The 108587-nt window shown below is 68.7% G+C and carries 116 protein-coding genes and 1 pseudogene (2 of these 117 only partly in view); 72 read left to right on the top strand and 45 right to left on the bottom strand.

Going from position 1 to position 108587, the window contains the following annotated elements:
* From ACW7GZ_RS05755 to ACW7GZ_RS05725, 7 genes are all read right to left on the bottom strand, one after another.
* Positions 1–575 carry the 5' portion of a carboxyl transferase domain-containing protein gene (locus ACW7GZ_RS05755; RefSeq protein WP_457008325.1) on the bottom strand. The gene continues 1033 nt to the left of window position 1, outside the view, so 575 of the gene's 1608 nt are visible here — the first part of the coding sequence; its start codon is at positions 573–575; its stop codon lies off the left edge, out of view.
* A gap of 90 nt (positions 576–665) precedes the next feature.
* The gene (locus ACW7GZ_RS05750) at positions 666–1058 is read right to left on the bottom strand and encodes a hypothetical protein (RefSeq protein WP_457003328.1); all 393 of its coding nucleotides are present in this window, start codon (positions 1056–1058) and stop codon (positions 666–668) included.
* A gap of 123 nt (positions 1059–1181) precedes the next feature.
* A complete protein-coding gene (locus ACW7GZ_RS05745) occupies positions 1182–1523 on the bottom strand; it encodes a hypothetical protein (RefSeq protein WP_457003330.1) in 342 nt (113 codons plus the stop codon).
* A 136-nt stretch (positions 1524–1659) separates the two neighbouring features.
* A complete protein-coding gene (locus tag ACW7GZ_RS05740) occupies positions 1660–2835 on the bottom strand; it encodes a thiolase family protein (protein ID WP_457008323.1) in 1176 nt (391 codons plus the stop codon).
* 123 nt (positions 2836–2958) lie between these two features.
* The gene (locus tag ACW7GZ_RS05735) at positions 2959–4116 is read right to left on the bottom strand and encodes an isovaleryl-CoA dehydrogenase (RefSeq protein WP_457008321.1); all 1158 of its coding nucleotides are present in this window, start codon (positions 4114–4116) and stop codon (positions 2959–2961) included.
* A gap of 105 nt (positions 4117–4221) precedes the next feature.
* On the bottom strand, positions 4222–5325 hold the full coding sequence (locus ACW7GZ_RS05730) for a Glu/Leu/Phe/Val dehydrogenase dimerization domain-containing protein (protein ID WP_457003337.1): 1104 nt from the start codon (positions 5323–5325) through the stop codon (positions 4222–4224).
* 239 nt (positions 5326–5564) lie between these two features.
* Complete coding sequence (locus tag ACW7GZ_RS05725; RefSeq protein WP_457008318.1) at positions 5565–7190, bottom strand: phospholipase D family protein; 1626 nt, start codon at positions 7188–7190, stop codon at positions 5565–5567.
* A 152-nt stretch (positions 7191–7342) separates the two neighbouring features.
* Here ACW7GZ_RS05725 and ACW7GZ_RS05720 point away from each other — a divergent pair, with 152 nt between their 5' ends.
* Positions 7343–9487 carry a C1 family peptidase gene (locus tag ACW7GZ_RS05720; RefSeq protein WP_457008316.1) on the top strand — a complete coding sequence of 715 codons (2145 nt, stop codon included), beginning with the start codon at positions 7343–7345 and terminating at the stop codon, positions 9485–9487.
* A gap of 49 nt (positions 9488–9536) precedes the next feature.
* Here the strand turns inward: ACW7GZ_RS05720 and ACW7GZ_RS05715 are convergent, their stop codons facing one another.
* The gene (locus ACW7GZ_RS05715) at positions 9537–10904 is read right to left on the bottom strand and encodes a serine hydrolase domain-containing protein (protein ID WP_457008314.1); all 1368 of its coding nucleotides are present in this window, start codon (positions 10902–10904) and stop codon (positions 9537–9539) included.
* 138 nt (positions 10905–11042) lie between these two features.
* On the opposite strand from ACW7GZ_RS05715, the gene ACW7GZ_RS05710 reads away from it, so the two are divergent.
* Positions 11043–14594 (top strand): methylmalonyl-CoA mutase family protein, encoded by a 3552-nt coding sequence (locus tag ACW7GZ_RS05710; RefSeq protein ID WP_457008312.1) that lies wholly within the window; start codon positions 11043–11045, stop codon positions 14592–14594.
* A gap of 35 nt (positions 14595–14629) precedes the next feature.
* Here the strand turns inward: ACW7GZ_RS05710 and ACW7GZ_RS05705 are convergent, their stop codons facing one another.
* Complete coding sequence (locus ACW7GZ_RS05705; protein WP_457008311.1) at positions 14630–15589, bottom strand: HNH endonuclease; 960 nt, start codon at positions 15587–15589, stop codon at positions 14630–14632.
* A 261-nt stretch (positions 15590–15850) separates the two neighbouring features.
* Between ACW7GZ_RS05705 and ACW7GZ_RS05700 the strand changes: the two genes are divergently transcribed.
* Positions 15851–16234 (top strand): hypothetical protein, encoded by a 384-nt coding sequence (locus tag ACW7GZ_RS05700; protein WP_457003351.1) that lies wholly within the window; start codon positions 15851–15853, stop codon positions 16232–16234.
* 139 nt (positions 16235–16373) lie between these two features.
* On the opposite strand, the gene ACW7GZ_RS05695 is transcribed toward ACW7GZ_RS05700, so the two are convergent.
* From ACW7GZ_RS05695 to ACW7GZ_RS05680, 4 genes are all read right to left on the bottom strand, one after another.
* The gene (locus tag ACW7GZ_RS05695) at positions 16374–17750 is read right to left on the bottom strand and encodes a tetratricopeptide repeat protein (protein ID WP_457008309.1); all 1377 of its coding nucleotides are present in this window, start codon (positions 17748–17750) and stop codon (positions 16374–16376) included.
* 204 nt (positions 17751–17954) lie between these two features.
* Positions 17955–18317 carry a hypothetical protein gene (locus tag ACW7GZ_RS05690; RefSeq protein WP_457008307.1) on the bottom strand — a complete coding sequence of 121 codons (363 nt, stop codon included), beginning with the start codon at positions 18315–18317 and terminating at the stop codon, positions 17955–17957.
* On the bottom strand, positions 18275–18724 hold the full coding sequence (locus tag ACW7GZ_RS05685; protein WP_457008305.1) for a Fic/DOC family N-terminal domain-containing protein: 450 nt from the start codon (positions 18722–18724) through the stop codon (positions 18275–18277). The genes ACW7GZ_RS05690 and ACW7GZ_RS05685 overlap by 43 nt, the downstream gene beginning before the upstream one ends.
* Before the next feature lie 107 nt (positions 18725–18831).
* Positions 18832–19995 (bottom strand): threonine aldolase family protein, encoded by a 1164-nt coding sequence (locus ACW7GZ_RS05680; protein ID WP_457008303.1) that lies wholly within the window; start codon positions 19993–19995, stop codon positions 18832–18834.
* A 252-nt stretch (positions 19996–20247) separates the two neighbouring features.
* On the opposite strand from ACW7GZ_RS05680, the gene ACW7GZ_RS05675 reads away from it, so the two are divergent.
* The 6 genes from ACW7GZ_RS05675 to ACW7GZ_RS05650 all read left to right on the top strand — a co-directional run bounded on the left by ACW7GZ_RS05675 (position 20248) and on the right by ACW7GZ_RS05650 (position 24781).
* The gene (locus tag ACW7GZ_RS05675; RefSeq protein ID WP_457008301.1) at positions 20248–20838 is read left to right on the top strand and encodes an NADPH-dependent FMN reductase; all 591 of its coding nucleotides are present in this window, start codon (positions 20248–20250) and stop codon (positions 20836–20838) included.
* Positions 20839–20960: 122 nt separating this feature from the next.
* Positions 20961–21869 (top strand): restriction endonuclease, encoded by a 909-nt coding sequence (locus tag ACW7GZ_RS05670; RefSeq protein WP_457008299.1) that lies wholly within the window; start codon positions 20961–20963, stop codon positions 21867–21869.
* A 65-nt stretch (positions 21870–21934) separates the two neighbouring features.
* Positions 21935–22414 carry a hypothetical protein gene (locus ACW7GZ_RS05665; RefSeq protein ID WP_457008297.1) on the top strand — a complete coding sequence of 160 codons (480 nt, stop codon included), beginning with the start codon at positions 21935–21937 and terminating at the stop codon, positions 22412–22414.
* 201 nt (positions 22415–22615) lie between these two features.
* A complete protein-coding gene (locus tag ACW7GZ_RS05660) occupies positions 22616–22891 on the top strand; it encodes a hypothetical protein (protein ID WP_457003366.1) in 276 nt (91 codons plus the stop codon).
* 167 nt (positions 22892–23058) lie between these two features.
* Positions 23059–23763, top strand: a complete 705-nt coding sequence (locus tag ACW7GZ_RS05655) for a class I SAM-dependent methyltransferase (protein WP_457008295.1) — start codon at positions 23059–23061, stop codon at positions 23761–23763.
* A gap of 178 nt (positions 23764–23941) precedes the next feature.
* The gene (locus ACW7GZ_RS05650) at positions 23942–24781 is read left to right on the top strand and encodes an amidohydrolase family protein (RefSeq protein ID WP_457008293.1); all 840 of its coding nucleotides are present in this window, start codon (positions 23942–23944) and stop codon (positions 24779–24781) included.
* Positions 24782–24899: 118 nt separating this feature from the next.
* Here the strand turns inward: ACW7GZ_RS05650 and ACW7GZ_RS05645 are convergent, their stop codons facing one another.
* Positions 24900–26909 carry a hypothetical protein gene (locus tag ACW7GZ_RS05645; protein ID WP_457003372.1) on the bottom strand — a complete coding sequence of 670 codons (2010 nt, stop codon included), beginning with the start codon at positions 26907–26909 and terminating at the stop codon, positions 24900–24902.
* Between the two features lie 144 nt (positions 26910–27053).
* On the opposite strand from ACW7GZ_RS05645, the gene ACW7GZ_RS05640 reads away from it, so the two are divergent.
* From ACW7GZ_RS05640 to ACW7GZ_RS05610, 7 genes are all read left to right on the top strand, one after another.
* Positions 27054–27581, top strand: coding sequence for a hypothetical protein (locus ACW7GZ_RS05640; protein ID WP_457003374.1), 528 nt, complete (start codon positions 27054–27056; stop codon positions 27579–27581).
* A gap of 186 nt (positions 27582–27767) precedes the next feature.
* Entirely contained in the window at positions 27768–28208 is a 441-nt protein-coding gene (locus ACW7GZ_RS05635) for a hypothetical protein (protein ID WP_457008292.1), read from the top strand.
* A gap of 25 nt (positions 28209–28233) precedes the next feature.
* A complete protein-coding gene (locus ACW7GZ_RS05630) occupies positions 28234–29187 on the top strand; it encodes a glutaminase (RefSeq protein WP_457003377.1) in 954 nt (317 codons plus the stop codon).
* 89 nt (positions 29188–29276) lie between these two features.
* Positions 29277–29468: a hypothetical protein gene (locus tag ACW7GZ_RS05625; protein WP_457008290.1), complete on the top strand. Its 192-nt coding sequence runs from the start codon at positions 29277–29279 to the stop codon at positions 29466–29468.
* Between the two features lie 111 nt (positions 29469–29579).
* A complete protein-coding gene (locus ACW7GZ_RS05620) occupies positions 29580–30611 on the top strand; it encodes a helix-turn-helix domain-containing protein (protein WP_457003381.1) in 1032 nt (343 codons plus the stop codon).
* A gap of 143 nt (positions 30612–30754) precedes the next feature.
* A complete protein-coding gene (locus ACW7GZ_RS05615) occupies positions 30755–31180 on the top strand; it encodes a hypothetical protein (RefSeq protein WP_457003383.1) in 426 nt (141 codons plus the stop codon).
* Positions 31181–31408: 228 nt separating this feature from the next.
* Positions 31409–32830, top strand: a complete 1422-nt coding sequence (locus tag ACW7GZ_RS05610) for a hypothetical protein (RefSeq protein ID WP_457008288.1) — start codon at positions 31409–31411, stop codon at positions 32828–32830.
* A 90-nt stretch (positions 32831–32920) separates the two neighbouring features.
* On the opposite strand, the gene fabR is transcribed toward ACW7GZ_RS05610, so the two are convergent.
* Entirely contained in the window at positions 32921–33592 is a 672-nt protein-coding gene (gene fabR, locus ACW7GZ_RS05605; protein WP_457008286.1) for an HTH-type transcriptional repressor FabR, read from the bottom strand.
* A gap of 70 nt (positions 33593–33662) precedes the next feature.
* The gene (locus tag ACW7GZ_RS05600; protein WP_457008284.1) at positions 33663–35210 is read right to left on the bottom strand and encodes a hypothetical protein; all 1548 of its coding nucleotides are present in this window, start codon (positions 35208–35210) and stop codon (positions 33663–33665) included.
* 230 nt (positions 35211–35440) lie between these two features.
* Here ACW7GZ_RS05600 and ACW7GZ_RS05595 point away from each other — a divergent pair, with 230 nt between their 5' ends.
* Positions 35441–35818 (top strand): YajD family HNH nuclease, encoded by a 378-nt coding sequence (locus ACW7GZ_RS05595; RefSeq protein ID WP_457003390.1) that lies wholly within the window; start codon positions 35441–35443, stop codon positions 35816–35818.
* A gap of 17 nt (positions 35819–35835) precedes the next feature.
* Here the strand turns inward: ACW7GZ_RS05595 and rlmF are convergent, their stop codons facing one another.
* Entirely contained in the window at positions 35836–36813 is a 978-nt protein-coding gene (rlmF, locus tag ACW7GZ_RS05590) for a 23S rRNA (adenine(1618)-N(6))-methyltransferase RlmF (RefSeq protein WP_457003392.1), read from the bottom strand.
* Between the two features lie 172 nt (positions 36814–36985).
* On the opposite strand from rlmF, the gene ACW7GZ_RS05585 reads away from it, so the two are divergent.
* The 5 genes from ACW7GZ_RS05585 (at position 36986) to ACW7GZ_RS05565 (ending at position 39148) form a co-directional block, all read left to right on the top strand.
* Positions 36986–37399, top strand: coding sequence for a hypothetical protein (locus tag ACW7GZ_RS05585; RefSeq protein WP_457008282.1), 414 nt, complete (start codon positions 36986–36988; stop codon positions 37397–37399).
* A gap of 57 nt (positions 37400–37456) precedes the next feature.
* Positions 37457–37624 carry a PHB depolymerase family esterase gene (locus ACW7GZ_RS05580; RefSeq protein WP_457008280.1) on the top strand — a complete coding sequence of 56 codons (168 nt, stop codon included), beginning with the start codon at positions 37457–37459 and terminating at the stop codon, positions 37622–37624.
* Positions 37596–37865, top strand: coding sequence for a hypothetical protein (locus tag ACW7GZ_RS05575; protein ID WP_457008278.1), 270 nt, complete (start codon positions 37596–37598; stop codon positions 37863–37865). Before ACW7GZ_RS05580 ends, ACW7GZ_RS05575 begins: the two co-directional genes overlap by 29 nt.
* 81 nt (positions 37866–37946) lie before the next feature.
* Positions 37947–38624: a DUF5666 domain-containing protein gene (locus ACW7GZ_RS05570; RefSeq protein ID WP_457008276.1), complete on the top strand. Its 678-nt coding sequence runs from the start codon at positions 37947–37949 to the stop codon at positions 38622–38624.
* A 53-nt stretch (positions 38625–38677) separates the two neighbouring features.
* On the top strand, positions 38678–39148 hold the full coding sequence (locus ACW7GZ_RS05565) for a DUF1456 family protein (RefSeq protein ID WP_457008274.1): 471 nt from the start codon (positions 38678–38680) through the stop codon (positions 39146–39148).
* 155 nt (positions 39149–39303) lie between these two features.
* Here the strand turns inward: ACW7GZ_RS05565 and trmY are convergent, their stop codons facing one another.
* The 3 genes from trmY to ACW7GZ_RS05550 form a co-directional block, all read right to left on the bottom strand.
* A complete protein-coding gene (gene trmY, locus ACW7GZ_RS05560; RefSeq protein ID WP_457003401.1) occupies positions 39304–39897 on the bottom strand; it encodes a tRNA (pseudouridine(54)-N(1))-methyltransferase TrmY in 594 nt (197 codons plus the stop codon).
* 18 nt (positions 39898–39915) lie between these two features.
* Positions 39916–40854: a PLP-dependent cysteine synthase family protein gene (locus ACW7GZ_RS05555; RefSeq protein WP_457003403.1), complete on the bottom strand. Its 939-nt coding sequence runs from the start codon at positions 40852–40854 to the stop codon at positions 39916–39918.
* A gap of 206 nt (positions 40855–41060) precedes the next feature.
* A complete protein-coding gene (locus ACW7GZ_RS05550; RefSeq protein ID WP_457008272.1) occupies positions 41061–41783 on the bottom strand; it encodes an rRNA pseudouridine synthase in 723 nt (240 codons plus the stop codon).
* A 159-nt stretch (positions 41784–41942) separates the two neighbouring features.
* Here ACW7GZ_RS05550 and ACW7GZ_RS05545 point away from each other — a divergent pair, with 159 nt between their 5' ends.
* The 5 genes from ACW7GZ_RS05545 (at position 41943) to ACW7GZ_RS05525 (ending at position 45400) form a co-directional block, all read left to right on the top strand.
* Positions 41943–42287 (top strand): biotin--protein ligase, encoded by a 345-nt coding sequence (locus ACW7GZ_RS05545; RefSeq protein WP_457008270.1) that lies wholly within the window; start codon positions 41943–41945, stop codon positions 42285–42287.
* Positions 42284–43072, top strand: a complete 789-nt coding sequence (locus tag ACW7GZ_RS05540; RefSeq protein ID WP_457003409.1) for a lipoate--protein ligase family protein — start codon at positions 42284–42286, stop codon at positions 43070–43072. The genes ACW7GZ_RS05545 and ACW7GZ_RS05540 overlap by 4 nt, the downstream gene beginning before the upstream one ends.
* A gap of 397 nt (positions 43073–43469) precedes the next feature.
* On the top strand, positions 43470–44093 hold the full coding sequence (locus tag ACW7GZ_RS05535) for a YbhB/YbcL family Raf kinase inhibitor-like protein (protein ID WP_457003410.1): 624 nt from the start codon (positions 43470–43472) through the stop codon (positions 44091–44093).
* Between the two features lie 89 nt (positions 44094–44182).
* Positions 44183–45019, top strand: coding sequence for a hypothetical protein (locus ACW7GZ_RS05530; protein WP_457003412.1), 837 nt, complete (start codon positions 44183–44185; stop codon positions 45017–45019).
* A 93-nt stretch (positions 45020–45112) separates the two neighbouring features.
* The gene (locus ACW7GZ_RS05525) at positions 45113–45400 is read left to right on the top strand and encodes a hypothetical protein (protein ID WP_343275879.1); all 288 of its coding nucleotides are present in this window, start codon (positions 45113–45115) and stop codon (positions 45398–45400) included.
* 13 nt (positions 45401–45413) lie between these two features.
* Here ACW7GZ_RS05525 and ACW7GZ_RS05520 read toward each other — a convergent pair whose 3' ends face one another.
* Positions 45414–46730, bottom strand: coding sequence for a M14 family zinc carboxypeptidase (locus ACW7GZ_RS05520; RefSeq protein ID WP_457008268.1), 1317 nt, complete (start codon positions 46728–46730; stop codon positions 45414–45416).
* A gap of 315 nt (positions 46731–47045) precedes the next feature.
* Here ACW7GZ_RS05520 and ACW7GZ_RS05515 point away from each other — a divergent pair, with 315 nt between their 5' ends.
* The 3 genes from ACW7GZ_RS05515 to ACW7GZ_RS05505 are packed head-to-tail and all read left to right on the top strand — an operon-like array spanning position 47046 to position 49367.
* Complete coding sequence (locus tag ACW7GZ_RS05515; protein WP_457008266.1) at positions 47046–47789, top strand: outer membrane protein; 744 nt, start codon at positions 47046–47048, stop codon at positions 47787–47789.
* Positions 47790–47826: 37 nt separating this feature from the next.
* Positions 47827–48711, top strand: coding sequence for a guanitoxin biosynthesis heme-dependent pre-guanitoxin N-hydroxylase GntA (gene gntA / locus ACW7GZ_RS05510; protein ID WP_457008264.1), 885 nt, complete (start codon positions 47827–47829; stop codon positions 48709–48711).
* The gene (locus ACW7GZ_RS05505; protein ID WP_457003421.1) at positions 48708–49367 is read left to right on the top strand and encodes a DUF1989 domain-containing protein; all 660 of its coding nucleotides are present in this window, start codon (positions 48708–48710) and stop codon (positions 49365–49367) included. Before gntA ends, ACW7GZ_RS05505 begins: the two co-directional genes overlap by 4 nt.
* On the opposite strand, the gene ACW7GZ_RS05500 is transcribed toward ACW7GZ_RS05505, so the two are convergent.
* Positions 49304–50464, bottom strand: coding sequence for a DUF3667 domain-containing protein (locus ACW7GZ_RS05500; protein ID WP_457008262.1), 1161 nt, complete (start codon positions 50462–50464; stop codon positions 49304–49306). The genes ACW7GZ_RS05505 and ACW7GZ_RS05500 overlap by 64 nt on opposite strands.
* 104 nt (positions 50465–50568) lie before the next feature.
* Between ACW7GZ_RS05500 and ACW7GZ_RS05495 the strand changes: the two genes are divergently transcribed.
* The 5 genes from ACW7GZ_RS05495 to ACW7GZ_RS05475 all read left to right on the top strand — a co-directional run bounded on the left by ACW7GZ_RS05495 (position 50569) and on the right by ACW7GZ_RS05475 (position 55143).
* Positions 50569–50937, top strand: coding sequence for a hypothetical protein (locus ACW7GZ_RS05495; RefSeq protein ID WP_457008260.1), 369 nt, complete (start codon positions 50569–50571; stop codon positions 50935–50937).
* Between the two features lie 16 nt (positions 50938–50953).
* On the top strand, positions 50954–51997 hold the full coding sequence (locus ACW7GZ_RS05490) for a S66 peptidase family protein (RefSeq protein ID WP_457003426.1): 1044 nt from the start codon (positions 50954–50956) through the stop codon (positions 51995–51997).
* Between the two features lie 16 nt (positions 51998–52013).
* Positions 52014–52901, top strand: a complete 888-nt coding sequence (locus ACW7GZ_RS05485) for a pseudouridine synthase (protein ID WP_457008258.1) — start codon at positions 52014–52016, stop codon at positions 52899–52901.
* Between the two features lie 11 nt (positions 52902–52912).
* Positions 52913–53473 carry a DUF3228 family protein gene (locus ACW7GZ_RS05480; RefSeq protein WP_457003429.1) on the top strand — a complete coding sequence of 187 codons (561 nt, stop codon included), beginning with the start codon at positions 52913–52915 and terminating at the stop codon, positions 53471–53473.
* Positions 53474–53568: 95 nt separating this feature from the next.
* On the top strand, positions 53569–55143 hold the full coding sequence (locus tag ACW7GZ_RS05475) for an N-acyl-D-amino-acid deacylase family protein (RefSeq protein WP_457008256.1): 1575 nt from the start codon (positions 53569–53571) through the stop codon (positions 55141–55143).
* Here ACW7GZ_RS05475 and ACW7GZ_RS05470 read toward each other — a convergent pair.
* Positions 55140–55763 carry a hypothetical protein gene (locus ACW7GZ_RS05470; protein ID WP_457003434.1) on the bottom strand — a complete coding sequence of 208 codons (624 nt, stop codon included), beginning with the start codon at positions 55761–55763 and terminating at the stop codon, positions 55140–55142. The genes ACW7GZ_RS05475 and ACW7GZ_RS05470 overlap by 4 nt on opposite strands.
* Positions 55764–55978: 215 nt before the next feature.
* On the opposite strand from ACW7GZ_RS05470, the gene ACW7GZ_RS05465 reads away from it, so the two are divergent.
* From ACW7GZ_RS05465 to ACW7GZ_RS05455, 3 genes are all read left to right on the top strand, one after another.
* The gene (locus tag ACW7GZ_RS05465; protein ID WP_457008254.1) at positions 55979–56596 is read left to right on the top strand and encodes a phosphoesterase; all 618 of its coding nucleotides are present in this window, start codon (positions 55979–55981) and stop codon (positions 56594–56596) included.
* Positions 56597–56678: 82 nt separating this feature from the next.
* Positions 56679–57146, top strand: a complete 468-nt coding sequence (locus tag ACW7GZ_RS05460) for an RDD family protein (protein WP_457003437.1) — start codon at positions 56679–56681, stop codon at positions 57144–57146.
* Between the two features lie 33 nt (positions 57147–57179).
* On the top strand, positions 57180–57854 hold the full coding sequence (locus ACW7GZ_RS05455) for a DUF6404 family protein (protein ID WP_457008252.1): 675 nt from the start codon (positions 57180–57182) through the stop codon (positions 57852–57854).
* An 86-nt stretch (positions 57855–57940) separates the two neighbouring features.
* On the opposite strand, the gene ACW7GZ_RS05450 is transcribed toward ACW7GZ_RS05455, so the two are convergent.
* The 3 genes from ACW7GZ_RS05450 to ACW7GZ_RS05440 are packed head-to-tail and all read right to left on the bottom strand — an operon-like array spanning position 57941 to position 61037.
* Entirely contained in the window at positions 57941–59002 is a 1062-nt protein-coding gene (locus ACW7GZ_RS05450; RefSeq protein ID WP_457008250.1) for an ATP-grasp domain-containing protein, read from the bottom strand.
* On the bottom strand, positions 58999–60240 hold the full coding sequence (locus ACW7GZ_RS05445) for a flavohemoglobin expression-modulating QEGLA motif protein (protein WP_457008248.1): 1242 nt from the start codon (positions 60238–60240) through the stop codon (positions 58999–59001). The genes ACW7GZ_RS05450 and ACW7GZ_RS05445 overlap by 4 nt, the downstream gene beginning before the upstream one ends.
* Positions 60237–61037, bottom strand: coding sequence for an N-formylglutamate amidohydrolase (locus ACW7GZ_RS05440; RefSeq protein ID WP_457008246.1), 801 nt, complete (start codon positions 61035–61037; stop codon positions 60237–60239). Before ACW7GZ_RS05440 ends, ACW7GZ_RS05445 begins: the two co-directional genes overlap by 4 nt.
* A 127-nt stretch (positions 61038–61164) precedes the next feature.
* On the opposite strand from ACW7GZ_RS05440, the gene ACW7GZ_RS05435 reads away from it, so the two are divergent.
* The 4 genes from ACW7GZ_RS05435 to ACW7GZ_RS05420 all read left to right on the top strand — a co-directional run bounded on the left by ACW7GZ_RS05435 (position 61165) and on the right by ACW7GZ_RS05420 (position 65880).
* Positions 61165–61806, top strand: coding sequence for a DUF2799 domain-containing protein (locus ACW7GZ_RS05435; RefSeq protein ID WP_457008244.1), 642 nt, complete (start codon positions 61165–61167; stop codon positions 61804–61806).
* Positions 61807–61886: 80 nt separating this feature from the next.
* Complete coding sequence (locus ACW7GZ_RS05430; protein WP_457003449.1) at positions 61887–62105, top strand: hypothetical protein; 219 nt, start codon at positions 61887–61889, stop codon at positions 62103–62105.
* Positions 62106–62141: 36 nt separating this feature from the next.
* Positions 62142–64655 (top strand): diguanylate cyclase, encoded by a 2514-nt coding sequence (locus ACW7GZ_RS05425; protein WP_457008243.1) that lies wholly within the window; start codon positions 62142–62144, stop codon positions 64653–64655.
* A 325-nt stretch (positions 64656–64980) separates the two neighbouring features.
* Entirely contained in the window at positions 64981–65880 is a 900-nt protein-coding gene (locus ACW7GZ_RS05420) for an acyltransferase (protein WP_457003453.1), read from the top strand.
* A gap of 7 nt (positions 65881–65887) precedes the next feature.
* Here the strand turns inward: ACW7GZ_RS05420 and ACW7GZ_RS05415 are convergent, their stop codons facing one another.
* Positions 65888–66031, bottom strand: coding sequence for a hypothetical protein (locus ACW7GZ_RS05415; protein ID WP_457003455.1), 144 nt, complete (start codon positions 66029–66031; stop codon positions 65888–65890).
* A gap of 43 nt (positions 66032–66074) precedes the next feature.
* The gene (locus ACW7GZ_RS05410) at positions 66075–66413 is read right to left on the bottom strand and encodes a YkgJ family cysteine cluster protein (protein WP_457003457.1); all 339 of its coding nucleotides are present in this window, start codon (positions 66411–66413) and stop codon (positions 66075–66077) included.
* Positions 66414–66555: 142 nt separating this feature from the next.
* Here ACW7GZ_RS05410 and ACW7GZ_RS05405 point away from each other — a divergent pair, with 142 nt between their 5' ends.
* The 7 genes from ACW7GZ_RS05405 (at position 66556) to ACW7GZ_RS05375 (ending at position 71402) form a co-directional block, all read left to right on the top strand.
* Positions 66556–67143, top strand: a complete 588-nt coding sequence (locus ACW7GZ_RS05405) for a lipocalin family protein (RefSeq protein WP_457008241.1) — start codon at positions 66556–66558, stop codon at positions 67141–67143.
* 147 nt (positions 67144–67290) lie between these two features.
* The gene (locus ACW7GZ_RS05400) at positions 67291–67530 is read left to right on the top strand and encodes a hypothetical protein (RefSeq protein ID WP_457003461.1); all 240 of its coding nucleotides are present in this window, start codon (positions 67291–67293) and stop codon (positions 67528–67530) included.
* 43 nt (positions 67531–67573) lie between these two features.
* Positions 67574–68125: a YaeQ family protein gene (locus tag ACW7GZ_RS05395; RefSeq protein WP_457003462.1), complete on the top strand. Its 552-nt coding sequence runs from the start codon at positions 67574–67576 to the stop codon at positions 68123–68125.
* Positions 68126–68203: 78 nt separating this feature from the next.
* Positions 68204–68734: a hypothetical protein gene (locus ACW7GZ_RS05390; RefSeq protein ID WP_457003464.1), complete on the top strand. Its 531-nt coding sequence runs from the start codon at positions 68204–68206 to the stop codon at positions 68732–68734.
* A gap of 163 nt (positions 68735–68897) precedes the next feature.
* Positions 68898–69749 carry a DODA-type extradiol aromatic ring-opening family dioxygenase gene (locus tag ACW7GZ_RS05385; protein WP_457008239.1) on the top strand — a complete coding sequence of 284 codons (852 nt, stop codon included), beginning with the start codon at positions 68898–68900 and terminating at the stop codon, positions 69747–69749.
* Between the two features lie 37 nt (positions 69750–69786).
* A complete protein-coding gene (locus ACW7GZ_RS05380; RefSeq protein ID WP_457003976.1) occupies positions 69787–70731 on the top strand; it encodes an aldo/keto reductase in 945 nt (314 codons plus the stop codon).
* A gap of 143 nt (positions 70732–70874) precedes the next feature.
* The gene (locus ACW7GZ_RS05375) at positions 70875–71402 is read left to right on the top strand and encodes a cytochrome b (protein ID WP_457003468.1); all 528 of its coding nucleotides are present in this window, start codon (positions 70875–70877) and stop codon (positions 71400–71402) included.
* A 51-nt stretch (positions 71403–71453) separates the two neighbouring features.
* Here ACW7GZ_RS05375 and ACW7GZ_RS05370 read toward each other — a convergent pair whose 3' ends face one another.
* From ACW7GZ_RS05370 to ACW7GZ_RS05355, 4 genes are all read right to left on the bottom strand, one after another.
* Positions 71454–72176: a DUF1428 domain-containing protein gene (locus ACW7GZ_RS05370; protein ID WP_457008237.1), complete on the bottom strand. Its 723-nt coding sequence runs from the start codon at positions 72174–72176 to the stop codon at positions 71454–71456.
* Between the two features lie 125 nt (positions 72177–72301).
* Positions 72302–73369, bottom strand: coding sequence for an alpha/beta hydrolase (locus ACW7GZ_RS05365; protein WP_457008235.1), 1068 nt, complete (start codon positions 73367–73369; stop codon positions 72302–72304).
* 166 nt (positions 73370–73535) lie between these two features.
* Positions 73536–74222, bottom strand: coding sequence for an azurin (gene azu / locus ACW7GZ_RS05360; protein ID WP_457008233.1), 687 nt, complete (start codon positions 74220–74222; stop codon positions 73536–73538).
* Positions 74223–74271: 49 nt separating this feature from the next.
* Entirely contained in the window at positions 74272–74544 is a 273-nt protein-coding gene (locus tag ACW7GZ_RS05355; protein WP_457008231.1) for a DUF6522 family protein, read from the bottom strand.
* 138 nt (positions 74545–74682) lie between these two features.
* Here ACW7GZ_RS05355 and sstT point away from each other — a divergent pair, with 138 nt between their 5' ends.
* A complete protein-coding gene (gene sstT / locus ACW7GZ_RS05350) occupies positions 74683–75969 on the top strand; it encodes a serine/threonine transporter SstT (RefSeq protein WP_457008229.1) in 1287 nt (428 codons plus the stop codon).
* Between the two features lie 66 nt (positions 75970–76035).
* On the opposite strand, the gene ACW7GZ_RS05345 is transcribed toward sstT, so the two are convergent.
* From ACW7GZ_RS05345 to ACW7GZ_RS05320, 6 genes are all read right to left on the bottom strand, one after another.
* On the bottom strand, positions 76036–76344 hold the full coding sequence (locus ACW7GZ_RS05345; RefSeq protein WP_457003478.1) for a hypothetical protein: 309 nt from the start codon (positions 76342–76344) through the stop codon (positions 76036–76038).
* A 246-nt stretch (positions 76345–76590) separates the two neighbouring features.
* Entirely contained in the window at positions 76591–77241 is a 651-nt protein-coding gene (locus ACW7GZ_RS05340) for a class I SAM-dependent methyltransferase (protein WP_457003480.1), read from the bottom strand.
* Between the two features lie 136 nt (positions 77242–77377).
* Positions 77378–79057, bottom strand: a complete 1680-nt coding sequence (locus ACW7GZ_RS05335) for an EAL domain-containing protein (protein ID WP_457008227.1) — start codon at positions 79055–79057, stop codon at positions 77378–77380.
* Between the two features lie 325 nt (positions 79058–79382).
* A complete protein-coding gene (locus tag ACW7GZ_RS05330) occupies positions 79383–79934 on the bottom strand; it encodes a peroxiredoxin (RefSeq protein ID WP_457003484.1) in 552 nt (183 codons plus the stop codon).
* Positions 79935–79976: 42 nt separating this feature from the next.
* Positions 79977–80531 carry an NADPH-dependent FMN reductase gene (locus ACW7GZ_RS05325; RefSeq protein WP_457003486.1) on the bottom strand — a complete coding sequence of 185 codons (555 nt, stop codon included), beginning with the start codon at positions 80529–80531 and terminating at the stop codon, positions 79977–79979.
* Between the two features lie 143 nt (positions 80532–80674).
* A complete protein-coding gene (locus ACW7GZ_RS05320; RefSeq protein ID WP_457008225.1) occupies positions 80675–81286 on the bottom strand; it encodes a mechanosensitive ion channel domain-containing protein in 612 nt (203 codons plus the stop codon).
* Between the two features lie 192 nt (positions 81287–81478).
* On the opposite strand from ACW7GZ_RS05320, the gene ACW7GZ_RS05315 reads away from it, so the two are divergent.
* The 6 genes from ACW7GZ_RS05315 (at position 81479) to ACW7GZ_RS05290 (ending at position 87995) form a co-directional block, all read left to right on the top strand.
* Complete coding sequence (locus ACW7GZ_RS05315) at positions 81479–83608, top strand: M13 family metallopeptidase (RefSeq protein WP_457008223.1); 2130 nt, start codon at positions 81479–81481, stop codon at positions 83606–83608.
* A 524-nt stretch (positions 83609–84132) separates the two neighbouring features.
* On the top strand, positions 84133–84414 hold the full coding sequence (locus ACW7GZ_RS05310) for a hypothetical protein (protein ID WP_457003492.1): 282 nt from the start codon (positions 84133–84135) through the stop codon (positions 84412–84414).
* Between the two features lie 67 nt (positions 84415–84481).
* Positions 84482–85744: a 5-demethoxyubiquinol-8 5-hydroxylase UbiM gene (gene ubiM, locus ACW7GZ_RS05305; protein WP_457003493.1), complete on the top strand. Its 1263-nt coding sequence runs from the start codon at positions 84482–84484 to the stop codon at positions 85742–85744.
* A 117-nt stretch (positions 85745–85861) separates the two neighbouring features.
* A complete protein-coding gene (locus tag ACW7GZ_RS05300) occupies positions 85862–86206 on the top strand; it encodes a zinc ribbon domain-containing protein YjdM (protein WP_457003495.1) in 345 nt (114 codons plus the stop codon).
* A gap of 5 nt (positions 86207–86211) precedes the next feature.
* Positions 86212–87525, top strand: a complete 1314-nt coding sequence (locus tag ACW7GZ_RS05295; RefSeq protein WP_457003497.1) for a TIGR03862 family flavoprotein — start codon at positions 86212–86214, stop codon at positions 87523–87525.
* A gap of 2 nt (positions 87526–87527) precedes the next feature.
* Positions 87528–87995, top strand: a complete 468-nt coding sequence (locus ACW7GZ_RS05290; RefSeq protein ID WP_457003499.1) for a hypothetical protein — start codon at positions 87528–87530, stop codon at positions 87993–87995.
* A 25-nt stretch (positions 87996–88020) separates the two neighbouring features.
* Here the strand turns inward: ACW7GZ_RS05290 and ACW7GZ_RS05285 are convergent, their stop codons facing one another.
* Both ACW7GZ_RS05285 and ACW7GZ_RS05280 read right to left on the bottom strand, forming a co-directional pair.
* On the bottom strand, positions 88021–88239 hold the full coding sequence (locus ACW7GZ_RS05285; RefSeq protein ID WP_457003501.1) for a hypothetical protein: 219 nt from the start codon (positions 88237–88239) through the stop codon (positions 88021–88023).
* Between the two features lie 232 nt (positions 88240–88471).
* The gene (locus ACW7GZ_RS05280; protein ID WP_457008221.1) at positions 88472–89884 is read right to left on the bottom strand and encodes a mechanosensitive ion channel domain-containing protein; all 1413 of its coding nucleotides are present in this window, start codon (positions 89882–89884) and stop codon (positions 88472–88474) included.
* A gap of 152 nt (positions 89885–90036) precedes the next feature.
* On the opposite strand from ACW7GZ_RS05280, the gene ACW7GZ_RS05275 reads away from it, so the two are divergent.
* Positions 90037–90300, top strand: a complete 264-nt coding sequence (locus tag ACW7GZ_RS05275) for a DksA/TraR family C4-type zinc finger protein (RefSeq protein ID WP_457003504.1) — start codon at positions 90037–90039, stop codon at positions 90298–90300.
* 10 nt (positions 90301–90310) lie between these two features.
* Here the strand turns inward: ACW7GZ_RS05275 and ACW7GZ_RS05270 are convergent, their stop codons facing one another.
* Positions 90311–90631: a hypothetical protein gene (locus tag ACW7GZ_RS05270; protein WP_457003505.1), complete on the bottom strand. Its 321-nt coding sequence runs from the start codon at positions 90629–90631 to the stop codon at positions 90311–90313.
* A gap of 129 nt (positions 90632–90760) precedes the next feature.
* Between ACW7GZ_RS05270 and ACW7GZ_RS05265 the strand changes: the two genes are divergently transcribed.
* From ACW7GZ_RS05265 to ACW7GZ_RS05240, 6 genes are all read left to right on the top strand, one after another.
* Positions 90761–91588: a hypothetical protein gene (locus ACW7GZ_RS05265; RefSeq protein WP_457008219.1), complete on the top strand. Its 828-nt coding sequence runs from the start codon at positions 90761–90763 to the stop codon at positions 91586–91588.
* A gap of 105 nt (positions 91589–91693) precedes the next feature.
* Entirely contained in the window at positions 91694–92545 is an 852-nt protein-coding gene (locus tag ACW7GZ_RS05260) for a spermine/spermidine synthase domain-containing protein (protein WP_457008217.1), read from the top strand.
* Positions 92533–93153, top strand: a complete 621-nt coding sequence (locus ACW7GZ_RS05255) for an HD domain-containing protein (RefSeq protein WP_457003510.1) — start codon at positions 92533–92535, stop codon at positions 93151–93153. Before ACW7GZ_RS05260 ends, ACW7GZ_RS05255 begins: the two co-directional genes overlap by 13 nt.
* An 86-nt stretch (positions 93154–93239) precedes the next feature.
* Complete coding sequence (locus ACW7GZ_RS05250; protein ID WP_457003512.1) at positions 93240–93614, top strand: DUF6164 family protein; 375 nt, start codon at positions 93240–93242, stop codon at positions 93612–93614.
* The gene (locus tag ACW7GZ_RS05245) at positions 93611–94510 is read left to right on the top strand and encodes a hypothetical protein (protein ID WP_457008215.1); all 900 of its coding nucleotides are present in this window, start codon (positions 93611–93613) and stop codon (positions 94508–94510) included. Before ACW7GZ_RS05250 ends, ACW7GZ_RS05245 begins: the two co-directional genes overlap by 4 nt.
* Before the next feature lie 51 nt (positions 94511–94561).
* Entirely contained in the window at positions 94562–95194 is a 633-nt protein-coding gene (locus ACW7GZ_RS05240; protein WP_457008214.1) for a hypothetical protein, read from the top strand.
* Positions 95195–95224: 30 nt separating this feature from the next.
* Here the strand turns inward: ACW7GZ_RS05240 and ACW7GZ_RS05235 are convergent, their stop codons facing one another.
* Complete coding sequence (locus ACW7GZ_RS05235) at positions 95225–96406, bottom strand: NAD(P)/FAD-dependent oxidoreductase (RefSeq protein ID WP_457003517.1); 1182 nt, start codon at positions 96404–96406, stop codon at positions 95225–95227.
* Positions 96407–96762: 356 nt separating this feature from the next.
* On the opposite strand from ACW7GZ_RS05235, the gene ACW7GZ_RS05230 reads away from it, so the two are divergent.
* Entirely contained in the window at positions 96763–96939 is a 177-nt protein-coding gene (locus tag ACW7GZ_RS05230; RefSeq protein ID WP_343275823.1) for a hypothetical protein, read from the top strand.
* A gap of 168 nt (positions 96940–97107) precedes the next feature.
* Here the strand turns inward: ACW7GZ_RS05230 and ACW7GZ_RS05225 are convergent, their stop codons facing one another.
* The 3 genes from ACW7GZ_RS05225 to ACW7GZ_RS05215 form a co-directional block, all read right to left on the bottom strand.
* Positions 97108–98925, bottom strand: a complete 1818-nt coding sequence (locus ACW7GZ_RS05225) for a DEAD/DEAH box helicase (RefSeq protein ID WP_457003519.1) — start codon at positions 98923–98925, stop codon at positions 97108–97110.
* Positions 98926–98996: 71 nt separating this feature from the next.
* Positions 98997–99842: an archaetidylserine decarboxylase gene (asd, locus tag ACW7GZ_RS05220; RefSeq protein ID WP_457003520.1), complete on the bottom strand. Its 846-nt coding sequence runs from the start codon at positions 99840–99842 to the stop codon at positions 98997–98999.
* Positions 99839–100486: an SCO family protein gene (locus ACW7GZ_RS05215; RefSeq protein WP_457003521.1), complete on the bottom strand. Its 648-nt coding sequence runs from the start codon at positions 100484–100486 to the stop codon at positions 99839–99841. Before ACW7GZ_RS05215 ends, asd begins: the two co-directional genes overlap by 4 nt.
* A 107-nt stretch (positions 100487–100593) precedes the next feature.
* Here ACW7GZ_RS05215 and prmB point away from each other — a divergent pair.
* From prmB to ACW7GZ_RS05175, 8 genes and pseudogenes are all read left to right on the top strand, one after another.
* Positions 100594–101508 (top strand): annotated as a pseudogene (prmB, locus tag ACW7GZ_RS05210) (50S ribosomal protein L3 N(5)-glutamine methyltransferase); the annotation flags it as partial.
* A 136-nt stretch (positions 101509–101644) separates the two neighbouring features.
* Positions 101645–102754 carry a chorismate synthase gene (aroC, locus tag ACW7GZ_RS05205; RefSeq protein WP_457008619.1) on the top strand — a complete coding sequence of 370 codons (1110 nt, stop codon included), beginning with the start codon at positions 101645–101647 and terminating at the stop codon, positions 102752–102754.
* Positions 102747–103727 carry a 2-hydroxyacid dehydrogenase gene (locus ACW7GZ_RS05200; RefSeq protein ID WP_457008212.1) on the top strand — a complete coding sequence of 327 codons (981 nt, stop codon included), beginning with the start codon at positions 102747–102749 and terminating at the stop codon, positions 103725–103727. The genes aroC and ACW7GZ_RS05200 overlap by 8 nt, the downstream gene beginning before the upstream one ends.
* A gap of 9 nt (positions 103728–103736) precedes the next feature.
* Complete coding sequence (locus tag ACW7GZ_RS05195) at positions 103737–104486, top strand: sulfurtransferase (protein WP_457008210.1); 750 nt, start codon at positions 103737–103739, stop codon at positions 104484–104486.
* 142 nt (positions 104487–104628) lie between these two features.
* Positions 104629–105645 (top strand): aspartate-semialdehyde dehydrogenase, encoded by a 1017-nt coding sequence (locus ACW7GZ_RS05190; protein ID WP_457003527.1) that lies wholly within the window; start codon positions 104629–104631, stop codon positions 105643–105645.
* A gap of 85 nt (positions 105646–105730) precedes the next feature.
* On the top strand, positions 105731–107644 hold the full coding sequence (locus ACW7GZ_RS05185) for a type IV pilus assembly protein FimV (RefSeq protein WP_457008208.1): 1914 nt from the start codon (positions 105731–105733) through the stop codon (positions 107642–107644).
* Between the two features lie 51 nt (positions 107645–107695).
* Complete coding sequence (gene truA, locus ACW7GZ_RS05180) at positions 107696–108523, top strand: tRNA pseudouridine(38-40) synthase TruA (protein ID WP_457008206.1); 828 nt, start codon at positions 107696–107698, stop codon at positions 108521–108523.
* Position 108524: 1 nt separating this feature from the next.
* Positions 108525–108587: the start of a phosphoribosylanthranilate isomerase gene (locus ACW7GZ_RS05175; RefSeq protein ID WP_457003532.1), read on the top strand. Its footprint extends 630 nt past the window's final position; the window shows 63 of its 693 coding nt (coding positions 1–63); it begins with the start codon at positions 108525–108527; its stop codon lies off the right edge, out of view.

Below are 108587 nucleotides of genomic sequence, written 5' to 3'. Positions count from 1 at the left end.
CCGCCGGCGGTGCACGAGCCCATCACCACCGCCACCTGCGGGATGTTCTCGGCGCTCATCCGCGCCTGGTTGTAGAAGATGCGGCCGAAGTGCTCGCGGTCGGGGAACACCTCGTCCTGCAGCGGCAGGAAGGCGCCGCCGGAGTCGACCAGGTAGACGCAGGGAAGCTGGTTCTCGCGCGCGATTTCCTGCGCGCGCAGGTGCTTCTTCACCGTCATCGGGAAATAAGTGCCGCCCTTGACCGTGGCGTCGTTGGCCACGACCACGACTTCCTGGCCCATCACGCGGCCGATGCCGCAGACCATGCCGGCCGCGGGCGCGGCGTCGTCGTACATGCCTTCGGCGGCAAGCGGTGCGATCTCGAGGAAGGGCGAGCCCGGGTCAAGCAGGGCGGCGATGCGTTCGCGCGCCGGCAGCTTGCCGCGGGCGACGTGTTTCTGAAGTGCCTTCTCGCCACCGCCGTCAGCGGCACGCGCGAGCCGGCGGTCGAGTTCGGCGACCAGGGCGCGGTGGTAGGCGACGGTGTCCTGGAACTCCTGCGAGCGCGGATCCAGGCTGGAATCGAGTACGGGCATGCGGTGGCCGGCGAACTGTGGGAAGCCGCCAAGCATACCGGGAGTGGCGACAGGCCCGCCGGAGCGGGCCTGCCGGGCATTGCGCGTGGATCAGTTGCGGATGTCGTCCGCGGCGTTGTCGGCGGCCTCGGAGGTGTTCTCCAGGGCGTCGGCGGTCGCTTCGCGCGAAGCGGCCTCGGCCTCGGCGGCGGCGGCACGCGCCTCTTCGGTCATGTTGCGCGCGGCGGCTTCGGCGTCGGCGGCGGCCTCGTCGGCGGCGGCCTCGGCTTCGGCGGCGGCTTCGCCGGTCGCGGCGGCGGCGGCGTCCCAACCTTCGGAAGCGGCATCGCCTGCGGCGGACACGGCGTCACGGGTGGCGTCGCCGGCGCGTTCCACGGCGGCTTCGGCTTCGTTGGCCTCCTGCTGCGCGGTGGCGGTTTCGTTCTGGCACGCGGCCAGGACCAGCGTGCAGGCGGCAACGAGAAGTGCGGTCTTCATCTTCATGATTGGTATGTCCTTGTCATCGAAGGGACCGGCGTCGCAGCCGGTGTTGGATACGGAAAAGCCGCTGGAATCCAGCGGCTCTCCGATCTTGCATGGTGCCTTGGAACAGTGGAGCAGCCGGTATTACTGGCCGTCCACGGCCTCGTCGGCAGCTTCTTCAGTGGCTTCGGCAGCTTCGTCGGCGGCGTCGGCGGCGGCGCCGGCAACGTCGGCAGCGGCGTCGGCAACCTCACCGTCGACCGCAACAGCGGCGTCGGCAGCGGCGTCGGCGGCGGCGTCGGCAGCAGCGGCGGCGCTTTCGGCAGCGGCGTCGGCGGCAGTGGTACCGGCCAGGGCGGCGTCTGCGGCAGCCTGGTCAGCGGCCTCGGCGGCGTCGGCGGCAGCGTTGGCAGCCTGGTCGGTGTTCGAGCAGGCGGCCAGACCCAGGCCCAGCGTCAGCGCGATCAGCAGCTTGTTGATGCTCATTGGATACATTCCTCGTCGTGAAATTGGCGAACGCACACAAGTGCGCCGGATAGCATGATGACAAGCCTCAAACGACTGTCAAGCGATAGTTTGAATCCGGACTTGTAAAGAGCGCGTTAACGGCCATGGCCGGTGTTCAGGCCAGCTCGACCGCGATCGCCGTGGCCTCGCCGCCGCCGATGCACAGCGCTGCCACGCCGCGCTTGCCGCCGCGGGCCTTCAGGGCGTGCAGGAGGGTCACCACCAGGCGGGCGCCGCTGGCTCCGATCGGGTGGCCCAGCGCGACCGCGCCGCCGTTGACGTTCAAGCGCTCGTGGGGAATGCCCAGCTCCTGCATCGGCGCCATGGCCACCACCGAAAAGGCTTCGTTGATCTCGAACAGGTCCACGTCTTCGACCTTCCAGCCCGCCTTGTCCAGCACGTTGGCGATCGCCTGGATCGGTGCGGTGGTGAACCACTCCGGGGCCTGGGCATGGGTGGCGTGGGCGACAATGCGGGCCAGCGGCTGCAGGCCGCGGCTTGCGGCCTCGTCGGCCGACATCAGCACCGTGGCGGCGGCGCCGTCGGAGATCTTCGATGATGAGGCCGCGGTCAGCACGCCCTCCTTGCCGAAGGCTGCGCGGAGGCCGGGGATCTTCTCGAGGTTGACCTTGCCGGGCTCCTCGTCGGTGTCGGCCACGACCTCGCCCTTGCGGGTCTTGACCGTCACCGGGGCGATCTCGTCCTTGAACGCGCCGTCGGCGATGGCCTTCTGCGCGCGGCGCGCGCTCTCGGCCGAGAACGCGTCGACGGCCTCGCGCGTGTAGCCGTACTTGACGCAGGTGGCGTCGCCGAACACGCCCATGGCCTGGCCGTCGTCGGGGTTGGTCAGGCCGTCGTGGGCCATGTGGTCGAGGAACTGCGCGGTGCCGTAGCGGATGCCGGTGCGCGAACCGTTGAGCAGGTGCGGCGCGTTGGTCATCGACTCCATGCCGCCGGCCACGACGACCTTTGCGGAGCCGGCCTTGATGATGTCGGTGGCGAGCATGATCGCCTTCATGCCCGAGCCGCAGACCTTGTTGATGGTGGTTGCGCCGGCGGCGTCCGGGATGCCGGCCGCACGCGATGCCTGGCGCGCGGGCGCCTGGCCGAGGCCGGCAGGCAGCACGCAGCCCATGATCACTTCGTCGACCTGGTCGGCAGCCACGCCGCCGTGGCCGAGCGCGCCTTCGATCGCCGCGGCGCCGAGGGTGGGCGTGGGGACGCCGGTGAACTGGCCAAGCATGGACCCGATGGCGGTGCGCTTGGCACCCACGATGACGACGTCGGTCATGGGAAGACTCCAGAGAGGATGTGTGCGGCCATTATCGCACTGCAACATGGCCCCGCCATTGCCCATTGGTCCGGAGCCGCGCCTCTTCCTCCGTGGGAGCCGCTCCCACAATGGAGCACGGTCTCAGTCGCGGCCTTCGAAGAGCTCCCGGCCGATCAGCATCCGGCGGATCTCGTTGGTGCCGGCGCCGATGGCGTACAGCTTGGCATCGCGCAGGATGCGGCCGGTCGGGTATTCGTTGATGTAACCGTTTCCACCCAGGGCCTGGATGCCTTCCAGCGCCACTTGTACCGCGGCTTCGGAAGCGTGCAGCAGGCAGCTGGCCGGGTCGATGCGCGAGCGGTGGCCGGCGTCGTAGTCGCGGGCGACCTGGTAGGCATAAGCGCGGCTGGACTGCAGCGCGGTGTACATGTCGGCGATCTTGGCCTGCATGATGCCGAAGGTGCCGATGGCCACGTCGAACTGCTTGCGCTCGCGCACGTAGGGCAGGGCGGCATCAAGCGCGGCCTGCATCAGGCCGATCGGCCCGCCGCTGAGCACCAGGCGCTCGGTGTCCAGGCCGGACATCAGCACCTTGACGCCCTGGTTGACCTCGCCCAGCACGTTTTCGGCCGGTATTTCGCAGTTTTCGAACACCAGCTCACAGGTGTTGGAACCGCGCATGCCCAGCTTGTCCAGCTTCTGCGCGGTGCTGAAGCCCTTCATGCCCTTTTCGACGATGAAGGCGGTCATGCCGCGGCTGCCGGCCTCCTTGCCCGCGGTGCGCATGTAGACGATCAGCACATCGGCCTCGGGGCCGTTGGTGATCCACATCTTGTTGCCGTTGGCGATCCAGGCGCCGTCGCGCAGCTCGGCGCGGCAGGCCATCGAGCCGACCACGTCGGAGCCGGCGCCCGGCTCGCTCATCGCCAGCGCGCCCTTCCATTCGCCGCTGCACAGCTTCGGCAGGTACTTCGCGCGCTGCGCTTCGCTGCCGTTGTGGTGCAGGTTGTTGACGCACAGGTTCGAGTGCGCGCCGTAGCTCAGGCCGATCGAGCCCGAGGCGCGCGAGATCTCCTCCATCGCCACCAGATGGGCCAGGTAGCCCATTTCGCTGCCGCCGTATTCGCCCGGCACGGTCAGGCCCAGCAGGCCCATCTCGCCGAGCTTCGGCCACAGCTCCTGCGGGAAGGCGTTGTCGTGGTCGACCTTCTCCGCAATCGGGGCGATTTCCGCCTCGGCGAAGCGGCGCACGGCGTCGCGCAGTGCGTCAAGTTCCTCACCCAGCGGGAAGGTGCGCATGTCGGTCACTCCATATGTTGCGACCGGCGCGTCCTGCGCGCGGCGCGGTGTGCTGAAACAACGACGGGGCACCAGGCCCCGTCGTCTTGTCGAAACCGCAGCTGCTTACGCGCCGCCGCGGATGCGGCCGTGGAAGCGCGGCGTGGTGCGACCCATCGGCAGCTTGAGCTTGCCCATGACATCGATGCGCTCTTCGGCCATGCGGTCGGCGGCCTTGTAGGTCGGGATGCCGTCGCGCTTGGCGATCTCGAAGATGCGCGACACGTTGTGATAGATCGAACGCATCTGGCGCATCGCGCGCTCGCGGTTGTAGCCGGTCATTTCCAGCGCCACGTTCATCACGCCGCCCGCGTTCACCGCGTAGTCCGGCGCGTACAGGATGCCGCGCTTCTCGACTTCGTCGCCGATCGCGTTGTTGGCCAGCTGGTTGTTGGCCGAGCCGCAGATGATCTTGGCCTTCAGGCGCGGCAGGGTCTCTTCGTTGACGGTGCCGCCCAGCGCGCAGGGCGAGTACACATCGGCGTCGACGTCGTAGATCTCGTCCAGGCCCACGGCCTCGCAGCCGTATTCGTTCACGGCCTTGTCGACCAGCGCCTGGTTGATGTCGGTGACGAAGATCTTCGCGCCGCGCTCCTTGAGCAGCTTCACGTACTCCATGCCGACGTGGCCGAGGCCCTGCACGGCGTGGCTGTACTTGCCGACTTCCTCGTCGCCGAACTTCGCGTTCAGCGCGGCCATCAGGCCCTGCAGCGTGCCGTAGGCGGTGAACGGCGAGGGATCGCCCGAACCACCGTGCACCTGGTGCACGCCGGTGACGAACTCGGTCTCGCGGTACACGTATTCCATGTCGTTGACGTCGATGCCGACGTCTTCGGCGGTGATGTAGCGCCCGCCCAGCGACTGCACGGCCTGGCCGAAGGCGCGGAACAGCGCTTCGGACTTGTCGGTGGCCGGGTTGCCGATGATCACGGCCTTGCCGCCGCCGATATCGAGGCCGGCGACCGCGTTCTTGTAGGTCATGCCGCGCGACAGGCGCAGCACGTCGTTGAGCGCGTCGGCCTCGGTCTTGTAGGGCCACATGCGGGTGCCGCCCAGCGCCGGCCCGAGCACGGTGTTGTGGATCGCGATGATGGCCTTCAGGCCCGCGTCCTTGTTGTGGCAGAACACGACCTGCTCGTGGCCGTAGGTATCGAGGTGCTCGAAGATCATTCCGGACTCCGCAGCCGGCGCGCGCTGCCGCGCTGGACGCGGGCGACTGCCGGTGGTTAGGGGTAAATGGCTGGTTTTCCAGTCGCCGGGCCGCAGGACACACAGGCAGGGGGCGACAGGCGCGGCATTCTACGCCGCCGCCGCCGCATTTGCCCGCGCCACGGCGGCGGAATCGGATGCCGCGGTGCAGCATCCGGGCACGGCCGGGGTTGACGGTGGGGTTGGGATTTCAATCGCAGCTATAGCTGCGACTCCACCGGCAGCCAGCGAAACACCGTGGCCTGGATCCGCCGCCAGCGGCTGGCCTCGGGTTCGTTGCGCAGCAGCCGTGGCTCCGGCCCGGCGGCATCCAGCCAATACAGATCGCCCGCGTCGTCCAGGCCCACCTTCCAGCTCAGCCCCGGTCCGGCCAGGTGCAGGTATTCCGCACGCAGCGCGGCCGCGAGGCCGGGGTCGTCGAAAAACACGCCCATCTCGGTATTCAGGTAGGCCGAGCGCGGGTCGAGGTTGTACGAGCCGATGAAGCCCCGGCTGCCATCGACCAGGAACGCCTTGGTGTGCAGGCTGGCGCCGCTGCTGCCCGCGGGCCCGGTGCGCGGGCGCACGTTGACGGCGCCGTCGCCGTCGCTGCCGTCGCCGCGGGCATCGCCGCCTCCACCGGGGCCGGCCACCGCGTCCGGGCGCAGCTCGTACAGGTGTACGCCGCCGGCCAGCAGCCGCTTGCGATAGCCGGAATAACCTCCGTGCACGGCGGCCACGTCGTTGGCGGCCAGCGAATTGGTGACCACGCCCACGTGCATGCCGCCGGCCGCCAGTCCGGTCAGGAGGTCGGCGGTGTCGTCGCCGGGCACGAAATAGGGCGAGACCAGCAGCGCCGCCTCGCGCGTGTCGCGCAGCGCCGCGTCGACCAGGTCGACCAGCCAGCCCGAGGTGTCGTCGCCCCGGCGCTTGACCGGCGGATCGGACACGATGTGGATGCGGTCGCTCCAGAACGGCGACAGCGCCTGGCCCAGGTAGGCGCGGACGCTGGGCGAGGCCTCCACGCGCTGCAGGTAGCGCTGCGCCTCCGCGGTGCGGGCCTCGGTACCGATCAGGCCGAGCATGTCGCGGATGTCCTGCATGCCCAGCCGGCCGAGGTCCGACAGCGGCACCACTGCCTCGCTGTTCCAGAACCCGTCGAAGATCCGGCTCGCCTGCGCCACCTCCGGCCCGAACAGCAGCAGGTCGAGGTCGTGGAAGTTGCTGGCCGCCGATGCGCTGAAATATTCCAGGCCGATATTGCGCCCGCCCACGATCGCCACCCGGCCATCGGCAATCCAGGCCTTGTTGTGCATGCGGTGGTTGAGGCTGAAGCCGCGCTGCAGCAGCTCCAGCAGGCGCGCGATGCCATCGCGGTTGCGGAAGGGGTTGTACAGCCGCACCTCGATGTTGGGGTGCCCGTCCAGCACCAGCAGCGGCGTGTCCTTGCCGCCGGCGTTGATGTCGTCCAGGAGCAGGCGCACGCGCACGCCGCGCTCGGCGGCAAGCCAGGCCTCGCGTGCCAGCAGGCGGCCGGTGAGGTCGTCGTGCCAGATGTAGTACTGCAGGTCCAGGCTGCGCCCGGCCTGGCGCGCCGACATCGCGCGCGCGGCAAAGGCGTCGATGCCGTCGATGAGCATCAGCGCGCCGGTCTCGCCCGGGTTGCGCGCCAGCAGCGGCACCAGCTCGCGGTCGAGCGCGGTGTGGTCGGCCGCCAGCGGAAGCGCGTATGAAGGCGCGCCCGTGTTGGGCGGGGTCAGGTGATCGGCCAGCAGCAGGCCGCTGCCGACCAGCGCCAGCGCCGAGAACGCGCCCCACAGCACGATGCGCCGCGCGCGGCTGATCATCCGTTGACCTCCTGCATGCCCGTAATCCCCCGTGGATGCCGTCGGCCTGCCGCCCTATTGTAGGAGCAGCTATATAGCTGCTCCTACTGGGGGAGTGGCCCTCGGGGGCCTGGGGGCGCGTTGTTTTCGGGAACCGATGGAGGATCTACAGCATGGCTGCGACCAATACCGACACCGCAACCAAGGCCGCGACCAAGGCCGCGCCCCGCGCTCCGCCGCCGCCGGCGATCGCCGGCTTCGACACCGGCACCCGCCGGCTGTTCGACGCCCGGCCGGACACCGCGGACTTCCGCGACCGCATGTTCGAGCCGACCCTGGTCGACGTGCCGACCGCCGCGCCGCTGGACGACTTCATCGCCCAGGGGGTGCCGGTGCTCGACCAGGGCGACGACGGCGCCTGCACCGCCTTCGGCCTGGCCACCGTCGCCCACGCGCTGCTGCGCCGCCGCCGCCCCCAGGCCGATCCCGGCATCGTCAGCACCCGCATGTTCTATGACATGGCCCGCCGCTACGACGAATGGGAGGGCGAAGGCTATTCCGGCTCCAGCTGCCGCGGCGCGATGAAGGCCTGGCACCGCCATGGTGTCTGCGCCGAAGACCTCTGGCCCTGGACCCCGGGCCTGCACGTCGAGCCGTATACCGACGAACGCGCGCGCGACGCCCTGCGCAACCCGCTGGGCGCCTATGCGCGCGTCAACCACCGCGACCTGGTCGCGATGCACGCCGCCTTCGCCGAGACCGGCGTGCTGTACGCATCGGCCGCCGTGCACGAAGGCTGGCACGCGCCGCCCGACAGCGGCCGCATCGCCTGGGCGCGGCAGCCGGTGGTGGGCTGGCACGCGTTCGCCGTGGTCGGCTACGACCGCAGCGGCTTCTGGATCCAGAATTCCTGGGGCACCAGCTGGGGCCACGCCGGCTACGGCCACGTCAGCTACGACGAGTGGCTGGAGCGCGGCAGCGACGTCTGGGTGGCGCGGCTGGCGGTGCCGGTAGAGCTCGACCGCGCGAGTTCCGCCGCGGTCAGCAACTCGCCGCTGGGCCGGCAGTCGGTGGGTTATTCCCAGCCCGACCTGCGCCCGCACATCATCAGCCTGGGCAACAACGGCGCGCTGCGCTGCGAAGGCCGCTTCGCCTGCACCCAGGACGACGTGCGCAACATCGTGCGCCGCGACATGCGCGCGGCCACCGCCGGCTGGAAGAAGAAGCGCGTGCTGCTGTACGCCCACGGCGGCCTGGTGCCCGAGGACGCCGCCATCCAGCGCGTGGCCGATTACCGCGAAGCCATGCTGCGCGAGGAGATCTACCCGCTGTGCTTCGTCTGGAAGACCGATCTCTGGACCACGCTCGGCAACATCCTGAAAGACGCCGCGCGCCCGCGCAGCGAAGGCCTGTTCGACACGGCCCGCGACCTGCTGTTCGACCGCCTCGACGACACCATCGAGCCGCTGGCGCGCGCCATCGGCGGCAAGGCGGTGTGGGACGAGATGAAGGAGAACGCGCTGCTGGCCACCACCGCCGTGCGCCTGCAGGCCGGCGGCGGCACCATCGAGCACGGTGGCGCGGCGCAGGTCGCGCGCCTGCTCGACGAATGGCGGCGCGAAGATCCCTCGGTGGAGATCCACGTCGCAGCCCACAGCGCCGGCAGCATCCTGATGGCGCCGCTGGTGCAGCTGTTCACGCGCCCCGGCCAGGTCATCGGTGGCCCCGCGCGCGGCATGCTCGGCATGGGCGGGCGGTTGGCCAGCCTCACCCTGTGGGCGCCGGCGGTCGACATGGACACCTTCATCCAGGCCTATGTCCCGGCGATCTCATCACGCGCGGTGGCGCGGGCGTCGCTCTTCACCCTCACCGACAGCGCCGAGCAGGACGACCACTGCCTGCGCATCTACAACAAGTCGCTGCTGTACCTGGTGGCGCGCGCGTTCGAGAAGCAGCCGCGCAGCTGGATCGACAGCCGCCTGCGCCAGGGCACGCCGATCGCCGGCATGGCGCGCTTCATCGAGGCCGCGACACCCGCCGACCAGGCCTGGGGCCACGAGCGCGTGGGCGAGCTGATCGCGCGCGGGCGGCTGGCGTGGGTGCAGGCGCCGAACGACCGGCCGCTGGGGGATGCCGGTGCATCGCGCGCCACCACGCACGGCGGTTTCGATGATGATCCGGCGACGGTGCAGGCCTTGATCGCGTTCATCCTCGGCCGGGTGGCGGGGGATGCGGATGTGGACGTGAAGCGCACGGCGGGTGCGCTGGAAGGGCATCGCAATCGGGTGCTGGAGGGGTTGGTGGAGGTGGGTTCGTAGGCGGGGCGGGGTTGGGTGCAGTCAGGGGCGCTCTGGCCGGCGCCGGCGGCTACCGAGCGTCGGGCGCGTCCTGCGCCCGCGCTGTCGCGGCTTTGCCCAGCGGCATCGCGTAGACACGGTCGTGCTCGTCGTGGGCGATCGCCGGCAGGTGCAGGTCAGCGCCCATGGCCTGGGCAAGCTCATTGAGCGTGTCGCCGGCCAGCGCCTGCCCCAGCGCGATCACATCGCGGGAGAAGCGTGCGTAGCCGCTGTCGGCCGGGTGCGTGCCCTTGGCTTCGCGGCTGCGGATCTGCCGAACCGCGACCAGGCGTTGCTCCGGCACCACCACGATGTACTGGCCCAGGTAGCCATTGGCCTCGTACGCCACCACCGGGCCCAGGGTCTCGTCGAACAGGTCCGCCCGCTTCAGGTCGCGCGCGGCGATACCGGGCATGTAGCGATCGGCGTAGTCGTCCCCAAGCGCGGCCTGCAGGGCGTCAGTCACGCTGCCGAAGATGCGGCCGTCGAGCGTTTCCAGGGCCGTGATGAGTCCGGCATCCACGCCTTTCGCGGCCATGCGATCGGCGGCGTCGTCGCGCAGGGTGACGCGCTCCCATTCCGGCAGGCGCCACCACAACAGGCCCACGCGCTGGGAGTGGGCGGACGGTGCGAACAGGTCGTCCACGAATCCTTCCGGCAGCAGTCGCGTGCCATCGGCAAGTCGGCCGCCATCGAGCAGCAGCTGGCCGAGCCTCGCCGCATCGCGCGCGCTCAGGGGCAGGCCGGCCATGACATGCGGGTTGCCTGCGTCGTCGCGGTGCCACTCGCCGGCCTGGATGCCCAAAGGCGCGAACAGGCGCGATCCCAGGTACTGGTCCATCGGCTGCCCGGAAGCGCGGTGGATCACCCCGGCAAGCAGGTTGGTGGCCTTGTTGTTGTAGGCGAACGCCTCGCCTGGCGCGGTGGTGAGCTCGGCAGCGAGCGCAAGCTGCACCACGTCCGGCGCGGGATAGATCTCGGCGCCGGCGTTGGGGCTGTTCTGCAGGCCCGAGGTGTGGTCGAGCAGCATGCGCACGGTGATGTCGGCCTTGCGGCCCTGGCGCCACTCCGGATACCAGGTGGACACCGGCGCATCGAGCGAGTCCAGATGGCCATCGGCCAGCAGCAGGCCGATGCCCAGCGCCACCACCGACTTGGTGGCCGACATCAGCTCGATCGGCCCGCGCTCGCCTTCGCCGTACTGCTCGAGCAGGACGTCGCCATCGCGCATCACCAGCAGCGCATCGCTGTGGCTGTCGCGCCCGGCGCGTTCGATGGCGGCGAGCGCCTCGGTGGCTTCCACGGACAGGGGCTCGGGCGGGGCGGCGGACGCCGGAAAGGCGGCCGTGACGAGCGCGCCGGCTACGGCAAGGGAGCGCAGGAGCGACGTGAGGGTCATCGGCATGTTCCGGACGGGAGCAGGCGCCACTCTAGGCAGACGGGGCAGGCCGTTTCCCGGGCCGATCGTCACGCGGAAGCGCCTGCGAGGGCGCGGGTTACAATCGAATGAATCCGTTTTCGCCCCTGGAACTGCCTCATGAGCGTCCCCGCCAGCCACCCGATCGCCACCGCCCGCGCCGAAGCCGCACCGCTGCGCTTTGTCACCGCCGCCAGCCTGTTCGACGGCCACGACGCCGCGATCAACATCATGCGGCGCCTGATCCAGTCACAGGGCGCGGAGGTGATCCACCTCGGCCACAACCGCTCGGTGGAAGACGTGGTGCGCGCCGCGCTGCAGGAGGATGCCGACGCCATCGCACTGTCCAGCTACCAGGGCGGCCACGTCGAATACATGAAGTACATGGTCGACATGCTGCGCGAGCACGGCGCCGGCCATATCCGCGTGGTCGCCGGCGGCGGCGGCACCATCACTCCGGAAGAGATTCGCGAGCTGCAGGACTACGGCGTCGAGCGCATCTACCACCCCAACGACGGCATGAAGCTGGGCCTGGTGGAGATGATCGAAGACGTGGTGGCGCGGGTCACCGCCGCCCGCGAGCAGCGCGGCCAGGCGCACCTGCCGCCGGCGGATGACGTCATCGCCCGCATCGGCCCGTCGCACGCGGACCCGGACCAGGTCGCCATCGGCCACGCGCTGTCGGCGATCGAGGCTGGCACCTACAGCGAGTCCGAATTGACCGCCCTGCGCAAGCAGTGGGCCGTCGGCACGCACGCGCCGGTGATCGGCATCACCGGCACCGGCGGTGCCGGCAAGTCGTCGGTGACGGATGAGCTGCTGAACCGGTTCCTGGCCAGCTTCCCCGAGCTGCGCATCGCTGTGGTCTCGGTGGACCCGACCCGCCGCCGCACCGGCGGCGCGCTGCTCGGCGACCGCATCCGCATGAACTCCTTGCGGTCCCATCGCGTGTACATGCGCTCGATGGCCACGCGCCGGCAGAACGTGGCCACCAACGCCGTGCTCAAGGACTGCATCGCCTATCTGCGCGGCCTGGGCTTTGGCCTGGTGATCGTGGAGACCGCCGGCATCGGCCAGTCGGACTCGGAGATCGTCGACATGGTCGACTTCCCGATGTACGTCATGACCAGCGACTACGGTGCCGCCAGCCAGCTCGAGAAGATCGACATGATCGACTTCGCCGAGCTGATCGTGCTCAACAAGTACGACAAGCGCGGCGCCGAAGACGCCCTGCGCGACATCCGCAAGCAGTGGAAGCGCAACCGCGTGGCGTTCAAGACCGCCGACGAAGACGTACCGGTCTATCCCACCATCGCCAGCCAGTTCAACGACCCCGGCATCAGCTGGATGTTCGCCAACCTGTGCCGCCTGCTGCGCGAGAAGCTGTCGCTGCCGGCCGAACGCTGGACCCCGAACCTCGACACAACGCTGAAAGAGCCGCGCGCCACCGTGCTGATTCCCGGCGCCCGCGTGCGCTACCTGGCCGAAATCGCCGAGCAGGGCAGGGCCATCAACGCCAGCATCGAGAAGCAGGCCGAAGCCGCGGATCGTGCGCAGGCGTTCTGGCAGTCGCTGCACGAGCTCGGCGATGAAAGGCTGCCGAACGCGCTGGACCTTTACGCCGCCGCCGACGTGGCGCCCGAAGGCGCGAGTGACCGCAGCCTCCTGACGCTGCGCCAGCGCTACAACGACGCGCTGCAGTCACTCACGCCGGATTCGTTGAACCTGCTGCGCGCCTGGCCGCAGCGGCTGAAGTCGATCACCGACGAGGTCACCGAATACGAAGTACGCGGCAAGGCGATCCGCGTCGAGAATTACCGCGAGTCCCTGAGCCACCAGAAGATCCCCAAGATCGCCGCGCCCACCTACAAGTCCTGGGGCGAGCTGCTGACCTTCCTCGGCAAGGAAAACCTGCCGGGCTCCTATCCGTACACCGGTGGCGTCTACCCGTACCGCCGCACCGGCGAGGATCCGATCCGCATGTTCGCCGGCGAAGGTACGCCCGAGCGCACCAACCGCCGCTTCCATTACCTCTCCGTCGGCCAGCCCGCCGCGCGCCTCTCCACCGCGTTCGACTCGGTCACGCTGTACGGCGAGGACCCCGCGCCGCGTCCGGACATCTACGGCAAGATCGGCAATTCCGGCGTCAACGTGCCCACGCTCGACGACATGAAGAAGCTGTACTCCGGCTTCGACCTGTGCGCGCCCACCACCAGCGTGTCGATGACCATCAACGGCCCCGCGCCGATGATCCTGGCGATGTTCATGAACTGCGCCGTCGACCAGCAGGTGGAAAAGCATCTGAAGGCCGACCCCGCGCGCTGGGCCGCCGCCGAACAGAAACTCGCCAAGGTGTTTGAAGGCAAGGAGCGCCCGCGCTACCACGGCGAGCTGCCGCCCACCAACGACGGCCTGGGACTTGGCCTGCTGGGCGTGACCGGCAACGAGATGGTGGATGCCGAGACCTACGCCCGCATCAAGGCCGAGACGCTCAAAACCGTGCGCGGCACCGTGCAGGCCGACATCCTGAAAGAGGACCAGGCGCAGAACACCTGCATCTTCAGCACCGAGTTCGCCCTGCGCATGATGGGCGACATCCAGCAGTACTTCGTCGACAACGGCGTGCGCAACTTCTACTCGGTGTCTATCTCCGGTTATCACATCGCCGAAGCCGGCGCGAACCCGATCAGCCAGCTCGCCTTTACGCTCAGCAACGGCTTCACCATCGTCGAGTACTACCTGGCGCGCGGCATGAAGATCGACGACTTCGCGCCCAACCTGTCGTTCTTCTTCTCCAACGGCATGGACCCCGAGTACACCGTGATCGGCCGCGTGGCCCGCCGCATCTGGGCGCGCGCCATGCGCGAGCGCTACGGCGCCAACGAACGCAGCCAGATGATGAAGTACCACATCCAGACCAGCGGCCGCAGCCTGCACGCGCAGGAGATCCAGTTCAACGATATCCGCACCACGCTGCAGGCGCTGTACGCGCTGTTCGACAACTGCAACAGCCTGCACACCAACGCCTACGACGAAGCCATCACCACGCCCACCGAAGAGAGCGTGCGCCGGGCCGTGGCCATCCAGATGATCATCAACAAGGAGCTGGGGCTCAACTTCAACGAGAACCCCTGGCAGGGCAGCTTTGCCGTCGACTACCTGACCGGCATGGTGGAAGAGGCCGTGTACAAGGAGTTCGAAGCCATCAGCGAGCGCGGCGGCGTGCTGGGCGCCATGGACACCATGTACCAGCGCGGCAAGATCCAGGAAGAGAGCCTGTACTACGAACACAAGAAGCACGACGGCAGCCTGCCGCTGGTGGGCGTGAACACGTTCCTGCCGAAGGAGCACGCCGGCGAGATCGCCACCGAGATCGAACTGATCCGCTCGACGGAAGAAGAGAAGGGTCAGCAGATCGCCAACGTGGAGTTGTGGCAGCAGGGGCGCAACGCCCTGGCGCCGGCCGGCGAAACGTCACATGCGCATCAGGCGGCGGCGGATGAAGAGCCGGAGGTGGTGCATGACGGCCATGGCCTCGCGTACCTTCAGAACACGGCGCGGGAGAGGCGCAATGTGTTCGAGGCGCTGATGGAAGCGGTGAAGACGCATAGCCTGGGGCAGATCAGCCATGCGCTGTATGACGTGGGTGGGGAGTATCGGCGGAATATGTAGCCCAAAGCGCGGTAGCCACCGCATCAATCCACTAACTAGTACCCTTCCGACGATAGTAGGTTCGACAGAGCGTCGTGCGGTTCCTTGAAGTTCTTCTCAAACACCGCATTCCGGTGATAGTCGAGATAGGACCTTTGTTCGCCGCTGAAACCGCCGCAGCGGCGACCTTTGTTCAGGTCCAGTCCGATGCGCTCAATCACCTCTTTGGGAAGGTGATCTGAACGCACAAGCGCGCCACTGTCCTCGAAGGTGATCCAGCCCCGGTCGAAAAGCAGATCTGCGTGCGGGGTTAGCAGCAGCCCATTGGCACCATCCACACGTTCGTCCCCGCTTGTGCATTTCGACCAGGGCTTGATGTGGCTCGCGCGGAGAAAGCGAAGGTCTGCAACGCCAGTAAGACGGCATCGCTTTTCAACGTCCAAAAGCCGTCGTTTGAAAAGTGATTGCTTCACTCTGATCGCGCTCAGCTGGACGGAGACGGTTGCCGAGAGGTCGATGCCAGTTCGGGATTGCTCCGCCACAACGTCCAGGAATGGGCTGAAATCCGCCTCTACGGGTTTCAGTTTGAAAACGATGGCTTTGCGCGGAGGACCCCGGGTCGCCGGGACGTTGTCTTCCACGTAGGTATGGATGCAACGAAATTCGCCGAGGAATCGGTAGGGCTGTCCTTTCCCGAGGCTCTGGAAGGTGAGCAGCCTTTGGTTCTTCTCCACATGCTGACGGGTCGCGCGGTTGCCGCGCGTATCCTGCATATCTCCCTCTTGGCCCTCGCCGTAGTAGTGGAGAATGTTCTCGCCCGATTCGTCCTCCCAGTGGTCGCGGTACCCATGTTGGGCGCCCGCCTCGCCGGTGAACAGGATGACAAACGGTGAGTTTGCAGGCGTTGAGATTCCGCCCTGCATCTGCCCGCCAAGGCGGCCATGGATCTCCTGTTGGCGGTTGTAGAGAGCGCCAACTTCATAAGGCAGGTCTAAGAGCGGTTGAAGCCGTTGCATGGCGCTGCGAAGGTCCTACTGCTGATTTGAATCGGTAGGTGTTTCGCGCAGGGGGCGCTGGGCATGGCAAATGCCGCCTTGCGCTTCGTGCTCGCGCGTCTGCTTGTGGTTGATCCACCAATACCCCATGGCGCTCCCCTTTTGCCGCCGCGCCAGGGTACACCGATCGGCGGATAGAAAAAGGCCCGGGGCCGAGCCCCGGGTCGCACGTTCTGCGACCGCACCTGCCCAAGCTTGCCCGTTCTGACAAAGGGGATGGAAATGAGCGGTGTCATCGGGACAGCGAGTTTCAGCATCTTCGAATACATGTACCGCGACGCCGGCAACTTCAAGACGCACGGACGGCTGCTGCTGGCCGGGGCCAGCGATGAGGCAGAGGCCGCCATCCGCGGCTGCCTGGAGTGGGGCGACCAGTTCGTCGCGGAGCAGGTGCGGGTGCCGTCGCTGTGCGGTGAGCACTGGGAGGCGGTGGGCGAGGGGCCGTCGGAGCTCGACCATGCCTTCCATGAGTTCGTTGGGCTGCGGGCGATCCACGCGGGAGAGGCGAAGCCGCCGCCGTGGGGCTCGCTCGAGGTGCTGGTGGCGCGGATGCGCATCGCCGCCGGCCGCTGGGACGCCTCCCTTTCGCCGAACTGTGAGTTGTAGCGGGATTACACGTTGTCCTGTCGCTTTTCCCGCACGCATCCGGGCGGTGCTGCGCATTTCATAAGGCATTGCGTGCCTAGGAGACTGGAGCTTCGCTCAGTGTGGTGGCTTCGTGTGTCACGCGAGGCTTGCCCCGTGTTTAGGCGTCCGTAGCTTCTTCTTCATCTTCTTCTTCTGGTCCGCGCCACCACACATGTCCGTCCTCACGCGATGGGGGCTCGACTTCACGAGTCTCGATGCCCTGGATGTAGCGGTTCCGGCCCGACGCGGCCCAGTCTCCAAGCAGCTTCTCCACCGATTTCCGGCTCTGCGAGGCGATACCGAGGTTCCGGTCGGGCTGCCAGTCCTTCTCGTCGTCTCTGTCGTGTCGATGCGGGGCACCGTAGCTGCAGCGCATGCAGTAATGGCGCACGGTTTCCGTCCAGTCCTCCGTGTACCCGATGCCGGGAGCAGTGGCTTCCAGCAGCGGGCGCAGCTCCTGACTGCTTTCACAGTTGACGAACGCCACGAATGTCTGGAAATCAGACGGGATCAGGCGAGAGAGTTCATTGAACACGGGGACCTGGTGTTGTCCATCGAAACGATGGCCGGTGGTCGCGCCGTCGTGCAATACGATGTCGCCGAAGCGGTGGCCGCTCTCCTGGAGCGGCACGTTCAGCAGCCGCGCGCGCGCCGGGTCGATCCGGCGGGCAAACACGGTTTCTCCGCCGTGCCATGGATTGAGCCGGACCACGGCGATGCCGTAGTCGTCTTCGATGGGCCCTACGCCCTCGGGAACATTGATGCCGCACGCAGCCCAGAGCTTTCGCGCCTCGGGCCAGTCGCCAAGGCCTGTGGCTGCGATCGCTGCGTTCCAGAGCGGCGCTTGGTTCGCCTCATCGGCCAGTTCGATCGAACGCAGGTTGTGCCTGAGCGATATCGCCCAATCCAGCATGTACTTGTGTGCGAGCCCGCGCATGTAGTGGTAGTGGACGTCGCTGGGCTCAAGCTGCAGCAGGGCGTCGAAGTCGCGCGATGCGTCGACCAGCGCTCCGCGGTCCATCGCCGCGTAGGCGCGTTCGTGCAGCGCCTTGAAGTCATCATCCGTCATGCTATCGCCGCGTACGCGCCACTGAGGCGATTGCTGTCCTTCATCGACATCGTCCACTCCCCTGATCCTGCGGGAAGGATACCGCCCTTCGATGGGGCGTCCGCTGGCGGCACTGTCCGCCTGTCCGTAGCGCGCGGCCACTTTCCATCCGCCGGCACGTTGTCCAAGCCGAGCGCTGCTGCCCCCGCGCCGCACCGATGCCAACGTCATCGTCGGCACCTGGAACATCCAGAAGTTCGGCGGCTTCCATCCCGACTGGTCGGAGAACCCCGACAGCCCCAAGCGCAACTTGCGGGCGCTGGCCCTCATCGCCGAGGTGGTCCGCTGCTTCGACGTGATCGCGCTGCAGGAGGTGCTGCGCGACACCACCGCGCTGCACCATCTGATGACGCACTTCCTCGGGCCGCACTGGGCGGTGCTGCTCACCGACGTCCCCGCCGACCGCCTGCCCGAGCTGCGGCGCATCGCCCGCTTCACCGCGCAGGAGAAGCCAGGTCTCACCGCGCATCAGCGACCACCTGCCGCTGTGGGTGGAGTTCGCGACCGACCGCAGCGAGGAGGGCATGGCGCGGGTGCTGGGGGTGGATATCGATGGGCCGAAGCCGTTTGGAGGTGTGGCGGATTGAGGGCCTACTCGCGCTCCAACCGCGCAAGCACCTCCGCCGCATGGAACACCCGGTTCCTGCGCTGTGTCGGTTCCCTCAGGATCTTCCGCTCCACCAGCTGGTTGATGGCGCGGCTGGCGGCCACGAACGAGATGCCGTGCGCATCGGCCACCTTGTTGACGGTGACGACCGGGTGGCCCAGCAGGTACGTCGGCAGCTGGTGCGCGGTGGCATCGGCTCGCAGTCCGCTGAGTCGGCCCGCCCAGTCTGCCCGGATCAATTCGAGGTCGTTGGCGATCGTGATCGCGCTGTCGCAGGACTCGAGCACGGCGCGGCCGAGCAGCCTCAGCCAGGGAGTCCAGTCCCAGCGCAGCTGGATGTCCGCCAAGGCATCGTAGTACGCGCGCCGCCCCGGCGGACGGCGCCGAGGCCGAGATCCAGTGCCTGTACGTAGCGTTCCGTCACCGTGGTGTCGGCGGGCAGCCCGTCGCTGGAGTGCGTGGCCTCGTACTCGAACAGCTCCTGCAGCTGCGTGCGCGTGCCTTCGATCTGCGAGCTCTGCACCGCTTCGCGACGGGCCAGGGTGCGCGTGATCATGTCCACGTTGGGCAGGTGGCGGACGGTGGCCTTCAGCCGTTCCAGCGCCAGCATCGCTTCTGAAAGCTCCCGGCCGACCGCGGCCCCCTCGGGCAACCGGCGCGGGGTGGGCGGGGCGACCAGCGCGTGGCAGTGCGGGAGGTCGTCGCACTTGACCAGGTGGGGATGCAGCTTTGGGGCGAAGTCGGATCTGCGCATGAGGGTGGGCCAATGTTTAATAGGCCAAGGCGTTATTAAACTATATGCGGGCATCGTTCAACAACGATACCGCTTGTTCAACCTTGTGAGGCGCATTCCCGCTCTGATCAATCTGTCCGACCACCAGCTGCTTCGATGAACTTCCCAGCCAGGTATTCCGCTGATACCCGCAGCAGCGACGCATTGACCTCCATGGCAAACCTGCCGGTGTCCGGATGGCCGCGCGACAGGACGACACGCTGCGTTGCGAGACGTTCGCGGAGGAGGTCCGGCGCGAGCCCCGTCACTGTCATGAAGAACCGGCTGGTGCCGTGGGGGAGCTTTTCGAACGAGAACCGGCGGTCCTCCTGCAGCAGTGCGATCAGCCGGTCAGCGATCTGCCAGGACGTGGCGTAGTCCTCCAGGTAGCCGTCGATGAACCGCAGGGCCACCGCGGCCGCCGGCCAGGCATGGGGCAGGGCGCCGCCGAACATGCGCCTCTGGTGGTACAGCCCCTCGATGAAGCCGGCATCCCCTGCGAGGATCGCGCCGGAGGCGGCGTTGAAGTGCTTCCACAGCGAGACGTAAACCGTGTCGAACAGCGCGCTGTAGTCGTGGAGACTCCTGCCCGAGTGGAGTGGCAGGTTGAACATCCGCGCCCCGTCCAGGTGCAGGCGGATGCCGCGCTCGCGGGCGAGGCTGCTGACGCGGCGGAGTTCATCGAAGTCGGCCATTTCGTGATGGCGCCGACGCACCGGCGACTCGATCGCGATGACGCCGACGCGGGTCTCGACCCGTCCGGTGTCGGAGCGCGCCAGCCAGCGCTCCACGTCCTCGATGGGGAGGGTGCTGCCTCCTTCGGCCAGGGGCACGAGGTTCAGCCCGCTCAGGGTCTGCGCGCAGTCGCCGCTGTCGTTGTAGAGGTGGCTTTCCGCCTGCACGAGCACGCGACGATCGTCCCCGGCGAGCTTGCGCACCGCGAGGTGGTTCGCCAGCGTTCCGGTGGGCAGGTAGATCGCGTCTTCCTTGCCGAGCAGCCGGGCGAACTTGCGCTCCAGTTCACGGATGACGCCGCCCTGGGAGTAGTAGTCGGGTTTGAAGCCGTCCTCCGCCACGACCTCGCCCAACAGTGCTGCGTACTCGGCGGGGCTGAGCCCAAGCCCGTCGGACGCGAAGTTCACGCGCTTGAACAATGTCGCGGTGGCGTTTGCCGTGGCGGGTGTGCCGAGTACGGCGAACATCGGCGACGCGGCGGCAGCTCCACTCACGCCAAGGAAGCGGCGACGATCCATGTGTAGTCCTCAGGGCAGGGCGTGGCGGCAGCGACGCCTCCCATGAAGCATAACCAACGCCGTGGTCACCTCACCGGCAACGTTGCCGTGTTCTCGCGTGATTCAAACGGGCCACGGCGCTGCGCTATCTGATGACGTCGGCAGCATCGACTTCGCCGGGAGCCATTTGCGGGGGTGTTGGACTGAAGGCGCGCCCGGGCGTCGCGCATCAGGCATGCTTTGGGACGCTTTCACTACCGCCAAGGCAAGCTCATGTCCGAACGCATCCTGGTGTTCTACGGCTCCTACCGCAGCGACCGCATGGGCATCCGCCTGGCTCACTACTGCGTGCGCACGCTGCAGGCACGCGGCATCGACGCCGAGCTGATCGACGCCAAGGTGGTGGGTCTGCCGATGCTCGACCGCATGTACAAGGAGTATCCGAAGGGCCAGGCGCCGGAGGCGATGGAGGCGCTGGCCGGCAAGATTCGCGGCGCCGACGGCTTCGTGTTCGTCACTGGCGAATACAACTGGGGCATGCAGCCAGGCCTGAAGAACCTGACCGATCATTTCCTGGAGGAGTGGTTCTGGCGTCCCGCCGGCGTGGTCAGCTATTCGGCCGGGCGTCTGGCCGGTGCGCGCGCGAACGTCGCCTGGCACGGCACCTTGTCGGAAATGGGCATGGTGGTGATCTCAAGCACCGTGGAAGTCGGACCGATTGCAAAGACCCTGGACGATCAAGGGCAACCAGTCGATGCGGCCGGCAAGTCGCTTGAAAGGAGCTTTGCCCGCTTCGCGGATGACCTGGCGTGGTGGACCGAGGCCGCGCGGCTGCAGAGGGAGCGCAGGGCGACACCCTATTGAGCAGGAAACCACGGTGCCGGACATCACTGGCGTGACTTGGAGCGCGCGGGAGATTCCGACTCTGCTGGCCCTCTCATTGGCACGTTGCCTGCTTCCCGCTAAGGGAAGACCGGGGGGGAAGCATGGACATCGGGCTGAAGCGCGTCAAAGCGCGCCGCAAGGATGCTCTGGCAGGGGAAGCATGGGAGCGGATCGAACAGCTGTTGGCGGACTATTACCGCGGCCAGGGCTACGCGGTCGATCACTGCGGAACGGGGGCGCGGCGCACGCGCTTCGACGGTGGGGTGGACCTCCGGCTGCGCCGGGACGCGGACATCATTGTTGTCCAGTGCAAGCATTGGAACGCGTACAAGGTGCCGCACAACGAGGTCCACCAGCTGCTCGGCATCATGGTGAACGAGCAGGCCACTGGCGCGATCCTGGTGACCAGTGGCGAATTCACAAAGGCCGCCATCGAGGCAGCAAGCCGCCACGGTCACGTCCAGCTGATCGACGGCGACGACTTGCGCGAGATGTTGGGGCCGCTTTACGGAGATGGCCGAGGCGCGCCCGGACAGGAACGGGGGCAGCTCGATGGATGGCGGGCTTCGCCCGCCACATTTGGTTCCTACGCCGCCGAGCGGTTGATCTCGGCCGCCGAGGATCGGGTCCGGCACGGCGGAAAGGGACGTGGAAGGTCAATTGTTGCCGCCAGTGCATGGGCGGGGCTGGGGGCGATCCTGATCAAATTCGTTCTGGCATTGGCGCTCATTTACTTCGGGACCATGTATCTGCAGCGGGCGGTTCGGAACATGGCGCCGGCGTCGCACGCTGCCACAAGCCGTTCTGCACCGCAGGAATCAGCTCCGCCAAGAGCGGACAGGCAAAGGATGCAGCAGCGGGAGGCGCAAGCGGCGATTGTTCATCAGCCGGCTCCGCGGGATGTTCAAGAGTGGCGTCGGCGCAATGCCGAGTCCATGGAGATACTTGGCGAAACCACGCCCGAGCTGCCGGTGGATCCACGGCGGCGGCGTGTGCATGGCACGCCATAGCGACGTGATTGATTTTGTTGCTTCTGCCTCTACGCGGGCTCTTTCAATTCTCAATGGGGAAAATCATGCGATATCTTGCTATTGCCACCGTGACGACGGCCGCGCTTGCCCTGTCTGCCTGTGCGACATACCAGCCGGGCGACGCCAGTCGTTCCGATCACCTGAAGCGTTTCGAGCCCGTGGCCGGCAAGACCAGCCTGTACGTGTGCCGCGAGTCGGCGCTGCTGGTAGCGCGCGGCGTGAAGACTGTGGTGTTTGTCAACAACACCCCGATCGGCACCTTGAAGACGAACAGCTTCGTGCATGCCGAGCTCGAGCCGGGACAGCAGGGCGTGCTCCTGCGTCATGACGGAATGAGCTCGGGCAGCGGCGGCTTCATGACCATCAACACCGAGCCGGGCGAAGTCCGCTACTTGTGGGTCGGGGTGACAGGCAACGGCTGGGGCGTTTTGACCGTCGACGACTTCGACAGCCTTGATGAGGCGCAGAAGTGCGTGCGCGATGCCGAGTATTCGGTCCTCGGGCAGGAGCCGGATGACGATTGATTGCCCGAGCTAGCCCGACGCGGAGTGTAAGGAGGCCGGAGCGTTATTAAACTAGATGCCGGCATCGATCCAGTGTGTTGGTATCGGAAGCCGGAAACGGGATCCGGGTCATGCTTGTCATCGATATTTCATGCGTTGTGCACGGTTCGCGCCATTGGCGCTGGATTAGGGTGGGGCTCCCAACCAAGCAAGGAGAGTGCGATGAACAAGTGGACCCTTTCTGCGGCGGTCGTCCTGATGGCCGCCGGCTACAGCGCGGACGCGATGGCTGCGCGGCACTACATCCAGGTGATCGGCGAGTCTTACGGTCGCAGCGCCGAAGAGGCGGTCGACAACGCGTGGCGCGACGCCGACAGGAAGTGCTACCTGAGCTGGGGCCAGTCCGACCAGGACATCACCGTCCTCGATGAATGGATCGACCCGGCGACCGGCTATCCGCATGCCCGGGTCTCGCTGGGCTGCACGCAGGACGACTGACCGTCACCGGGGAGGGCGGGCATCGGCCCGCCTTGCCCCCGCGCCTGCACCCGGCCTCACCGCGAGATCTCGAACACCGCCGACACCCCGTTCCCCGACTGGAGAATAGCCCAGCCCGCCCCCCGGTCGGTTCCGGCTGTAGCCTGCGGGCGGTTAACATCGCCTGCATGGATGCTACCCAGATCGTCGAACTGTTCGACCAGCAGGCGCCGGGCTACGACCAGCAGTGGTCGCGCACCGCCGCCATCCGCGACTGCCTCTACTTCCTGCTCGATCCCATGCTCGCCGGGCTGCCTGCCGATGCACGGGTGCTGTGCGTGGGCGTGGGCACGGGCGTGGAAATGGCGCACCTGGCGCGGGCGTTCCCGAAGTGGACCTTTACCGCGCTGGAGCCATCGGGTCGGATGCTCGAGGCCTGCCGTGCGCGCGCCGCGGAGGAAGGGTTTGCCGATCGCTGCCACTTCCACGAAGGCTTCGTCGACTCGCTGCCGGCCGGGGCGGACTACGACGCCGCCACCTGTTTCCTGGTGTCGCAGTTCCTTGTCGACCGCGTGCAGCGCGTGCGCTTCTTCGCCGACATCGCCGCCCGCCTGCGCACCGGCGGCCTGCTGGCGAGTTCGGACCTCGCCTCCGACGTGGCTTCGCCCGCTTACGGGGTGCTGCTGCCGGCCTGGCTGCGGATGATGTCCGCGGCGGAGGTGCCGGCAGAGGCCATCGAACGCGTCCGCGTCGCCTACACCCGGGACGTGGCGGTCCTGCCGCCGGCGGAGGTGGCATCCATCATCGCTTCCGGCGGCTTCGACACGCCGGTCCAGTTCTTCCAGGCCGGGCTGATCCATGCCTGGGTCTCGCGGCGCGGCGCGGTCGCCTGATCGCTGCTTCTGCTTCGCCAGCCAACCCGGCGAGGCTTGAGTCGATATGCCGGCCCACTGATTGCAGACGCTGGGAAGCGGCTACCTGTGGGCAATTCGCTGTAGGTCTTGGCGCGAATCAGTGAAATCAGGGGCGCCGGCCCTGCGGTATCGTCCCGTGACCATCCCGGAGAAACCCATGCCAAGAGTGCTGCTGTTCTTGCTGATACTGCTGACTGGTGGCGCGGCCGCGTCAGGCCCCGTCTTCGACGTACACGTGCACCTTCGCAATGGCCAAGCGTCGCTCCAAGAATACCTGGCGGGCGTCGAGGCGTCCGGAGTGGAGCTGGCCGGCCTCGGTGCGATGTGGTTCGGCGGACCCCACCAGGCCCGCCAGGGCGATCTGGATGCGATCCGCGCCGGCAACGACAGCGTCATCGCACTGGCCAAGGCGCATGCGCAGGTGGTGCCCATCGCCACCGTCCATCCCTACGACGAAGCCGCGGCGATCGCCGAGCTGGAGCGCGTCGCCGCCGCAGGCGTACGGGTGCTGAAGCTGCACGCGCACACGCAGGACTTCGACGTCTCCGATCCCAGGGTTGAGACGTTGGTGCGGCGGGCCGGGGAGCTGGACATGGTCGTGCTGACGGACAACGCCAACATCCTGCCCGGCGACAGCGAAAAGCTGTTCAACCTGGTGCTGCGGGTCCCGGGCACGAAGTTCATCCTCGCCCACATCGGCGGGATGAACTTCCGCTACTGGAACATCGTGGCGCTGGCGCGGACCGCCGACGGGTTCGCGATGGACAACCTGTATTTCGACATCTCCGGGCCGGTGCTGCTGGCGCCGGGCTCGCCGATCGAGGACGAGTTCGTCTGGACCCTGCGCAACGTGGGCATCGACCACGTGCTGCTGGGCTCCGACTATCCGCAGATGGGCCTGGGCGCGGCGGTGGATGCGCTGGAGCGGCTGGATCTGACCAGCGCGGAGAAGGAGCAGGTTCGTCACGGCAACGCGGCCCGCCTGTTCGGGCTGTGAACCGCAACCTGCCATCGACGCCGCCGCCGGCGACGTCCTCCACTGTCAGTAGGCAACTCCAGGTCCGAAAACGGCCAGCGCATGGGCTCGCGCCGCGCCGTTCGAGCCGCGGTCACAGCTACCTCGCCAGAACCGCGCGCCTGTCGGCCGCGGGTCGCGGAGTCACCACGCCGTCGCCCGGCATGTCTTCCGGCATCTCCCTGCGCTCGTGGAACTGCGGCCGCGACACGACGGTGGGAGGGAGTGCGTTGCCGGAGCTATCGGTACCGCCGTAGTAGTACATCTCTTCGATGCCATGGATGCGGTCGCCGACCCGCGCGAGCGGCCGGAAGTAGCGCACCATCTGCGGTTGGCACTCGTCGGACGGCGCCTGGCAGTTCGAGCTGGAGTACCGGGTGGAATACAGGCGGCCCCCCGCGGTCGTCCAGCGCTCAAGCGATCCGGTGTAGCCGGCCTCCCATTGCACGGAGCTGCCCGAAGCATCGCGCAGGATGCGCACCTCGCTCGCCTCGCTGTCGATATGCGGCGTGGTGAGGCGATCGTAGGAGGCATAGCCCCATGCGCCTGGCACGTTGGCCGCGTTGTAGCTGTCCGTCACGCCAACGCGGATCATCGGGCTGTAGCCGGCAAGGCTCGCGTGGCCGGTCTCGCGTTCGGCATCGGCGACATGGACCACGCCCAGCGCCGTGCGGTCACCGCCATCGAGCACCCAGTAGCGCGTGCGTTCGTCACCGGCCTGGACGTGCATGGCGCCATCGGTCCCCATCGTCCACGAGAACGGCATCCGCCCGTGGGCCTGGACGGGCTGCAGGTGGAAGTCGACCTTGTTGCCCAGTTCGACGACCTCGCCGCTGCCATCGCGCGAGAAGCGGTGCACGGCATAGCCGCAGTCGCCCAGCGGAACACCGTTGTGCTCGCCCGCGGTGCTGCAGAACATGGGCAGGGCCCGGTCGCCAAGGAAGCGGCGTGCGTTGGTCAGGACGCCGGTGTCGGCCAGGTCGAAGGCCGGCATGAAGCTTGCCCAGCGTTCGACGTAGCCCGGCATGTCGGGACAATCGGGGAAGCTGACCTCGCTCTCGCCGACCCGGCGCCAGATCTCCAGGCCTTCGCTCGCCCACTGGCGCTGCAGGACATCCCTGGTTGCTTTCCAGTGTCGATCAGTCCTTTCACCCGTGGTGGGGCATATGTAATTCGGGTTGACCAGGGCGATCTCGCCGTCAGGCACCATCACCAGGGCATTGTCGTCCACGGTGCCCACGTGCGAGACGCCAAAACTGCCCGAGGCGGCGTGCATCCGGAACGCGTTGCCTTCGCGCTCGAGCACGACGGCGGTGGTTGCTGTCGGCCTGCCGACGTCCAGCGCCGGCCCCAGCAGCGCGAAGCGCTCGGGCAGGTCGGGGCCGCTCACCGCCGCGGTCGGCAGCGACTCCAGCGCGGTCGCCGGGTCATCGATCAGCATGAAGTGCGTGCCGTACAGAAACTCCACGAAGGCGGGCCGGTCGCGCAGGAGGGCGAGTCCGGTGCCGTGGGTGGGCGGAAGCTGCGAGGGGTCCGCGGCCAGGCGGGCCAGGGCGGTCGTCGCATTGGTCAGGTCATTCCCGACCTGGCGCGCCGCCCTGCGGAACTCCGCATCATTGCGCGGCGGATGGCCGAGCACGATGTCGGCGGCGTGCTGCAGGGCGGTGCTGAACGCGGAGATGCGCGTGCATTCGCACTCGTCCCGCGTGAGCCTGCCATCGGCGCCTGCCATGCGGACCAGCCGGGCGTACGAGCCCAGCGGCGAGATGAAGTGGATGCCAGGCTGGGCATATTCGAGCGTGACCATGCCCGACGGCGATGCCGGCACGTCGACGACAAAGCCGTCGGCTGTCGCCGCGACCTGTCCTACGACCTGTCCGTCGACATGCACTGTCAGCGTTCCGCTCTCTCCGGCCGCCACGCCAACCACGTCCCCGTCGATGCGGATGACAGGCGTCACCGGCGGACGCCTCCGGAGCGTTTGCGGAAGCGTTGCCTGCTGCGTCGCCGGCTGCGTCGCGGGCGGCGGCGCCTCGGTCTTCGCGCGTCCCATCGAGGTTCCGACCACGATGACACCGGCCAGCCCCAGCCATACGATCGATCTCAACATGGAAGTCCCCTGACGATGATGGCGTCCCGCGCCGGTGGGCATCATACCGCTCTGACACATCGTGGACGGCACAGCTGCCGTCACGTTCCCGGAATGAATGGCGCGATAGCTTCCCATGCCCCAGGTACTGAAGCGGAACGCCCGATGTCAGACGTGCAGCGATTGATCGGCGTGGGCAAGGCGTCGCGCAGTGCCCTGCTTGCCGCGGTGTTCGCAGTGCTCATGGCCGGCTGTTCCGGAGCCGACACCACGGCCAGCCAGCCGACGCCCCTGCCTGGCGACGCGACGGTCGGGGGCGATGGCTCCGACATCGTGCTGACCCCGCTTTCGGCTGCGGAGATCGAAGAGGCCGCGCTTGCCGGTGAACTTGGCTGCAGCTTCTTCATCGAAGGCGAGCCGCTGCTGTTGGCGAAGGGCAACGTGGCTTCTGACGCGCCGAGCCGCGGCGTGGTGAAGGTTGGCAGCTACGTGGAGGCCGTGGCCGCGCCCGGTGGCTACGACGCCATGATCGAAGGTGCGAGCTTCAGCGGCGCGGGCAAGACCGTGCGCATCACGCCCACGGGCCCTGCGACGGCCGGCGGCGAGTCGCCACCCAGGCCCGCCACGCTGACCTATGACCGCGCCGACGGCGCCCGTCGCGACTTCGACGGCCAGTGGCAGTGCGGTCCCTGAAGCCAGCACGAGGGTCGCGACCAGGCCCGGGTCGCCGGGCCTGCTTCATGGTCCCGCCCTGTTGCCGGGCTTGACCGCTACAGGCACGGCGAGCCCGGGGGCGACGCGGCGCGAGGCGGTCATCCACTCGCTGTCATTGCCGGCCAACGCCGCACGCATGCACGTGAAGCGGATCGGCAGCGCCCGTTGTTCCAGGAGCAGGCGACGCTCAACCTGTTCGCCGCGCGCATGGTGCACCTGGGCGCGATGTCCGAGCTACCGTACCCGGAAGTCGGCCAGGCCCTCGAGCGCCTGCCCGAGCCGGAGGAGGGCGGGATGCAGTGGTTGCGGCCATACAACCTGGTCGGTGTCGTCCTGGCCTCCGTGGCGCCGCCGACCTATGCGAACTACATCGCGCGGACATCAGATCTCGAAGGCGAACGGCGCGCCGTGCTGCTGGCCGCGAACCTGCGCGGCGCCGGCATCCAGCGCGACGACATGGCGGCCGCCGTGCGCGACGCGTCATTGCGCAGTCCCTGTGACGAAGCGCCCTTCGAATGGGATGCCGACGGCAGGGCAGTGGTATTCCGCGGACTTGGGTCACGCGTGTCCACGCGGCATGCGGCCTGGCGCGTTGCCGTACATTAGTTGATCCGCACCCACCGGACACCGTATGCGCAAGCTTCCACCGAATCCCGACGAGCTCGGTCGCCTCGACCTGGACGACATCCTCGGCACCATCAACGAGGAGGTGCGGAAACGCTTTGGCGAGGGTGAGGTGGCGGACTACATCGCGCCGCTGGCCGACGTGCCGAAGGACCGCTTCGGCATGGCGCTGGCGATGCTCGATGGCCAGGTCCACGAGGTGGGCGATGCCCGCGAGCGCTTCTCGATCCAGAGCATTTCCAAGGTGTACACGCTGACGCTGGCGCTGGAAGCGATCGGCGACGAGCTGTGGACACGGGTGGACCGTGAGCCCTCCGGTGATCCCTACAACTCGCTGATCCAGCTGGAACTCGAAAAGGGCATCCCGCGCAATCCGTTCATGAACGCCGGCGCCCTGGTGACCGCGGACGTGGTCCTGTCGAGCTTCAAGGATGCGGAGCGCACGCTGCTGGAATTCATGCGGGCGCGCTCGGGCAATCCGCAAGTCGGTACGGACGAGGTGGTCGCGAAGTCGGAGCGCGAGAGCGGCTACCGCAACGTGGCGATGGCCAACTTCATCCGCAGCTACGACAACCTGCACAACAGCGTGCAGGACGTGCTGGATTTCTACTACCTGCAGTGTTCGCTGTGCATGGACTGCGTGGACCTGGCGCGCAGCGTGCAGTTCCTGGTCGATGGCGGCCGCTGCGGGGCGTCGGGCGAGCAGGTGACCACGTCCGAAGGCGCCACGCGCATCAACTCGGTGATGATGACGGCGGGCACGTACGACGCCGCCGGGGATTTCGCCTTCTATGTCGGCCTGCCCGCGAAGAGTGGGGTCGGCGGCGGCATCGTCGCCGTGGTGCCACGCGTGATGGGCCTGTGCGTGTGGTCGCCTGGTCTGGACGAGAAGGGCAATTCACTGCTTGGGCGCTATGCGCTGCATCGCTTCACGCGTATGACAGGACTGTCGATGTTCTGAAACCGGAAACGGAAGGGGTCGTCCAGCCGGCGTCTCGCGCGATGAGACCGTCATGCTGCAGGCTGCTCCGTTCCGAAAAGGAAGCACTGATGTCCTTGCGCATCCCGATCTTCATGGCGTTGTTCGCCCTTGCAATGCTGTCGCCGCCCGCAGCTGCATTTGACAGCTATGCGTTCCCCCGCGGCGTCGTGGTCAAGGGCGACAGCACGGCCGCACTGATCCAGCGCGGCGGTCGCCCCGATCGGGTCGTGACGCTGGAGAATCATCGCGTGCTGGCATAAGCATGACGGTCCGCTAGGCTGTCGCGACGCCCACCGGCGCTTCCCGCGACCGACTTCAAGGACCGGCACAATGAAGCAATCCCTTGTGCAGACCGTCCTGGCAGGACTGCGATGCTGCAGATGATGGTGGGCTTCTCGCTCGGCATGGCGCTGCTGCTCGCCGCCGCATTCGCCAGTGGCTACCGGGACGTGCCGTTGCCCTGGCAGTCGAGGGTGGCCGGGTTCGTGATGTTGGCAGGACTCGCGCTGACCCAGTGGGGACACGTGGACATGGTCGCGCAGGCGGGTATGGCGCTGCCTGCGCGCCGCTACGTGGTCGTCCTGTTCGTGCAGTCGCTGGGGTTCTACTGGCTGCTGCTGGGTGTGCTGCGACCTGACGGCGCCTGGCATCGCATCGAATGGGCACAGCCGGTGCTGGTGTTGGCGGTCGCGCTCGTGGTGCCGCTTGCCTGGGCCATCCCGGCGGCGCTGCTGATGGGCGCCGCCGCCGCGCTGCACCTGTCCTCGCTCGTCTACCGCCTGCGCGCGCTGCGGCGCTGGTTCGCGCTGGAGCTGAAGGTGCTGGGGCTGTTCGCGGTGATGGCGGTGGTGGTCGCGGCGGCGGGCGTGCTGGCGCCCTGGGGGCTGGGCTGGGATATCTACGCCCGCACGTACGCGACGCTGATCGCCCTCGGCTTCGGCCTGGTCGGCTGGCTGCTGCTGGCGGTGCCGGACGTGGTGCCCAAGGCGCGCGAGGCGGTGGCGGTGGCCTACGCCCAGTCCACGCTCGCCCGCGTGGACCGCGAGGCGATGGCCGCGCGGCTGCGGCAGGTGTTCGAGCAGGACCAGGTGCACCGCGCCGAGGCGCTCAGCCTGGCTGCCGTGGCCGACCTGCTAGGCCTGAGCCCGCACCAGCTGTCGGAACTGGTCAACACCGAGTTCGGCATGGGCTTCCCCCGGCTCGTGCGCAGGTACCGGGTGGAGACCGCGCAACGCATGCTGGTGGAGGAGCCGCGTGCGTCGGTGCTGTCGGTGGGCATGGCCTCGGGCTTCAACTCGCAATCGAGCTTCTACGTGGCGTTCAAGGAGCAGGTGGGCGAGGTGCCGGGCGCGTACCGGCAACGGATGCTGGCGGGCGGGGGCGCGCGCGGCGTTCCGGATTGATCATCCGGGACAGTGGCAAGTCATTGATCCTGCGTGGTTCCGGCGGCTCTTTCCGGATGATCTGCTCCGGAATGATCTTTCAGGAGGCCCGGAGACGGGTGCCCGGTTGAAGCTGGCGTCGTTCCAGACCCGGAGCGACACCCATGCTTGAACTCGGAGACTTCGTCATGACCCACCTTGCCTACGGCCTCTACCTCACCCTCTCCATCGGAATGACCATCTGGGTGGCGCGCGCGCTGTCCACCAACGGAGAGGTCTTCCTGGTCCGTTGCTTCGGCCAGGACACGGAGTTGGCCGCCTCCACCAATCGCCTGCTGGTCATCGGCTTCTACCTGGTCAACCTGGGCTTCATCAGCTATCGGCTGGGCGACTGGCAGGTCGACACCGTGGCCCTGATTCCCGAAGTCGGCTCCCGCGTGGGCATCAGCGTGCTGGTGCTGGGAGTGATGCACTTCTTCAACATGGTCCTGATCGCGCGCTTCGGCCGGGCGGTGAAGGCGTGGGCGCGGGATGGCGGCGCCGATGCCGACGCCAGGCTGGACGCCGGCCTGCAGCGGGTCTCCGAGTAGCGAAACCTCGGAGACCGTCGTCGGCGGTGTGTGCAAGGTGACCGCGCCGCGTGCCTGCTGCAGTGCAAAATGCACACTTGTGCAGTTTGTGTACAGTCGTTCATGAGCTTCCCGTGAGTCCCCCCGTGGGACGCCAGTCCGGGGACATGTGTCGGGAGCTCGAAGTCGAGTTGCTGCTTGGTTGTCCGCGTTCCAGTGGTCCAACAACACACTCTTGGGGAAACACACATGAATCGCATTGGCAGGATCGCAGTCTGCATCACGCTGGCCACGGGCATGGCCCTGGCCGGTGCCGCCGGCGCCGGCAACGTCGGCAGCGGCGGCATCGACACCGCGTCTTCCCGGGGGAACGTCAAGTTCTTCCTGGCCGATCCGGAGTTGGGCCTGGTTGGCGTCTACAACGTCAACGGCACCGAGCTGTATTTCGAAGCGCGCAGGTCGCTGGACGAGAAGACCGGTGCGCCCGGCGCATTGAGCGTTCGCGTCATCGACGCCGAGGCGCGCACCCTGGCGTTGGGCGGCGAGCCGTACGCGAAGCACTGGGTGCCGCAGGCGGGCGAGTTCACGGACAAGGAGGGTTCCGCCCATATGCAGCTGTTGTCCGGGCTGGGCGAGGCCCTGGGGACATCCGACCTGCATGCCTCGTTGTCAGCCGAGCGGTCGGCGCTTGCCGCGTTGGCCAGGCAGGCCGCCGGTGCATCGGACCTCCCGCTGCGCGTCACCGTCGATGCCACGACATACGCCGCGCCCGATGCGGCGCAGGTGTCCGATTTCTACCTGCAGTCGGCCAGGGACGTGAAGCTTGATCGCCAGAAGGACGGCGTGCTGGTGGCAAGCCTTGGCAACGGCATCGAGCTGCAGGCTTCGCAGCAGTTCGTCGCCGACGAACCCGACGCCGAGGGCCGCATGGGTCGCTTCGATACCTACTCGATGGTGACGGCGGGCGATGGCTACGTCATGGCGACGGAGCTGGGCGGCGACGCGATTCCCGAGGACTGGTCGAAGGCCATGGAGCTCGATAACCGCCGCGAGCACAATGCGTTGGCCGCGGACTTCGGCCGCGCGGCATCGGCCTTGAATGCGCTGGCCTACGGCGCCATGAGCGAAGGCACGGCGCTCAGCGAGGACGACGAACAGGCCTCGATGCAGCGCCTGGCGCAGGGGCTGGCCACGCATCTGCTGCCGGTGCGTGACGAGGCGACAGACAGGGATGTCGCGCGCGCGGCCGGCGGCCGCTACCAGACCTACATCCAGGTGTGGCGCAAGCCCTTCGTCGTCATCGCCGAGCATTCGGGCACCCGGGTGGGCAAGTGGCGCTACAACAGCGCGACGTCCAGCGTGAAGACCCACCAGGGCTGGACCAGCTACTGCAACCACGGCACCTGCGCAGCGTCCAGCCCCATGACCCACAAATGCACGTTCACCGGGCCGCGCCTGACGTACTACCGCGTGCCCTCGCGTCGATCCGATGCTGGCGGGCACACGTGTTCCACGGGGTATTGGGCAGTCGCGATGGGCGGGCGCCACAACTGCCATGACGATTCATCGGTCCAGATCAGGGCGGTGCGGGGGCAGGCCTATTCGGTCAGTTCCGGCCGCTGCAATGACTGGTCGAGCTGGACGTACGCGCCGACCTGCAGCGCGCAGTAAGCAGCGCGGCACTCCCGGCCGCGATTGCGCCGGGATATCGCGGCGGGACGACAGCGCCGGACGAGGGTCCGGCGCTGTTGCGTCGGGGGATCAACCGATAGTCGCGGAAGCGCCGGTGCTGGCGCTGGCGCTGGCGTGCATCCCGCGCGCACCGATGACGATCATCTTGACCATCGACGTCAACTCGTCGATCTGTTCCGCATCGCGTTCGGGCGGGAGATCCATCGCGCTGGCACCGACCGCGAACACCAGGCGGGTGATCGCGCGCGCCACCAGCTCCGGTGCGTGCAGCGGGATACCGGTGGTTTTGGCAAGCCGGATGAGATCCGCGTGCAGCTCTTCTTCGAAGAAACGGAGCTGCGCGTCCACCGCCTGCTTGTAGGCGTCCGACCCGGCCAGGCCTTCGCGCAACAGGAGGTTCAGGAACTTGTCGTCGGCGCGCAGCCGGTCGAAGAACGCTTCCACGGAGCTGCGAACGACACCGCGCCCGGTGCTTGCGCGGTGGCGTGCCTGGCCGATGATCGTGCGCAGCGAACTGCCGGCGCGATCGATGAGGGTGACCGCCAGCTCGTCGATGTCGCGGAAGTGGCGATAGAAACTGTTGGGTGCGATCCCAGCCTCGCGGGTGACCTCGCGCAGGCCCAGGGTGGACACGCTGCGGTTGGGACCAAGAAGCGCAAGCGCCGCGGCGATCAGGTCCTCGCGGGTGATCGAAGGCCTGCGGCCAAGGCCGCGGCGTTGTGAGGGATTGGAAGGGGGCACGGCGCGGACGGCAGCTCGGGCGGGGAGCTGCCATCATCGCTCAAACCGTGGTCCGGCGCGTGCGCGCAGCTCAATCCGGATCGTAGTACAGCTCGACCCGCAGATCGAAGGCATTGAGCAGCGAGGCGTCACCGTCGGACATGGCGTTGCGGAAGATGCGGCTGAGGTCGAGCGTGCCGCCGGTCACTTCGTCGCCGCGCGCGATCTCGCCCGAAGACAGCCAGTCCGTGATCTCACCCCAGATCTGGTCCACGAAGTTCTTCCCTGCCTGCGTGCCCGTGCTGCGGACATCGCCCGCCGGCAGGCCTTCCGCGCCCCTGCTGATCAGCTTGTCGGTGAGCTTGTCGGTGAAGAAGCGGATGAACTCGATCTTGGCAGCGGCGCTGCCCTGGGCGTTGGCGATGAAGTCGGCGGTGGCCCACTGCAGCGATCCCATGATCGTGCCCAGCGTGCTGGCGGCGTTTTCGCGCGCTTCCGAGGATGAGTCGGTATTGCCGATCTCCACCGCCAACTCGTGCATCTCCTCCGCCATCACCTCGTTGGTCTGGTCAACGCGACCATATTCGGAGTCAAGCAGCACGTGGCGCATGAAGTCCTTGACCAGGCCATGGTGGAAGTCGCCGGTGTTGTCCTTGCGCCAGTCGGTTTCCGCCAGGCGGGAGAAGTTGTCCTCGAAATACTCGCCAATTTCGTTCAGTGCCGGGGCACGCTCGCCGTGCTGGTCGATCCCGCCGACATAGGCGTCGTCGCCCGAGCGCACTAGCGCGGCGAACAGGCGATCCTGGGCTTCCTGGTTGCCGGCGTTGCTGCTGCTGGAGTTGAGCAGGGCGGCCAGGGCGCTGAAGCCGTCGCGCCCGGACAGGTTGGTCTGGCCGTCCAGGCTGGTGGCCATCATCGCCTGCACCAGGGTCATGTCGCCGGCCACGGGGCCCGCCGCCATGACCCGGTCGATCTCGGCGAGCACGGCGTCGGCGGCGTGGCTGTTACCCTGCGCAGCCGCCATGTTCGCGATGTCGGCCGCCGCGGTCAGCAGTGCCGGGCCCCTTTCGTACTTGTTGATGTCGTAGCCTTCGCCGCGCGCATCACCGACCAGGCGCTGGGAGACGTCTGAAAGAAGGTCGCCGTCGCCGATCCCGGTCAGCAGTTCACGCGCACCGGCGGCGCCGGGTTCCCTCACCAGACCGTAGATTTCGTCGCTGCCAAGGCGCCCATCGGCGACGCCGCGGGCGATGGAGTCCGTCACCTGCTGGCGCAGTCCGTTGTCGCCGTTATTGGCAGTGCCGATCTGGTTGAAGGCGCTGTTGATCGATCCCGCCTGGTCGCCCGAAATGGTCTCGCAGCCGTCGGCCCCGTTCGCCATGCCGATCAGAGCGGCGATGTACTCGTCCTTCTGCTCCTGCGTGAGCGAAGGATCGTTCATCGTCTGGCTGATCTGGTAAGCGACGGCCTTGTCCGGCTCCGGGCCGCCGCTGCTCACGGCGATCGTGCGGTCGAGCGCTTCCTGGACCTGGGGATCGTTGCTGGAGCATGCGCCGGTGCGGCTGGCACCGCCGGAGGCGATCTCGAAGGTATAGCGGACAGCGGGGCTCATGAAGCCGGAAGCAGGGGAGATGGGCATGCGCGGTCTCGCGATCCGTGGACGGTGCCTCATTTTTGGCGCCGTGGAGGGGCGCCGGCCATTGGGGGCGACCCTGACCTGAGGTAAACCCGTGGGTGGTCGTGCGCTGCGACGGACCTCGATCAGACCGCGGTCGGGGCCCGGTCGGGCTGCCAGGGCCGGGGTTGGAGGGCTATGCTTGCCGCAGGCGTCGGGGGAGCGCCGCAGTCTTCGTAAAGGGGGAAGAGACCATGGCCACCTTGGACAACAACCGGCTCGACCGCATCGTTGCCGACGCGCGGCGCAGTGCAGATCAGCGCGACAAGGGGTACCGCGAGCGCGCGCTGAAGATGTACCCGTGGATCTGCGGCCGCTGCGCGCGTGAGTTCACCCGCGCCAACCTGCAGGAGCTGACGGTCCACCACCGCAACCACAACCACTCCGACAATCCGGCCGACGGCAGCAACTGGGAGCTGTTGTGCGTGTACTGCCACGACAACGAGCACTCGCGCCAGCTCGACCACACCGGGGTCAGTGCCCTGGACGTGGAAGATGCTCCCGCTTCGGCCACGTCCAATCCATTCGCCAGCCTGAAATCGATGCTGCAGAAGGGGCCGACGGGCAGCTGACGCCAGCCCGTCGATCGTCAGGCGTCTGGAGCGCCGCGCTGGAACGTCCAGGCGACGAACCGGCTCTGCTTGCTGCCCTGGGCCATGGGCACCTCGCGGACCTCGACGGCCTCCACCTGGCGCAGTTGCCTGCGCAGTGCAGGCAAGTGTTCTGATCGGGCGACGAGGCTGCTGAACCAGCGCACCTGATGCTGGACTTCGGCGCTTTCGCGGATCATCCGGCGCAGGAATTCGGATTCGCCGCCGCGGCACCACAGTTCGTGGTCGTGGCCGCCGAAGTTGGACGCCAGCGCTGGTGCCGGCGTCGGTCGGGAGGCCGGCGCGGATGCCACGCCGAGCTGGCGCTGCTTGCGCTGGTTGGCGCTTGCGGCCTCGCGGGCCGACGCGTGGAAGGGTGGATTGCACATGGTCATGTCGAAGCGGTCGTCCTCGCGCACCACGCCGCGGAACACGTTGCCGGGCCGCGGCTGGTGGCGCAGTGCGATTGCCTTGTCGAGCCTGTTAGCGTGGACGATGGCCGCGGCGACCTGCAGCGATGTGGCATCGATGTCGGACCCGACGAAGCGCCATCCGTACTCGGCATGGCCGAGCAGCGGATAGATGCAGCTGGCGCCGACGCCGACATCGAGCACGCGGATCGAGGCGCTGCGCGGGATTACACCGCCGGCGGATTCGGCGAGCAGGTCGGCCAGTCCGTGCAGGTAGTCGGCGCGCCCGGGAATCGGCGGGCAAAGCGCACCGTCGGGCAGGTCCCAGTGGGCGACGCCGTAGTCACAGTGGAGGATGGCGCGGTTGAGTTCGCGTACCGCGGCGGGGTCGCTGAAATCGATGCTGGTATCGCCGCGCGGCGTGGTCAGCAGATGCGAAGAGAGGGCAGGGCACGCCCCCACCAGGCGCGCGAAGTCGTAGTGGCCCTGGTGCCGGTTGCGCGAGTGGAGCTGGGGGCGTGCCTGCGCCTTGGCAGGGCGTGCGTGGATGGGCGGCGTGGACTTCATGGACGCGGCGTGCTCGGTGCCAGGGGATCGGGGCGGAGCAAGGTACAACGGATCCCGGGCTGGGCCGCCGGCGCCAGGTAAACGGCTTCATGGCGATCCCGGACTGAAAGCGCATTGCCGCCATCCATGTGGATGGTGCTAGGATGGCGCACGCCTTCAAGGACCGCATCCTGTGACCGCCGACCCCCGCGCCCGCGCCATTGCCGACAGCGAGAAAATCACCATCAACCTCGGGGTCGTCGACCTGGGCCAGATCGACCTGCTGGTGCAGGAGGGCTTCTATTCCAACCGCACCGACCTTATCCGCACCGCCATCCGCAACCAGCTCACGGCGCATGGGGACACGCTGCGGCATACGGTCGCCCGCCGCACCCTGGTGATGGGACTGCAGGATTACGGTCGCCGCGAGCTCGAGGCCGCGCGCGATGCCGGCGAGCGCCTGCGGATCCAGGCCCTGGGCCTGGTGCGTATCGCCGAAGACGTCACGCCGGAGCTGGCGCTGGAGGCGATCGAGTCGATCACCGTGCTCGGCGTGCTCCAGGCAAGCCCGAAGGTCAAGGCCGCGCTGGCCGGCTGCATCCACTGATCAGGACACCCATGAACCCCGACAACGACACCATGCGCCAGGCGATGCGCCTGATGCATGCCGGCGATCCTGGCTGCGCTGACCCGGCAGCTGGTGGCCAGCCACCGACTGGACGCCACGCGCGTGTATGTGGCCGGTCTGTCCGCCGGTGGCGCGATGGCCGCGGTGCTCGCAAGCACCCAACAACGGCCGAGGGGTGGTCGAACAGAGCCTCGGCAACGGTAGCGGGACGGAGGGCGTTGCCACGTCCAGCACCGTCGAGCGCGACACAAGTCCGGGCGTGCGCAGCGCGACCCGCACCGTGCACCGCACCGGCGATGGCCGCATCGTGGCCGAACACTGGGCCATCCACGGTGCCGGCCACGCCTGGTCCGGCGGCGATGCTGGTGGCAGTTACACCGATCCGCAGGGGCCCGGCGCATCGGCACAGATGCTGCGGTTCTTCGCAGGTTGCAGGCGCTCCTGACGTCGGGCTTCATCGCCCACTGATCCTGCGTTCACGGGCGCGGAGGCATATGGAACTCTCCAACGACCTTGGGAGCGTCCCATGCACCACACGATCCGCGGCATCGCAATGGTGCTTCCCACAGGCGTCCTGCTGCTGCTCGCCGGCTGTGTCAGTCCGGGCGGCCATGGCGGGTATGCCGGCGGCTATGGGCAGCCCGATCAAGGCTATCCGGCGCAGTACGGCAGCCAGCTGCAGGGCACGGTGAACGGCCTTGATCGCGGCTATCAACGCATCCTCGTGGTCGTGGACGACCCGCGCAGCGGCCGCACGCAGCAGACGGAGGTGCGTTACGACCAGCGCACGCGGCTGTTCTACCAGGGACGCGAGAGTGCGGTGGAAGGCCTGGAGCGTGGCGACGTGATCCGGATCGACGTGGCGGAGTCAGGACGCGAGCTCTGGGCGCGTTCGATCGAGGTCGTGCGCAACGTCCGCGAGGGCGGCTACGGAGGCGGCTACGGAGGCGATTACGGCAATGACCTGCGCGGTCCGGTTGCTCATGTCGACACCCGGTCGCGGTTGATACGCCTTGACGCCGATGGGTACGGCAACAGCGTGCAGTTGGCCTACGACGGCCGCACCACGGTCGAGTACCAGGGCCGTAGCTATCGCCCGGAGGACCTGGAGCGTGGCGACCTGGTGCGGGTCCAGGCGCGGCAGGTGGGAAACAACCAGTGGCTGGCCGAACGCATCATCGTCGAGCGCTCGGTCGGGCGGTAGGCAGGGCGGCGGCAGCGGTAGAATTGCAGGCCCCTTGGTCGCATGATGGATCCATGATCAACAACGACGTCCTGCGCAGCATCCGCTACATGCTCGACCTGAGCGACAACAAGGTGGTCGAGATCGCCCAGTTGGCCGATCCGGCCTTCGTCATCGAAAAGGATGACGTGCGCGCCTTCCTGCTGAAAGAGGAGGAGCCCGGCTACCTGGCCTGCAGCGACACCGTGCTGGCGCATTTCCTGGACGGGCTGATCGTCCACCTGCGCGGCAGGGACGAGAGCGTGCCGTCGCGACCGGTGGAGAAGCGCATCAGCAACAACGTGGTGCTGAAGAAACTGCGGGTGGCTTTCGAGCTGAAGGACGTGGACATGCACCAGGTGTTCGCGGACGCGGGTTTCCCGGTGTCCAAGCCGGAGCTGTCGGCCCTGTTCCGCCAGCCGGGGCACAAGAACTTCCGCGCCTGTGGCGACCAGTTGCTGCGCAATTTCCTGAAGGGGCTGACGCTGCGCGTGCGTGGTGGTTGAGGCGAGCGCGCTGGTGGAACCGCACCTGCACCGCCGCCCGACCTTGTAGGAGCGGCTATAGCCGCGATAGACGGTCGGTCGCAGCGATAGAGGGTCGGTCGCAGCTATAGCTGCTCCTACGATGGCTCCTGCAGGGTTAGGGCTCCAGCGATTCGTCAGCGCTGGTCCAGCTCGTGGTGGATCAGCACGACGCACTGCGATGCGAACAGCATCGTGCGGCCCAGGGTGATCTTCCTGGCGCCCATGCGCTCGAGGCCCGGCAGGGCCTTCTTCGGCATCGGGATGTGGTCGGTCAGCAGGAAGCAGGGATTGCCCTCGAAGGCCTGCTCGCGGATCGGCGCGCCCTTCCTGTCCATGATGTAGAGCTGGTGGTCTTCGGCCAGCGCCTGCACCAGGCGCTCGAAGCTCAGCGTCTGCACGGTGACGCCGGGCTCGACCGGCCGCGAGTCTTCCTTGCCCATGCCGCGGGACGCGTCCAGCGCGGCCGCGACCTTGCCCAGCAGGGCGCGCTCGTCAAAGCCGCCGATGTCGGTCATCGCGTTGGCATCGAAGCGGATGGTGCGCGAGAAGTCCTGCGTGCTTTCCAGCACCAGGTACACGACCACGTCCGGCCGGTGCGACTGGGCCACGAAGATGGCGTTCATCAGCGTGTGCGCAAGGATTTCCGTATGCGCGGCCTTGCCGACTGACGCCAATAGTGCCTGGCTGTCGGTGGGCGCCGCGCGCGCCCTGAGTACGAATGTCCGCATGTATCGCCCGGTAGGTGGCTAGTTGAACGCGTCGGCGACGATATCAGCCGCCGGCTGGCTGAAGTGGTCCTGCAGGTACTTTTCGCCCTCGTCGCAGAACAGGGTCACGACGGTGGCGAACTCGGGATGCTGCTCGCGTACGCGGCGCGCCGCAAGCAGGTGCGCGCCCGAGCTCGGGCCGCAGAGCAGGCCGTGTTTGCGCGCCAGCTGCCGCATCTCGGTGATGGCATCCTCGCTGGAAACCGACAGCGTCGAGTCCACGAGCTCGGAGTGCCGGGCGAAGATGCCGGGCACGAAGCCGTCGGAGATGCCTTCGATGTGGTGGGTGCTGATCTCGCCGCAGAGGATGGTCTGTGATTCCGAAGGCTCCATCGCGAACAGGCGCACCTTCGGGTTGACCGCGCGGAAGGCCTGGCCGACGCCGATCAGGGTGCCGCCGGTGCCCACGCCCATCACCAGCGCATCGGGCAGGCGGCCCTGCAGCTGCGCCAGGATCTCCGGCCCCAGGATCTCCCGGTTTTCCTCGACGTTATATTCGGATTCGAACTGGCTGGGCGCGAAGTATCCCGGCTGCGCGCCGAGGCGCTTCGCTTCATCCAGCGCGCCGTTGACGTGGAAGTGGCCGACGAACTTCACTTCGGCGCCATAGGCGCGCGAAATCGCCACGCGCTCGTTCGACAGCCCTTCGGGCATCACGACCAGCATCCGGTAACCCTTTACAGCGGCGACCATCGACAGCGCGTTGCCGGTGTTGCCACTGGTGGCTTCAACGATGGTGTCGCCGGGCTTGAGCAGGCCCTGCTGCTCGGCCTTCTCGACCATGTACCAGGCGATGCGCGCCTTGATCGAGCCGGAGGGATTCATGAACTCGAGCTTGGCAAACACACCGTCGATCTCGAGCAGGGGCGTGTCGCCGATGGCGTCGAGAATCGACTTGGAAATGCCGGTGTAGCGCATGGTCAGGGCACCTCTGGCGCGGGGACATCATAGATACGCCATTGCATCGCGGGGCTCCAGCACGAAAGGGCGTGTGCTTGAGCCAGGTCAAGCGCGCAGCCGTGAGCGCAGCCGCAGCCGCAGTGGAGAACGGGTCACCGGACATTTTGTGGGAGCGGCTATAGCCGCTCCCACAAAAAAGGGCGGCTATGCCGGGTGTCCAGGGCTCAGAAGCGTTCGCCGACTGGCAGGTAGCGCCAGCTGCCGACGGGCATCTTCGCCAAGGGAACCTTGCCGATGCGGATGCGCCGGATCGCGACCACGTCCAGGCCGACCTGGGCGCACACGTCGCGCAGCTGTCCGCCCTGCACGCCCTTCAGGGCGAAGCGCAGGCGGACCTCGTTCTGCCAGCTGACCTTGCACGGCGGCAACGCCCGGCCGCCATAGGACAGGCCGTGGTTGAGCTTCTGCAGGCCGTAGGGCGCGATCTCGCCGCTGACCTCGACCACGTATTCCTGCTCGATCTCGTCGCGGTCCTCGGTCAGCCGTCGCCACACGCGGCCGTCCTGGGTCAGCACCATCAGGCCGCTGGCTTCGGCATCCAGCGGCACCAGCGGCGTCAGGCGGTTGAAGTGCCGCTCCAACATGCGCACGCCCGAGGAATCCCCGGGCCATCGGGTCTCGGGATACACCAGGTCCGCGGCGGGGGCGGGGCCGCTGATCGCGTCGTAGCCCACCGGCTTGTGCAGCAGGACGGTGGCTGGTTCGACGGCTTCCAGCCGTGCAGCGGGATCGATTTCGACGGCCTCGGTCGACACTGGATACGCCGGATCCTCGACTACGCGTCCGTCGACCGAGACCCAGCCACCCTTGATGTACTGCTCCGCGTCGGTGCGTGAGCAGCGGGCGAGGTCAGTGACACGTTTGGCCAGGCGAACCGGTTCGGACATGGATCAGCGCCGCGGAAAATAAGGAATGCAGTGTACCGGTTGACCGCGCCGGGCTGCCTGCCGCACTCGTCCCGTCGCGCATCCGCAGATTGCAAGATTCGGCCTGCTCGAACGCCAGGCGGCTGCAGTAGACGCGGGAAGTTTGGATAGACTGCGCGCATGGATACGACAGGCAACACCGCGCACGGCGAATACAAGGTCTCCGGCGGCAAGCTGGTGGTGGTGGATCTGGCCATCGTCGACGGCCGGATGGCGGCTGTGCAGGTCAGCGGAGACTTCTTCCTGGAACCGGCCAGCGCGCTGGATGCCATTGATGCAGCCCTTGAAGGCCAGCCCATCGATACCGGCGAGGCCGCGCTGGCCGCTGCGGTGACCGCGGCGCTGGGGCCGGCGCCGCAGCTGTTCGGCATCACGCCCGAAGGCGTCGCGATCGCGGTGCGCCGCGCGCTGGATTCCGTGGCCACGGATGCCGCCATGGATGCAGGCGAAGGCGACGCACCTTGAACGGGTCGGATCGCACCGGCTGGGACGACCACGCCTGGCACCTGGTCCATGCCGAACCCCAAGCGCCCGCGCTGCACATGGCGCTGGACGATGTGATGCTTGACGACGTGGCCGCCGGACGCCGCCCGCCCACGCTGCGGATCTGGGAGTGGGGCGGGTCCGCGGTGGTGATGGGCCGCTTCCAGTCGCTGCGCAACGAGGTCGATGCCGAGGCGGCGCATCGCCATGGCATCCAGGTGGTGCGCCGGATCAGCGGTGGCGGTGCGATGTTCATCGAGCCTGGCAACACCATCACCTACTCGATCATTGCGCCGGAAACGCTGGTGGCGGGCATGACGTTTGAGCAGGCCTATGCGCACATGGACCAGTGGGTGATCGAGGCGCTTGCCGGCCTGGGGGTCAAGGCCTGGTACCAGCCCCTGAATGACATCACCTCAAGCGACGGCAAGATTGCCGGTGCGGCCCAGACCAGGCGCCGCGGCGCGGTGCTGCACCACGTCACGATGGCCTACGACATCGATGCGAACAGGATGCTCGATGTGCTGCGCATCGGCCGCGAGAAGCTGTCCGACAAGGGGACGACCAGCGCGGCGAAGCGCGTCGATCCCCTGCGCCGGCAGACGGGGCTGCCGCGCAGCGCCGTGATCGAACACATGATCGAAACCTTCCGCAGCCGCCACGGCGGCCTGGTGCCGGACGTGCTGCGCGCGGATGAGCTGGCACGCGCCGAGGCGCTGGCGCGCGAAAAATTCGCCACCGCCGAATGGACTGCGCTGCTGCCGTAAGCGCGGGGCGGGCCGGCGGCGTCAGTGGCGCTGGTCATCCAATGAAAAAGGCCCGGGCAATGCCGGGCCTTTTCTCGTCCTTCGGGTGGCGCGCGCTCACGCCGGTGCAAATGGCTTGGAGGCGTTTTTGTCACGCTTCTCGGCCTTTTTTTCCTTCATGGTCTTGAGCGGCTTCTTTTTCTGTTCCTTCTTCTTGTCCAGTCCCTTGCTCATCCCGGTCTCCTCGGCGCCTCAGCGTTGGACTGCGGCTGCAGTCGGCCCGGGCAGTATGCGCCAGCCGCGGCCTTCCGGGCTGCGGGCGGGTTCAGGTTCGCGGCTGGCCCCGGTCTGTCGACAGCGTGCCCGCATCCGGACACCATGGCTCCGTGCCAAACCTGCATCTCCAGAGGATCACGCCATGGCTACCCTGCTCCAGCGCAGCACCTTCCTGATCACGCTCGCGCTTGTCGCGACAACCTTCGCAGCCTGCCGCGCCGGTGACTCGCCGGTCGCCTTCGAACGCGCGGAAACCCGTACAGCCACTGCCGCCGCCCTGGCGCTGCAATCGCAGGCGTTCGCGGACGGCCAGCCGATCCCGCTGCGCTACAGCGCCTATGGCGACGACGTGTCGCCGCCGCTGGCCTGGCAGCCGGTGGAGGGCGCGAAGTCGTACGCCCTGCTCATGGAGGATCCCGATGCCGATCGGCCCGAGCCCTATCTGCACTGGCTGGCCTGGAACATCCCGGCCGGCGTGACCTCGCTGCCGGAAGGCCTCGCGACCGACCCGCGCCTGGCCGAACCGGATGGCATGCTGCAGGGGACCAACGACCGCGGATCGGTCGGCTATTTCGGGCCGAGGCCGCCGGCTGGAAGCGGCATACACCACTATCACGTCCAGGTCTTCGCCCTGGACACCATGCTCGAGGTCGACCCCGGTGCAGGCCGCGATGCCCTGCTCGGAGCGATGCGGGAGCACGTGGTGGACAAGGGCGTGCTGGTGGGGACCTATGCGGGCCCGGAAGGGGCTGCGCAAGGCGAATGAGGATCAGGGCGGGCTAGGGTCGGCCCCGGATTGCCCGCTCCTCCGGTCACTCCTAGTTTCGGGTCGTCTCCTCACCTGCGTGGCCCGCCATGACCTTCGTCGACATTTCCAGCCGCATCTCCCATGCCGCGCTTGACGCGGCGAACGGGCGCCCGGACGCGATGCAGACCAACTTGCAGCGCGCGCCGGTGGCCGATGGCGTCGAACGCATGTTCGACACGGTCCGCGAGGCCGGCAAGGCCGTCGCCGATGCCCTGGGCCCCGAGCGGTTTGGTGGCAAGAGCGGCGCGTCCGGTGAGCGCGAACTGGTGGCGACCGAGGACAGCGTCGACGTTGGCGGGCATCGCGATGCATACGAGCTGCACCTGTACCGCGAGTCGGACGGCAGCTACACGCTCGAGCTGCACATGAAGATCGAGTTCAACTTCGAGGATGGGGCGGACGGTCTGAACTGGACCCCCGAGGAAAAGCAGGCCTTCATGGACGACTACGTGGCCGAGGTTGAGAAGGCCTGGAGCGGGCGCACCTTCACCACCGATGACGGCATGGACGTCACCCTGGACGTGAAGCTCGACGTCAGCGAGCAGGAAAGCGGGTTCATGGGCCGCTTCCGCGACATGATGGACCCGAGCGAGAACTACAACATCAACGTGTTGCGGATCCCCGATGGCGACTTCCATCGTAGCTCGGTCGGCCCGGGCAACATCTCGCACCTCGACAGCGAGGACAACCGCGCCGTCAACAAGGGCGCGGACATGCCGCAGGTCGGCACCGCGCACGAGTTCGGCCACATGATCGGCCTGCCCGACGAATACCACGACGGGCACGAACACCAGGGCGACGACAACAGCATCATGAACTCGGGCATGGAAGTGCGCGACCGCCACCTTGACCTCGTTGAGGACTGGGTGGAGGACAACACCTGACGCACGTCGCGGACGCAACGCATGAAATCGATTGCACTCGCCTGTGCACTGGCCCTGCTGCTAGCCTGCGGGAACCAGGCAGCCGGAGGCAGCATGACCACAGCCAGTGAGTTCGACAGCGCATGGGAGCGGGTGCGCGAGGCATCCGATGCACAGGCGCAGCGCGATGAAGTGATCGCGTTCCTGCGCCGCAACGAACAGGCCGGCGCGCCGGCGCTGCAGGTGTCGGTCGCCCACCGCGATACTGGCGCCAGGGCCGCCATCGACGACGCCCTGTGGCAGCAGCCCGACCGCTATGAGGTGACGCTGCGCTTCGGCGAGCGCAGCCACGTGTTCGTGCCGCTGTCGCGCGAGAGCCTGGTCCCGCTGTTCCGCGAATAGGGTGGCGCTGGGCTCAGGGCCCTGCCGCATCCACGTCGCCCGCCAGGGTCCAGACCACGTCGCGGCCCTGCGGGTCGCGGCTGAGGTGGAAGTACGCCGGCATGTCCGGCGCCAGCGCCCTGTGCGCCTGGCCCGCGGCCTCTCCCGACGGGTCGAACGGCACGATGTACAGCCCCGACGCATCGATGCTCCGCCGTGCTTGCACGCCATCCAGGTCGCCGATGTCCGCGATGGTGCCGCCGCGTTCGAGCAGCGGCTGTTCGAAGTCCACCAGCAGGTCCACCCGCGCCTGCGGCTGCCCGGGCAGTGCAAGCGTGCCGCCGGCGACCAGCAGGTCCGGCCAGACCCTGCCGTTTTCCGGCAGCTCGTCGTAGTGCTCGCGCGGCAGGCCGGCATGCGCTCCGGTGGCGATAGCGTCCAGCGCCCCGACCAGGGCGATGAAATTCAGCTTGCGCAGCTGCTGCTTCTGCAGGTCGCCCTCGATGCCGCCGGATTCGATCAGCACGGTCGATACGCCTGACTTCGCCGTCAGGTCGCCGAAAGCGCGCGGGTTGAAGGTGTCGTCCCACTTGGCGATATGGCCGGCGATGTAGGGCTCGAGCACCGCGCGGATGGCCACGCTTACTTCGATGGCGCGGGCGCGAGTGGCGTCCACCTCGCGGGATGCGTTGAAGGCGGGGGCGAGCAGGGCGATGGCGGTGCCGCGATCGGAATCGCCGGCGCGGTAGCCCACCCGCTGGTCGTGCAGGTTGAATCCGAACGCGGGCTTCACCCGCTCGCGCAGCGCATGCAGGGCGCGCGCCTCGGGGCTGGCGAGTGCGCGTGCGTCGCGGTTGATGTCGATCCCCTGCGCGTTGCGGCGCTGGAAGCGCGCCGCGCCGTCGGGGTTCACGAGCGGCAGGACGTGCAGCGTGGTGCCCTGGCGCAGGCGCTGCACCAGCGGATGCGCGGGTTGCCCGCCGAGAAAGTTGAACAGGTCGGCGAGCGCCATCGACGCGGTGCTCTCGTCGCCGTGCATCTGCGACCACAGCAGCACGCGGGTGTCGCCCTTGCCCCATGACACGTGGCGCAGGGGCCGGCCCTCCACGCTGTTGCCAAGGGCTTCGGTCTGGAAGCCGGCCGCGCCGGAGGCCAGCGGCCCCGCCACATCCCACCAGTGCTCTGGCGAAAACCTGCGGTCTTCCAGTCCCGGCACGCGGATGTGGCTGTCGTACAGCGCGTCCAGTTCGTCCAGCCACGTGGGCGGAGGCGGCATCGCGGACGCGGTGAGCGGTGGCGACAGCAGCAGGAGCGGGAAGAGAAGCAGGAGCAGGGCAGGGAATCGACGCATGGTGGCGATGCTTCGTGGAGGGCACGCCGCATGGTATGGCAACGGCAACCCGGCAGCGGGCAACGGGCAGCGGCAAGACGGAAATCGACCCGGGTTCGCGCTGCATGGGGATCACGCCAACCCCGCGGCAAGCCGATTTGCAGGTCTTGGGGCGCAGTTGCGACGCCAAGCGTCACGCTTTGCCTTTGAAAGGCCCTGCGCGCGTGCGTCATCCAGCCGCCCGCGCGGCCCGTGGATGTGGCACGCAACCTGCTCACTGTCCTCCGGATCGAGGGCGCGCAGGAGCGCGCCCATCACGTCCATCAAGGAGGACACATGAGCAAGACCCTGTCGACGGTTGCAATGGCTGCCGTGATCGCGAGTGCCGTATTGGCATCCACCGCTGCACACGCACAGACCAAGCCGGTCAACACCGCGCCGCCGCAGCCGCGCGAGCTGGATCCGGCCAAGCGCGTGCCGCCCCCGGCCGGCCATCAGCACGCGCCGCAGACGGCCCCGCAGCCCGCCCAGCCGCAGCCAGCTGCACAGGCGCAGTCGTACGCGGCGCCGCAGCCGAACTCCGGACCGCAGCCGGCCCGCGCGTCCCATGAAGACGGCCGCGGTGGCTTCTTCATCGGCGTGCAGGGTGGCAAGGGCTGGGTGTACGACGATGTCGACCAGTCCGCGCTTGCGGTGAACGCCGGTTACCGCTGGCAGGCCGGCGCGGTGACGCTGGTGGGGATCGAAGTGGCCGGCGGCAAGCTGGACAGCACCACCGACGGCGACGTGCCCTATGCCAAGGTCGACTACGCCAGCATCGGGGCGAACGCGCGCTTCAACTTTGGCCGCAGCAGTCCGGTGTATGCCCTGGTCCGCGCGGGTTACTTCAACGCCGAAGAGTCGGGCTACGCTGATGCCGATGGCGGCTATTTCGGCGTGGGCCTGGGCGTGGACTTCAACCGCCACTTCAACATGAACCTGGTCTACACGAACTATGCCTACTTCAATGGCTACGGCTACCGGTACGAAGACATCAACAGCGCCGACACGCTGATGCTGGGCGCCGAAGTCCGGTTCTGAGTGACATCGCGCAGTCGCCCGGACAAGCGACTGCCCGATGCCGCGACTCGGCCTCTGCCGCAGCGCAGGGGCCGCGCGTGCACGCGGCTTTGTCGGACGGATCTGTAGGGTTGGGGTCATGGCCGAACCTGGCCAAAGACGCCCGCTGACAGGAGCATGCCGTCCAATGAAGTCCCTCGCCGCTGCGCGAAGCTCCACCGATGCAAACTCCTGGCCCGCCGATTCCCGGTGCCCCCAAGCACCTGCAGGAAGCGGCGGCCGCCTTGCCGCCGCATTCCTTGAATACGTGGGCGAGGCGTCATTCCCCTGCGTCGGGTCCAAGGCCGCGCTGGCGCGCGACGCGATCCAGGCGCACGAATTCAGGTCGCTCGGTGATCGCGCCAATGACGCGCCGCTGCTGGATGGACTCAGTGCCTTCGCGGCGATGCTGGACGCGGCCGACCCCGAGGATTCCACGGTCCACTCGTTCGTGGCTGTGTTCGAAGGCCCGCGCGATACCGACGAGCGCCGCTTTGAAGCCCTGCTGTGGGCCCAGCTGCAGCGCCTGCACGACCTTGACGTGCGTCGCGGCGCGCGTTGGGCCGATGACGTCAGCCGCAGCCCCGACAGCCCGAAGTTCAGCCTCAGCCTTGCCGGGCATCCGTTCTTCCTGATCGGGCTGCATCCCGGCGCTTCGCGCACCGCGCGCAGGTTCGGCTGGCCGGCACTGGTCTTCAATTCGCATCGACAGTTCGAGCGCCTGCGCGCCGATGGCCGCTACCAGAAGATGCAAGCGGCAACGCGCGAGCGGGACATCGCGCTGCAGGGAACCATCAATCCGAACCTGGCTGATTTCGGCATGGCCAGCGAGACGCGCCAGTACAGCGGCCGCGAGGTGGAGCCAAACTGGACCTGTCCACTTCGAGTAAGGGGATCGCGTTGACCATAGACCAGGCCACGCAGCGCATCCCGCCATGCTCGGGGCGTGCGATCGAACTCGACGCGGGTGATGAGCTCATCGTCATCGACCCGATGGGCCAGCAGGTCAGCGACCTGACGGCGTTCGCCCGCGACGACTTGGCGGAGTACCTCTCGTCCGGCCGCTCGATCGACTACGCATCGAAGCTTTGGTTGAGTACCGGCGACGTGCTGCATTCCAACCGCAGCCGACCGATGTTCACCATCATCGATGACACCTGCGGGCGGCACGACTTCACACTCACGCCGTGTTCGAAGCGGATGTTCGAGATCCTCTATGGCGAGGCCGAGGGCCGGCCCGGCTGCGAGGGCAACCTGGCCGGGGCGCTGGAGCCCTATGGCATCGGCATCGACCGCATTCCCGTCGCCTTCAACATTTTCATGAACGTGACGGTGGACGGCGACACCGGTGCGGTCGCCGTGCTTCCACCGTTGAGCCGCGCCGGCGACTTCGTGCGCCTGCGTGCGGAGATGCCGCTGGTGGTGGCGATGACGGCGTGCTCGGCCGGGCAGTCGAACAACTTCAGCTACAAACCGATCGACTTCAGGGTGGAGCGTCAGGCCGAAGTGAGCCGGGCCAGGAACACCAGCAGCGTGGCGAACGTCAGCATCACGAAATAGGTGTTGCCGATCACCAGGTACTTGAGCACGGTCAGCCACCAGGCCTGCCGGTATACGCGCTTTTGCATCAGCAGCAGGTAGACCGGCATCCACAGCACCACGGCGGCGAAGGCGAGATCAAGCAGGATGCCAAGCGGCCTGGACGTGACCAGGCCGTCGAGCGCCGACAGCAGGAATGCCAGCGTCAGCATGATCAGCAGGAAGGTGTGGCTGTAGAGGGCGACCACCAGGTGCTCGAGGTACAGGCGCCCCGTGAACAGATAGGCCAGCTTCAGCAGCAGCGCGAACACCGGCACCAGCAGGAACAGCGCCGAGGGCGCCGCCGCCATCGCCCCCTGCAGCCATGCGTCGATGGCGGCGCCGTCGAAGGACTGCATATTGGTCTCGAGGTTGCCGACCTTGCGGTTGAGCCAGTCATTTGCGAACTGCGGCCACCAGCCGATCACCAGCGGGTTGGTTTTTGCGTCCCATTCGCCCTTGTGGCCGAACAGGTTGATCTGCATGCGCCGGCGCTCGGCCTCCGCTGGTGCGCCTGCCGCGCGCTCGGATGCCGGCCTGCCGGTCAGCTCGACCACGCGGCTGGCGGCGGCACCACGTATCCGCGCCTCCGCCGCTACCAGCGAGGGATCTACCCCGGGCGTGTTGCCGGCATCGGCACGCGCCTGCTCGATGTCGGCAACCGCCTGGTCGCGGATGCGTTCGACCTCGTCCACCGTGCCCGCGGCGTTGATTTCGCTGAGCCCGCTGGCGCTGACGGGGCTCTCCTCCACGTGCACCGCCAGCGCACCGATGAAGAACGTGAGCAGGCTCAGGATCACGAACAGGCGCAGGGGCGCGATGTAGCGCGCACGATGCCCGGCCAGGTAGTTGATCCCGACCCGCCCTGGCGACATCAGGTCGCGCAGGGTGCGGAAGACGCGCCCGTCGAGATGCCAGAACGCCTCGAAGAATTCCTCCACGGCGTGCGCCGCGTGGCGGATCGGGTTGTGCACGGACTGCCCGCAGGCGTGGCAGAACTCGCCGTGCAGTTCGGCGGCGCAGTTCTCGCACCGTGCCGGCGTGGCATGCGCGTCGGTACCGGTTGCTGGCTTGCTCACGCTGGCGCCTCGTACGGAGTGGTCACGGCGGGCGTTACGATAACGGGTCACGGCCAGGTGCGCGCGCGCTTTCGTCCGTGATTCCCCATCAGAGCGAGGTGAGCATGTCCAGACCGCGATTTTCGATGATGCCCGTGGTGCTGGGCCTGGCCCTGGCCAGCGCCGGCTGTGCCGGTGTTCCAGTGCCGGCGACATCCTCCGGGACGGGGGCGGTTTCGATCGAAGGTGTGATCGCCTCCATCGACACCCAGCCATGGACCTACGACGGCAATGCCGTGATCGAGGTCGACGCGGCTGACCGCGGCCGCGTGGCCGTGCAGCTGCCAGCGCGCTGGAACCTGTGCCAGGCGACGCCCGTGGACGTGGAAGCATTGGCCGTGGGCCTGCGCGTGCGCGCTGTGGGCGCCGCGGCCGGGGAACGCCGCCTGGTGGTTTGCCAGGACCCGTCGCACCGCCTGGTGCCCCTGCTTTAGTTGACCGGAGGACAACGTGGACAGACGGACATTCATCGAACGCGCCGCATTGATGGCCTTGCTGCTTCCGCTGGCGGGTGGCCGCGGGGCGATGGCGGCAGCCGCCGGCGGGCGCCTGCTGCCGATGGCGATCAAGGCCGGCGACACCGTGGGGCTGGTCAGCCCGTCATCGCCGGTCGAGGACGAGTTCACGCTTCAGCTTGCCCAAGAGGTGATGGAGGCGCTCGGCTTCAAGGTCCGGACCGGGGCGCACTACGCGGCCCGGCGCGGCCATCTGGCGGGTACCGACCAAGAGCGCGCCGGCGACCTCAATGCGATGTTCGCCGACAGCGAGGTCAAGGCGATCATCGCGGTGCGCGGCGGCTCCGGGGCCGCGCGCCTGTTGCCGCTGCTGGACTACGACGCCATCCGCGCCAACCCCAAGGTGCTGCTCGGCTATTCCGACATCACCGCGCTGCACAACGCCATCCACGCGCAGACCGGCCTGGTCACCTTCCACGGACCCAACGGCTCCGGCAGCTGGAACAGCTTCAACGCCGACCAGTTCAGGCGCCTGTTCTTCGACCGCGAGCTGATGCGATACCGCAACGTGGCCGATGCCGGCGACGAACTGGTGCAGCGCCGCAACCGCACCGTGACCATCGCCGGCGGCACCGCCCGCGGCGAGCTGGTGGGGGGCAACCTGGCGGTGCTGAGCGCGCTGGCCGGCTCGCCCTACCTGCCGGATTTCAGCGGCAGGATCCTGTTCCTCGAGGACGTGTCCGAGGCGCCGTACCGCATCGACCGCATGCTCAGCACGCTGAAGCTGATGGGCGCGCTGGACAAGGTGGCCGGCGTCATCTTCGGCGAGTGCACCGACTGCGAGCCGGGCGACGGCTATGGATCATTGACGCTGGGGCAGATCCTCGACGACTACATCAAGCCGCTTGGCATCCCGGCCTATCGCGGCGCGATGATCGGGCATATCCGGCAGCAGTTCATCGTGCCCGTGGGCGGCCGCGTGGAGATGGACGCCGATGCCGGCACCTTTCGCCTGCTGGAGCCGGTGTTCCGGGCATAGCCGGCCGTCGCACCGAATGTCCCGCATGCCACGCCCGGTTCGCAGCGGAGTCCCCGCAAGCCGCCTGCAGCTGTCGCCCGGCCCCTGGGCGACGCTGCTGGACGCGCTGTGCGCCCGCTTCCCGGCGATCGATCGCGACACCTGGCGGCAGCGTTTCGCGCGCGGGATGGTGCTGGATGCCGATGGCCGCCCACTGAATGCCGCCGCGGCCTGCCGGCCCGGCGCGGAGATCCACTATTTCCGCGAAGTGGCCGACGAAGCGCCCATTCCATTCCTCGAATCCGTGATCCACGCCGACGAGCACCTGGTGGTGGCGGACAAGCCGCACTTCCTGCCCGTCGCGCCCACCGGTGCCTTTGTGCGCGAGACCCTGCTGACCCGCCTGGTCGAGCGCCTGGGCAATCCCGATCTGGTGCCACTGCACCGCATCGACCGCGACACTGCGGGACTGGTGTTGTTCTCCGCACGCCGCGACAGCCGCGCCCGCTACCAGGCACTGTTCCGGGAGCGCCGCATCGACAAGGAATACCTGGCCCTGGCGCCGCCGCTGCCTGGGCTGGCGTTCCCGCACGTACACCGCAGCCGGCTCGAACGCGGAGAGCCGTTCTTCCGCATGCATGAAGCGTCGGGCGAAGCCAACAGCGAAACGCATGTCGACGTGGTCGAACGCGGTGCCGCAGCGTGGTGCTATCGCCTGCAGCCGGTCACCGGCCGCAAGCACCAGCTGCGCGTGCACATGGCGGCGCTGGGCGCACCGATCCTCAACGATCCCTTCTATCCGCAGGTGCTCGAACGCGGCGCCGATGATCCGGCACGCGCGCTGCAGCTGTTCGCGCATGCGCTGGAATTCGATGATCCGATCGACGGCGGCCCGCGCCGCTACGTCAGCATGCACCGCTGCTAGACTGCCGCCCCATGTCAGTCGCCCTCACCGAATTCGCACGCAGCCGGCTGTTCCGCGAACGGCGCCGCAACACCATCCAGGACGTGACGCCCGAGGCGTTCGAGCAGCATCTGAACGCAGTGCCGCCGCTCAAGGTGCTCGACGGCTACGCGCCGTTCTGCAAGCTGCACGTGCACCGCAACTGGACCTCGACCCGCTGCCTGGCGGTGCCCGTCACCGATGCCAACCGCCACCTGCTGCGGTCGGACTACGAGGCCCGTACCCGCGACGAACTGCCGGTGCTGGTGCGCTGGTTCGAAGGCCTCGAGCCGCCGGTTGCCGACTATCTGGTCGCCATCCTCTACAGCCGTGAACAGCTGGCGAAGGAAGGCACGGTGATCGACGCCGACTGGGGCGTCGTCGGCTGCATGTACACCGCGGAGCCGGAGGAAACGCCGATGGCGCCGATCACGATGATGCGCAACGCGCTGGGCGTGGAGGAGGGCGGCTCGGGCGTGCCGGTGGACCGCGAGGCCTATCGGCGCAGCGTGGAGTTCTGGCGCACGCATGCCAACTGGCGGGGCGCGCTGTAGCCCGCGTTCCGTCTGGACACCAGGCCCATTGCAGCGCGATCGCAGCGCTCGCTTTGAACCAAGAGGAGCTGCCGCCATGCCCGACTGGAATGACCATGCTTGAATCGAAAGACTCCCGGCGCAGGTTCCTGGGCGCAATGGCGGCGGGCGCTGCCTGCGCGATGTTGCCGCTGCATCACCTGCGCGCGGCATCCGGCGGGCACGTACCGGGCTGGGTGCTGCGCGACGTGCTGCTGGTAGACGGCAGCGGCGCACGGGGGCAGCGCACCGACGTGCGGGTTCGCGGCGATCGCATCGACCACATCGGCCGCCTGTCAGACACTGACGCGCGCGGCCTGCGCGTGGTCGACGGTGGTGGCCGCGTGCTGGCGCCGGGCTTCATCGACCTGCATACGCACGGCGATCCGCTCAAGACCGCGTTCACGCCTTTCCTCGCCATGGGCGTAACGACCGTGGTGTTGGGCCAGGACGGCGGCAGCCCCGCGCTGCCGGGTACGCGCCACGATGCCGGCGGCCTGCCATCCTGGATGGACGCGGTGGAGCGCGCGGCATCGGATATCAACATCGCCACCCTGTCCGGCCACGGCACGCTGCGCCGCCGCGCCGGCATCGACGACGGCACGCGCCAGCCTTCCGACGCGCAGCTGGCGCGCATGCAGGCCATCCTTGAAGCCGACCTGCGCGCCGGGGCCTTCGGCATGTCCACGGGGCTCGAGTACGTACCCGGCCGCTATGCCGAACAGCGCGAGCTCGTCGGCCTGGGCCCGGTGATCGCCCGCTACAACGGCGTGGCCATGAGCCATATGCGCTCCGAGGACGTCGACGACGTGCGTGCGTCCATCCGCGAGCTGGTCGCCGCCGCCGGCCCTGCGCGCGCCCACGTTTCGCACCTCAAGATGGTCTATGGCAAAGGCGAGGCCGCCGCGGTAGAGCTGCTCGCGTTCCTGGAGTCGCTGCGCGGGCCCGGCCAGCCGCTGACCGCCGACGCCTATCCCTACGAGGCCAGCTACACCGGGGTCTCGATCCTGTTCCCGGAATGGGCGCTGCCGCCGAGCGACTACGCCGCCGTGCTGGAGGCGAGGCGCGACGAACTGCGCGCATACCTGCAGCAGCGCATGACGCAGCGCGGCGGCCCCGGGGCCTTGCTGTTCGGCGAGGGCCCGCACGCCGGCAGGACGCTGCTGCAGGTGGCCGAAGCCCGCGACATGCCGTTCGCCGATGTCCTGATCGATATCGGCCCCGGCGGTGGCCAGGCCGCGCACTTCGTCATGGATCGGGCGCTGCAGGACCGGCTGCTGCTGGACTCGCGGGTAGCGGTGGCCAGCGACGGCTCGCCGGGCGGCAGCCACCCCCGTGGTGCCGGCACCTTTGCCAAGTGGATCGAGGACTTCGTGGTCAGGCAGCCGCGCGTCACGCTGGAAGAAGCGGTGCGCAGGGCGACCTCGCTGCCGGCCTCGATCCTGGGTCTTGCCGATCGCGGCACCATCCGCACCGGCGCAAAGGCCGACCTGGTGCTGTTCGATCCGGCGCGCGTGCGGGCGCGTGCGGATTACGTGAACCCGACCGCGATGGCCGAAGGCTTCGATCTGGTGATGGTGAACGGCCAGCCCGCGCTGGAGGACGGCGAAGTGCAGCAACACCGCCCGGGGCGGCTGCTGCGCAGACGCTAGCCGTGCTGGGCGGTCAGGCCGACGATGTCGCTCCAGAGCGGCACCAGTCGATCCATGTTCCGGCGCAGCACATCGGCCGACTCCGGCGGCAGCTGATCCAGCGGGTCGCTTGCCATCCGCTGGCGGAATTCAGGGCTGGCCGCGTCCAGGTCGATGCTGCGCGGCGGGCCGATCTTGCCCTGGAAGTTGAGGGTGGTGAACACCGGATCCACCAGCGTCCGCACTTCAAGGTACTGGCGTGCGGTCATGCCGGCGGCTTCCAGGACCTCGCCTGATTCGCCGCCGCTCACGCTGCCGGTGACAGTGACGCCGTAGTGCGTGCCGCGGCCGGGCCGGCGGATGATCTCGGCCTCCTTGACCAGCCCGCGCGCGTAGCGCTCGAGCACGGCGTCGGTAAGCACCAGTGGCTGGACGTCTTCCTGCGCTTCCGGCTCGCTGGCGGGCCGGGTGCCAGGTTCGGTGGTGGGAGTGGCGTGGCGGCTTGCAGCGGTCGGAGCGGTGGCAGCGTCGACAAGGTTGGAATGACGGCTGTCGCTGGTGTCGTTGCTGCATCCGGTCGCCAGCGCGATCGCAAGAGTGGCGGAAAGAAGTGCCGCGGCTGTGACTGTCTGGCTGTCCATGGCGTGTCTCGTGGTGGTTACGGAACATGTCGAAGGAAGGTGACGGGAACCGCCAACGGTCGCGGCCATCCCTGATTTAGAATCCGGCCGTGGGCGGTGCTAGGCTCGGTGCGCTGTTGATGGTGACCGAATGGACCAGTACGTCCAATGCGATCGGCCCGCGTGAGCCCTGACGAACACTCGGGTGTTCCTGATCCTTGAACCGGAGTGCCGGCGTGTCCCCATCGACAGGTTCCGGCAGCCAGGCGTCACGGATCATCCTGGCGCGTGCGGTGTCCATCGTTGGTCATCCCGCCATCATTGTTCCGGCCATCATCACGCTGGCTGCAGCCCGGGGGGATTCCGCACCAGCAACGGTTTGGGTCGCCATGCTCGCGGCATTGGCGATCGCTGCTGGCGTCCTCGCCTACAGTTTCGCGCAGGTACGGTCGGGGAAGTGGACCCATATCGATGCGTCCGTCCCGAGCGAGCGCAGCCAGCTCAACCCCTTGCTCGCCTTGATGCTCATGGTCGTTGCCGTGGCGCTGCTTGCGACCGGCCAGGACGCGCAGGTCTTTCTGGGGTTCGCAATGGCAGCCGCTATGGTCATGGCCGGCCATGTGCTGCGCGCCCACGCCAAAGCGTCGCTGCACGTTGGCTTCATCGTGTTCTCCGCCTTCCTGGCGTGGCCCTTGGCTTGGGTCGCGGCGACCCTTCTGGCGCTGGCGGCAATCGTGTCGTGGTCACGCCTGGCGCTGCACCGTCATACCGTCCGGGATGTGGTGGCCGGTGTCGCGCTGGGCGCGGCGGCGGGCACGGGGTTTCTTGTGCTGGGGTTTATGTGGCGCCATTAGGCAGGTGATGCGCGCCCGGCAGGTGTCCTACAATTATTGCTTGCAGCCGAACCACGTTCGGGTCATTCATCCAGGGGGATTCATGCAGGACAACGACTTCGAATACGTGGGTTTCTGGCCGCGCGTCGGCGCGACGATCATCGACTGGATCCTGCTGATGCTGGTGTCGGTCCCTCTTCTGGTCTCGATATACGGGTGGGGATACTTCACTGTCGAGGATGGGCCTTTGATCGCGGGCCCGGCGGACTTCCTGATCTCCTGGGTGCTGCCCGCGATTGCCGTCGTCCTGTTCTGGCTCTACAAGCGGGCCACTCCAGGCAAGATGGCGGTCAAGGCCCAGGTGGTCGATGCGAGGACCGGCAGCAGCCTCACCGTTGGCCAGGCCATCCTTCGCTATGTGGCGTACTTCGTGGCGACGCTGCCGCTGCTGATCGGCATCATCTGGGTCGCATTCGACCCGCGCAAGCAGGGCTGGCACGACAAGATCGCCGGAACGGTGGTGATCCGTCCGAAGCACAGCGGCCCCGAGTCCGTGAGCTTCGAGCAGTAAGCATGGTTTGCATCGGTTTTTCCGGAGTGCGACATGCGGTCCTCCGCACCTGACTCCGGCGAAGACCTCGCGCGAAACTGGCGGGCGATGGCGCGGCGGCAGCGATGGGTGAACCTGGGCATCATCGTTCTGGCCTTCGCCCTGCTCTGGTTGCTTGACTACGAGGAACCTGGCGACGGCATGCTCTCGCGCGCCAACTGGCCGATGCTCATGCCCGTGGTACTCATTTTCGGCAGCATGCTGGTGACCGGCCGGCATGCGCGTGGCGGCGGCACGTACTATTTGCTGGCGGGATATCTTGCCGGTGACCGCAGCGTGGTCGAGCGCTATCCGCCGGTGGTGCAAGCGGCGCTGCTGAACGCGACGGAGGCGGGCGCCGCCAAGGGTTCACTGCTTCCGCTGACGCACCGCCTGCTTTGGCGGCTTGGACTGCCCATGCCACCAGTGGCGTTTTCGCCGGCCTGGCTGGACGCGCTGATCCTGTTCGCAACGATGTACGCGGTCGTACCACTTTGGCTGCAGGTCCAACTGTGGTGGAACCCGGGCTTCGGCGGCGAGACGCTGCGTGTGTCCGTCGGAGTGTGCACCGTGCTGTTTGCCATGTTCGCGGTGCTGCTGGCCGCGCATCGCGCCAGCGAACGCCGCCGCCTGGGGCTGCCGACCTGGCGTGAGTTCCGCCGCGACTGGGCGCGGGACAGCACCCGCTGAGTCCGGATTCCGGACTCAACAAAGCGCGAGGCCGCCGAGCACGGCACCATCGTGGCCAGCGACCACGCGCGCCGAAGTAGACACCGTTACAGCATCGCGAGCTCGACGTTGCGCAGGCTGCCGCCGTACTGGTCGCGCAGGCGGACCTTGCGCGCGAGGTCGCTGATGATGTGGCCGCTGAAGTCCACGCCGGTCAGCTCTTCGGCCATGTTGATGCCGCCGGGCGTGTCGACGTTCACTTCCATCAGCTTGTCGCCGACGATGTCGAGGCCGGTCATGTACATGCCGTCGCGGATGAGCTTGGGCGCGACCAGCTCCGCCAGCCGCAGGGCGTCGGCATCGGGCTCGACGAGCTCGATCTTGCCGCCGGCGCTGATGTTGCTGCGCGCGTCGCCGCTGTCGTTGTAGCGGCGGAAGCAGGCGTACTGGCCCTCGACCTTCAGCGGCCGGCCGTTGAGGGTGATCAGCCGCAGGTCGCCGTCGGCGGCCTTGGGCAGGTACTCCTGTGCGATGGCGTACCCGTCGCGGATCACCGCGTCGATCATCTGGTTGAGGTTCGCGCCGTCGTCGCCGTCGAGCACGAACACGCCCTGGCCGCCGGAGCCCTGCAGCGGCTTGATCACCCCGCGGCCCTGGTGCGAGGTGATGAAGGACTTGAGCTCGTCGGCGTCGCGGCTGATGCAGGTGACCGGACGCACCGCTTCCGGGAAGTGCTGGAAATAGGTCTTGTTGGAAGCGTCGGTCAGATGGGCTGGATCGTTGAGCACGATCACGCCGCGATGGGTCACAAGCTGCGCGAACAGAAGCGCGCTGTTGGGCGCCCAGGGGCGGTCCACCAGCTCTTCGGCGGGGTCGCTGCGCAGCATCAGCACGTCGAGCTCCTCGACGTTGATGCGGTCGGTGTCGGCGCCTTCGCCCTGGATTTCCGCCAGCAGGGCGTCGTCGTCGGCATAGCTGTCGCCGCGTGGTACATGCGCCTTCGCGCGCACCGTGCCGTTGGCGTCGTACAGGAAGTCGCCCAGGCCGATCAGCGCCACCTGGTGGCCCATGTTCGCCGCCCGCCGCGCCAGGCGGATGGTGGTGTAGTTGTTCTTCTCGGTCGCGACGTCGTTGACGACGAAGCCCAGGCGCATCGGCCGGCCGCTCATGGTGCTTGCTCCTGGAGGGAGGTCGGGGGGAGGTGGGGGTGATAGAGGGCGTCGACGCCCAGCGTGCGGCAGTGCGCCAGCGCGTCGTCGAAGCCGTCGGCGCTGGCGTACCGCGGCAGCAATGCCGGCGGTGCCGCCCAGCCGGAGTCGGCCAGTTGCTCGAGTACGGGCAGGTGCGCCAGCGCGAACTTGCCCGCAAACAGGGCCTCGAAGGCGCCGCCACCGCGGAGATGGTCGAGCAGGTCGCGCAGGCCGCGCAGGTACACCGCATCCTTGGTCAAGCCGCCGCCGCGCCGCGCGCGCACCGCGATGTCGAAGGCGTCGTCGGTGGGCAGGTCGTGCTGCCCGTGCAGGCAGGCGAAGATGGCCGGAATGTCCTCATTGCGGATCGCCATGTCAGCGGCGACCACGCGTGCGGCAAGGATGCGCAGGCGTTCACCCGGCAGGTAGCCGGACAGGAATTCGGCCAATACGCCAAGGCCCTCCTGCAGCGGGTCGTATTGCGCCAGGCCGACCGCGAGCTGGCGCAGGGGCTGGCGCAGGCCGTTGTAGCGGGTGACGACGTGGGTGCCGACCTCGTGCTGCACCAGCGGCTGCAGCCGCGCCTCGGGCAGGCGCAACTGGGCGTCGAGGTACAGCGTGCCGTGCGAGACCATCATCAACGAGCCGACGTCGGCATCGACCACGACCTGCAGGTCGAAGTCCGGAGCCTGCCCGCGATACCACGCGACTTCGTCCTCGACAGCCGCGAGCACCGCGTCCACGCCGATGTCGCCCGGCAGCGGGTCGCCCACGTCCACCGTGGCGAGGATGCCGTTGGCAAGCTCCAGCAGCCCGGCCTCGACGCTGCCGAACAGTTCGATGCTGGCGCCGAGGAAGCCCTCGGTGCCGCGCAGGCGAACCAGCTCGATGGTGCGGTCGAGGTCGCGCTGCTTTTCCGCCAGCACGCCGGCCAGCAGCGGGGACTCGATCCGCTCCGTGGGCAGCGCGAACAACTGCTTGCGCATCGCCTCCAGGTCGCTCGCGGGCTCGGCATAGTGCAGGGCCGGCACGTCCGTGCGACCGCTGGCGTCGAAGTGGTCCCACAGGGCGTCGCTGTCGAGTGGATTCAGTGCAAGCAGCCAGTCGAGCTCGGCATCGATCGCGACAAGCGCGGCGTCGACCTCGGCGGCGACCGGCGGCAGCGGCTGCAGCGCAGGCGTCCGGGTCGTGCTCGGCGCGGGTGTCCCGGCGCTCATCGCCGCGCCTCGAATGCCGGGCGAACGGCGTCGACCGCCGCCTGCAGCCCGTCCCGGAGTGCATACAGGGCGGCGATGTCGGCCTGGCCCGTCCACTCGTCCATGAAGATCTTCTTGTACTCGGGCGAGATCGTGCACACCCGGGCGCCCCAGCGTGCATACACCCATTCCGGGAAGTGGCCGCCGGTGGGAAAGCGCACGTTGGCGCGTACGTCCAGCGCACGGCCATCAAGCGGAGCAGCACGCAGGGCGTCGGCGAAGCGCGCCGTGACGTCGCTCCAGCGATCGGGCTCCGCGGTGGTCAGGCCAAGCTCGATGTCGGGATTGCCGGCCTGCGGCGCCGGTTCGGCGTCGGGCCCGTCACGGCGGTGGTTGTAGCTGTGCAGGTCGATCAGCAGCACCGCCTCCCAGCGCTCGAGCATGCGTTCGATGCGCTCGGCGACCATGCCGTAGAAGCGGTCCCAGGCATCCAGCGAGCGGGCGATTCCGGCCTCGGGGAGCGGCGCGTTCCAGACGTCCAGGCCCCAGCAGTCCTCCGGCCGTGCATACACTGCGCCGTCGCGGGGGCGGTTGAGGTCGACTTCGAAACGCGAGGTCGGCACCCGGATGCGCACGTCACCGACGGTCGTGAACAGACCGGTGAGCGGATCCTCTTCGCGCAGTCGTTCGTCGTCGGGCAGGGCCAGCAGAGGCTGCAATTCGGGCCGGACGGCATGGCCGTCGTGGATGGCGGTCGCGATCACGGGGCCCTCGCTCGCCGTGATGTCCCATGATGCGGGGTTGGGGGCTGTCTGCATGCGAAGTGATGCTCGCAAGCGTGCAATGACCGGCCCGTGATGGATGTCCGTTTCAATCCCCGGACATCGTCTATGGATGGTTGGGGAACCAGCCGCGGCTGTCCCATCGATAACCGGGGAGCGGTACATGCAGGGAATTGGACGTGTCGCGATGTGCGTGGTGCTGGCGCTGCTCTCGGGCTGCGCCACGATGACCCGGGATCAATGCATGGCGGGGAACTGGGAGCGGGTCGGTTACCAGGACGGTGCCGCCGGCCATGCGCCTTCGCGGCTGGCCAACCATGAAGCGGCCTGCATGGCCCATGGCGTCGGCGTGGACGCGCGCCTGTACCTGGCGGCGCGGGAACGCGGGCTGGAGGAGTACTGCACGCCGTACCGGGGCTTCGAGGCCGGAAGCAATGGCCGCAGCTATGCCGGCGTCTGTCCGGCCTACGCCGAGGCGGATTTCCTCGCCGGCTATGCCGATGGCCGCGTGGTCCACGACGCCCGGCAGTACGTCGAACGGGCACGTTCGGATATCTCGACGCAGGAAAACAGGATCCGCCAGCTGCGCAAGGACACCGACAAGACGCGCGACCGGATGGGTCGTGACGGGGTCTCCTCCGAGGAGCGCAAGGAACTCGAGCGGGAGCTCCGCCGGCTGCGCGACGACACGCGGCGTGCAGAGGATGAACTCGGGCATGCTCACCGCCGCCACGGCCTCGCCGAGCGTGACCTGGACCACGTCATGCGCAGGGTTCCGTCGGTATATCGCGGCGGGGGCTGGTAGCAGTCCAGCCATGGGTGTGCAACGGCCCTGTGTTAATGTCCGTCGCTTCGGGGTGGTGGCTGTTCAAAGGGAGAGGGGACATGTCCAAACTGCTTGAACTGATGAGGAACCTTGGCAGCGATGCCGCGCTGGCCATGGACTACGCCAAGGACCCGGGTACGGTGGTCAAGCGTGCCGGCCTGTCCGACGAAGAGTGCAAGGCGATGCTGGACTGCGACTATGCTGCAGTGCAGCGCCTGACAGGCCTGCAGGCCGGGCAGTTCGCCACCAACCACATCATCAAATCGTACGAAAAGTAGGCGTGCCGCCCTAGTCATCGCCCGTGCATGTACCGGTTGGTTTCCATCGCGTTCCTGTGGCTGGCCTTCAGCGCGCCGGCCTTTTCCGATGTGCTCGAAGCCGACGTCGCGGAGATCGAGCGGCTGGCGGTCACCGAGCACTGGGAGCAGTCCAACGCACGCATCCAGGGCCTTGCCCCGCGGATTGACGAACTCACGCCAGGGCAGCGCCAGCGCCTGGACTTCGTCCGCCTGCGCAACCTCGGACTGGCCGGCGACCAGGCGCCCGCGATCGAGGGCCTGGCCGACCTGCTGCAGCAGGAACTGGTGCCGCGACTGCGCATGCGCGTCTACATCACGGCCATCAGCATGGCGGCAAACGTCGAGGACTGGCCGCGGGCATTCGCCTGGCTGGGCGAGGGGCTCTCGTACTTGCCCGAGGCGCCCAGCGAGGCGGCCGGCCTGCTTGGCGTGGCCAGCTACCTGCACACCCTGGTCGGTGAAACCGGCAAGGCGCGCGAGTTGGCGCTGCGCGCGCTGGAAGTCGTCGAAACCGGGACCGACGCCCGCGCCCTGTGCCTGGCCCTGGCCGACATGGCGCTCGCCGAAGACCACGCGCACAACTTCCGCGAAGCCGAAACCTGGCGACGTCGCCAGATAGACGCCTGCACCCGCGCCGGCGAGCGGGTGTTCGTGGCCAACGGCAAATATGGGGTGGGCAAGATGCTGGCCGGCCAGGGCCGCCACGATGAGGCCCTGGACTGGGCGCGCGAGGCGCTGGCGGAATTCCAGGCCGCAGGCTTTGCCGCCGGTGCATGGAGTGCCAAGCTTGTGGTGGCGGAAAGCCTGATCGAGTCCAACCGGGGACTCGATCAGGCACAGGCGCTGCTCGGTGACACCCTCGACTATTACCGCAAGCAGGAGTCCCACTTCGCGATTGCCGAGACCGAGGGCCTGCTGGCCAGACTGGCGGAACAGCGCGGTGAGCTTGCCCAGGCGCTGGTCCACTTCAGGACTGCGATGGGGGCCTCGGAAGCCGCGGAGCGCGACGGTCGCGAGCGCCGGCTGGCGTACCTGCAGGTGGAGTTCGATACCCGCTTGAAGGAGCACCAGATCGCCCTGCTGGAAGCCGGGAGGGAGCTTGCGGCGGTGCAGGTCACCGCCACCAAGCGCACGCAACTGCTGCTTGCCGTGGGCATGGCCGGGTTGCTGGTCACGGCCATCCTGCTGTGGGGCCTGCTGCGCCGTTCCGCTCGTGAGCGCCGCCGCTACCGCTGGCAGTCGGAGCACGACAGCCTCACCCGGCTGTACAACTACCAGCAGATCCGCAAGCTCGGCGAAGCGGCGTTCGCGTCCGCCCGCAGCGCAAGGCGGCCGTTCACGGCGATCGTCGCCGACATCGACAGGTTCAAGCAGGTCAACGACAGCCACGGCCACGCGGCCGGGGACGAGGCGCTGCGTTCACTGGGGTGCTGGATCAGCGAGGTCGTGGGCGGGCAGGGCATCGCCGGACGCAGTGGCGGCGACGAATTCACTGTCCTGCTCGATGCCGACGCGAACGAAGCCGAAGCGCTGCTGCAGCGCCTGGGCGAGCGCATCGAGGCGATCACGGTGTTCGGGCAGACCTTCCGCTTCAACCTCAGCTCCGGGATCTGCCAGGACGACGGCCGCATCGATTCGCTGGAGCAGCTGATCCACCAGGCCGACCAGGCGCTGTACCGCGCCAAGCACGATGGCCGGGACCGGGTGGTGCGCACGGACATGGCCACGCCCTCCATGCCCGGCCTGGTGGTGGTCGGCAGCGGCATCGAGTTCGGGCGCCACGTCAGCGAACGCTGCCTGTCGGAGATCCGCGAAGCGCAGGTGGTGTTCTGCCTGACCGATCCCTTCGCGCTGGCGATGATCTCCAGCTTCCGCCCCGACGCCATCAACCTGGGTGCGCACTACCTGCCGGGCAAGGACCGGCGCGAGATCTATCGCGAGATCGACGCCGCGATCATGGCCGAGGTGCGCGCCGGCAAGCAGGTGTGCGCTGTGTTCTATGGCCACCCCGGCGTGTTCGCCGACGTGCCGCACGCGGTGATCCGCAAGGCGCGCGCCGAGGGCATCCCGGCGCGCATGGAGCCCGGCGTGTCCGCCGAGGCCTGCCTGTACGCGGACCTCGGCATCGACCCCGGCCGGCGTGGCGTGCAGTCGCTGGAAGCGACCCACTTCCTTGTCTACGACCGCACGCCCGACACTGCCGGCCTGGTGCTGCTGTGGCAGGTGGCACTGTCCGGGGACCTCAGCTGCACCCGCCTGCATGCGGAGCGCGAGGGGCTGCAGGCGCTGGTCGACAGGCTGCTGCGCTGGTACCCCGCGGACCACGAGGTGGTGCTGTACGAAGCGGCCCGGCTGCCGATCGAGCAGCCGCGGGTCGAGCGGCTGCGCCTGGCCGACCTGCCGGGGGCGCGCTACGAGGAATACACCACCCTGGTCATCCCACCGCTGGGCGAGCTGCGCGACGGCCAGGGTCTGGTCTGCGAGCACCACGTAGTGGCCGGGGACGCCCACAGCCGGCCGCGGGCCTAGCTCACCGCGACCTGCGTGGCTCCGCACCGTCGGCCAGCATGCCCGGCGCGATCCTGCATCGGATCGCGGGCCTGTCGTGCCGGGATGCCACGCCGTGCTTTGCGCGTGGAACTCCGGGACGCAAGATAGACTTCGCTGGTGAACAGGCAACCACACGGGCGAATCGAATTGGACTCCAGGACAGCAGGCATTCCGGGCGTGGCCCACGGATCGGAAACGGGACAATGACGGGCAGCAGGGCAGTGCCGTTGGAGGCGGTTCGGGCGTCGGCAACCACCGGATGGACGGCGATGCCGGCGGCCGCGGGTGGCAAGGAGGTGTTTCGATGATCCACACGCTGCGCGCGGGCTTGATCCTGTTGCTGATCGTCCTCAACACCCTGCTGCATGCGCTGCCGCTGCTGATGGTGGCCCTGTTCAAGGCGCTGTTGCCCATCGCTCGCGTGCGGCGGGGCTGCAACCGGATGCTTGCCGTCCTGGCGGAAAGCTGGATCGGTGCCAACTCCGCGATGATCGACCGGTTTACCGGTACCCGCGTCCACCTGCAGCTGCAGGGCGAAGCGGCGCTGCATGCCGACGGACACTACCTGGTGCTCGCCAACCACCAGAGCTGGGTGGACATCGTGGTGTTGCAGAAGGTGTTCAACCGGCGCATCCCGCTGCTGAGGTTCTTCCTCAAACGGCAGCTGTTCTGGGTGCCGGTGCTCGGCCTCGCGTGGTGGGCGTTGGATTTTCCATTCATGGGCCGCTATACCCGGCGCGAGATCGCGAAGAATCCAGAGCTCGGCAAGCGCGACATGGAAGCCACGCGACGCGCTTGCGATAAATTCCGGGCGATGCCGGTCGCGGTGATGAACTTCGTGGAAGGCACGCGGTTCACGGTGGAGAAGCATGCCGTGCAGTCATCGCCCTACGCGCACCTGCTCAAGCCGAAGTCCGGGGGCGTGGCCTTCGTGATCGATGCGATGGGAGATGCGCTGCACGCGGTGCTGGACGTCACCATCGCCTATCCCGCCGGACGCCCGACCATGGTCGACCTCATGGCGGGGCGGATCCCCGAAGTGCGCGTACTGGTGCGGCAGCGGCCGATCCCGACCGAGGTGATGGGGGGGCGCTACCAGGATGATCGAGCCGTCCGCGCCCGTTTCCAGCAATGGATGAACGGGCTGTGGCAGGACAAGGATGCCGACATGCAGCGCCTGCTGGAGCCCGACGGGCGCAGCTGAGGCGGCTTTATTCGCCGGGCGGCGGTGCAGGCTCGGCAGCGGCCTTGGCGGCTTCGCGCTCGGCGCGCTTCTTGGCGTCCTTCTCGTCCTGCTTCTTCTTCTTCGCGAGCTCGCGCTGGCGCTTTTCAAATGAGTAATTGGGCTTGGCCATGGGTCACCGGTCAGTTATGGAAGCCCCAGTGTAACGCCCCGGGTCAGAACATCTGCAGCGGGATCCCGCGCGCGTTGCGGTCGGCGTAGTCTTCACGCACCGCGCGACAGTAGGGGCCGCCCATTGGAAAGCGGCGGCAGACGTCCGGGCGGGACTCGTAGATCGAGCAGCCGCCCCCGGCCGGATCAACCGCAACGCACCAGCCGAATTCGTCGCGCGCCATCACGTGAAGCCCGGCAGCGGTGTAGTCGGTGAGGTGTTCGGCGACCCTGTCACCCGCCTGCAGCACGACCGTCATTCGACAGCAGACGGCATCGCAGGATGCGCAATCGATCGCGCCGCCCGCGGGTTCCGGCGTCCCGGTCTGGATACTGGAGGGCATGGATTCGCACGCTCAGGGAACTCCATCTTAGCGTGCGACGCATGAACGGCCGCGGCTCGGTGCCGCCTGACCCTCACGTCTCCGTGCCGTGCTCCATGCCGGAATTGTCCCGAACGATCCCCACCTTGCTATGGAGCCATGCATGATTGCCGCACGTCCGCTTTCCGTTTTGTCCGTGATCCTTGCCGCCGCTCTGGTTCCTGCGACAGCCGCCCATGCGCAGACCGGTCCCGGGAGTCGCCTGAACATTGCCGTGGACGCCGTCGACCTGGAGCGCTACGCCGGCACGTGGTACGAACAGATGCGGCTGCCGATGTCGTTCCAGCGCAAATGCGTGGGTGATACCACGGCGGAGTACGGCGGCAATCCGGACGGCACCATCAGCGTGGTCAACCGCTGCCGCACCGACGACGGCAGCTTCGAGGAGTCCCGGGGCATTGCACGCAAGGTGGATGGCAGCACCTCGATGCTCGAAGTGCGTTTTGCGCCGGCCTGGCTGTCGTGGCTGCCCGTGGCCTGGGGGGATTACTGGGTGATCGCGCTCGACCCCGAATACAAATGGGCCATGGTGGGTGCCCCCGATGCCGACTACCTCTGGATCCTGTCGCGCACGCCGAAGCTTGATGATGCGGTGCGTGACCGGTTGGTCACTCAGGCCAGCGACATGGGCTATCCGGTACAGGACCTGGTGGCGACACCCCAGCGCCAGGCCGGACCGCGGTCGAACTGATGGTTGACGCGCCTGGCGCCGCCCAGGCCAGGTACCGACCGGAGAGGGCGCAATCCGGACATGCTTGACCGGCATCAAGGAAGGCGGCGGGGGCGGCCGACATCATGGTTGGGCCGGGCGTGCCGGCACTTGCCTGAGGAGACCGCAATGCAGTTCGACCTGTCCGCCGGAAAGTTCGACGTCGCCATGCTCACCACCGCGCTTCGACCGCTTGATCCGGATGCGAAGATCACCCTCGACAGCGGCAGCGGGCGCCTGGACGTGGTGTCCGTCGCGAGCCAGGAGCAGATCCTGGAAGCCCTGAAGAAGGTCGGTTGCCAGGCCGAACCGGCGGTGCACGAACTGCACGTCAGCGGCGGCAGCACCTGCTGCGGCGGGTGCAGCTGAGCACACGGGTCTACAATCGCGCCTTTACTGAAATGGCGCGCACATGGCCCCCAATGCCACGATCTACCGGCTCGACCTCCAGGTCAGCGATATGGACCGGCACTATTACGCCGGCCACGCGCTGACGCTCGCCCAGCATCCGTCGGAAACACCGGTGCGGCTGATGGCGCGCGTGATGGCGTTTGCCCTGAACGCGCACGAAAAGCTGGAGTTCGGCCGCGGCCTCAGCAACGAGGAAGAACCCGACCTGTGGCGGCGCGACTATACCGGCGACATCGAGCACTGGATCGACCTCGGCCAACCCGATGAAAGCCGCATCCGCAAGGCCTGTGGCCGCGCCCGGGAAGTCACGGTGGTGAACTACGCCGGCGGCGCCGCCGAGGTCTGGTGGAGCAAGGTCGGGAGCGGCCTGTCGCGGCTGAAGAACCTGGCGGTGGTGGACCTGGATGCCGCAGCGGTGGAGGCGTCGGCCGACCTGCTGGAGCGCAGCATGAGCCTGACGGCGATGATTGAAGACGGCGAGCTGCAGCTGCTCGGTAGTCGTGGCACCGTCGCGATCAGGCCGCGCTGGCGGATGGGACAGCCAGGCGCCTGAGCGACGGGGCGCCGATCGCTCACGTGCGAAGGACGCGCGGTCTGGAATGATGAATGCCGGCCACCTGGAGCCTGCACCATGTCCGACAATCCAATCACCGGCGAAGTGTCGAACAGCAAGCTTGCGGCGGTGTTCGACACTGCTTCCGCGGCCCGCGACGCCGCGGCGGCGCTGGTCGCCGAAACCGGCCTGCAGCCAGCCCAGGTCAAGGTGATCGAACCCGGCGAGCCTGACGCGAACATCAAGCTTGAACCCGAAGGCCGCGGCATCTGGCACACGATCATCCTGGCGCACGTGCGCCTGGGCATCGCCGGCGCGGTCGCGGGTGCGCTCGCATTCGGCATCATGATGTGGATGGGCGTCCCCTTCGTGGCCCGCTCGCCGGTGGCCGCCGGCCTGGTGACGATCTCCTTCGGCGCGGTTGGCGGGCTGTTCCTGGGCGGCCTGGTGTCGATCCGGCCCGATCATGATCGCTATATACAGGCAACCCACGACGCGATGGATGCGCGGCGCACGACGGTGATCGTGCACGCCCTGTCCCGGGAGGAGCAGTCGCGCGCGAGCGAGTTCCTTTCCGGACGCGGTGCCGAGGTTACGAGCACGCTGTGAGCGGGGTGTCCGTGGTCGCCCCGTGCGGGCGATGGAACAGCGTGATCCCCCCAGTCGTGCCTCCAGTGCATTGGAGTTGGATCATAGTGGCCCCCACGCATTCCACGAGGGCTTTGACATGGGCCAGGCGCAAGCAGGCAGCGGACACGGATCCCGGATGCCCGTGCTGTTCGTTCCCCACGGAGCGGGTCCCTGCTTCTTCATGGAGTGGAGTCCCGCCGACACCTGGCAGCGCCTGGGCGCTTGGCTCAAGGGCGTTGCCGGAACCCTGCCGGCGCGGCCGCGTGCCATCGTCCTGGTCTCGGGCCACTGGCTGGAGCCGGAGTTCCGTCTTGGCGGCCACCCGCGCCCGCCGCTGATCTACGACTACAGCGGTTTCCCGCCGCACACCTACGAGCTGACATATCCGGCGCCCGGTGATCCGGAGCTGGCTGCAGGGGGGGCGCAGCTGCTGGAGCAGGGCGGCCTGGCGGCGGGCGTTGACGGCGAGCGCGGCTTCGACCACGGCGTCTTCATCCCCTTGAAGATGATGTTCCCCGATGCCGACATCCCCGTGGTGCAGCTGTCCCTGCGCCGCGACCTCGACCCGGCCGCACATATCGCCGCCGGTCGTGCGCTGGTGCCGCTGCGCGACCAGGGCGTGCTGGTGGTCGGCAGCGGGATGAGCTTCCACAACATGCGCGGCTATGGCGATCGGCGTTTCACGCCGATCTCCGCCGAGTTCGACGACTGGTTGACCGCCGCGGTGGAAAGCGCGCCGGCCGGCCGCGATGCGCTGCTTGCGGACTGGGCCCGGGCGCCCCATGCGCGCCTCTGCCATCCGCCCGGTGCTGAAGAACACCTGCTCCCGCTGCTGGTGGCCGCAGGCGCCGCGGGCAACTCCGAAGGCCGCAAGGCGTACTCGGAAAAAATCATGGAGACCACCATTTCCGCGTTCCGCTTCTCGCCGCAGGCCGATGCCGGCACCGGCGCCGCGCTGCGCGTCGAGGGCGGCATCGTGGAAAGCATCGCCTGAGAACACGGCGGACCCAACAGACTTCCAGGAGGAAGGAATCATGAAAAAACGTCAGCTTGGCCGTTCCGGCATTGAAATCGCGCCGCTGGTCTTCGGCGGCAACGTCTTCGGCTGGACCGCCGACGAGGCCCGCTCGTTCGCGCTGCTCGACCGTTTCGTCGAACAAGGCTTCAACGCCATCGACACCGCCGATGTCTACTCGGCCTGGGGGCCGGGTCTGTGCGGCGGCGAATCCGAAGCCGTCATCGGCAAATGGCTGGCCCGCCGCGGTCGCCGCGACGACGTGGTGCTGATGACCAAGGTCGGCAAATGGGAGCCGCGCAAGGGGCTGTCGGCGGACAATATCGCCGCGGCCGTGGACGATTCGCTCAAGCGGCTTGGTACCGATTACCTCGACGTCTATTTCGCCCACTTCGATGACCAGGACGTACCGCTGGAGGAAACCCTGGGCGCGTTCGCGAAGCTTGTCGAGGCCGGCAAGGTGCGCGCGCTGGGTGCATCCAACTACGACGCCGGCCGCCTGCGCGAGGCGCTGGCGATCTCGGAGGCGCAGGGCCTGCCACGCTACGAGGTGATGCAGCCGCTCTACAACCTGTACGACCGTGCCGCTTTCGAATCGGACCTGGCCGTCGTCGCCGACGAAAACCAGCTGGGCGTGGTGAGCTATTTCTCCCTGGCCAGCGGCTTCCTGAGCGGCAAGTACAAGGGGGTCGAGGACCTGCAGGGCAAGGCGCGTGCCGGCTTCCTGGAGGGCTATTTCGACGATCGCGGCCTGGAGCTGCTGGACGTGCTGCGCAAAGTCGCCACCGATGTCCGCGCCACGCCGGCGCAGGTCGCGCTTGCGTGGCTGATGGCGCAGCCGGCGGTCACCGCGCCGATCGCCAGCGCCACGAGCCTGGAGCAGCTTGACGAGCTGGCCGCCGCCGCCGGGCTTTCGCTTCCACAGGTGGCGCTCGCCGAGCTGGGGGCCGCCGGCCGCTGACGCAAATGCCGCCGTCAGGCCGCAATTCGCACGCACCCCGGGATGGCCGATGGCATCATGTCGTCGTCAACATACCGCCAGCGGGATCCGGACCGGCTGTCATTCCAGCGGCCGGTACTGTCCAGCCAGCCAGGGAGCAACAAGTGAGCAAAGACACCAAAGAGCGCTATGGCACCGTGTCCCGGGTCCTGCACTGGACGATGGCCGGCCTGATCTTCTGGCAGGCCCTCAAGCTGTTCGACCGCATCGACGATGGCGAACACTGGGTCGGGCAAACGCTGGTGCCATGGCACATCTCGATCGGCACGCTGTTGCTTCTGCTGGTGCTGCTCCGCATGGTGTGGACGGCGCGCAACTTCAGCAGCCGTCCCGAAGCGCCGCAGCCGCCGCTGCTCGGCTTCGTGGCCAAGGCCGGGCACGTGCTGCTTTACGTGGCGATGCTGCTGATGCCGCTCACCGGGATCAGCCTGATGATCGGCAACGGCTACGGGCTGACCGCTTTCGGCATCGAGCTCGCGGCGAGCGGTGAGGAGATTCCATGGCTCGCCACCATCGGCACCCTGCACCCGCCGATCGCCTGGCTGTTGCTGCTCATGATCATCGGCCATGGCGGCATGGCCCTGGTGCATCACTTCGTCAAGAAGGACGGCGTCCTGCGGCGCATGCTCTGACGCGTTGCACCCCGGGCCGGCACGCCGGCCCGGGGCTGCGGCACGCCTGCTTCAGTCGCCGGAATCGAACACCGGCTCGAAGCCCGCCCACATCATCCGCATGCCGTCGAACGGCATATCGGGCGTCTTGCTCCCGGCCGCCATTTCCGCTTCCATGGCCTTGGCCGCTGCGTCGCACGTAGCCTGGTCCGGCCAGGCGATCCAGCTGAACACCGGCACCTCGCCCTCGACTGCCTTGGCGGCGCGATAGAAGTCGGTGCGTTTGCCGTGCGGGACGTCTTCGCCCCACGCCTCGACCATGCCGAGCGCGCCGCCCTTGGCGAACATGTCCCAGCCTTGCTTCGCCATGTCGATGTACGCGGTCTTGTTCGCCGCCGGTACTGCAAGCACGAAACCCTGGTACCAGTCGGCGCCGGCCGGCTCACCCGGCTCGAACAGGGGCGCGAAGCCGCCGTAGACCATGCGGCTGCCGTCGAAGGGCATTTCGCCCATCTGCTGCATCGCCTCGTCGGTTTCCATCTTCTGCCAAGCGGAGTCGCAGGTCGCGCGGTCGGGCCATGTGATCCACGAAAACACGATGCTTTCGTCGTCCTCCGCATCCACTGCGCGATGGAAATCGGTGACCTTGCCCCTGGGCACGTCGACGCCCCAGGTTTCGATCATGCGGGTGGCGCCGTATTTCCGGAATACGGGCCACGTTGCTGTGGCGTGGTCGATGTAGTCCTGCTTGCGGGCAGTCGGGACGGCCGCGATCAAACCGGTGTAGTAGGTCATGGGCACCTCCGTGGGTCGCAGGGGGGGCAGGTGGCGGCCCGCCCTTGGGAGGTCCGAACATACGCCTGGCGGCGTCGCCATGCGACCACGCGCCCAGCCGTCCGTCGGCAGCACAACGGGCGGATTCAGTGGACGCTCGCGCTCCAGCTTGCGTCCCGCGCGCAGCCCGGGCCCTCGAACCAGTCCAGCACCACCGGCGCCAGCGCGTCGAGCCGCATCGGCAGGCTGAGGTGGTCTTCGCCCGGCATCTCGATGTAGCGGGCATGCGGGGCCGAGGCGGCAAGGGCGCGGCCATGCGCGACCGGCACGTGGCGGTCGGCGTCGCCGTGCACCAGCAGCGGGCAGGGCACGTCGGCGAGCGCGGCCACCACGTCGACGCCGCCGAGCGGAAGATCAAGGCGGGTACCGGCCTCGGCGATCGCAGCCTCCAGCACGGCGTCGCTCAGCCGCCATCGCATCCATTGCCGGGGCAGCCACGCCGACGGTGGGGCCGGGGCATCGCCGAGCATGTAGGGGACCATGTCGCGGATCGCGTCGTCGGCGATGGCGAAGGACTCCATCGCCACCACACTCTCTGCGCCGAGGCGCGGGTCCGCGCCGGCGAAGATCGCGGTGGCCGCGCCGTAGGACACGCCGAGCACGTGCAGCGGACCGGTGATCTCGCCGCGTTCGCGCAGTGCGGCGACCACGTCCACCACGTCGTCCGCCTCGCGCGTGCCGTAGCCCGACGGTGCGTCGCCCGAGCGGCCATGATTGCGCAGGTCGATGGCGATCGTCCGGTAGCCGGCCTCGCCCAGGCGCAGTGCCCAGGGCAGCATGGAATCGCCATGCATCATCCAGCCGTGGAGCAGCACCACGGTGCCGCGTGGTTCCGGTGCAGGGCTGGACGGCGCCAGGAAATCGAGGGTCGGGAAGGTGTCGGCCACCGTCGTGCCTTCGGGCCAGGACATGCGCAGGCGGTAGTCGCCGGGGTCGATCGCGCGCCAGAACACATCGACGCCGTCGCCCGTGGTGACGTGGCCGTCGCGGTCATGCAGGCGCGCGAGCGCAGCGTTGATCGGTCCAGGCGGGAGCAGCGATGACGTGCCGCCGGGCGCGACCAGCTGCGTGGCGAGGGCGTCCGCGATACCGGGCCAGAAGAAGCCTGCGATCAGCAGGCATGCGGTGGCGAGCAGTGCGGCCAAACGGATCATGAGGGACCGGTGGACTTTGGCCCTTCAGGCTATCGTCGCCTGGCGGCGCCTGCTACCGCATGGATATGACGCAGTGATGACAGTTGCCCGACCGTTCAGGCCGGGACTGCAGCGTCGGCGCCGGGCAACGCGCCGGGCGCGTCGGCCCGGCGCGGATGCGCGTGGTTCAGTTGACGCTGATCGTGCCCTTCATCAGCGCGGCGTGGCCGGGGAAGCTGCAGAAGAACTGGTAGGGGCCGCCGTCCTTGATCTTCGAGACGTCGAAGGTGACCGAAGTGCTTTCACCGCCGCCGATCATTTCGGTCGCGGCGATGATGCGGTCGTCGCCTGCCTTCAGGTAGCCCGCCGAGGCGCCGGCGGAGATCCCGTCGGCCGCGACGCCGGCCATGTCCGAGGATGCGGTCACGACCACGTTGTGGCCCATCGCGGCCTCAGGCAGCTGGCCGGTATGGGTGAGGTTGATGGTGAATTCGCTGCAAGTCGACGGCACGCTGATCGACGACAGGTTGAACTTCATCATGTCGTTGCCTTCGATGGCGACCGCGCAGCCGGAACTGCCGGCCGCCATGGCACCGGCATCGGCGGTGGCGTCAGTGGCGCTGTCAGCGGGGGTCGCGACGTCGCCGGTCTCCGCACCCTGGCCGTCACCGCCGTTGCCGGCCGAATCGCCAGAGTCGCCGGTGCCAGCCAGCGAGCCGGACGCCGGATCGACCTTGGCGTCTTCGTCGGCAGAGGCGGCTGGTGCCTGGGTCGGAGCGCTGGCGGCGGTGTCCTGTGACTGCGGGGACTCGCCGCCGCAGGCGGACAGGGCCAGGGCACAGGCGGCCGCGAGCAGGGAAGCGTGGAGTTTCATCTTGCACCTCATTGTGTGGGATCTGGTTGATGATGGACTGCAGTGTCCTTCAGCGTGCGTGAAGGGTGGCCTGCGAAGTGTGGTCGACGGGACGTCCCTCCGCATCCACCACCAGCCGCATCCGCCGGCCCTCGTGGTAGAAGCTGGCGCGGTAAAGGCCGGCGTCCTCGCCGGTACCGCGCTCGCAGAGCACGCGGATCTTGCGGGTGGACATCAGTTCGCGGAAGCGCTCCACGTCCAGGCCAAGACCCTGCGCCACCAGGGCGCCGTCGACTTCGATGTCAGGCTGGTCGGCAAGCTGAAGGGAGATGGCATCGCCCATGGTGTCCTCCATGCGTCGGAAACAGCCGTCAGGCTCCCATTGGCACGCAGCGTGCGCATTGACCTGGGTCAGACCGGCGCACTCGCGCCGCGGGACCCCTATCATGGCGCGCTGCCGCTTTCCGGAATCCTCGAGTCCATGTCCATCCTCCCGTCTTTCCTGCGCCGTCCGAGCCTGGTCACCCAGATCGTGATCGGCCTCGTGGCCGGCGTTGTGCTCGCCCTGGTCTCGCCCCGCGCGGGCGCGGCAGTGGGCCTGTTGGGGACGGTATTCGTGTCGGCGCTGAAGGCCGTGGCGCCGGTGCTGGTCCTTGTGCTGGTGGCCGCGTCGATCGCCAACCATCGCCAGGGACAGGACACGCGCATGCGACCCATCCTCGGGCTGTACCTGGCCGGCACCGCACTGGCGGCGCTGGTAGGCGTGTTGGCCAGCTTCCTGTTCCCGACCACGCTCAGGCTCGATGTGCCTGCCGACATTGCGCTCAGCGCGCCGGGCGGCTTCGGCGAGGTGCTGCGGACGCTGGTGCTGCAGGTGTTCGACAATCCCTTCAACGCGCTGGTCGACGCCAACTACATCGGCCTGCTGGCCTGGGGCGTCGTCACCGGCATGGCGCTGCGCCACGCCGGCGAAAACACGAAGCAGGTGCTGTCCGACTTCTCGGACGCGATCACGCGCGTGGTGCGCATGGTGATCCGGCTGGCACCGCTGGGCGTGTTCGGCATCGTCGCCTCGGTCCTCGCTGAAAGCGGGTTGGTGGCGCTGCTCGATTACGCGCACCTGCTTGCAGTGCTGCTCGGGGCGATGCTGTTCATGGCACTGCTGGCCAATCCGCTGATCGTGTTCGCGGTGACGCGGCGCAACCCCTATCCACTGGTGCTGCGCTGCTTGCGGGAGAGCGGGATCACGGCGTTCTTCACCCGCTCGTCGGCGGCCAACATCCCGATCAACCTGGAACTCTGCCGCAAGCTGGGGCTGCATCGTGAAACCTGTTCGATCGCGGTGCCGCTGGGCGCGACGGTCAACATGGCGGGCGCGGCGATCACGATTTCGGTGCTGTCGCTGGCCGCGGTGCACACGCTGGGCATCCCCGTGGACCTGCCAACGGCGCTGCTGCTGAGCATGGTCGCCGCGATCGGTGCCTGCGGCGCCTCGGGCGTGCCGGGTGGCTCACTGCTGCTGATTCCGCTGGCCTGCGGACTGTTCGGGATCAGCGCCGACATCGCGATGCAGGTGGTGGCGATCGGCTTCATCGTGGGGGTGGTCCAGGATTCGGCGGAGACGGCGCTGAACTCGTCCACCGACGTGGTGTTCATCGCTGCGGCCTGCGACGCGACTTCGGGCCGTGACGCGGTGGCCGGGGACGATGTCGACCCGGCCGCGATCATCGGTGGCGGCGTGGTTACGGGGAGCGGCCCGGACGCTTGATATGAAAGCGGCGCGCGAAAGTCGCGCGCCGCATGGTCCGACGGTCCGGGAGGCCGGATGGACCGGTCAGGACTTCTTGGCCTTCGCCACAGGTGCCGCCGGTGCCGGCGCCGCAGGCACAGCTGCCGTGGTCTTGCGGCTGGTCGTGCGCGAGGTATAGGGGCGCAGTGGTGTGTTGCCCAGCACCTCGATGCGCCCGCCGGACTTCTTGAACGAGGCAAGGTCGGCAGCGATGCGCTGGCTGGTCAGGTGCGCGGTCGTGCTGTTGGCGCGGCTGCTGGAGGTCCGGCGGAGCGGCGCGGAGGTCCTGGCGCGCGCGGGAGTGGCGGCGGTGGAAGCGGTGGCGGGGGTCTTCTGGGTGCTGCTGCGAGACATCTCGACTCCTGTCGTTTGTGGCCCGGCCAGCGCCGGCGGCGCTTGGCGGTGGACCGGCGGAGGGCGGTCGTGGGCAGTGGACGGCTTACTCCACGTGCTTGCTTGTGCACGCGCGACGGAGAAAGGACTGCCGGATCGGGACGCGACATACCATGACTGGACGCGAGTCCTTGCATCCATTATACAAATCCCACATTAACAAAGTGTTTGCAGGTACTTGACGCGCCCGTAACGCCGTGTCAGCCCTCAGCGCCGGAAATGCAGCAGGCGCCCGGTCTGGACACCGGCTGCATCGCCTTCCAGCGCCCCGCGCGATCGCGAGAGCGTGAAGCCCAGGGCGTCCAGCAGCCTGGCCAGCACTGCGCTGTTGCCGCGACCGGGGTCGGCGACCACGACCTCGGCGCGTTCGTGCGCATGCCGCTCCACGACCCCGGCGAGGAGGGCCGCGTGGTCCCGCTCGTACAGCACGTCGCTGGCGACAATCATGTCGAAGCTGCCCAGGGTCGGCAGTTCATTCTCCCAATCCAACTGCCGGTAATGCACGGCGGGCAGCTCGTTGAGCGCCGAGTTGTAGGCCAGGAAGGCTTCGGCGAGCGGGTGGATGTCGGACGCGACCACGTCGGCACCGCGGCGCTGCAGCACGAGGCTCGCGAGGCCGATGCCGCAGCCGGCCTCGAGGATGCGCTTGCCTTTGACAGGGAGCATGTCCATGGCCGTGGCCAGGAGGCGTCCCGACGGCCAGAGCTGGCCGAAATGGCTCCACTGGGCCGAGGAGATCCCCAGGCGCTCGCCGTGACCGTCCGGGTCCGCGAACTGCTGGCGATCGCTGAGCACGCGCAGGCGATAGCGATGGGCGCCGATCGCCACCGTGAGGGTGCGGGTGGAATAGCCGGGCACGGAGGCCTCCCGGGAGGGGCGTCGCTCCTTGCGGAGTCGTGCGCGAGGGAGGGTGCGTACCGGCCGGGGCCGATGCGCGCAGGGCACGCAGCTGGCCGCGGGCCTTCCCCAGCGTAGCAGGAAGCAACCCGTCGGCTCAGTCCTGCGCGCGCAGCAGTGCCAGGAATTCGGCGGGCGGCATGGGGCGGGCGATGACGAACCCCTGGCCGATGTCGCAGCCTGCCTCGAGGAGCCATCGCCGCGTGGCTTCGTCCTCGATGCCCTCGGCGGCCACGCTGGCGCCGAGTTCGTGGCCCAGGTCGATCGTGGCGCGGACGATCGCGCGGTCGGAGCGCGACGCCCGCAGCGCATGCACGAAGGAGCGATCGATCTTGAGCTCCTCCGGCGCCAGCCGGCGCAGGTTCAGCAGCGAAGAGTGGCCGGCGCCGAAGTCGTCGACGGAGATCCCGATCCCGTGCCTGCGGAGCCGCGGAAGGGCTTCGGCGACGCGTTCGGGTTCGCGCATCACTTCGGTTTCGGTGATTTCCAGCATCAGGCAATGGCCCTGTTCGCCACTGGCTTCGATGATCGCATCGACGAGGCGCGGATCGGCGAGGTCGTTGGCCGATACGTTGATCGCGATGTGCAGCGGGTCGCCGGTGTCGGGCCAGCTGTGGCACTTGGCGACGCCGTGGCGCACCAGGTAGAGGGTCATTTCGCCAATGGCGTGCGCCCGTTCCAGGATCGGCACGAAGTCATCCGGCGCCAGCGCTCCCAGGCGCGGGTGCTGCCAGCGCACCAGCAGTTCGGCGCCAAGCACCCGGCTGCTGCGAAGATCGATCTTTGGCTGCAGGGCGAAATCGAGCTCCTGCCTGGCGATCGCATCGCGCAGTTCGGCAAGGATCAGGGCGTCGTCGGTGCCCGGCACGCCGGCGGCCCTGGGGGCGATCGCGCGCCCGGTCGCCGGGCGCCTCCTGCGGCGCCAGGCGAACAGCACGATGCCGGCAACCAGCAGCGCGGCAAGCAAGGCGAATGCCGCGCGCGCGGGCAGGGCCGCCGGGGACGCAGCCGGGGAGGGCACCGCGTGTCGACGCGGTTCCCCACCGGTGGCGGCGGGATTGCCGAGCCATTCGATGTACAGGCGGTTCTGCTCCCCGTTCCTGCGCAGGCGTACAAGCGACTCGTTGAACCTGGCCACCAGCGCCGGCTGCCCGGGCCTGATTGCGAACACATACTTGCGCTCCAGCAGCGGCGGGCTGAGCGCGACGATGTCATGCAGGCCGGAGTGCTGGATCGCGTAATAGCCGATGCCGGTGGGCACCAGGGCGTAGTCGACCTGGCCACTCGTGACAAGCGCCAGCGTTTCGGACTCGTTGTCGATGGCGACCAGCCTGACGCCGGGGCGGGCGAGTTCGCGCATCGTCTCCCATGCCAGGCCGGCGTGCTGCACTGCCACCCGAACGTTGGCAAGCGTCTCCAGCGAGGTGACGGTCGGGGTTTCGTACTGCCCGAACAGGGCATGGTGACGGAGCAGGATCGGCTCGCTCAGTCCATACCGGCGCTCGCGCTCCGCCGACCAGAACATCGGCACGACATCGAGTTCACCGCGCGACAAGCGCTCGAGCGCAGTGTCCCATTCCCCGAGTTCGAACACCGGATCAAAGCCCAGGTCGGCGGCGATCCCGCGGGCGAGCTCGACGTCGAAGCCGTCGGCCCGACCGTTGGCGTCGATGAAGTGATAGGGCGGGTAGTCGGCGTCGCCGCCGAAACGCAGGCTGTTGCGGGAGGCGTCGTTGTTGGTGGAGGTATCGGCTGCAGCGGGAGCAGCGATGGCCAACGTGACTGCAAGCGTCGCTGCCGCCACCGCCAGCCGTACCGCGTGAACCCGTCTTCCGCCCCGGCCTTCCGTTTCCATCCTTCCCGTCCGGTGGCCACCTGCATGGACTATTAGCACGTTGCCGCGCGGTTTTGGGAGGCCGGACACGCTTCACGCTCTCCGCATGCGGACAAAAATGACCTTTTCGATCACCGCGGTGTGCGTTCCGGCCACGATGCCGGCGGTGGCGGTCGTGCCTCCCGGCGTGACGATCCCGGTCGCGGCGTTGGTGGTCGTGGGGCAGTGGCCGCTGCGGCGTCGCGGCCGCTGTGGTCAGCTTGCGTGTTCAGCCGCCGGCGTCGCCGGGGATGCTTTCGAGCATGTGCTTGACGTGCTGCGCGGGATTCATGTCCGAATGCACGGCAAGGATGCGGCCGTCGCTGCCAATCAGGTAGGAGGTGCGGCTGGACATCTCCGGCTTGCGCTCGAGCGCCGCGTGGTAATCCGCGGCGATCTTCGCGCCCTCGTCGGCGGCCACCGGGAATTTCCCGGCGCAGGTCGCCTTGTCGGCGGAAAATTCGCGCAGCTGCCCGGTGTTGCCTGCAGTCACGCCGATCACGGAAACGCCGCGCGCCTTGAAGTCATCGACGGCCTGCGAGAACAGCGAAGCCTCGATGTTGCAGCCCGGAGTGTTCGCGGCCGGGAAGAAGTACAGCACCACCGGCCCGTCGCGCAGGGCATCGGCGAGCGAGTATTCGAAGGCTTCGCCGGCAAGCCACGCTGGTGCGGTGAAGTCGGGTGCCGCGTCCCCGGGCTGGAGCGTGGCGCGCGCCTGTGGTGAACAGGCCGATGCCACGGCGAGGGCGGCGAGTACGATGCTGCGCTTGATGGGGTGCATTGAAGGCTCCAGGGTTGCGGCGATTCCAGCGGCGGGCACGCTTCAGCGTGGCACCAGCCGGGCGACCAGATCGACAAAGCCGTCGACGTAGGCCTGCAGGAAGGCACGGGTGTCGGCGCTGGCGAAGTCACCGTCAGCGCCGATGAGGTCGGGTTTGAACTGGATGTAGGCTTCGCCGCCCTGGACCACCGCACCGAGGATGCCGAGGATCTGGCGCAGGTGCTGCTGGCCCACCGCGGTGCCGATCGCCCCCGGCGTGGTGCCTGTGATCGAGGCCGGCTTGCCGCGCCAGACGTTCCTGTCCATCGGCTTGGAGCCCCAGTCGATGGCGTTCTTCAATACCGCCGGCAGCGAGCGATTGTGTTCGGGCATGACCACGGCGATGGCATCGGCGGCGGCGACTTCATCGGTGAAGCGGGCCACTTCGGCCGGGCGCGCGCCTTCCAGGTCCATGTTGTACATCGGCAGGTCGTCGATGCGTGGCCAGCTGACTTCAAAGGTATCGGGCAGCAGCCGGGCCATGGCTTCGGCAAGCTTGCGGTTGATGGAGTCGCGGCGATTGCTGCCGACGATGATGGCGAGACGGTACTTGGCCATGGCGGGTGTCCTTGGGGATGGATGGAAGCGTCTGTCGGCCAGCGTAGGGGCAGGCGCGCCGGTTGGAAGCATGGCTGGCCGCAACGATGCGTTGCGGGACGGGCGCGCGGCGTGATGGCCGTCCGCGCGGGTCCAGGGCGGTCTCAGACGTCCAGGATCTGCCCGGGCCGCTTGCGCGCCTGCAGTGCCAGGCGCCGGTCCTCGGCGCTGCGCCAGCGGCGTACGCTGCGCTGGAAGAACAGGCTGTTGGGCACGCGCAGCACGCTGCCGCGCGGCTCGCCGGCGTCGTCGGTTTCCTGCAGCGTGGTGTAGACGAGGTTGATGTCGGTGACCCGACCGCCGAGCCCCGGCTTGTCGCCACTTTCGAGGAGTTCGACGTGGTCGTGCAGCCGGAACGGGCGCGTGGCCAGGATCAGCATCGTGCAGAAGATGTTCGACAGCACGCTCCATGCGGCGAAGAAGGCCACCGCCGCCACCGCGGCAAACCCGGTGAACGCCGTCCACAGCACCGTGCCGGATACGCCAAGCCGCTGCAGCACGAGCAGCACGGCCGCGGCCGAAATCAGGAAGGTGACCACGCGCTGCGATCCGATCACCAGCTCCTGCGGCGCGTCATAGCGCTTCCAGACCCGATCGCCGATGCGGCGCGCGAGCAGGCGCAGCAGCCAGGCCCCGAGGATGATCAGCGCCACCTGCCCGAACGGCACGATCACGCCCAGCCATTCCTGGACCCACACAGGCAATTGCTCCCTCATCACGGCTCCCTGACGGCACCATGCCGGCGTGGTCGCGATTGTCCCAGATCGCGCGGTCGGGGCGGGCAGCACGATGGCTGCCCCGACCGGGTCGGCTGCCTGATCGCAGGCGACCCGGCGGTGTTGGGTATGCTTGCAGGGTTGGCGTCCGCACGGCGCCCATCCATCGCATCCAGTCCGGAGATTTCCAACTTGAAGATCAGCCTTCTCACCGCGGCGACCGCGCTCGCGCTGTCGCTTGCCGCCCCCGTATCCGCCCATGACGTCCGCGCCGCGGCCGACTGCATCGACATCGCCTGCGACGCCAGCCTGCTGTTCGAAGCGGACGACTCCGCCGCTGGTGCCGGCGACACCGTGGCTGCCACGCGCTACGGCACCTGGGGCATCGACACCGCGGGCATGGACCGGGACGTGCAGCCGGGCGCCGACTTCTTCCGCTACGTCAGCGGCACCTGGGCGGACAACACCGAAATCCCTTCCGACAAGTCGATGTACGGCTCGTTCCTGGTCCTGCGCGACCTGTCCGAGGCGCGCGTGCGCGGCCTGGTGGACGGCTATGCCGCGCTCGGCGACGCCGCCACCGGCGACACCGCCAAGGTCGCGACCCTCTACCGCAGTTTCATGGACGAGGCCACGATCGAAGCCCTGGGCGCCGCCCCGCTGGCACCGCACCTCGACGCTGTCCGCGCAGCGGCCGACAAGGATGCGCTGGCCGATCTGATGGGCCGCGCGGCCGGCGGTCCGGGCGCGACCCTGTTCCGCGTGGGCGTCTCCGACGACCAGCGCGATCCCGATCGCTACACCCTGTACATGAGCCAGTCCGGCCTCGGCCTTGGCGATCGCCAGATGTACCTGGACGAGAAGTTCGAGCCGCAGCGCGAGCGCTACGTCGCCTACATCGCCCAGCTGCTGGAACTGGCCGGCTGGGACCAGGCGCAGGCGAACGCGCAGCGCGTGTTCGACTTCGAGAAGGCGGTGGCCGAAGCGCACTGGACCCGCGCCGAAAGCCGCGACCGCAGCCGCACCTACAACCCGGTCGAGCGCGCCGCGTTCGCGACCACCGCACCGGGCTTCCCCTGGGAGCGTTATTTCGCCGCGTCCGGTGTCGGCGATGCGCCGCGCGCCGTGGTCCGCCAGGGCACGGCGATCCCGAAGCTGGCTGCGATCTTCGCCGGGGCCGACCTCGATACGCTGAAGGCCTGGCAGGCCTTCCACGTCACCGACCAGGCCGCGCCGCTGCTGTCGAAGGACTTCGTCGACGCGCACTTCGACTTCCGCTCGAAGTTCCTCTCCGGCCAGCCCGAGCAGCGCGAGCGCTGGAAGCGCGGCGTGGCCCACGCCGAGGGCGCGATGGGCGAGGCGATCGGTCGCGACTACGTGGCGCAGTACTTCCCGCCGGACGCCAAGGCCAAGATGGACGACTTGGTGGCCAACGTGAAGGCGGCCATGGGCGCGCGCCTGGACCAGCTGGAATGGATGGGCGAGGACACCAAGAAGGAAGCCCGCGCCAAGCTGGCCGGCTTCGGCCTGAAGATCGGCCACCCGGAGGAGTGGCGCGACTACGCGGCGCTCGAGGTCAAGGACGGCGACGTGCTCGGCAATGCCCTGCGTTCGGCGGCGTTCGAATGGGATTACGACCGTGCGCGCATCGGCAAGCAGGTCGACAAGGCCGAGTGGGGCATGACCCCGCAGACGGTCAATGCGTACTACTCGTCGGTGAAGAACGAGATCGTGTTCCCGGCCGCCATCCTGCAACCACCGTTCTTCGATCCCGACGCCGATCCGGCGGTGAACTACGGCGGAATCGGCGGCGTGATCGGCCACGAGATCATCCACGGCTTCGACGACCAGGGCCGCAAGTCCGACGGCGCCGGCCTGCTGCGCGACTGGTGGACCGCCGACGACGCCGCCAAGTTCGAGGTCCAGGCCGCGAAGCTTGGCGCGCAGTACGAGGCCTACGAGTTCCCGCAGCTGCCGGGCATGCACATCAACGGCAAGGTGGCGATGGGCGAGAACATCGGTGACCTTGGCGGCCTGACGATCGCGCTGGAGGCCTACCGCCGTTCGCTAGACGGCACGGAGGCGCCGGTGATCGACGGCTTCAGCGGCGAACAGCGCTTCTTCATGGGCTGGTCGCAGGTCTGGCGCACGCTGTGGCGCGACGATGCACTGCGCCAGCAGCTGGTCAACGGCACGCATTCGCCGGGGCATATCCGTGCGTTCGCGCCGCTGCGTAACATCGATGCCTGGTACGAGGCATTTGGCGTGACCGATGCCGACGCGCTCTGGATCGCGCCCGAAGACCGGGTCCGCATCTGGTAAGCAGAAAAGAGGGGGCGGATTTCCGCCCCCTTTTCTTTGGTTCTTCTCCTGATTGAGGGAGAGATGTACAGCCGACCGGCGGAGTGGCTGGTTCTTCTCGAGGCTCCGGGTGATGACGTGACAGTTGGGGCTGGGAGCTGCTCCGTCCCGATGCGCGCTGCCCGTCCCGCACACAGGGGGTGTGCTCCCCCGGCCTGTCCGCGTCCTGCTCCCAAGGCCGGCCGCCGGCCATCCATGGCCGGCTGTCCGCACACCCCCTGCATCCACGGCGGGCAGCGCGCACCCTCCCGGAGCAATCACCCGCCCCCCTCAATCGGGAGAAGAACCTTTTCTTTGGCTCTTTGTCACGTCATCACCCCGGAGCCTCGATGAAGAACCAGCCGGGCCGGCCGTACGTCTCTCCCCCAGTCGGGAGAAGAACCTCTTTATTCGCGCGCCGATCCGTGGCGTAATCGACGCACCCCACGTCGCCCATGTATCCACGAGGTACGCAATTCCGCACGTCCACAGGAGCCAGGCACGCAATGCAGCCGCAAGTGATCAGCGAGGAGTATGGAATTCCCCCGGCGCAGGCACGGGAGATCATCGGGCGTGAAACCAGGCGTGCGCTGTTCGGGCGCTGGCAGGCCTGGGCCTGGCTCGCACTGACACTGGGAGTGGCACTGGTGTTGCACCTGGCCCAGCCGGGCAACGGGCTGTGTGCGCTGCTGATCGCCGGCGGCGCGCTGCTGGTCTGGTTCCAGGTCGGGCGCTTCCTGGCGGAGCCGGCGGTGCACGCCGCGGCGCGGAGCTGTTCCAGCACTTGATTCCGGTCAGGGCGCCCGCCGCCCGGACAGCGCAGGCTTGGGCGTTCCAGTCGAATCAGGAAGTGCAATGTCCGAGCCGTCGGTCCTCGTCATCGGTGCCGGTCCCGCCGGCCTTTGCCTGGCGCGCGCGCTGTCGCAGCGTGGCCTGCGCGTCGAGGTGTTCGAGCGCCAGTCGCGTGGATCCGTTGCCAGGCCCACGTTCGACGGCCGCGAGATCGCGCTGACCCAGGCCTCGATGCGCATCCTGCGCGAGCTTGGCGCATGGCAGCGGATCGCAGAAGACGCGGTGTCGCCGCTGGTGGGCGCGCGCGTGGCCGACGGCGATGCCGGGCACGGATTCGAGGTCGACGCCGCGCCCCTCGGGCATCCGGCCCTGGGCGCGCTGGTCGCGAACCGCGACATCCGCGCGGCCGCATGGCAGCTGGTCGAAGGCGATCCGCGCATCCGAGTTCACTTCGACGCCGTGGTTGCCTCGGTGGCGTCGGACGCGCGGCAGGCCAAGGTGGTGCTGGAGGACGGCCGCCGTTTCCAGGCCCCGCTGCTGGTGGCGGCCGACAGCCGCTTCTCATCCACCCGCCGCGCGATGGGCATCCCCGTGGCCATGCACGATTTCGGCAAGACCATGCTGGTATGCCGCGTGCGTCTGGAGAAGCCGCACGATGGCATCGCCTGGGAGTGGTTCGGCAAGGGCCAGACGCGGGCACTGCTGCCGCTGCGTGGGCAGCTGGCTTCGGCGGTGGTCACGGTCACCGGCGCCGAGGCGGAGCAGCTGGAGTCGCTGGACGCCGATGCGTTTTCGCGCGAACTGCAGTCGCGCTACCGCGACCGCTTCGGCACGATGGCGCTGGAAGGCGAAGTGCATGCGTATCCGCTGGTGGCGACCTGGGCGCACCGGTTCGTCGGCACGCGCTTCGCGCTGCTCGGCGACGCCGCGGTGGGCATGCATCCGGTCACCGCGCACGGCTTCAACCTGGGCCTGGCCAGCGTCGAGCGACTGGCTTCGGCGGTGGCCGACTCGGTCGCGGTGCACGATGACCCGGGGCACCCCGCGCTGCTGGCGCGCTACCAGCGCCGCCATCGCGCCGGCTCCCTGCCGCTGTTCCTCGGCACCGCGCTGGTGGTCCGGATGTTCACCGACGACGGCCGGCCGATGCAGCCGCTGAGGCGCGCGATCATGCAGGCCGGCAGGATGCTGCCGCCGCTCAGGCGCGCGCTGGCCGACACCCTGCTCGACGACGGACCGGTCGACCCGTCTCCGTTGCATCGGCTGCGCCGGGGTCTGGCGCTGTTGAAGCCGGCGACGGTTGGAGACGGCGTGCACGTTCGCTGACGCGCCCGGGCTTCCGGAGGGCTGCCACAGGGCTTTGGGAACCCGAGGCTGCAGCGGGCGGCCCGTTCGAGCGCCGGTCGCTACAATACGCAGCCCACGCAAGTCCTTGGAGTCGCCATGTCCGCCATTCCCGCCTGTCCGCAATGCGGGCTGGAAAACACCTATCCCGATGGAGCGCTGTACGTGTGCCCGGACTGCGGCCACGAATGGGCCGCCGGGGACGGTGAGACCGCCGACGGCAAGGCCATGGTGGTGCGCGACGTCAACGGCAATCCGCTGGAAGCGGGCGACACCGTGGTGGTGATCAAGGACCTCAAGGTCAAGGGCTCGTCGATCCCGCTCAAGCAGGGCACGATGATCCGCAACATCCGCCTGATCGAGGACGACGCGGAGAATATCGAGGGGCATTCGGACAAGATCCGCGACCTCGTGCTGAAGACCTGCTTCCTGCGCAAGGCCTGAGAGCGATGACCGCGGCGCCCGCCGCTGGAACCTTGCCGACCGGCGCCCGCCGCGTCGCTGTCGTTGGCGGCGGCCCGGCCGGGCTGTTCGCCGCCGAACTGCTGCGCGCGGCCGGCTGCGAGGTCCATGTCTTCGAGGCCAAGGGCTCGGTCGGGCGCAAGTTCCTGGTCGCGGGCAAGGGCGGCCTGAACCTCACCCACTCCGACCCGCCGGCCCTGTTCGCCAGCCGCTATCGCGAACGCAACGCCGAGGTCGGTCGCTGGCTGTCCGCGTTCGATGCCGATGCGCTGCGCGCATGGGCGCGCGGGCTTGGCATCGAGACCTTCGTCGGCAGCTCCGGACGGGTCTTTCCCGTGGACCTCAAGGCCGCCCCGCTGCTGCGCGGCTGGGTCCGCAGGCTGCGCGCGCAGGGCGTGGACATCCACGTCCACCATCGCTGGCTGGGATGGAACGACAGTGGTGCATTGCGGTTTGCGACGCCGGATGGCGAAACCGGATTCGAAGCCGACGCCACCTTGCTCGCGCTGGGCGGAGGCAGCTGGCCGCAGCTGGGTTCGGATGGCGCATGGCAGGACCTCCTGCGCGATGCCGGCATTGAGGTCGCGCCGCTGCAATCATCCAATTGCGGCTTCGACATCGCCTGGTCCACGCATTTCGCAGGGCGCCATGCGGGTGCCCCGCTGAAGCCGGTCGTTGCGCATTGGCGCGGTGCGGACGGCCGCGCGCATGCACTGCAGGGCGAGTGCGTGGTTTCGGAACACGGGATCGAAGGCAGCCTGGTCTATGCGATCTCCGCCGACCTGCGCGAACTCGTCGCCCGCGACGGGCATGCGGTCCTCGAGCTCGACCTGGCGCCCGGACGCGAGCTTGCGCGGCTGCAGGCCGAGCTGTCGCGGCCGCGTGGCAAGCGCAGCCTGTCTGAGCACCTGCGGCGTGCAGCGGGGCTCGACGGCGCCAAGGCCGGCCTGCTGCGCGAAGTCCTCGATGCCGACGCCTTGCATGACCCGGCAGCCGTGGCAGTCGCCACCAAGCGCCTGGCTCTGCGGCTGGTCGCGACGCGCCCCCTGGCGGAGGCGATCAGCAGCGCCGGTGGCGTCCGCCTCGAGGCTCTGGACGACGGGCTGATGCTTCGGGCGCGGCCGGGCGTCTTCGCTGCGGGGGAGATGCTCGACTGGGAAGCGCCGACTGGCGGGTACCTGCTGACCGCCTGCTTCGCCAGTGGATGCGTGGCCGCCGAAGGCGCGCTGCGCTGGCTGGATAGCGTCCCGTCAGCCGGCATGCGGCATGCTGTCGCCCTCACTTCCCCGGAGCACGGATAACGATGGATTCCAGACTGATCTCGATGCTGCTCGTGCTGGCCCTGCCGTTGGCGGCCTGCGAGCAAAGCGCGCCGTCGCCGGACGCGGCCGATGACGGCACGAACGCCGCGGCTGCGGAGCAGGCCCCGCCGGCCGGCGAGGCCAGCCTCCCGGCCGAGTTCGTGGTCCTGACCAACGAGCCTTTCTGGCAGGCGAGCGTGGAAGCGGGCGCGGTGGTGCTCAGCGGACCCGACCTCGAAGGCCGGCGGTTTGGCATCGATACTGAAAACGAGGTCGAAGGCGCCAGGCTGGTGCACGCCAGCGACGATGCCGGGACGATCTCGGTGACGCTGACGCCGGGACCGTGCGAGGACACCATGTCGGGTGCCGTATTCCCCCAGGTGGCCGAGCTGGTCATCGACGGGATCGGGCCGGTGTCCGGCTGTGCGCGCCCCGCTGGCACGCCGCCGCCCGCACCGTCGGGCCTCTGACCGGCCACGGGGCCCGTGGCGAGGGTCAGGCGCGCGAGGAGTGAAGCGCCGGGCCGGGCTCCACGAGCAGCGTGTCGCCCCAGCCGGTGGGCATGGTGATGGTGACGGCCCGGCCGGACAGGGTGGCATCACCGAGTGCGACGGCGTGCGCCGCCATGGTGGCCTTGAAGCGGCTGTGGAAGACCTCGTCGAAGCTCGCGCCCGAGACCCGGAACCCCGCCGCGACCTGTTTGATCTCGACCATTGGCGCGCCTTGGTGGTGTAGGTGTGCCCCGGCCCAGCTTCACGACTTGCTCAAGGTCGCGGCCAGTTCCGTTGCTGAGCGGCATCCGTGACCGGTGCAGGGCCGTGCTGCCGGGGCCCCGATATCATGCGCTGGGATGGCTTGGCTGCCTGTCAGTGACTTGGCGGTTCGAGGGTAGGGAAAATCCGAAACGCCGGCTGGCCGGAGCCCGGGCGGACAGCAGCAAGGCCTTTCAGGGCGCCGTGTGCGCCGGCGAGGCTTCGGGTTCCACCGGAAGCAGGTCTTCGCTGGCGTGAGCCTGCTGCTCGGCGGCAATGTGCTCGTCAAGGTCGCGGTTGACCGAGGTGTCGGCCGTTGCCTCCTCGGCGGGTGGCGCCTGCACGGCAAGCTCGGCCGCCCTGGCCGGGGGACCTTCTTCCGGGAGCGTGGCGGCATATTGGATCACGCGCGGTGTGTTCACTCCGGCCTCGGCCAGGCGCGTACGCACCGAATGGATAGCCTCGCTGCGAACCTTGCCAAGGTCACTGCTGCGCTGGTCGACCCAGGCGAAGAAGCGCAGCGTGATCCCCGACGCGTCATAGGCGTCCACCGTCCAGGAGGGCCCGGGATCCGCCAGCACGCCATCGACCCCGCGAATCGCCGCCAGGGCGACGTCCTGCACGCAGCGGATCGATTCCGCCACGTCGACCGGGATCGTGAATTCCAGCCGCCGCCGCGCGTTGCTGGAGAAGTTCAGCACCACCGACTTGAACACCAGCGCGTTGGGCAGGGTGAGGCGGTTGCCATCAAAGGTCACGAGTACGGTGGCGCGCGGCGTCAGCGCCGCGACCTTGCCTTCATGGCTGCCGTCGATGCGCAGGGAGTCGCCCGGCGCGAACGGGCGGCGGATGCTCAGCAGCACGCCGGCCACGTAGTTTTCGGCGATGTCCTTGAACGCGAAGCCAAGCGCGAGCCCGATCACGCCTGCCGAACCCATGACCGCGCCCACCAGGGCGGTCGCCCCCAGCAGGTCGAGTGCCACCAGGACCCCGCCCAGGAGCACCAGCCACTGCACCAGCTGCTGCACCAGGCTTGCGAAATAAGGGTTCTCGGACTGCCAGTTGCGTCGCTGGATGCGTTGTCCGAAGCGCCGCCCCAGCCATTTCCCCAGCCACCACGCCAGGGCGACTACCAGCATCGCCACGATGAGCAGCGGCAGGGCGGCCACCAGGCGCACGATCTTGTCCAGCGCGAGCGTGGACGCGGTGCCGATGCGGTCGGAGATGCGGGTGCTCACCATCACGCGGTTGTCGACCCGGGTGCTCCCGGGTTGCTGTTCGGCCACCTGGACGGCGCGCTCGCGGTCCTCGGGTGCGAGGACCACGCCCTGCAGTTCGGCCACGCCGTCACGCACGGTCACGGTGACGTCGGCCAGCCCATCGGTCTCCTGCAGGCGCTCGGCAACGCGCCGACTGTCGGCAAGGTCGCGTCCGGCGTCCGCGGTGTCCACGCCTTCGGCGGTAACGGGCGAGGTGACGCTCTCAGCGGCCGTGGGTGCCGCGGCCGGAGCGCTTGCCTGAGCGTGGGCCGGAGCGCCAGCGACGGCTGCCAGTGACAGCAACAGCGACAACAGGGCGGCGAGTGGAGCAATCGTGTTCACGCGCATGCCGCAATGGTCGCACGGCGCGGTGAAACCCGCGCAACGCCGCGAATCGGCGTGCAAGTCCGATGGTGTGGCGTATGGGCCGGCGGCAGGGCTTGCAAGGCAGGGGGCGGACCCCGATAACAGGCGGTATCCAGCATCCGCGGAGAAACAGCATGGCCACCGGCTGGGCCGGCGACGGCGCCGTACAGGACCAGATCGACGCAACCGTGAAGGACGCGATTGAGCGTGCACGCAGCCGGCTGGGCACCGGACCGGGGCGCGAGGACTGCGAAGAATGTGGCGAGCCGATTCCGGAAGCGCGACGCAAGGTCGTGCCCGGCGTACGCCTTTGCATGCCGTGCCAGGCCGCGCAGGACGAGGAAGCGGGCCTCGCCGGCTATAACCGGCGAGGCAGCAAGGACAGCCAGCTGCGCTGAAACAGGCGGATCAGAGGTGCTGGAAAGCGAGGATTGCGGACAGCACAGCGGCCAGGATCAGGTACTCGCCCTTGTCGTTCCGCTGCCCGTACTGGCTGCGTCCGTAGTAGCCGTCTTCATATCCGCGCTGGAACCCTTGGCGGAAATAGTGGATGTACTCCGAGCGGTCGACGTACCAGCCGTTGTAGCCGTAGCTGGCGTCCTCCCAGGCGTGGCTGTTGCGGTAGTCGGGCTGCCAGCCATCGTCGTAGTCGGCGCGGCCGGCCTCGCGGCCTTCCCTGTAGCCGAGGTCGACGGCCTGCTGCAGCAGGTCGGCGCCGTACTGGTTCACGCTGTAGTAGTGGCCTGCGCGCTGGTAGCGATAGCTGGCGGGCGCGCTGTACCAGGCGGCGTTGTAGCTGCTCCAGCGCGGGTCGCGCGCGTGGACACGGGAGTAGTAGTTGCGCAGGTAGCGCTGCTGGTGGACGCGGCGTTGCTGGGCAAGGCGCTGCTCGTGGCGACGCTGGGCATCACGCAGCTCGCGTCGATGACGCTGGTGCTGGGCTTCGCGCTGGCGCTGCTGGGCGACGCGCCGTTCGCGTTCGCGCTGGTCGACGCCCCGGCCCTGGCGCCGGTCGCCCTGGCGACGCTGGTCGGCATCGCGACGCTGGTCGGCACTGCGACGCTGGTCGGCACTGCGACGCTGGTCGGCATTGCGACGCTGGTCCGGGGCGCGGGGCTGGTCCGCAATGTGGCGCTGTCCGGCATCCCGACGCTGTTCCGCAATGCGCTGGCGCTGCTCCGCAATGCGGCTCCGTCCGGCATTGTCGCGTTGATCCGTGGCGCGGCCCTGCGCTGCTTCGCGGCGCCCCGCGGCTTCCCGTTGCGGCACCTGGCGTTGCTGTGCCTGGCGCTGTGCGGCCTGGCGCTGCTGCGGGTGTTCGCGCGCAGCCGACGGCCTCTTCTGCCCGGCATCGCGCTGCCGCGCCGGCGTATCACGGCGCTGCCGGGATGCCTGTTCCGGGCCACCCTGGCCCTTGCCGGCGCGATCGCCGCCACGCGCGGCCTGGTTGCGCTGGCGCTGTTCGTCCGGGCGCTTGCGCGCCTCGCGAGCCGCCTCCTGCCTTCGGGGGCGGTTGTCATCGTTCTGATGCGTGCGCGCCTCGCGCGGACGCTCCAGCGCGTCGGCCGTTGCCGGAAGCGCGATCCCGATCGACAGCATGATCGCGAGGAACATGGGGACTGGATGCAAGGTCATTGTGGTGCTCCCTGGAGTCGTTCGCCTCCACTTCACGGTGCGCACGCTTAACGCGCTCTGAGAATGACGCTTCCGGGCGACAGCTGTTCAGGCGGCGTACGCTGTAAACGGTTTCAACCGCGCCGGCGCAACCGCTACGGTGCGCAACGCCCATGAATGTACAAGGTGGAGGTGCGGGTGGAAGGCGACAGGGGCTGGTTCGGAAGGCTGGCGGAGGCGTTCGCCCGGCTGCGCGGGGCAGGGCCGCTCGACCCCACCGGGCTGCGGCTTCCGCCGGCACGGCTGCACCAGTACAAGGGCTATGTCTCGCTGCACTTCCGGCGCGGCCAGACGCAGAGCCGGATGCGCGGCGACACGCCCGACCGGCTGCTGATCGATTACACCAGGACCATGCTGGCAGCGCTGTTGTGGCAGCCGCGGCCGCGACGCATCGGGATCGTCGGCCTGGGCGGTGGCTCGCAGGTGAAATTCCTGCACCGCCAATTGCCCGGAGCGCGGCTGGAGGTGGTGGAGAACCATCCGGGCGTGATCGCGCTGCGTCGCAGCTTCGGGATTCCCGATGACGATGCGCGGCTGGAAGTTGCGTTCGACGACGGCGCCCGCTTCATCGCCGCACGGCCCGGACGCTACGACCTGCTCCTGGTCGACGGCTACGACGCCGCCGGCATTCCCGAAGCCCTGTCGACGCCGGCTTTCCTCCGCGCCTGCCGCGATGCCTTGGCCACGGGCGGCGTGATGGCCGCGAACCTGCACGGCGACGGCTGCGCGCCGTACATCATGCAGCTCCGGGAGGCGTTCGGCGGCGACCGGGTGCGGGTGGTGCAGGAGGCGGAGATGAGCAACCGCGTGGTGTTCGCGTGGACCGGCGATGAACCGTGCGGCGACAGCGCCACCCTGGATGCCGCGCGCGCGGTGCTCGGCGACGAGGCCTGGCAGGAGCTTGCCCCGGCCTTCGAGCAGGTGGCGCGGGAACTGCGGCTGGGGTCGGAGATGGCATGCGCCAGGTGATCCCGCTGCCGCCGGCGATGCTCGAGCGGCTGCATGCCGCCTATGCGACTCCGCCGCGCGCCTACCACCACTTCGGCCACGTCGAGGCGGTGCTTGGCCATTTCGACGAGGTCGCCGCGGGACCGGGCTGGGCGCGCCCGCACGAAACCTGGCTCGCCATGCTCTACCACGACGCCATCTACGACGCCGGGCGCAGGGACAACGAGGCCCGTTCGGCACGCTTGGCCGCGCAGGAGATCGCACGCTGGCTGCCCGATGCCGGGATCGACGTGGGCCACGTCGTCGATCTGATTGAATTGACCGCCCGCCACGGGAGCCTGCGTCCGGAAGCGCTTGGCGAAGGCCCGGATGGCGACGACCGCCGCCACTTCCTGGATTGCGACATGGCCATCCTTGGTGCCGACGCCGCTGCCTTTGACGCCTATGACCGGGCTATCGCCGAGGAATACAGCGACGCCGTGCCGGGCGTGCTGTATCGCATCAATCGACGGCGCTTCCTGCGTGGCCTGGTGCGCTGCGATCGCATCTACCTCAGCGCGTTCTTCCACGAGCGCCTTGATGCCGCGGCACGCGCGAACCTGCGCCGCCGCCTGGGCGTGGCTGGCTGAGCCGCTGCAGCCGGCCGGCGTGGCCGTCTGCGCCGGGGCCATCGTTTTCGTACCACGGTCAAGGGCGGCGGGTATCCTTCGACACTATGGCCAAGCTGCTGCTCAACATGAGGATGGTCCCGGAGGACGAGGCGGACGAGGTCCGCGAGTTCCTGGGCGCCAACGACATCGGGTTCCATGAGACCCGGCCCAGCCGCTGGGGCATTTCATACGGCGGCATCTGGGTCAGCGACGATGCGGACTATCCGCGCGCGCGCCGGCTGATGGACGAGTACCAGGCCGCGCGCCAGGCCCGCGCCCGCGCCGAGCGGGCCGACGCATTGCGCACGGGCAGCGGCGAGACCTTTGCCGACGTGCTGCGCAACGAACCGGGTCGCGTGGCGCGCGCGGCCGCGGGCATCGTGCTGTTGCTTGCACTGGCGGCGCTGCCCGTGGTGCTGCTGTGGCAAGCCTGGACGTGAATCCGGAACGCCCCGCGAAGGCACGCTGGCCGGATCGTTCGGCGCATCGCAGGAAGCGCCAGGGCCGCCTCGTCTTCCGGATCGCGGTGGTGCTGGTGCTGGTGCTGCCGTGGTTCGGATACCGGCAGGTCCGCGACTGGCTGGGTCCGGAGGCAGGACCGTCCGCAGGGCTTTCGCAGGCGACCGACGCACCGGCGGTGCCGACAGCGGCACCTGCCCCTGCCGCCGCCACCTTGCCGCAGGAGCGCCCGCGATCGCTGGTGGCGGCTCCGCCGGCCGCCGCTGACCGCCATGCGGAAGCGGCCGCGGCCGATGAAGTCGAAGCCATCGGCCGCGACGCACGCGCCGGCGACGGCGAGCGTGCGGCTGCGCGGCTCGCGGATCTCGGTGCCCAGGTGCATCGCGAAATCCTGCTGGCCGACCGCGGCAGCGCCGTGCGCCGCGAGGCTGCGCGCCGCGATGTCGCGGCGATGCCAGGCGTGAGTGGTGCGGGCTGGGTCGATCGCATGACCATGCTGCTGGTGGTGTCCGGGCGCGGCGCGGGGCATTCCACGGTGGCATCGGCCTGTCGGCAACTGGCCAAGCACGGCGACGTGTCCGGGCTCGCCGTGAGGGTGCAGGAAGTTGCCGGCGGCAGCGTTGCAGCCGGTTCGATCCAGGTTGAATGCAGGCAGGACATGGCCACGGCCGAAGCCGGGCCGCAGCGTTGGTTTTCAGGCACATCGATGCAGCCACTCTCTCCTGCCGACGCCTATGGCGCGCAGGAAGCGGAGGATCCCGATGCTGTCGCCGAGCGCCGCCGCCGCGAAGAGGAGAGCCTGCGCATCCTCAGCGACAGCACGCCCGAGCTTCCGTCTCCACCGCCCGACCTCGGGTCAGCCCCTGACGCGCACTGAACGCCGGGCGATTATCATTGGCTCCTGTGCTTCTGAACGCCGGATCCCCGATTGAACCTTCGCACCTGCCGCTCCGCCATCGCCTGGACCCTGTTCGCCTGCTCCGCGGGCTTCGCGGCGGTCGGCTGCGCGCGAGACGACGGTGCTGCCGCGGCAACGGGCGACGCCCAGCCACCGGCCACCAGCGCGCCGCCGCCGGCGCCCCGCGCATCGCTGGAGCCGGATACCGCCAACGCGCCCATCGAACGCGCCGCACCTCCCACCCTGCAGCCGGTGGCGATCGGTCGTTTCGTCGCGGCCGACCGCGTGGGCGTCGCCATGACCGGTACGCTCGAGATCGAGGACTCCCGGATCAGTGGCGCCGACGGCGTCGTCTTCGTCACCGAACGCGTTGCCATCGTCCACGGTGGCGACGAGTTCAGCGCCGGCCAGCGCTACGCGGACGTGATGATGATCGACGCCCGGCATCCAGTGGAGCTCCGTCGGGTGCTCGACGAAACCCGCGCCGATGATGGCCAGGCGTTCTGCGGCAGCATGAAGACCGGCTTCCTGGCGCTGGCCAGCTACGTCGAGCAGGACCTGCGGGTGGTCAAGCTGATCGCCCTGCAGGGGGACGGCATTCCGGCCGCTGCGGCCCAGGACACGCAACTGTGCGCTGCGGCCAGCTACGAGGCCGAGGCCTGAGCCTGGAAACCCGCGGGCGGCCAAGCCTGGTCAGGCCACGCCACCGGCTGCGCGGCCCGATGCCCAGGCCCACTGGAAGTTGTAGCCGCCCAGCCAGCCGGTGACATCCACGACTTCGCCGATGAAGAACAGCCCCGGCACCTGGCGCGACATCATCGTCGACGACGACAGGCCGTCGGTGTCGACGCCGCCCAGGGTGACTTCGGCGGTGCGATAGCCCTCGGTGCCGCTGGCCACCACCGGCCACGCCGACAGCGCGGCCGCGGCGCGCGCCAGCGCCGGCTCATCGAACTGCCGGAGCGGCCGGTCGCCCAGCCAGTGTTCGCACAGGCGCTGGGCGAAGCGGCGCGGCATGCGCTCGGCCAGCACGTTGCGCAGCTCGGTGGCGGGGTGCGCCGCGCGCTGTTCGCGCAGGAACGCCAGTGCGTCGGTGCCGGGAAGCAGGTCGATCGACAGCGGTTCGCCGGCATCCCAGTAGGACGAGACCTGCAGGATCGCGGGACCGCTGAGGCCGCGATGGGTGACCAGCATGGCGTTGCGGAACGATTGCCCACGGCTTGAGGCCTCCACCTCCAGCGCCACGCCGCTCAGGCCCTGCAGGCGCTCGGAATGGCTGCCGGTGAGCACCAGCGGCGCCAGCCCGGCGCGCGTGGGAAGCACCGCGTGCCCGAACTGCCGCGCCAGCGCATAGCCCAGGCCGCTGCCGCCGAGGCTGGGGATCGAGAGGCCGCCGCTGGCGACCACGAGCGATCCGGCGGCGACCTGGCCGCGCGCGGTGTCCACCAGGAACCCCGTGTCCGAGCGGGTGACGCTCTGGACATCGCAGCCGATGTCGACGTCGACGCCGGCATCGGCGCACTCGTCCAGCAGCATGCGCACGATGAGCTTGGCCGAGTCGTCGCAGAACAGCTGGCCGAGTTCCTTTTCATGCCAGGCGATGCCATGGCGGTCGACCAGTTCGATGAAGTCGGCGGGCGTGTAGCGCGCCAGCGCCGACTTGCAGAAGTGCGGGTTGGCCGAGATGAAGTTCGCGGGCCCGGTGCCGGTATTGGTGAAGTTGCAGCGGCCGCCGCCCGACATCAGGATCTTCTTGCCGGGCTTGTTGGCGCGCTCGACCACGCGCACGCGCCGGCCACGCTGGCCCGCGGTCATCGCACACATCAGCCCGGCGGCGCCGGCCCCGATGACCAGCACGTCACAGGAAATCGTCATCGCGACAGGATAGCCCGGGGGCTTTGCGTGGCGAGGCATGGCACCGGCATGAAGCCGTGAAAGCGGCTTCCGGGAGAGTCCGTGCCCCGAGAGATGGCTCCGCAAAGGCTCGCGCGGTGCAAGGCGGTTTCACCCGGATGGCCCGCGCCGCGGGAGGCGGCTGGCGGGGAAAGTGCTGTGCCCCGAAGCCAACAGACTCCAACCCGCCGAAGCGACACGCTCCCCCACGAAGCCCCGACATCGCGCGTGCGTTCGTGCGGGAGCGCACCGCCCACGTAGAATGTGCGGATGCGTGACCAGACCCTCAATCCTTGCCATCTTCCGTCCAACGCCGCGGCGCGTGCCCGGGTGCGACCGTGACCTGGCTCGGCCTGGTCGCGATCGTCATCGGCCTGTACCTCGCGTTCAAGGTCGCAGGCGTGGTGCTGAAGATCGCCCTGTGGCTGCTGATCGTGGTGGCTGCCTACTGGTGGCTGGCGCCGATGCTGGGCTGGCCACCGCTGGAGGAAGTGATCCACGTCCTCGGCCCCTGAGGGGTCCCAGCTGTCGACGGCAGAAGCGTCCACCGTTGCGACCAACCTGTGCTTTCGTGGGAGCGGCCATGGCCGCGATCGCCGCTATGGCGGCTCCCACAGCGGCAAATGCAGCGGGCGGCACAGGCAGCGGCGAGGACAGCGACTCCAAGCGCGTATCCGGCCGCGTTACTCCGGCTGCGGGCCCTTGCGGTGCGGCTTGCGCGGCGGGAACGGCTTCTTCGCGAAGGGCTTCTTCTCGAACGGCTTGCGGCCGGCGCCCTTGCCGCCCGCGGTGTCCGGCGCTTCGCCGTCGCGGGTGATGCGCAGCTGCTGGCCGGCGCACCAGACGCCCTTGAGGTGGGTCATGGTCTGCTCGGGCATGCCTTCGGGCAGCTCGATCAGGCTGTGGTCCTCGAAGATCTCGATGCGGCCGATGTGCTTCGATTCGAGCGCGGCCTCGTTGGCGATCGCGCCGACGATGTTGCCCGGCTTCACGCCGTGGTCGTAGCCGACTTCGACGCGGAAGGTCTGCATGCCCGGCGACGGCGCGCGTGCGACGCGCTCCTTCTTCGGGAACGCGGGGCGCTCGCCGCGGTCCGCGCGCTCGTGGCGGGCAGGGCGCTCGCGGTATTCGCGATCCTGGCCGAAGGCCGTCGGGGCGGGCGCAGGCTTCGCCCGCGGCGGATCGAGCAGCAGCGGCACGTCGCCGCGCGCCATCTTCGCCAGCGCCGCGGCGACTTCGATCGCGGGGACGTTGAATTCGCGCTCGTAGTCCTCGACCAGCGACTGGAACAGGCCGAGCTCGCCGGCCGCGAGGGTATCGGTGATCGACTGCTTGAACTTGCCGATGCGGGCGTCGTTGACGGTCTCCACGCTCGGCAGTTCCATCTGTTCGATCGGCTGGCGCGTGGCGCGCTCGATCGAGCGCAGCATGTTGCGTTCGCGCGGGGCGATGAACAGGATCGCCTCGCCGCTGCGCCCGGCGCGGCCGGTGCGGCCGATGCGGTGGACGTAGCTCTCGGTGTCGTAGGGCACGTCGTAGTTCAGCACGTGGCTGATGCGGTCGACGTCGAGCCCCCGCGCGGCGACGTCGGTCGCCACCAGGATGTCGATCTTGCCGTCCTTCAGCTGGGCGATGGTGCGCTCGCGCTGGGCCTGGACGATGTCGCCGTTGATGGCCGCGGCGGAGAAACCCCGCGCCTGCAGCCGCGAAGCCAGGTCTTCGGTGGCGAGCTTGGTGCGCGTGAACACGATCATGCCGTCGAAGGGTTCGGCCTCGAGGATCCGGGTCACGGCGTCGAGCTTGTTGGTGCCGCTCACCATCCAGTAGCGCTGGCGGATGTTGCGCGCCGTGCTGGTGGACGACTTGATCGCGACCTCGACCGGGTCGCGCAGGTATTTCTGCGCGATGCGCCGGATCGGCGGGGGCATGGTGGCCGAGAACAATGCCACCTGGCGCGTCTCGGGGGTGCGGGCAAGCACCGCCTCGACGTCGTCGATGAAGCCCATGCGCAGCATCTCGTCGGCCTCGTCGAGGACCAGCATGCGCAGTTCGGACAGGTCCAGCGATCCCTTCTCCATGTGATCGATCACGCGGCCGGGCGTGCCCACGATCACCTGCACGCCGCGGCGCAGGGCCTGCAGCTGCGGGCCGTAACCCTGGCCGCCGTAGATCGGCAGCACCTGGAAGCCGGGCAGGAAGGCGGCGTAGGTCTGGAACGCTTCGGCGACCTGGATCGCGAGCTCGCGGGTCGGTGCCAGCACCAGTACCTGCGGCTTGCGCGCGGCCGGGTCAAGGCGCGCCATCGCCGGCAGGGCGAAGGCGGCGGTCTTGCCGGTGCCGGTCTGGGCCTGGCCGAGCACGTCGCGACCTGCCATCAATGGCGGGATGGTCGCGGCCTGGATCGGCGAGGGGGCTTCGTAGCCAACGGCGGTCAATGCCTGCAGCAGCGGCTGCGGCAGGCCGAGATCGGTGAATAGCGGAGTGGGGGCGTCGGAACTCATCAAGCGGCCTCTGGCGGGCCGGATGGCCTGGTGGGGTGTGGGATTCTACGCTCCGCAGCGCCTTCGCGGCGTCAGGACGTGCGCGTGGCCAGCCGCTGGCCGAGCCGTACCGGGGCTTCGGCACCGAGCGTGGGCGCCAGTTCGGCCACGCCCGGCGGCAGCAGCACGATCACGGTGGAGCCGTAGTTGAAGCGCGCCATTTCCGCGAACCGCGCGAGATCCACCGTCTCGCCCACGTAGTCCTTGCTGGCCACGCGGTCGCCATAGGCCGGGATTTCCTCGCCGCTCCAGACGGTTTCCACGCCCGATACCAACAGCGCGCCGACCATCACCACGGCCATCGGCCCGAAGTCGGTGGCGAAGTGGCAGACCAGGCGCTCGTTGCGCGCGAACAGCCGCGGTACGCGGGCCACGGCCGCCGGGCCGACGCTGAACAGGCGACCGGGAACGTGGACCGTGCGCAGGAGGCGACCGTCCCAGGGCATGTGCACCCGGTGGTAGTCGCGCGGCGAGAGGTAGACGGTGGCGAACAGGCCATCGGCGTAGGGCGCGGCGGCGGTTTCGTCGGCCAGCAGTTCGGCGGCGGTGAAGGACTGGCCCTTGGCCTGGAAGATCCGCCCGTCGCGGATCGGGCCGCACTGGCTGATGCGGCCGTCGGCCGGCATCAGGATGGCGGCCGGGTCGGGGTCGGCCACGCGCGCATCCGGGCGCAGCGCCCGGGTGAAGAAGGCGTTGAAGGTCGGATAGGAGGCGGCATCGGCATTCGCCGCTTCCGACAGGTCCACGCCGAAACGGCGCACCACCGTGTCGATCAGCCAGCGGCGCAGCCGTGGATTGTCCGAATAGGCGAGACGGCGCGCGGCCCCCGACAGCAGGCGGTGGGGCAGGACATGGCTGAGCCGGGTGACCAGGCTCACTGTGGCGATGCCGCGGTCAGGGTGGCCAGATCGGCGGCGATCGCCGCCGGGTCGAGCGGCCCCTGGATCACGCCCGCCATCCGTCCGGCGGGATCGAGCAGGGCCAGCGCGGCCGAGTGATCGATCGTGTACTGGTCCGCGGGCGCGTCGTCGGCGGCCGGGACCTTCATGAACACCAGCGACAGCGAGCGCGCGAATTCCTCCAGCGCGGGGATGTCGGCGGTTGCAGCGAGCGTGTCGCGATGGAAGAAGGCCGCGTATTCGCCGATGCGGTCGGGGCTGTCGCGCTCCGGGTCGACCGAGACGAACAGGACCCGCGGCCGCTTGGCCTCGGGCAGCGGCTCCCATTCCTTCTGCGCGCGCGCCAGGTCGGCCAGCGTGGTCGGGCAGACGTCCGGGCAGTGGGTGAAGCCGAGGAACACCAGGGTCCAGTGGCCGTGCAGCTCGCCGGGAACCAGCTGGGTGCCGTCGGACTGCTGCAGTGCGAACGGCGGCAGCTCGCGGGCCTGCGGGAACAGGCGCACGGTCTCCAGTTCCGGATGGGCCGGGGCGCGGTCGCGGCCGAACCATTTCTGCGAGGCGACGAGGCCGAGGCCTGCGGCAAGCGCGGCCACGAGCACGATCAGGACGGTGCGGTTGAACATGGTGCCTCGGACGCCGGGAGTGACCGGACATGATAACGGGCCGCGCCGGAGTCCGCGGCCGCTTCGCTATACTGCCCGCCCCGGCGAAAGCGCCGTGAACGCGCGCCATGACGACCCAACAGCTCCAGACCATCATCGACCTGATCCGCTACGGCGCCAGCCGTTTCAACGCGGCCGGCCTGACCTTCGGCCACAGCTACGACAACGCCCTGGACGAAGCGACCCAGCTCACCCTGCATGCGCTGCACCTGCCGCACGACCTGAGCCCGGTGTACGGCACCGCGCGGGTGACCGAGGCCGAGAAGGAAGACGTGCTTGCGCTGTTCATCCGCCGGATCGAGGAGCGCGTGCCCGCGGCCTACCTGTGCGGCGAAGCCTGGTTCGCGGGCCTGAGCTTCAAGAGCGACAGCCGCGCCCTGGTGCCGCGTTCGCCGATCGCCGAGCTGATCGAATCCGGCTTCGAGCCCTGGCTTGCCGGCCGCGAGGTGCGTCGCGCGCTGGACCTGTGCACCGGCTCCGGGTGCATCGCGATCGCCATGGCGCATTACAACCCGGACTGGCACGTCGACGGCGTCGACCTGAGCGACGAAGCCCTGTCACTGGCAGGAGAGAACGAGCGCCGGCTGATGGCCGACAACGTCCGCCTGCTCAGGTCCGACCTGTTCTCGGCCCTGCAGGGCGAGCACTACGACCTGATCGTCAGCAACCCGCCCTACGTCACCAACGACGAGACCGACGCGCTGCCGCGCGAGTACGCCCACGAGCCCGAAATGGGCCTGCGCGCGGGTGACGACGGGCTGGACCTGGTGCTGAAGATCCTGCGCGACGCGCCGCTGCACCTCTCCGATGAGGGCGTGCTGATCTGCGAGGTCGGCGAGGCCGAGCGCGCGTTGACGAAGCTCCTGCCCGAGCTGCCGCTGATGTGGGTGGAGTTCAAGGTCGGGCAGATGGGCGTGTTCGTGGTCGAGCGCCATGACCTGGTGAGCCACAGCGCGCGCATCACCGCGCTGGCGGCGGAGCGCGAGGGCGGCGTGGCCGCGGCTCCCGCGATGGCCGCGGGCGCGCCTGCAGCGGACGCGGGCGGCACCGGCAGCGAGCCGGACAGCCTGTTCTGATGCGCGCGCCAGCGGGCCAGCGGGATCCTTGCGGGGCGCGGCCCTGAACACCTTCGGCCAGCTGCTGCGCGTCACCACCTTCGGCGAATCCCACGGTCCGGCGATCGGCTGCGTGGTCGATGGTTGCCCGCCGGGCATCGCGCTGGCACCGGAAGACTTCGCGCACGACCTGGTGCGTCGCGCCACCGGGCGGTCGCGGCATACCTCCGCCCGCCGCGAGGACGACGTGGTCGAGATCCTGTCGGGCGTGTACGACGGCCTGGCGACGGGCACTCCGATCGCGCTGCTGATACGCAATTCGGATGCGCGCAGCAGGGACTACGCGCGCATCGCGACGCAGTTCCGCCCCGGCCACGCCGATTACACCTATTGGCAGAAATACGGCATCCGCGACCCGCGCGGCGGTGGCCGCAGCTCCGCGCGCGAAACCACGATGCGCGTGGCCGCGGGCGTGATCGCGAAGAAGTGGCTGGCCGAACGCCACGGCGTCACCGTGCGCGGCCACCTCGCGCAGATCGGCGACCTCGTTCCGCAGGCCCATGACTGGGGCGCGGTGGAGGACAACGCCTTCTTCTGGCCCGACGCGGCGCAGGTTGCGGAACTCGAGGTGTACATGGATGCGCTGCGCAAGTCCGGGGATTCCGTCGGCGCACGGGTTGCCGTGGTCGCCGACGGTGTGCCGCCCGGCTGGGGCGAGCCGGTCTACGGCAAGCTCGACGCCGGCATCGCCGCGGCGATGATGTCGATCAATGCGGTCAAGGGCGTCGAAATCGGCGCCGGCTTCGCGAGCGTGGCGCAGAAGGGCAGCGAGCACCGCGACACGATGACCCCGGACGGCTTCCTGTCCAACCACGCCGGCGGCGTGCTGGGCGGGATCAGCAGCGGCCAGCAGCTGGTCTGCTCGGTGGCCTTCAAGCCGACCTCCAGCCTGCGCCTGCCGGTGCCGGGCATGGACGTCGGGGGCGAAGTTGTCGACATCGTCACCACCGGCCGCCACGACCCCTGCGTGGGCATCCGCGCCACCCCGATCTGCGAGGCGATGCTGGCCCTGGAGCTGATGGACCAGGCGCTGCGCCATCGCGCCCAGTGCGGCGACGTCGCTGCGGTCGCGCCGCGCATCCCGGCGTCGCCCGGCGGGAGCGGCCATGGCTGACGCACGGCCGCGGGTGTGGGTATCGCAGCCCCTGTACCGCGACATCGAGGCGCGGCTGGAGCAGTGGTTCGACGTCACCCGGACGCCCGCCATCAGCGACCACGCCCCGGAGGCGATCGCGGCCGCGCTGGCGGACGCCGACGGCGCGCTGGTCACGCTCAACGACCGCATCGGCGAGGCCGAAATCGCCGGCGCCCCGAAGCTGCGCGCCGTCGCCAACGTCGGCGTGGGCTACAACAACCTCGACGTCGCGGCGCTGGCCGCGCGCGGCATCGTCGCCACCAACACCCCGGACGTGCTCACCGAAACCACCGCCGATTTCGGTTTCGCGCTGATGATGGCCGCGGCGCGGCGGATCACCGAGGCCGAGCACTGGCTGCGCGCGGGGAACTGGCAGGGCTGGGGCTTCCACGAGCTGCTCGGCGCGGAAATCCACGGCAGCACGCTCGGCATCCTCGGCATGGGCCGGATCGGGCAGGGCATTGCGCGCCGCGCCCGCGGCTTCGACATGCGCGTGCTGTACCACAACCGCGGCCGCCTGCCGGACGCGGTCGAGCGCGACTGCGCCGCCACCTGGGTGGAGCGTGACGCGCTGCTGGAGGCAGCCGACCACCTGGTTCTGGTCCTGCCGTACACGGCGGCCAACCACCACATCATCGACGCCGCCGCGCTGGCGCGGATGAAGCCCGGGGCCACGCTGACCAACATCGCCCGCGGCGGGCTGGTCGACGAGGGCGCGCTGGCGGAAGCGCTGCAGGGCGGGCGCCTGGCCGCCGCCGGACTGGATGTCTTCGAGGGCGAGCCCGCGGTGGATCCGCGACTCACCGCCTGCCGCAACGTGGTGCTGACCCCTCACATCGCCAGCGCCAGCCTGCCCACGCGGCGCGCGATGGTGTCGCTGGCGGTGGACAACCTGGTCGCGGCGCTGGGCCACGGTCCCGACGCCGGACGGCCACCCAACCCGCTTCCGTAGAATGCGGCCATGTACACCAGCATCGCCGCCTATCACTTCGTCGCCATCGACGACCCCGCCGCCGCCGTCGCGCGTGTCCGCGGCTGGGCCGAAGCACATGCGCTCCTCGGCACCGTCCTGGTCGCGGACGAAGGCATCAACCTGTTCCTGGCCGGCAGCGGCGCCGGCATCGACGCCTTCCTCGCGCTGCTGCGCGGCGAAGCGCGCTTCGCTGGCCTGCAGGCCAAGGTCAGCCACAGCCTCGCGCAGCCGTTCGCGCGCCTGAAGGTCAAGCACAAGCCGGAGATCATCAGCTTCCGCCGCGACGGGATCTCGCCCCTGGACGGTCGCGCGCCGGCGGTGGCGCCCGAGGACCTGGCACGCTGGATCGAGCGCGGCTGTGACGACGATGGCCGGCGCCTGGTGCTGCTCGACACCCGCAACCGCGAGGAGGTCGGCCACGGCACGTTCGCGGGCGCGCTCACGCTGCCGATCGACAACTTCACCGAGCTGCCGGCCGCCCTCGAACCGCACCGCGAAGCGCTCGCAGACGCCACCGTGGTCGGCTTCTGCACCGGCGGCATCCGCTGCGAGAAGGCGGTGCGCTGGATGCGCGCGGAGGGCTTCGAGCACGCACTGCAGCTCGATGGCGGGATCCTCGGCTACTTCGAGGCCATGGGCGGCGCCGGCTACGAAGGCCGCTGCTTCGTCTTCGACGGGCGCATCGCGCTGGACCCGGGGCTGCGCGCCGCCGCGGACGACGACGCGACGTCGGCCTGAGCCCCGCGCCGCGGTGCCGCCGCGGACTCGGGGTGAACCGCGTCAGCGGCCGCCGCCCCGCGCCGCAACCATTCCCGCCGGCCACGCGCGATAATGCCCCGCTGCGCGGCACCGGTCGCGCCCTCAACGAACGGAGTCCCCCATGGGCAGGCAGTACAAGGTGGCCGTGGTCGGCGCAACCGGCGCGGTGGGCGAAGCGATGCTCTCGATCCTTGCCGAGCGCGAGTTTCCGGTCAGCGAGCTGGTGGCGCTGGCCAGCGACCGCTCGGCAGGCGGGACGGTGGCTTTCGGCGACGACGAGGTGGTGGTCCGCGACCTGGCGACCTTCGACCCGGCTGGCGTCGACATCGCCCTGTTCTCCGCGGGTGCAGCGGTGTCCAGGGAGTACGCGCCGAAATTCGCCGCCGCCGGCGCCGTGGTGATCGACAATTCCTCGGCCTTCCGCCAGGACGACGACGTGCCGCTGGTGGTCAGCGAGGTCAACCCCGAGGCGGTGAAGCCGCGCCCGCGCGGGATCATCGCCAACCCCAACTGCTCGACCATGCAGATGCTGGTGGCGCTGGCGCCGATCCACCGCAAGGTCGGGATCGAGCGCATCAACGTCGCGACCTACCAGTCGGTGTCGGGCGCGGGCCGCGTGGCGCTCGAGGAACTCGGCCGCCAGACCGCTTCGCTGCTGGGCTTCCGGGGCGCCGAGCCTGCGCATTTCCCGGTGCAGATCGCCTTCAACCTGATCCCGCAGATCGACGAGTTCATGGACAACGGCTTCACCCGCGAGGAGATGAAGCTGGTCTGGGAGACACGCAGGATCCTGGGCGACGACAGCATCCAGGTGAACCCGACCGCGGTGCGGGTGCCGGTGTTCTACGGCCATGCCGAGGCGCTGCACATCGAAACCAGGGAAAAGATCAGCGCCGCCGAGGCGCGCGCGCTGCTGGAAGCCGCGCCGGGGGTCGAGGTCGTCGATGAACGCGTTGCCGGCGGCTATCCGACGCCGGTCACGCACGCTTCGGGCAGCGACGCGGTCTTCGTCGGCCGCATCCGCGAGGACCTTTCGCACCCGCGCGGGCTCGACCTGTGGGTGGTGGCCGACAACATCCGCAAGGGCGCGGCCTTGAATGCGGTGCAGGTCGCGGAACTGGTGGTCGGCGAGCGCTGATGCAGCTCCCGCGTTGCCATTCGAGGCCACGGGCCGCTAGAGTCCACGCGATGCAACGGGGGAACGAGTGCACACGACACCGCGAATGATGCGAGCAATCCGCTGGGCCGCCATGTGCGGCGTGCTGTTGGCGCTGTTCGCGGGCCAGGTGCTTGCGCTGGGCCTGGGCCGGATCGAGGTCAAGTCGCGCGCCGGCCAGCCGCTGCTGGCCGAGATCCAGGTGATTTCCAACGATTCCGCCGAACTCGACCAGCTGCGCGCGGGCCTGGCGTCGCCGGACACGTTCCGGCGCATCGGCCTTCCGGCGCCCGACAGCGTGGTCGCGGGGCTGGAGTTCAGGGTCGCGCTCGACGCCCGCGGTGAACCGGTGATCCGCGTCACCACGCGCGAGCCGGTCACCCAGCCGATGCTGACCTTCCTGGTCGAGGTCGACTGGGGGCAGGGGCGCCTGGTACGCGAATACTCCGCGCTGGTCGATGCGCCGCAGACCGTGGCGGCGCCGGCACAGCCGGTCATCGAGGCGCCGGTGGCCGCGCCTGCGAACACCGTCCTGCGCGCGCCCGAGGCCGCCGCCGTGCCAGCGGGCGCCGCCGCATCGGCCGATGAAGCCGACGCAACCGACGACGCGGTCGCGGCTGATGGCGCCGTTGCCGATGAAGACGGCGCTGTCGCCGAACGCGCTGACGCCGCCACAGCCGACGAACCTGCGCCCACTGCCGCCATCGCGCCCGCACCGGTGGCGACGCAGGCCCCAATGCCGGCGGCACCACCTGCGCAGGCATCCACGCCCTCCGGCGAATATGGCCCCGTGCAGGCCGGCGAGACGCTGGGCGCGATCGCGGCCCGGCTTGTCGGCGATGGCGTCACCCGCGAGCAGGCCATCGTGGCGCTGTTCCGCGCCAATCCCGAAGCCTTCATCGCCAGCAACCTCAACCTGGTGCGCCAGGGCGCAGTGCTGCGTATCCCGGATCGCAGCGAGATCGCCGGGCTGGACCTGCGCGAGTCACGGGCGCTGATGCGCGAGCAGGTGGCGGCCTGGCGCGACATGACGAGTCCGGCACCGCAGCCCGACGTTGCTGACGTTGCGACCGCCGACGCCGCGCCCGCGCAGGCGGGTGAGGGCGAAGCGGAGACGCAACCGGCGACGGTGGCACGGACCGCGGACGCACGCCTGGAAATCGTGCCGCCGTCGGCGGTCGGCGGGCTTCAGGCAGGCATACGATCCGGCATCCAAGCCGGTGGCGAGGGCGAAATGCTGCGACAGGAAATGCAACAGGAGTTGCACCAGAGCCAGGAAACCCTGGCTGCACGCGAGGCCGAAGTGGACGAACTCAAGGCCCGCGTCGCGGACCTCGAGCGCCTGCAGGCGCAGCAGGCACAGCTCATCACGATGAAGGACAGCGAACTGGCCGCGGTCCAGGAGCGCCTTGCGACCTCGTCCGAACCTGCCGCGGAGCCCCCACCGCCGGCCGCGACCGAGGCTGGCGGCCTGCCGTGGGTGTGGATCGGCCTGGCTCTGCTGCTGGTCGCCGCGGTCGCCTGGCTGCTGATCCGACGCGCACCGAAGGCCACGCCCCGGCCGCGCTTCGACGCGTCCACCCTGGCGGCCGAATCGTCGTCGCCAGCGGAAGGCGAGTCGCTTGCCGACGCGCCGCAGCAGGTGCGGGCCGCGCCGCTTCCCGCAACGCCGGCATGGCATGCGGGCGCTGCAGGCACCGACGCAGCCGTGCCCGTGGCCCAGGTCGCGCCGGAGCGCGTGCCCGCGCGCGCCGGCACCGACATCAGCACCGGCACCGGCACCGACGTGGATGCCGACGATGCGGCGGTGATCGCATCGCTCAATCCGGCGCCCGGTGGTGCGGAGCGCATCGAGCTGGCCCGCGCCTACCTCGACCTCGGCGACGTCGCCACCGCCCGCGACCTGCTGCAGGAAGTCGTCGATGCCGGCGACCATGCCGCGCGTGCGGAGGCCTCGCGCCTGCTGGAAGGAATCGCCTGACGCCTGTGCCGCCGCCGCGACTGTGCGCGGCGCGGCCGGTCATTGCACACCATGCGCTACGCACTGGGCACCGAATACGACGGCAGCGACTTCCTGGGTTGGCAGCGACTGGGTGACGCCGGCGCCGGGAACGCGCGGACCCTGCAGGCGACGCTGGAGGCGGCGCTGTCGAAAGTGGCGGATGCGCCGGTGGCCACCATCTGTTCCGGCCGTACCGATTCCGGGGTCCACGCGCGCTGCCAGGTCGTGCATTTCGACAGCGACGCCCTGCGCGATCCGCGCAGCTGGATGCTGGGCACGACTTCGCTGCTGCCGCCGTCGATGGCGGTGCGCTGGTGTCGCGAGGTTGACGATGACTTCAGCGCGCGGTTCTCCGCGCGCGCGCGCCGCTACCGCTACCGCATCCTCAACCGCCCGGTCCGGCCCGCGCTCGGCCACCAGTACCTGGCCTGGAGCCGGCACCCGCTGGACGCCGATGCCATGCACCGCGCCGCCCAGGCCCTGGTCGGTGAGCTCGACTTCACGTCGTTCCGCACCGTGCATTGCCAGGCGCCACACGCCCGCCGCGACCTGCAGCGGATCAGCGTGACGCGCGAGGGCGACGTCATCGTGGTCGACGTCCAGGCCAACGCGTTCCTGCATCATATGGTCCGCAACATCGTCGGATCGCTGCTGGAAGTGGGCGGCGGTCGCCGTCCGGAGCAATGGGTCGCCGAGGTGCTGGCCGCGCGCGACCGCCGGCATGCCGGCCCGACCGCGCCCTCGGGCGGCCTGGTGTTCCTCGGCCCCCTGTATCCCGCGGACTGTGGCCTCCCTCCGGAAGTCACGCTGGATTGCCCCGGCGCTGCGCCCGGACCCCTTCCCCTGCCACGCCCCTGACATGCCACGCACCCTCTTCCGTACGCGCATCAAATTCTGCGGCCTGACCCGCGCCGGCGACGTC

Source organism: Luteimonas sp. A537, assembly GCF_054052065.1.
The sequence above is the reverse complement of the archived record's forward strand: the minus strand, read 5'-3'. Positions and strand labels throughout refer to the sequence as shown.

Bases quoted from the DNA above. Each gene is read 5' to 3' on its own strand.
- ACW7GZ_RS05700 (WP_457003351.1), top strand. From the start codon at position 15,851: ATGAGCGGTGTCATCGGGACAGCGAGTTTCAGCATCTTCGAATACATG.
- ACW7GZ_RS05745 (WP_457003330.1), bottom strand. From the start codon at position 1,523: ATGAGCATCAACAAGCTGCTGATCGCGCTGACGCTGGGCCTGGGTCTG.
- ACW7GZ_RS05430 (WP_457003449.1), top strand. From the start codon at position 61,887: ATGTCCAAACTGCTTGAACTGATGAGGAACCTTGGCAGCGATGCCGCG.
- ACW7GZ_RS05735 (WP_457008321.1), bottom strand. From the start codon at position 4,116: ATGCGCACCTTCCCGCTGGGTGAGGAACTTGACGCACTGCGCGACGCC.
- sstT (WP_457008229.1), top strand. From the start codon at position 74,683: ATGTCCATCCTCCCGTCTTTCCTGCGCCGTCCGAGCCTGGTCACCCAG.
- ACW7GZ_RS05260 (WP_457008217.1), top strand. From the start codon at position 91,694: ATGTACAAGGTGGAGGTGCGGGTGGAAGGCGACAGGGGCTGGTTCGGA.
- ACW7GZ_RS05190 (WP_457003527.1), top strand. From the start codon at position 104,629: ATGGGCAGGCAGTACAAGGTGGCCGTGGTCGGCGCAACCGGCGCGGTG.
- ACW7GZ_RS05330 (WP_457003484.1), bottom strand. From the start codon at position 79,934: ATGCACCCCATCAAGCGCAGCATCGTACTCGCCGCCCTCGCCGTGGCA.
- ACW7GZ_RS05650 (WP_457008293.1), top strand. From the start codon at position 23,942: ATGCCAAGAGTGCTGCTGTTCTTGCTGATACTGCTGACTGGTGGCGCG.
- ACW7GZ_RS05320 (WP_457008225.1), bottom strand. From the start codon at position 81,286: ATGAGGGAGCAATTGCCTGTGTGGGTCCAGGAATGGCTGGGCGTGATC.
- ACW7GZ_RS05450 (WP_457008250.1), bottom strand. From the start codon at position 59,002: ATGAGCGGCCGGCCGATGCGCCTGGGCTTCGTCGTCAACGACGTCGCG.
- ACW7GZ_RS05670 (WP_457008299.1), top strand. From the start codon at position 20,961: ATGGACATCGGGCTGAAGCGCGTCAAAGCGCGCCGCAAGGATGCTCTG.
- ACW7GZ_RS05440 (WP_457008246.1), bottom strand. From the start codon at position 61,037: ATGCAGACAGCCCCCAACCCCGCATCATGGGACATCACGGCGAGCGAG.
- ACW7GZ_RS05300 (WP_457003495.1), top strand. From the start codon at position 85,862: ATGTCCGCCATTCCCGCCTGTCCGCAATGCGGGCTGGAAAACACCTAT.
- ACW7GZ_RS05680 (WP_457008303.1), bottom strand. From the start codon at position 19,995: ATGGATCGTCGCCGCTTCCTTGGCGTGAGTGGAGCTGCCGCCGCGTCG.
- ACW7GZ_RS05545 (WP_457008270.1), top strand. From the start codon at position 41,943: ATGGATACGACAGGCAACACCGCGCACGGCGAATACAAGGTCTCCGGC.
- ACW7GZ_RS05625 (WP_457008290.1), top strand. From the start codon at position 29,277: ATGTCCTTGCGCATCCCGATCTTCATGGCGTTGTTCGCCCTTGCAATG.
- ACW7GZ_RS05645 (WP_457003372.1), bottom strand. From the start codon at position 26,909: ATGTTGAGATCGATCGTATGGCTGGGGCTGGCCGGTGTCATCGTGGTC.
- ACW7GZ_RS05295 (WP_457003497.1), top strand. From the start codon at position 86,212: ATGACCGCGGCGCCCGCCGCTGGAACCTTGCCGACCGGCGCCCGCCGC.
- ACW7GZ_RS05415 (WP_457003455.1), bottom strand. From the start codon at position 66,031: ATGGCCAAGCCCAATTACTCATTTGAAAAGCGCCAGCGCGAGCTCGCG.
- ACW7GZ_RS05185 (WP_457008208.1), top strand. From the start codon at position 105,731: ATGATGCGAGCAATCCGCTGGGCCGCCATGTGCGGCGTGCTGTTGGCG.
- gntA (WP_457008264.1), top strand. From the start codon at position 47,827: ATGCCGCGACTCGGCCTCTGCCGCAGCGCAGGGGCCGCGCGTGCACGC.
- ACW7GZ_RS05665 (WP_457008297.1), top strand. From the start codon at position 21,935: ATGCGATATCTTGCTATTGCCACCGTGACGACGGCCGCGCTTGCCCTG.
- ACW7GZ_RS05400 (WP_457003461.1), top strand. From the start codon at position 67,291: ATGCAGTTCGACCTGTCCGCCGGAAAGTTCGACGTCGCCATGCTCACC.
- ACW7GZ_RS05565 (WP_457008274.1), top strand. From the start codon at position 38,678: ATGATCAACAACGACGTCCTGCGCAGCATCCGCTACATGCTCGACCTG.
- ACW7GZ_RS05405 (WP_457008241.1), top strand. From the start codon at position 66,556: ATGATTGCCGCACGTCCGCTTTCCGTTTTGTCCGTGATCCTTGCCGCC.
- ACW7GZ_RS05455 (WP_457008252.1), top strand. From the start codon at position 57,180: ATGCGGTCCTCCGCACCTGACTCCGGCGAAGACCTCGCGCGAAACTGG.
- ACW7GZ_RS05660 (WP_457003366.1), top strand. From the start codon at position 22,616: ATGAACAAGTGGACCCTTTCTGCGGCGGTCGTCCTGATGGCCGCCGGC.
- ACW7GZ_RS05630 (WP_457003377.1), top strand. From the start codon at position 28,234: ATGCGCAAGCTTCCACCGAATCCCGACGAGCTCGGTCGCCTCGACCTG.
- ACW7GZ_RS05390 (WP_457003464.1), top strand. From the start codon at position 68,204: ATGTCCGACAATCCAATCACCGGCGAAGTGTCGAACAGCAAGCTTGCG.
- ACW7GZ_RS05285 (WP_457003501.1), bottom strand. From the start codon at position 88,239: ATGGTCGAGATCAAACAGGTCGCGGCGGGGTTCCGGGTCTCGGGCGCG.
- ACW7GZ_RS05655 (WP_457008295.1), top strand. From the start codon at position 23,059: ATGGATGCTACCCAGATCGTCGAACTGTTCGACCAGCAGGCGCCGGGC.
- rlmF (WP_457003392.1), bottom strand. From the start codon at position 36,813: ATGAAGTCCACGCCGCCCATCCACGCACGCCCTGCCAAGGCGCAGGCA.
- azu (WP_457008233.1), bottom strand. From the start codon at position 74,222: ATGAAACTCCACGCTTCCCTGCTCGCGGCCGCCTGTGCCCTGGCCCTG.
- ACW7GZ_RS05325 (WP_457003486.1), bottom strand. From the start codon at position 80,531: ATGGCCAAGTACCGTCTCGCCATCATCGTCGGCAGCAATCGCCGCGAC.
- ACW7GZ_RS05355 (WP_457008231.1), bottom strand. From the start codon at position 74,544: ATGGGCGATGCCATCTCCCTTCAGCTTGCCGACCAGCCTGACATCGAA.
- ACW7GZ_RS05250 (WP_457003512.1), top strand. From the start codon at position 93,240: ATGGCCAAGCTGCTGCTCAACATGAGGATGGTCCCGGAGGACGAGGCG.
- ACW7GZ_RS05410 (WP_457003457.1), bottom strand. From the start codon at position 66,413: ATGCCCTCCAGTATCCAGACCGGGACGCCGGAACCCGCGGGCGGCGCG.
- ACW7GZ_RS05345 (WP_457003478.1), bottom strand. From the start codon at position 76,344: ATGTCTCGCAGCAGCACCCAGAAGACCCCCGCCACCGCTTCCACCGCC.
- ACW7GZ_RS05235 (WP_457003517.1), bottom strand. From the start codon at position 96,406: ATGACGATTTCCTGTGACGTGCTGGTCATCGGGGCCGGCGCCGCCGGG.
- ACW7GZ_RS05685 (WP_457008305.1), bottom strand. From the start codon at position 18,724: ATGCGCAGATCCGACTTCGCCCCAAAGCTGCATCCCCACCTGGTCAAG.
- ACW7GZ_RS05215 (WP_457003521.1), bottom strand. From the start codon at position 100,486: ATGTTCAACCGCACCGTCCTGATCGTGCTCGTGGCCGCGCTTGCCGCA.
- ACW7GZ_RS05515 (WP_457008266.1), top strand. From the start codon at position 47,046: ATGAGCAAGACCCTGTCGACGGTTGCAATGGCTGCCGTGATCGCGAGT.
- truA (WP_457008206.1), top strand. From the start codon at position 107,696: ATGCGCTACGCACTGGGCACCGAATACGACGGCAGCGACTTCCTGGGT.
- ACW7GZ_RS05310 (WP_457003492.1), top strand. From the start codon at position 84,133: ATGCAGCCGCAAGTGATCAGCGAGGAGTATGGAATTCCCCCGGCGCAG.
- ACW7GZ_RS05275 (WP_457003504.1), top strand. From the start codon at position 90,037: ATGGCCACCGGCTGGGCCGGCGACGGCGCCGTACAGGACCAGATCGAC.
- ACW7GZ_RS05475 (WP_457008256.1), top strand. From the start codon at position 53,569: ATGCTTGAATCGAAAGACTCCCGGCGCAGGTTCCTGGGCGCAATGGCG.
- ACW7GZ_RS05495 (WP_457008260.1), top strand. From the start codon at position 50,569: ATGTCCAGACCGCGATTTTCGATGATGCCCGTGGTGCTGGGCCTGGCC.
- ACW7GZ_RS05570 (WP_457008276.1), top strand. From the start codon at position 37,947: ATGCACCACACGATCCGCGGCATCGCAATGGTGCTTCCCACAGGCGTC.
- ACW7GZ_RS05195 (WP_457008210.1), top strand. From the start codon at position 103,737: ATGTACACCAGCATCGCCGCCTATCACTTCGTCGCCATCGACGACCCC.
- ACW7GZ_RS05550 (WP_457008272.1), bottom strand. From the start codon at position 41,783: ATGTCCGAACCGGTTCGCCTGGCCAAACGTGTCACTGACCTCGCCCGC.
- ACW7GZ_RS05255 (WP_457003510.1), top strand. From the start codon at position 92,533: ATGCGCCAGGTGATCCCGCTGCCGCCGGCGATGCTCGAGCGGCTGCAT.
- trmY (WP_457003401.1), bottom strand. From the start codon at position 39,897: ATGCGGACATTCGTACTCAGGGCGCGCGCGGCGCCCACCGACAGCCAG.
- ACW7GZ_RS05460 (WP_457003437.1), top strand. From the start codon at position 56,679: ATGCAGGACAACGACTTCGAATACGTGGGTTTCTGGCCGCGCGTCGGC.
- ubiM (WP_457003493.1), top strand. From the start codon at position 84,482: ATGTCCGAGCCGTCGGTCCTCGTCATCGGTGCCGGTCCCGCCGGCCTT.
- ACW7GZ_RS05610 (WP_457008288.1), top strand. From the start codon at position 31,409: ATGAATCGCATTGGCAGGATCGCAGTCTGCATCACGCTGGCCACGGGC.
- ACW7GZ_RS05555 (WP_457003403.1), bottom strand. From the start codon at position 40,854: ATGCGCTACACCGGCATTTCCAAGTCGATTCTCGACGCCATCGGCGAC.
- ACW7GZ_RS05580 (WP_457008280.1), top strand. From the start codon at position 37,457: ATGCCGGCGATCCTGGCTGCGCTGACCCGGCAGCTGGTGGCCAGCCAC.
- ACW7GZ_RS05675 (WP_457008301.1), top strand. From the start codon at position 20,248: ATGTCCGAACGCATCCTGGTGTTCTACGGCTCCTACCGCAGCGACCGC.
- ACW7GZ_RS05615 (WP_457003383.1), top strand. From the start codon at position 30,755: ATGCTTGAACTCGGAGACTTCGTCATGACCCACCTTGCCTACGGCCTC.
- ACW7GZ_RS05705 (WP_457008311.1), bottom strand. From the start codon at position 15,589: ATGCAACGGCTTCAACCGCTCTTAGACCTGCCTTATGAAGTTGGCGCT.
- ACW7GZ_RS05290 (WP_457003499.1), top strand. From the start codon at position 87,528: ATGGATTCCAGACTGATCTCGATGCTGCTCGTGCTGGCCCTGCCGTTG.
- ACW7GZ_RS05740 (WP_457008323.1), bottom strand. From the start codon at position 2,835: ATGACCGACGTCGTCATCGTGGGTGCCAAGCGCACCGCCATCGGGTCC.
- ACW7GZ_RS05445 (WP_457008248.1), bottom strand. From the start codon at position 60,240: ATGAGCGCCGGGACACCCGCGCCGAGCACGACCCGGACGCCTGCGCTG.
- ACW7GZ_RS05280 (WP_457008221.1), bottom strand. From the start codon at position 89,884: ATGCGCGTGAACACGATTGCTCCACTCGCCGCCCTGTTGTCGCTGTTG.
- ACW7GZ_RS05395 (WP_457003462.1), top strand. From the start codon at position 67,574: ATGGCCCCCAATGCCACGATCTACCGGCTCGACCTCCAGGTCAGCGAT.
- ACW7GZ_RS05470 (WP_457003434.1), bottom strand. From the start codon at position 55,763: ATGGACAGCCAGACAGTCACAGCCGCGGCACTTCTTTCCGCCACTCTT.
- ACW7GZ_RS05725 (WP_457008318.1), bottom strand. From the start codon at position 7,190: ATGATCAGCCGCGCGCGGCGCATCGTGCTGTGGGGCGCGTTCTCGGCG.
- ACW7GZ_RS05720 (WP_457008316.1), top strand. From the start codon at position 7,343: ATGGCTGCGACCAATACCGACACCGCAACCAAGGCCGCGACCAAGGCC.
- ACW7GZ_RS05525 (WP_343275879.1), top strand. From the start codon at position 45,113: ATGACCACAGCCAGTGAGTTCGACAGCGCATGGGAGCGGGTGCGCGAG.
- ACW7GZ_RS05710 (WP_457008312.1), top strand. From the start codon at position 11,043: ATGAGCGTCCCCGCCAGCCACCCGATCGCCACCGCCCGCGCCGAAGCC.
- ACW7GZ_RS05530 (WP_457003412.1), top strand. From the start codon at position 44,183: ATGACCTTCGTCGACATTTCCAGCCGCATCTCCCATGCCGCGCTTGAC.
- ACW7GZ_RS05485 (WP_457008258.1), top strand. From the start codon at position 52,014: ATGTCCCGCATGCCACGCCCGGTTCGCAGCGGAGTCCCCGCAAGCCGC.
- ACW7GZ_RS05370 (WP_457008237.1), bottom strand. From the start codon at position 72,176: ATGACCTACTACACCGGTTTGATCGCGGCCGTCCCGACTGCCCGCAAG.
- ACW7GZ_RS05225 (WP_457003519.1), bottom strand. From the start codon at position 98,925: ATGAGTTCCGACGCCCCCACTCCGCTATTCACCGATCTCGGCCTGCCG.
- ACW7GZ_RS05715 (WP_457008314.1), bottom strand. From the start codon at position 10,904: ATGACCCTCACGTCGCTCCTGCGCTCCCTTGCCGTAGCCGGCGCGCTC.
- ACW7GZ_RS05600 (WP_457008284.1), bottom strand. From the start codon at position 35,210: ATGCCCATCTCCCCTGCTTCCGGCTTCATGAGCCCCGCTGTCCGCTAT.
- ACW7GZ_RS05750 (WP_457003328.1), bottom strand. From the start codon at position 1,058: ATGAAGATGAAGACCGCACTTCTCGTTGCCGCCTGCACGCTGGTCCTG.
- ACW7GZ_RS05480 (WP_457003429.1), top strand. From the start codon at position 52,913: ATGTCAGTCGCCCTCACCGAATTCGCACGCAGCCGGCTGTTCCGCGAA.
- ACW7GZ_RS05520 (WP_457008268.1), bottom strand. From the start codon at position 46,730: ATGCGTCGATTCCCTGCCCTGCTCCTGCTTCTCTTCCCGCTCCTGCTG.
- ACW7GZ_RS05640 (WP_457003374.1), top strand. From the start codon at position 27,054: ATGTCAGACGTGCAGCGATTGATCGGCGTGGGCAAGGCGTCGCGCAGT.
- ACW7GZ_RS05535 (WP_457003410.1), top strand. From the start codon at position 43,470: ATGGCTACCCTGCTCCAGCGCAGCACCTTCCTGATCACGCTCGCGCTT.
- ACW7GZ_RS05200 (WP_457008212.1), top strand. From the start codon at position 102,747: ATGGCTGACGCACGGCCGCGGGTGTGGGTATCGCAGCCCCTGTACCGC.
- ACW7GZ_RS05365 (WP_457008235.1), bottom strand. From the start codon at position 73,369: ATGATCCGTTTGGCCGCACTGCTCGCCACCGCATGCCTGCTGATCGCA.
- ACW7GZ_RS05730 (WP_457003337.1), bottom strand. From the start codon at position 5,325: ATGATCTTCGAGCACCTCGATACCTACGGCCACGAGCAGGTCGTGTTC.
- ACW7GZ_RS05420 (WP_457003453.1), top strand. From the start codon at position 64,981: ATGATCCACACGCTGCGCGCGGGCTTGATCCTGTTGCTGATCGTCCTC.
- ACW7GZ_RS05595 (WP_457003390.1), top strand. From the start codon at position 35,441: ATGGCCACCTTGGACAACAACCGGCTCGACCGCATCGTTGCCGACGCG.
- ACW7GZ_RS05620 (WP_457003381.1), top strand. From the start codon at position 29,580: ATGCTGCAGATGATGGTGGGCTTCTCGCTCGGCATGGCGCTGCTGCTC.
- ACW7GZ_RS05435 (WP_457008244.1), top strand. From the start codon at position 61,165: ATGCAGGGAATTGGACGTGTCGCGATGTGCGTGGTGCTGGCGCTGCTC.